Genomic DNA, 112,978 nt, shown 5'->3' on the forward strand with positions numbered 1-112,978 from the left:
CCAACGCGACAGCGCAGGGTGTCGATGGGCTAAGCCGCATTTTTGAGCAGGCTGGTAAGCAGGTATTGCTTGCCAGTACCCAGCAGGTGAACGAAAAAGAAATAGAATATATTCAGCTGTTTAACCAGAAGCGTGTCGAAGGGATTGTACTCTATGCCACCCATATTGATGCTGAGTTGGTCAAGGCCATTCATCACTCAAAAAGTCCTGTGGTCGTGGTGGGTCAAGATGGCTCGTTGTTCAATATTCCCAGTGTCGTTCATGATGATCTGCGTGTTGGGTTTGAAGCGGGGAACCGTTTGTTGGAGGCGGGTTGTCAGCATATCGGTTTTATTGGCGTCAGTGACTCAGACTTAGCGGTCGATAAACTACGCTCGGATGGACTCAAACAAGCGCTCACAATGAAGGGAACGGGTGAGTTGCTGTTCCATTGTCATGGTGAGTTTAGTATTGAATCTGGTTACGCCAATATGCGCCAGCTGATCAAAGATTACCCGCAGATGGATGGCGTGTTTTGTGCGACAGACCGTATAGCGGTCGGGGCCATCAAAGCGTTGAAAGAGGCGCAGTTGCTTGCTGGCCAGCAAGTTAAAATCTTAGGTGTTGGCAACGATGAACTTGGTTATATCAGTGTGCCAAGCTTATCAACGTTTAGCTATGCATTTGATAAGGCGGGAGAAAATGCAGCGAAAATGCTGTTGGAGTTGATCAGTGGTGCGCCCGCCGTGATGAGTAAAGTGGTATTGAGTTTCCAAACCATCCATCGAGAGACATGCTAATTTATCTCGACTTCTAGCAATATCAACCTGGCTTTGGCCAGGTTTTTTTGTGTCTCTACTCACAGACTTTGCTCGATGATCGCTATATCAGGCTTGTACTTTGTTTGTTGTTAAGCTATTTTGCAAACGTTCCCAATGAATGAGTGTGTTGAAATGACGATTGAGAATTATATCGCGATCTGTGGCGGCGAACGTAACATTCGTCGAGTCTTAACGGCCCAAGGTAAGGTGATCTTTGCGCTCAAAGACTGGCATCTGGTGGGTGATTATCAACCCATGGCAGACGCCCAACAGGTACTCGATGAATGGCAGTTGGTCTTTATGCGTCCTCAAACCCTCGGTGATGATCAACTTTATCAGTTAGGCCGAGCAATAGAGCAACAGCAGAGGACAACAATTAAGGCTATGACGCAACCGACTCGGTGTCCTTATCGTCCTTATTGGCATATTTCGCCGCCACGCGGTTTACTCAATGATCCGAATGGTTTTATCTACCACAATGGTCAGTATCATCTTTTCTATCAGTGGTACCCATTGGCGTGCCAACACAAAGACAAATATTGGGCCCATTTAACCAGTGATGATCTCGTCAACTGGCAGTGGCAGCCCGTTGCCCTCACGCCAAGCGATTATTTTGATTCTCACGGCGTGTTTTCAGGACACGCAGTGAGTCATGGCGATGAACTGATGGTGTTTTACACTGGCAATGTGCGACTTGGGCCGCAGCGAGAGCGGCAAACCATGCAGTGCCTAGCGACCTCATCTGATGGTATCCATTTCGAAAAGCGTGGTCCTGTGATTGAGGCGTTGCCACCCGGAGTGACTGCGCATATTCGCGATCCTAAAGTGATTCGCCACGATGGCAGCTGGCTGATGCTATTGGGCGCTCAAACCTCTGATTTAATTGGGCGTTTGGCCATCTACCGATCGATGGACTTGCAACATTGGGACTATGTAGGGTTATTTGGTGAAGAGCTAGGTCAGTTTGGTTATATGTGGGAGTGTCCAGATGCGTTTGAACTCGACGGGCAAAACTTGGTTATCTTAGGTCCACAAGGCATATCATCAAGCTCGCATTGTCACACCATTCCCCATCACAACGGGTTTGCAAAGGCGGATTGGAATGAAGAGGGAGGCGTACACCTGAGCGATTTTCAACCACTTGATCATGGGTTTGATTTTTATGCACCACAAACCTTGCTAACACCAGACGGAAGGCGAGTGATGTGTGCTTGGATGGGGCTGCCGGATGAGGTGGATCAGCCGTCAGTGGAGAATGGTTGGTTACATCAACTGACCGCGATGCGTGAGCTTAATTATCGAGATGGCAAGCTCTACCAAACACCGGTTCGAGAAATGGAGCAGTTGTTCGCACCTAGCCAAGATATCCTACTGGATGAAGCTGGGCATAGGATGAAGAATAATGGCTATGAGTTGAGCGTCGATCTCGAGTGGGGTGAGCAACTCCAGCTATTTGCGGGTGAGACTCATCGACTCGTGATCGAGGCCAGCGCGGGTTCACAGACGCTTCGATTGGATCGCTCGCAAACCTTGAACCGAGCTCGCGATACGGTGCGCGAACTGAATGTCACTAGTGATCGTGTTCACCTACGTATCCTAGTGGATGCTTCATCAGTTGAGGTGTTTGTTAATGGCGGAGAAGCAGTGATGACCTCGAGAGTGTTTGTGGAGCAGAGTTCGACCGGGATCGCCTTGATAGGTGCGCCGAAACTTGGCCAAGTTCGGGTGATCAACTCCTCCGTTCATGCCAATTAGTTAATAAATAGCCCAGCATTGTGCTGGGCTATTTATTTTGCGAACTCCAATTTTAGTTAGACAGATAACTTTGTAAATCGGTACCCGTTGGCAGGGCGGTCATAGCGCCTTTTTGTGTAGTAGCAAGGGCACCACAAGCGTTGGCCCACTGCACCGCCGACTCAATCACAGCGATATCAGCCCAAGCATCTGATTGAGACAGTTTCGCCAGCAGCCCGCCAACAAATGCATCGCCTGCGCCTGTGGTATCTACGGGTTGTATCGCTTTGCCTGACAGTAACTGTTGCTGGTGGTTGTGAACCACCAAGGCGCCTTTCGCCCCTTGAGTCACGAGCACTAAGGTGTTGCCATAATGCTCAATGGCGGCTAGGCCTTGTTGAATCCAGTTGCAATTGGTTAAAAATGTCAGTTCGTCATCTGAGAATTTAACCACGTCAGCCAACGCGATGGCTTGGTGAACAACCGGTTTGAGCTCGTTAGGATTTGCCCATACTTCTTCACGTAAGTTGGGATCAAAGCTAACAAATCCGCCAGCGGTTTTAATTTGACGCATGGCCGCGAGTGTGGCGGTGCGACTTGGTTCGTTAGCGAGTGCTATCGAACATACATGTAGCCATTGTCCCGGCTCAAAGCTGGGAATATCTCCTTCGTTGAGAAACTGATCCGCACTGGGTTTGACCATAAAAGTGAAGCTACGCTCACCGCTGTCATCGAGGTCGACGATGACGGTTGAAGTGCGCTGATCGGGATCAAGGACTAAGTATTGAGTATCAACCTGCTCTTTGTTGAGAGTCTGTCGCATAAATTTCCCTAAAGGATCTTGACCCACTCGACCAAAAAAACCGGTTTGTCCACCCAAGCGGGCAACGGCGACGGCAACATTAGCGGGGGCGCCTCCGGGGCATTTTAAATATGTGGTCTGTGACTCTGGAATTAAGTCGACAACAGCGTCTCCTGTGACCCAAACTTTGCTCATTTCAACACCTATCTCTGTAATTAGCTCAACAAGGTAAGTATAAAGCTAAAACGGTTTAGCTATCCAGTTTAGCAACGTCAATGTACTGTGATTTGAGCGTTTCTGTGATCTGTCACTTTGTTTGAGCCTTTGCCATCTGACCAGTACGTTATTTTTGTGTTGCGGCGTAGCATTCTGACGCGAGACGATTAAGATAACGGCATTATCACGGCGTAGAGTTTGGCCGTGCAAACGTTCTACAGGTAGTCCATGACAGGTAAAAAGTTGAGGTTAGCCGACATTGCTCAGTTAGCCGGAGTGTCTAAGTCCACGGTGAGCTTTGTGCTCAATGGTCACGCACAGAAACATCGGATCAACGAGCAGACGGTAAAAAAGGTCCAAGCGATCGCCCAAGCCAACAACTACTCGCCCAGTATTTACGCGCGTGCGCTGAAATCGAAGCAGACCTATACGGTCGGACTGGTGATCCCAGATTTAACCAATATGGGTTTCGCCACCATAGCGAAACATTTGGAATGTCATTGTCGCCAGGCGGGCTATCAATTGTTGATTGCTTGCTCTGATGATAACCCACAGATGGAACAGCAGGTCATTGAAGGGTTGATAGATAGACAAGTTGACCTGTTATTTGTTGCCAGCGCCGCTTGTGATGGTCATTATCTACAGCAGGTGGCAAAACAGACGCCAGTGATACTGTTTGACCGCGTGATAGAAGGCGCGGCGTTAACCAGTGTAAAAACCGATGCGGCTCGAGCAACCCAGCAAGTGGTGGAACGCTTGGTAAAGGGGCTTGATGAATGTGCGTACCTCGGGGGGCAACTTGAGTTGTCGCCGAGCAAAGAGCGCTTAGCAGGTTATCAAGCCGCGTTGAACACGGTTGGGATAGGTGTCCAACCTCAACTTGTGTTGAGCAAGGACTATCAACCTCTATCAGGGTACCAAATGATGTCGGCAGTCATTGATGAGTTAGGCCGGCCGCCCAAAGCTTTGTTTACCGCGTCATATTCATTGCTAGAGGGGGTACTTCGATATTTAACTGAGCACAATTTACTCGATAGCCCAATACGCTTAGCTACGTTCGACAACTACGACATTTTAGATTGCCTACCGATCAAGGTCGACTCTATCGAGCAAGATTGCGCTTTGATCGCTCAAACCCTGTTTGAAACGGCGACGCAACGGCTTGCCAACCCCGATCTATCTATTTCCTCTCATGTGCTGGAGGCAAAAATTCATTTGAGACGCCCTCAAGTGTGATGGCTAATTGTTCAAAACGCGCCAAAGGGGATTTACGTGGAGATTGATACCAATGCGCTGGCATCGAATGGCTTAAACCTGCTTGCTTGAGGGCTGCGAGCTCTTGTTTAGACAGAGTGACGAAATGAAGCAGGCTATCAAGGATACGTTTGAGCGAACTTGGCGTGAGTACACCATCGCGCCAATAACGCTTGATTTCACCGACGATCACCTTAAGAGGAACGACGGGTTCAAGCGCGGAGTCGTTAAGCGAAACCAACACAGTTGAGCGTAGAGAGTGCTGACGCGCGAGCTGCCAGTCGGGCTTACCTTGTTTATTCGTATAGCCGTGTTTGTAGCAGTAGTAGCTCAATAAAAAACGTTCAATCTGTTGCCAACGCTGGGCGCGAACTTCCAGATAGATATGTTCAAATTCTAACTCTAGGTCGGTCATGGTATTGCTCTTGTTGAGGAGCGGTCAGTGTATCGCCTAGCTCATCACCATCGCAAGAGCATCGGTGCTTCTGTGTTTTCTAATTGCCATAAGCAGTTGAGCTAACAGGAGTACGCCCGTTACACCAAGGCCAATACCAATACCGCCCCAGATCCCCGCTAACTGATGGTGTGGCATTAGTAACCAGGCCGCTGGAAGCCCGAAAAACCAGTAACCGATCGCAGTCATGATGGTCGGGCCAACCACAATCTTCATCCCACGCAACAAGTTAATGGCTAATAGCTGCCATGCATCAACAATAAAGGATAGCGCCACCACCCAAAGAACTAGGGTCAGTAGTTGAGTCAGTTCACCGTCTAAGTTAAACATTGCCGCAATTGCGCCTGGCCAAAGCATAAAGGCGCCTGCGAGGATAATGCTCAATACAGTTGTTAGGGCAAAGCTGCGTATTGCGGTACGTTTGATACCATCGTAGTTCTCACCACCGAAATCCTGACCAACTAAAATGGCAGCCGCTTGAGAAAAGCCGAAGTTAATATTCCACGTAAAACTTAAGCACTGCAGCAGGATTTGGTGCAGGGCCAGCGCCGCGATGCTAATGGTCCCGGCCATCAGGGTTCCGCCATAAATCAGCCCATGCTCAAGCAGCGCAGCAAGGGCGATCGGCAGACCCATGGCGAGCAGTGGAGTCAATAGTGCCAATGAATACTCCTCGCGGTTTAACCACGGGGCAAATGCGGTGTACTCTGGGCGCTTAAATACCCACATACCGTAACCCAGCATAACGATGAGCGCTGACAGCGCGGTGCCAGCCCCAAGGCCTGCGAGACCAAAATCAAAACTGAACGCAAGCAGGTAGCTAATCGGTACATTCAACGTGACCGTCAATAGCGACATCAGCATAATCGATCGCACATGACCAAATGCGCTAGTCAGGCCACGCAACACCAGTAGCAATAGGGAAGGGAGCATGGCCCACTTGAGCGTATCAACATATTGCATCGCTAGCGTGGCTAGCTCTGGTGGTTGATTGGCTAGGGTAAGCAACTGCGGCACGAAGGCGAAACTGATGGTCAGAACCACACTCAGCACCAGAGAGAGCAGGACAGCGCCTTTTACCGCCAAACGGATTTGTTGATTACCAAACTCTGGTCTAGCGACGCGCTGGCCATAAGCAATCGCGACCAAGTTAGCGACACAACCGACCGTGCTGCCCGCAATGATAAAAACAAAAGAGTAGACAGACGCCCCCAATCCTCCCGCTGCGATTGCCGACACACTTAATCGCGACATCATCCAAACATCAGTTAGGACCAATGCCATAGATATCATTTGCGAAATAATCAGTGGTATCGCCAGAGGGAGAATTTTTTTCATGGTGCGCCTCGTGATCAGTATCACACAAAGGTAAAGGCTATCTTGCTGGCGTTCAAATGACATTTATGCCACTCTCGTATGAGTTTAAGTTATAGGAGAGAGTGATGGGCCCATATTCGAACATTCCTTATTCGCACAACTCGCTAAAGGTGTTCGAAGCGGTGGCGCGTTTGATGAGTTTTACTCGAGCAGCCGACGAACTCAATGTGACTCAAAGTGCTGTCAGTCGGCAGATAAAACAGTTGGAAAACGAGTTGAATGTTTCCTTGTTGATTCGCAAACATCGCTCGATTGAACTGACCGAACGAGGCCGAGACCTGTATCAGGTACTGAGTAATAACTTCCATCATTTGGACTCATTGATTGCACAGTGGAAAGCGCCAGCGAAAAAACGCATCGTGATCAAAAGCGCGCTGAGTTATGCCACACGTGTTTTGATGCCCAATGTCGCTATGCTGAACGAAAAGTACCCAGAGCATGAGATAGTGATTATTCCCTCTATCGAAGAAGATCCGATATTGGAAGCGGAAGACTGTGACTTGTTGATCATCAATACTAGGAAAAAAGAGAGGTATTTAGGTAAGCGAGGCGTGACCTTTTTGCGTGCCGAATACATGGCGCCCGTTTACGCCGAGTTATTATCTGACAACAATATTCAGATAGAGGATGTGCTGAGGCTTCCTCACCTTCATGCGACGCTCGATCATCAAGACTGGAAACAATGGATAGCCAATGCTGACCTTAAAGGTAAAAAGCGAGGTCGTGATACAGTGTTTTTTAGCTTAGATTTGGCATTGAGTGCGTGTCTGTCTGGACAGGGCGTAACCGTGACGGATTTACTATTGGTATTACCTGAACTCAAACGACAGTTTCTTAAATGCCCTGAATCGATCGCGCTACAACACAGCGATTGGCATTACTACTGTTATCAGAAAAACTACACACCGATTGCAAACGAGATCTTAGATTGGCTGGTGGCACAAACCAAATCTGAAGTGGCTGAGCTTAAACAGCTGTGTGGTAGGTTTAGTTGGAGCACCGTCAAAGTTGATCTATAAACCGTGTTGGCTAAATTATGCAAAAACTGCATATTTTTCAGATGATTATTCTCATATATATTTGTCATTAATGTGACAGAAAGAAGAAAAACATCACTCAATGGTCAGTACACTCATTCGCAAATGACAACAAAAACCCTGCAAATACAACTGACGTGAACTTAGGTTCTATCTTGTTTCATATGCGGAGAATGAAGATGAAAACATGGTCTATGTCCTTTTTAGCCACGGCGGTCGCGGTCGCGTTAAGTGGTAATGCCCTCGCTTGTACTGGTCTTATCGTCGGCAAGGGGGCGTCGAGCGATGGCAGTATAATGATTGCGCGTAACGAAGATTTCGGCATCAACAACTGGAACAAATACCTAGAGTATCGACCAGCGCGAGACAATCAAGAGGGTGATTGGAAACTGGGTAATGGGTTGGTTGTGCCAATGCCAAAGCACTTTTATGCCTACTCGGCGATTCCTGACTGGGATGCGAAAACCGTCGACAGTGAGGGTAAGTTCTATGAAGAGCGTGGTATCAACGAGCATAACGTTGCAATTTCCGCGACAACCAGTGCAGAGATCAATGACCAAGTGGCGAAAGTGGACCCTTTAGTCGACAAGGGTGTCATTGAAGCCATTATTCCAACCTTGATTCTTCCTCAGGCTGAGAATGCCAAACAAGCGGTTGAGCTTCTCGGTTATTACATCGAAACGTATGGAGCCGGCGAGGGGAACAGTCTCTACATTGCGGATATCAATGAGGCTTGGCTGTTTGAAATTGGCTCTGGTCACCACTGGATCGCGGTAAAAGTACCGGACGATAGTTACGCGATGATTGCCAATGGTTTGCGCGTTCACGGTGTCAATCTTGACGATGAAGAAGTACTGCATTCACCCGGTATGTTTGAGTTTGTCGAGCAACATAAACTTCTAGATAACGCTGATAGAAAATCGTTCAACTTCGCGAAAGCCTTTGGTGTGATCGGTGATGAGTACAACATTGACCGCGAATGGTTAGGGCAGAAGATGCTGACTCCGTCCAAGTATCAACAAAGTCGATTGGCGCAGTATCCTCTGTTTATGAAGCCGGATGAGAAGATTTCCGTCCAAGATGTGGCGGAAGTGTTGAGTGCAACTTACGATGGAACCGCGTTAGAAGGTAAAGCGAAACGACCCATTCGGGTCGAGCGCCAGCTAGAGTCGCATATTATTCAGCTACGCCCACAAATGCCAGATGAACTGCAAGGTGTGATTTGGCAAAGCTTTGGTGTGTTGCCTGAGTCGGTGTTAGTGCCGCTATACTCTACATTGCAGCAATACCCCAAAGCATTCCAGGTGGGCAACGATACGTACAGTGATGATTCTGCCTATTGGCAGTTCCGTAGCTTAACCGCCTTGGCGTCGGCTAACCCAGACAAGTATTTACCCATCTTGAAAGCGACATGGGACGCCGAGGAGACCGAACTCTATAAGCAGGTGAAACATCTCGATCAAGCGCTCACCAGCATGTACAAAGCCGACAAACAGGCCGCGCTCAATATGGCGGCTGATTACTCTTACGGACAGCTTAAGCGTACGTTAACTATGGCGACTGAGCTTAGGTATAAGATGATGACGGACTTAACCAAGAGCACAGAGAAAAAGTACTCTGAGGAAGAGTTCAAGAAAATAATGAGTTTATAGGCGATTGTAATTAACAAACGGAGCGTCAGTCAGTCGCTCCGTTTTTCATTGTGTTGATGGAATACTAATCAACGCAAATCTAGATATTAATGAGACTGAATTTGTGACTCTATCGCGTACATAAGAACAGGCAGTGAGTTAATCTAATGACTCCTGTTTATTCGCTGAAGGTGGAAGAACGCAATGATAAAGAGTGTTGTTTTTGACGTTGGGAACGTGATTGTTCGTTGGGCTCCATTGGAGATTGTTCGGCTCACTTTTGGTGAGGTAGACCAACCTGAGACATTGGCTAAGCAAGTGTTTACGGGGGAAATCTGGCTTGACCTCAATCGTGGATTGCTCACTGAACAGGAAGCGAAACTGCGTTATCAGCAAGAGCTTTATTTCACCGAAGAACAAAGCCATCGTTTGTTCTATTACGTTAAACACACTTTGATTCAGCTTTACGGTTCAGTCGAGCTCATGAAAAAGCTAAAAGCGTCGGGTTATGCTCTCTACGCACTCACCGATAACGTGATTGAACTGGTTGATTTCTTAAAACAAAATTATGACTTTTGGCCACTGTTTGATGGCGCAACAGTATCGGCAGATTTGGGCTTGCTTAAGCCACAACCTGAGATTTACCAGTCTCTTTTAGCGTCTAACAATCTCGACGCGCAAGAGTGCGTATTCCTCGACGACATGCCGCATAACGTTGAGGGGGCAAAGCGGGTAGGCATGCAGGCCATTCAATTTTTCTCGGCTGAGCAAGCAGAGCAAGACCTCAGAGCCCTAGGTTTGAAAATTTAATTCACTTTTTTACTAGAACTAGGGGGAATCAATGGAAACATTAGCGCAAGACATTTGGGTTTTTGATGGTAACTCGGTGCCGTTCTTTGGATTACCATTCTCAACTCGAATGACAGTGGTGAGATTGAGTGGCGGTGATCTTTGGGTTCATAGCCCAATTGCGATGACGCCTGACATTCAAAGCCAGCTAGAAGAACTCGGTACAGTCAAATATCTGATTGCGCCAAACCACTTGCACCATCTGTTTTTACCAGATTGGATTAGCATTTATCCCGATGCCGAAGTCTTTGGCACAGACGAAGTGATCAAAAAGCGTCAAGATATTCAATTTAACGCCTCACTAAACAGCGACAAGGCTTGGCCTTGGTGCGATGATATTGCGCAAGTGTTGTTCTCCGGCTCGCCGCTTATGCAGGAGTGTGTTTTCTTTCACAAACAATCAAAAACTCTGGTTGTCACCGATTTGGTTGAAAATTTTTCCGGTAAACAGTTCAATTATTGGCAACGTTTGGTTGCAAAAGGCGTTGGCATACTTGCGCCGAACGGCAAAACGCCCCTTGATTGGCGTTTGAGCTTTATGTTTGGAAAAGCCGACGCACGCAAGCATCTCGAATGTCTGTTGCAGTGGGATCCGCACGTGTTAGTGATGTCTCATGGTGAGATCGTGAGAGACAATGCGAAACCGTTTTTAATCAAATCGTTTAAATGGTTAGTGTAAGTCTCTAGAGGCTCGCCAACCTAACCCAACGTAAGCAGCGTGAGGTTAGAAGAACCATATTGCCATCTGTGGGCTTTGTGGCATGAATCCCAAAGCCCTAATCGTCTAGCAGTAAAGCTTAATTTCGGTGGTGATTGCGCTCGAAAGCCAGTCGGAGAGGGGGTATCATAGGTGCAACGTTCTACTAACCTATTATTGTCTATGTCATTTCCACCTTGCCCTCACTGTCAGTCTGAATATGTTTATCAAGACCAAATCAACCTTGTGTGCCCGGAGTGCGCTCACGAATGGAATCCGAACGAACCAGACGAGACTGGGTTTACAGCGAGAGACGCCAATGGGACCGAACTCAGTGAAGGTGACAAAGTCACCCTAGCTAAAGATTTAAAAGTGAAAGGTAGCTCCCTGGTATTGAAGATTGGCACTAAAGCAGTGGTGAGGCGAATCGTTGAAGGTAAAGACCACGAGCTCGACTGTAAGGTCGATGGTGCAGGCGAGATGATGGTTACGGCCAAGTTTGTAAAGAAAGCCTAGTCACGGCCAACTCTCTGAAAAACGCATTGAAAGGCCCCTACTGACATCGGTTGTCAGTAGGGGCCTTTATTATCTAAGGTATTGAAATAAGAGAGTATCAAACGTTATGCCAGTTAAAAATTCAGTGACGTGCCTATGCGGTAGCGTCACAATTTGTGCAGAAATCAAAGATCCTAAGTATTGCGTATGTCATTGCTCATCTTGTCAAACATGGAGTGGCGGCCCCCTACTGATGGCTCATTGTGGCAGTGATGTGGAACTGAAAGGAGAAGCATTTGTTCGCGAATACGCCTCGTCTGCTTGGGCGACACGCGCGTTTTGCACTGAGTGTGGTACCCATCTGTTTAGTCGACTTACCGCTGATAACAGCTATAACGTTCCAGTCGGTTTGTTAGCCAGTGAGTTGCCACTAAAAATGGATATGCAATACTTCATTGATCAGAAACCCAACCATTACTGTTTTTCAAATACCACCAAAACGATGACAAAGTCAGAAGTGTTCGCACACTTTCAATCAGAGTCGCCAATTGAGATGCACGCCAATAAGGATTCACAATGACATTACAGCAGATACAAGGATTCGATCTTGCTGGTTTTTCAGTACGCACCACCAACCTAGCAGAGCAAGATGACACGACGGCCAAGATAGGGCATTTGTGGCAACGTTTTTTCAGCGAGGCCGCACCTCACCTCAGCGCCGACTCAAGAATTTATGGGGTATACACTCACTACCAATCAGACTTCAATGGTGAGTTCGACGTGATGGCGTGCTCAGATACCTTGAGTGGCGATGACACAAACCTTGTTTCACTACACATCGCGACAGGAGACTATTTGGTGTTTTCTGCTCAAGGTGAAATGCCTAACGTTGTCATCGAGCTATGGCAGCAAGTTTGGGGCTACTTCTCCGATCCTCAGTACGCGTACCAACGCGCTTACAAGACCGACTTTGAATATTACAAAAGTGCGCAAGAGGTAGAGATCTACATTGGGGTTACGTTGTAAGGGAAGAGGTGAAGGCCTGAACGCCACATGGGTCGCTCAGGCTTTCTCTTGTTAGTGAAAGAAACGGAGCCTAAGGCTTATACCAAGCATCTAAGCCTGTTTGTAACCTGTTGCTCGCTTCTTGCGCTGACATTGAACCATTGATCACGCCAACGCTGGTTTCCCAAATTTCTAGCTCTAAACTCGGTGTTCCTCGATTCAGAATCTGGTAAGAATTTCGAATGGTCGAATCACAGCTGTCCCGCCATGAGATCATCTCTTTCGCGGTAGGGTCGGATACTTCAATAAAGTGGTTTGATAACGAGAAGAAACCTGGAAGTGCATTGGTGAACAGCTCCGCAAATTCTTCACTTGCCATCCATTCAATAAATGTCGTTGCCTCTGCACTATTGCTGGTTTTCGCGTTGATACCAATGCCGATGTCGGTATGATCACTGATGAAGCAGCTATCGCCTTCGTTGGCCACCGTGGGTCGAAATACGCCCAAGTCAATTTTGTCTCTAAACGCTAAAATATCCCATGAACCGGCGGGGTAGACGGCAGCTTTGCCACTACCAAACATTTCAATTGCGTCGTTATAGGTACGGGTTTGATAGTTCTCTCCCATGTATCCGCCCCACATAGCAAGCTGTTCGAAGACTTGAGTATAAGCTGGATCGGTAAACTTACCCTCACCAGAGAGCAGGGCAAATCGACCGTCTTCACCTTGCCAATAATTGGGGCCAATATTTTGAAAGCCCATTGTCGCCGCTTCCCATTTGTCATTGGTACCCATAGCGATAGGGGTATACTTCCCACTCGCTTTGACTTTATCTAGGGCGGCATAAAATTCGGCGTTAGTGGTCGGGGCCGCAATACCTAGTTCATTGAACACTGACTTGTTGTAGAAAAAACCATGGATGACGGAAGCGAGCGGCAGACAAAACGTGACCGAACCATCATCCGTTTGCCAAGCTGACTGAGCGAACAACGGGAAGTTTTCCATACCATCAAGGTCGGTTAAATCCATGAGGTTGTTGGCTTGATAGAGTTTTAACGAGTCATCGAAAGGTCGGCAGGTAATAATATCTCCCGCGGTGCCATCGGCCAATCGTTGGTTCAGTGCTTGATTATATTCGGTCGCCGGCGTGTGTTTGTAGGAGACTTTTATGCTGGGATGTTTGGCATTGAATGCAGGAATAATAGTGTCATTCCAGATCTTTGCATCTTCTCGCCAACTTTCAATGACGAGGTTTCCGGCCGTGACTAAAGTAGGTAAGTAGCATAACGCCACTAAAGTTAGGGTACTTATCGCTCTCATGTGAAGTTCCTTTCCTCTTGTTCGATTTAAACTTTAAACCGTTTGACCAAGGCTCTTTGGTTTTGCGCGAGTTGCGCTAAGGCGTCACTGACCGATGCTGCACCTTGTGCTTCAACCTCGGTTTGTGATGCAAGCTCTGATATTTCGTTGATACTTTGTGCGATTTCTCGACTGACTTTGATTTGCTCTTCCGATGCGTGAGCCACTTGAGTACTGCTGTTTTTGATGGAAGTCATGTGTTCAACCACCGTTTGAAGGGTTTCGTCGGTTAAGCGACTTTGCTCGACACATTTTTCGGTTTTATTTTGACTCAAGGTCATCACTGAGACCATTTCATCAGAGCTCGACTGCAAGCGCTCAATCATGCTTTGAATTTCAACCGTGGATTGTTGAGTTCTATTGGCGAGCGTTCTGACTTCATCGGCCACTACCGCAAAGCCCCGACCGTGCTCGCCTGCGCGGGCCGCTTCTATCGCTGCATTAAGAGCGAGTAGGTTGGTTTGCTCTGCAATATCTCGAATGACGTCTAAAATACTGCCGATATTGCCTGAGTATTGGTCAAGCTGGGTGGTGATTTGCGTCGCGGTGTTAATAGACTCGAGCAGCTCTTCAATCAGAGCGAGGCCACTGGCGACTTGTTGGCGGCTGGTTAAGGTGCTCTCATTGGCATGTTCCACTTCATCTTGAGACCTTTGTGTAGAGCGATGGACCTCGGTGACGCTGGTCTCCATTTCAGAGATGGCCGCTGCCACCATGTCAATTTGTTGGCCTTGTGCTGACACTCGGCTCATGGTGGAATCACTGATCTCAGACGCTTTATTGGCTTGAGTGGCTAAGCTTTTCGACCCTGAGTTGATTTGACTCAGTACCTCTTTCATCTCTCCCACTAGCTTGTCGATCGAGTGCGAAAGCTCTCCAAACTCACAACGTGATTCGTAGCGGACTTTATGAGTCATATCTCCCTCGCGCATTAAGCGGAGTACACGGTTGATCATAGAGAGGGGTTTGTGAATCGCTTTGGCGGTAAGAAAGCCGATGATGATGGCGACGATTGCAGAAGCGACGCTTAAAACAATGATCAAACGTTCTGCAGATGAGACCGACTTCTCGGTGGCGACTTTGGCTTCGGTGACTTCTGCAACGGCGCTTTGAGCTAAGTCTTCAAAGACTTTTTCAAGCGTGCGTGAGTTTTGCTGGCTTTTACGAATAAGCGCACGAATTTGTTCTCTGAGGTTTTTAGTCGACAACATTAACGGCAGCATGCCTTTTTCAGAGATACCAGCCACTTTTAATTTCTCTACCACCGTATCAAATCTTTTGATGAGCCCGGCACTCACTTTAACTTGTTGGATTCCTTCTTTTGCCAAATTGGTGTTCTTTTCGAAGTTGGCAATGACCTTGACCAGATCCATGTCTGGATTGGCGGCTCTCAGGGTGCGTAAGTCTCGCTTAATGCCACTGGTGAGACGGTCAACTTTATTGCTTTGTGAGCGACTTTTACTCAGGTTAGACAACAACTGCTGAGTGATTCTCTGAAACGCATCTTCAAACTTGACAAACTCGGCTTGCGCAAGATAAAGGTTCTGTTGTGCTTGAAGGGAAGACTGATGCAAACTCATGACTTGTTCTGCATCGCGATAAAACGCCTGGGCCAAGGTGGCAATCTTGCTGCTATCAATGGCGTCATTGTGTCTGATCTTGTCAAACGTTTGATTAAAAATGGCTTGTTGAGTGGTAAACGCCTCTTTTATTGATGGAAGGACGGAGAGATCTTCAAACGTTAAGTATTCGAGTAGTAGCCTCTGGCTTTTCAGCATTGACGAATTAAGTTGAGCGCTGTTAACCAGTAAAGGCGTAGCTTGTTGGGTGATTAAGCTGACGCTCTTATCGACGGTTTTTAAGTTCAAGTAACTAAACATACCCAATGCGGCCAACAGAATAAACATGACCAAATAACCCAAAATAGTTCTTTGAACGATATTGAGAGAAACTTTCATTTCAGAACTCATTGTTGCTGATTTAACTATTTTTAAAGCTAGTTCAAAGTGTGATCAATTGCAGGGTAAGCGAAATTATTTTTACGGCGTAATAAGTTCGGATCCTTAGTGACTGTTTGAATTTAAATGATTTTATAGGAGGCAAATAAATGGTCCTATTTAGCGATGGTGCTAAACAATATCGTTGATAAATAACCTGTTTGGAGAAGCAACGACCTTTGTTAATTTGTGAAGGCGTTTATTAGCTTGCTTTGTCGTATTCAGACGCAAGTCCAAAGCTCTGTTTTAAATCGGCAAGGAAGAGAGGATCTTCACACATGGCTTTTTCGGGCTCGTCGCTTATTTTTGCCACCGGAGCGCCATTGCATTGCGTCATCTTTACCACCATCGAGAGGGGATGATAACGACCATCTTTACCCTGCCATTCACCCATATCGTTGGCCAGAAATGTACCAATACCAAAGCTGATATTCGCCCGTCCAGCAAAGTACTGGCAGATCTCAAGCGCTCGCTCAAAATCGAGACCGTCAGTAAAAATCAACACTTTAGACATGGGATCAATGCCGAGCGCCAAATAGTGTTGAATCATCTTGTCACCCCAATCAAACGGGTTGCCTGAATCATGGCGCACGCCGGCATATGCTTGCGCCCGAGCAAAATCAAAGTCATTTAGAAATGCGTCGATACCTATGGTATCGGTTAGGGCAATGCCTAAACGGCCGTCAAAAGCGTGATGCCAGCGGTCGAGGGCAACTCGCTGTGACTCAACGGGTTGCGAAAGCTGCTGATGCGCCATAAACCACTCGTGGGCGACCGTACCAATGGGAGTGAGGTCGAACTGCTTGGCGAGATGGTAGTTGCTGGTGCCTGACAGTAAATCTGGAACCTGTTGGCGCAGGTAATCGAGCACATCGTGCTGTACTTGCGCGCTGAAGCGGCGTCGACTGCCCATTTCTGAAAACTGGAAGTTATCGATATTACGCTGTTGAAGCTCTGTTTTTAGTCGGGTGACTTTCTCTTCCAGAACATGGCGAAAGTGTGAGTAAGGAATGTCGCGCCATCGGTTGCGGTTACGCAGTTCCGAGATAATGCTCATTACCAAGGTTTCATAGAGGATGGTTTCGTGCCAAATACCACAGATAGAGACTTTAAGCTGGTTTTTATCTTGCAGGGTGGTGGTTGAAACCGTGACTTGTTGTGCAGGCTTAAAGCGAAAGCTGGCTAGGTCATCAATAAAACTCTGCGCAAGGTAGGGCGCTTGCTGGCTCAAATATTCCAGCTCTTGGTTGGTAAACTGGCAGGTAGCGAGTTGACCTATTTCAGCTTCAACCTGCTGTGCCAATTCGGACAGGTCTTCATCTGAACGAACGATAAGCTCATAGCGCACAGTCGTGTCAGGGTAATACTTGTGCGCAGCATGCATCATATTGATCTTGTAGACATCGAGATCAAGAGCACTTTGAATGATACGGTCATTGAAAAGCGTGGCGGTCATCCAACCATCCTATCGGTTATCAGGCTTGCGAATTGAAATTAACTTTAATTTAGCACTTTAAGTTTGTCAAATATTGTTACTAACTTAAAGTTCTTATTATCATATACTGACGGATACACCTTGGTTGTGAAATGTGTGCTTAGTTTTTATGGAGAAAATAATTTAATGTAGTTCGTCACAGATGGTTACTTTCCTGTTGACCTTGCGTGACCCAGTGGTAATGTATTGGCAGTTTTAAGATGTGGGAAGTTCACCATGATTGTCACTATTGACATGATATGTCTCAGGCTCGGAGAGAGTGGGTTAGAAGTATTGCTGATAAAGCGCAATAACCCAGATAGGCCTCAAAACGGATTGTGGTCGATTCCGGGTGGCTTTGTGTTTGAGCAAGATTTGACTGCACAAGGTGGTCAGCCAGCGGATCAAGACTTTGAGGCCGCTCGGCGCCGTATTTGTCGGCAAAAAATTCATACCTATCCCAATTACATTAGCCAGCCGATGGTTGAAGGGAATCCAAAGCGAGACCCAGACGGGTGGAGTGTCACGATCGCCCACTATGCGCTGCTTAACGGTGCCAATGTGGAACAGATCGATAACAGTGGTTTATGTCAGGAGCAACTAAGATGGTTCGCACTCGATAAGGTGCTCAATGACGAGATGGAACTGGCGTTTGACCACGCACAACTGATTAATCTGGCATGGAAAAAACTACGTGCGGCGATAGAGTACACCTCAGTGGCTTTGTTCGCGTTGGATAAAGAGTTCTTAGTCTCAGACATCATTGCCGCGTACGAAAAGTTTGGTGTCGAGGTCAACCGAATGACAGTGAAGCGCCGCCTGATTGACACTGGTGTGATTGTTAGCGCGAACAAAATGGCTTCCACCAATAAAGGCAAAGGAGGTAAGCCCGCTCAGGTGTATAGTCTGGCTCACAAGAGCGTGACGTACTTTCAAACTTGTCTGCGTTGATATCAACAAGGAGCAGAAGATGCGATTACAAAGTGTAGACATTGACTTAAACAAAACCGCTTGTATTGATGTAGATCCGCAGAAGGGTTTTAGCGAGTTGTGCCCGAAAGAGCTGCCTGTCGAAGGGGCGCTACAAATCGTCGATCAGCTTAAGCTCAATCACAGTAAGGCGTGTGTCAAACTCGTCTCTCGCGATATGCATCCACCGGGCGCGGCTTGGGAAGCGGAAACGCCCGAGCGAATGCTAGAGCCTGTTGGTTTACCGGAAGTGGATATCAAATGGAACCCTCACTGTGTGGTTGGGACAGCGGGCGTTGAGTTGCTGCCTGGCCTACCATCAGTTCGTGAGTATGATTTTCAGATCAATAAAGGCATCGACCCTGACGCTCACCCATACGGCGCCTTTTATCACGATCAAGCCGACACTTTGTCGACCGGAGGGATAGAGTTTTTGCGCACCCATCAGATTGACACTGTCATTGTTGGCGGTTTGGCGCTCGATTTTTGCGTTAAAAAGTCGGTCGAGCAACTCCTGGCAGCAGGTTTTGACGTTGTACTTAACTTGGCGGCGACCAGAGCGGTGTTCCCAGAGAAAACGCAAGCAGTGGTTGAAGAATTAACTGAGAAAGGTGCGACGGTAGTGGCGAACGCAGCACACCTTCACGTTCAGGAGACGTTGGCTTAATGAAGCGCGGAGCCCATCCTAATGGGTTCCGCTTAGCTCGCTAGCGTTTCTTCAATAATGACTTTAACCAACGGTGCAGCTGAGCGTGGCGTTCGGTTTGAGCGAAATTCGGTGTGCTGACTAGCCAATAGCTTGTCTCAAGCTTAACCGATGGGCCAACACGGCGAAGAAATCCGGACTCAAGATCCTGTTCAATCAGCAGGGTGTGACCCAATCCAATCCCCATCCCATTAATTGCGGCTTGCAGCATCAGGTCGGCGCGATCAAACATTAGCGCCGCCGATGAAGCTGAGTTGTTCGTTCCAATTTGGTCAAAGTAATAGCGCCAGTAAAACTGGGTGCCATCTTGTTCTCCTCGTCGATCGGCAAGCAGTGGAAACTGGCTAAAAATGTCCTCGCGGTTGTTGTGTTGTTGCTCACACAAGTCAGGGCTGGCGACAGGCTGTATATAGCTATGGCATAAGTGAACACTATGCAGACCAGGATAGGGGCCTGCACCGAACCTGATTGCGGCATCAATGTTTCCGAGCGCGAAATTGCTGTGCTCATCATCAACGGTTAAGGCGATAGTGATACCAAAGTCACGACTACTGCTCAGCAATGGGATCAACCATTTCATAGCCAAGGATGAAGAGACAGATAAGCGGATCTGCTCTTTGGAGTCGAGGTGTGTTAATTGCGCCAAAGCACTCGGCCAAATCGAGACCGCTTGAGTGGCTGCTTCACACACGATTTTCCCAGCGGGGGTCAAGCGTAGTTCTCGAGTCGTACGCTCAAATAGGCGCAACCCAAGAGCTTGCTCTAACGATCGCACTCGGTGGCTGACAGCAGATTGTTGAATGCCCAGTTGCTCAGCTGCTCGGGTAAAGCTGAGCTCACGTGCAATTGCGGCAAGCATAGGTGCCGCCTGTGTAAGGCGATGAAGTTGGGATTCATAACTCTTATTCATGAATTAATCTCATTTCTTTGTGAGTATCCATTTTTAGTTTGGCTCCTTATTATCTGAATTAGAAACCAAGTAAGGAGTGAATAAGATGAGTAATAATCATTTAATTGTCGATGTCAATATTGTTAATGGGTTTGTGGCGGATAACCGAGGCGGAAATCCGGCAGGGGTGGTACTCAACGCTGATCAATACAGTGAACAACAAATGCTATCGATTGCGGCTAAGGTCGGTTTATCCGAAACCGCCTTTGTTTCTTCCTCTCAGAGCGAAGGACTCAAACTCGACTTTTTTACCCCTAACCGACGTATTGCCCATTGCGGACACGCGACGATCGCCGCGTTCTCCTATCTCGCCACGCAAGGATTACTGAAAGATGGCGAGACCAGCAAAGAAACGGTCGATGGACCGCGCAAAGTGATCGTTCAGCAAGGCGCTGCTTATATGGAACAGCTTGCTCCTAGCTATACTTTTGCTGATGATTGGCAAGCGCAAGGAGTGTTTGAAGACGATGTGTTGCGTGCTTTGAACTTATCCAGTGATAAATTGCGCACTGCTGCTCCTATGGCGCGAGTGAACACCGGTAACAGTTTTATTGTGGTGGCAGTGGACAGTGTTGAGACTTTGGCCTCAATTGAGCCAGATTTTGACTTGATCAACCAGATCAGCGATAAGTTGGACTTGGTCGGCTTTTATGTCTTTACTGATAAAATTGGCCACGCTGATGCGACAACGCGCATGTTCGCACCGCGTTTCGCGATCAACGAAGAGGCGGCGACCGGGATGGCAGCAGGGCCATTAGCCTGTTACCTTTTTGATGTTGTAAAGTTGGATAAAACCCAGCTGGACATTCGTCAAGGGGAGCATATGCAGCCCGCGTCTCCCAGTATTATTCGCGTCGAACTGACAGTTGCGAGCGGTAACATTACCGGCTTAATGGCCGGCGGTTATGGCAAATTAATAGAACGGCGTCGGGTGGAGTTGCCGATCGGCCAAGTATGAGTGGGAGGGCTAATGCTAAAGCGCGAAAAAACCGGGTTAATAGTCGTTGACGTACAGGGCAAGCTGGCGCGTTTGGTTGCAGATAGCGAGCAGCTCATCGCGAGTTGCTCAGCCTTAATCCAAGGCGCTCAGAGTTTGTCACTACCCATCGTGTGGTTGGAGCAGAACCCTGACAAACTCGGAGCGACCGTTGAGGAGTTGACTCAACATCTAAGCGGACAGGCGCCAATCAGCAAGTTTGCTTTCGGCGCTTGTGGCGAGCCTGAGTGTCTACGAGCCATTCAGAGTGTTGATGTTGAGACTTGGCTAGTGTGTGGTATTGAAGCGCATATATGCGTATATCAAACCGTACTTGGGTTGAGAGAGTTAGGCTATCAGGTCGAAGTGGTGCAAGATGGCGTTGCGTCTCGCTCGCCAAGCGATAAGCAGTTGGCGCTGAGCAAACTGGCGAGCGTGGGGGTGTTGTCTACCAGTGTGGAAATGGCGCTGTACGAGTTGGTGCAGGACTGTCGGGACCCGGCTTTTCGGTCTATCCTTCAATTGATCAAATAACTGAAAGAAAGCGTCTCTCAACGCGTTGCTATCGGCTTTGTGGTTGTGGCGAGATTTGCAGGTCAGCGCTGATAGTCTGATCGCCTTTAAGCCTTTGCCACAGAGCTGCCAACTGGTCAAATCCACGCTCACTCGGATAGCGCTCTGGTGCATCAAGCAGTTGCCATTGGCCTTGTTGATCTCTGCGAGCAAAAACAAATTCAAACGCCAAGTTGTTCGCCATTCCAAGTCTTAGGTCCGATACAATCAACTCTCCTTGTTTTTCTTTGACATCCATATATTGGTGAGTGAATGCTTGCAAGCCAAGTAAGGTTGTTGGCGTTTCAGTTAAAGGCCATTGGCCTGCGGGGCGAGTGATAAACTCAATCGCCGGATCGCGGTCAAGTAAAGAGACCAAACCTTCCCAATATTGACTGTCACCCATCACCACAACGCGCCATAGTACGGTATTAAAAGGTGTCGGTGTAATCAATACTCGCTGGTTGGGGATATTTTGCGCTGCAAGGTTAGTTTCAACTCGCTCGGCAATGATCTGTTGAGCCCCGTACCCCCAACCTAAATAGAGCGTTGAAATGAGCACTACTGCTCGGCACCACCGTCCGGCGTTTGTTTTAGATAACAGCGCGACAATGAGTGCAATGAGCAGTGGCAGGGTATAAAGAGGGTCAATAATAAAGATATTGCTCACCTCAAAATAGCCTTCAATCGGCCACAGCAGTTGAGTGCCGTAAGTGGTCATCGCATCAAGTAATGGGTGGGTGACTAAAACGCTCGCGATGAGAGCAAACACACGTTGAAAAGACCAGTCGTCGCTTGGGCGCAGCGCGCAATAGAGCCACGACAACAACAACGCAAAGGGAGGAAGCAGCAATAAAGAGTGGCTAAAACCACGGTGTTTTATCGTGTTGCTTACATCATCTCCGTAGTCGAGTACAACGTCTAAGTCGGGCAATGTGCCTAGTGCAGCGCCAGCTAGTAGCACTTTCGCATTACAATTTTTGCCGGCAATCGCACCTGCGATGGTCGCGCCGAGCGCGGCTTGAGTGACTGAGTCCATACGAGTTCTAGTTCATTAACTTACGCATTAGTTTAACCATAGGGTTGCGGTGAGGCCACCGTTACGCTTTTCTCGGTTAATACTTACTTTGACAAAAAGTCGATCAGTCCTCGCCGCTATTGGTTTAAATTGACTAATAATTAATACTGTTAGGTGAGTTATTTGACGCCCGTCTAATGTTAAGCTCAATTTTAACGATATGCTTATCAACATGGGATGTGGGTCAGAGGTGGTGGAATGGACTTGAAGCAACGTTATTATACTGTGCTTGATGCGCTACCCGATTACGTGTTTGTATTCTCGCAATCAGGGGTTTACCTGGATGTTTTTGGTGGTGAAGAGAGTGCAACTGGCTTTGACTGCAAACCCTTTATCGGCCGTTCTTTGTACGAAGTCGCGCCACCCGAGATGGCCAAACAGTTCCACAGTTATATCCAAACGGCGCTTGATACTAATCAGGCGCAAATTGTGCGCTATAAATTTGATACTCAGAACATGATCGAGTTGCCTGATGGGGTCGCGATTGTGGATGAACTTTGGTTTGAAGGCTTAATTAAGCCGTTACCTTTGATCGACAATGGCGAGCGTACGGTAGTTTGGACGGCGAAAAACATCACCGAGAGACATTTGCTTGAATTGCGGTTAAAAGAGTTATCTGAGAAAGATGACTTAACCGGTATCGCAAATCGACGCATGTTTACCGAGTCTCTAGTGACTGCGTTGGAGAATTATCGCTCTGGTGGCCGTACTTTTTCTCTGCTGATGATCGACATCGATCGATTTAAAAGCGTCAATGATACTATGGGACACAACGTCGGTGACGAAGCGATCCGAATGGTTGCTCAGCGACTCTTTGGTCAACTAAAGCATAGCGATGGCTTTGGCAGGATCGGTGGCGAAGAGTTTTCGGCGATCTTATTTGATATCAATACGGAAACCGCAAAGCTGGTGGCCGAAAAGTTGCGGATAAGTTTGGCTGATAGCCCGCTCAAGATTGACTCGTACCAAGTCCCACTCACGATCAGCATTGGTGTGACACAAGTTAATGCCGACGATATCGATATCAAGAGTATTCTTTCAAGAGCAGACGAAGCCATGTATCGCTCCAAAAGATTAGGCCGCAATCGAGTCACAATATATGGTGATTAATTAAACTCTTCATTTCCACTCTTTTACCCACGCAATGGCAGAGTCATTTCGTCTCGCCTTATTATCCCAGTAAACCCTGTATAGCCCATTGATTTGCCCACTCAGTTATTGGGATGAGTTGTTACGCTAATTCCTGAAATTCAATCAGGAGAAATTAGCATGAAGGACTTAAATCTCGCAGGCTCTGTTGGGCTAAACGGCGAAAACCTCAGCGAAGATGTTTGTAAAATACAGAAAGCACTGAATACCATTTCCGACCGCATTGGGTTAGAGAGCTTGTTAAGTGAAGATGGCGTTATTCAAGACAATATCGCCACCTCTCCCACTTGTTTGGCGATCGGGGCGTTTCAACGAACTATTTTAGGCTTTAAAACCCCTGACAACAAAATTGATGTTAATGGGAAAAGTCATAAAGCATTAGACGCAATCGCCAACAGCACAAGCCACCAACGTTCGAGTCTGTTTCTGCCTCTTATCGAACCGGAGATCGGAATTAGTGACGGTGACTTTGAAGATGCTGCGCGCTCATTAGGGTGTGAGCTCGCGGCCATACTCGCAGTGTCCGAGGTGGAGTCGGCGGGGTCTGGCTTTTTCGCCTCTGGTTTGCCTGCTATTTTGTTCGAAGCCCATATCTTTTCTAGACATAGCCAGCATAGGTACGATGAATCTCATCCAGATATTTCGTCTAAACGGTGGGATCGCTCCCTGTATGTCGGCGGTGAAAAAGAGTTTGAGCGCTTGAAGAAAGCCATTGAACTGGATCGACAAGCGGCTTTGATGTCTGCCTCTTATGGGCGATATCAGATTATGGGGTTCAACCACAAGCTTTCTGGATATGAAGATGTTGAAGCATTCGTGCGAGATATGTTCTTCTCTGAATCGAACCACCTTAAGGCGTTCGTCGAGTTTATTAAATCAAATCCCAAACTGCACGATGCCATCAAAGCTTTGGATTGGGCTACATTCGCGCGCTATTACAATGGCCCAGCTTATGCTGAAAACCGCTACGACGAAAAGCTGCTAGCTGCCTATGAAAAATTCTGCGGATGAAAAGGATCGTTGCCATGAAGTTAGAAGGACTAAAACAAAAGCTTAAAACCCATGTAAAGTCTGTTTCAGTCGCCATCTTAGGTGGCTTGTCGGCAATCGCCATTCCAGTGTGGCAAATCTATTTTGTCGAAACATCAGACATTGATGTGGAAATTGGTGAGATTCGCAGAGTCAATGCGGATACATATCGAGTGGCGCTAGTCACAGAAGAGCTGCAATTACTTAAACCCTATATTGACGAGGATTTATTCTATGAGATTGAACCAAATGGTGAAAGAGGAGACAAAATACGTTATCCCACCTTTGAAGTGAACACATTGCTTCATGCCTATGATAGTGCCAAAGTGGACTTAAAAAATATTGCTGAGACTAAGCGGTTATTATCACAATATATTACTACCATTGATGCCTACCTAGACCCTGAAAATAGAGAGTTTCTATTGACGGAATTTCGCGTGGGAGAGATGAAGTCTTGGGGGTTGAGTAACTATATTGATGATGATGAAGCGGTCTATTATGAGCGGCAGGTATTATCCATCACCCGCAACTACTCCAATATGACGTTTAAAAAAGGCAGTGACCCTGAACTAAACGTCTCGGCACTAAAGTTTCTGCTGTCGGATGTGAAAGAGGATTTACAGGAAGTTATCGTTTCTAACGATGCGATGCTGGAAAAGTTACGTGACAATATCAGAGGTATCGACGCGCAGCTCGCCAAAGTTAAGAGAGAGCAACAAAGTCTATATAGTTATTTTGAAGTCGATATTGTCGCGACGAACAATGGACGTGCCAGTGCATCATTACGTCCTGTCGGTATGATTCGAGTGAATATCAGTGACAGTAACTATGTAGATGTAAAATTGGAAATGGTCGATTTTCAGAATGCGTCAGAGTTACCTCCCTCGTCGACACGGCTACTCAGTTATCGTTCTAATGAGTTGTATAAGATGCCCGCAGAAGACAGAGAGCTGATCAATACCTTTTGGGGCAGTACAGGGCAAGCGCGACTACTAAATCTAGATACGAAGCATCAGGTCTACGCTTCGAAACCAGCGGCGTTTGCCGACAACAGCAATCAAAAAATGCTGTTTGACAATTTGAAGACAGCGGCAGCCTCGTTATAAGTGTTACCCAATAAACTGAGAATCATCAAACTAAGGGAGAATCCTATGTCTTCAGTACTCAATAAAGTTCAACAACCTTTGCTCGAATTGGTCGAGCAAATGGCAAGCTTGCCACCTCAGGATAAAGTGGTACTTGATGAACTTTGGAAGCAGATCAATCGTCTTCAAGCCAAAAGCCAAGTTGAGGTTTCGCATGTTCAGTTTAAGGCGGGCGATAGTCCGTTAGACGAATACGTTGAAGTAAAAAATCGAGGGGATCTGACCATAGATATCAGTCATTGGCGGATTAACGCGGGCTCGCCAGAACAGACGTTTACTTGGCCAGAGGGCAGTTTTCTTTGGCCTAGTGAGAGTATTAAAGTTCATACCAAAACAGGAACAGGCTACTCTTTCAAATCAACCAAGCCAATTTGGAATAACCGAGGCGATATTGCAACGCTTTTTGAGTCGACGGGCGAACCAATCTCGACATTGGCTTATGGTGATAAAGCGCATGACGCGGTGTTAATCAGCCATATCCAAGTGGATGGCAAGGAACACCGTACTGAAGGGGATGAGTTTGTTGAACTGACTAATATTTCAGAGCATATCGTCGATTTAGAGGGTTGGCGGCTGGAATCAAGCCGAAATGATGCGGTTTTTGTGTTTGAGACTGGGGTCAAACTCGACCCATACGCCTGCATTAAAGTCTATACCAATAAACCGTCGTTGTTAGCCAATGAATATAGCTTCAACAGTCCAAGAGCTATTTGGAACAATCAGCAAGGCGGGTGCAGATTGCTTGATTACCAAGATAGAGAAGTCTCAAGCTACCACTATTAAGATTGGGTGGAATAGCAAGGTTGGCGGGCGATGAAATGACGATATCTCAAACCACGTTAAGCGATGATACTCATTATGAGTTGAAAGTGATGATTGGTGAAGGTATTCAGATGCTGGAATATATCGCCCGCCACGGAGAGCTGTCGGTAGACCCGCAGGTAGCGTCAGGGGTTTATCGAGCGAAAGAGCGAATGGGCAGTAGGCAGTGGAAAGTAGACGATGAAATCCTTCTCTTGCAGTGCTACGATCAATTGGCCAAGCAAATATACCCCGTGACACTGGAAAGCCTCACCGCGGTCAAATCAAACAAAAAAAATGGCAAACTGTCTGCTCCGAGTGCGGAAAAAGTGATCAACTGGTATCGCCGTTATACCGTGGTCACTTTGCTTATTTTGTTGATGGTGCAGATGTACTCACTCTTTGGCCATACTCTGACGCAAGCCCTGTATGAGTCAAACGAAATGTCCTCTATTCCCCCCAGTGAGTGGTCGCCAGAAACTCAGGCTAACTACCATCTATTAACGACTTGGAATCGCGTTTGGTTACTGGGAACAAGCCTTAGTTCAGATCCGGAACGTGCCGATAGTGAAGGGGTCGCTCTCTCGACTCAGCTTATCGCGGCCGAGTCGGTTCTTAAAATGCTGCAAAGCTATATATTACCGCTTATTTACGGTTTGCTTGGTGCATTCATTTTTGTTCTGAGAAGCTTGTTGAACCAAGTCAGAACACTGACTTTTACTGCTAGTCGAGAAGTCGGTTATCGGCTTAGGTTAACTTTGGGATGTCTGGCAGGAATGATTACCGGATGGTTGATGAAGCCAGAAATGGGGGAGATGGCGCTTTCGCCAATGGCTGTGGCATTCTTAGCAGGGTATAGCATTGAAGTGCTGTTTACTCTTCTCGATCGTGTGATTGACCAGATTCGTCAAAATCAGCCCGCTTCGACGGCAAAACGGCATTCATCTGATTAGCTTTTTCGGCCGCCTCTTGGACAAAGGTTTTCGCTAGTTGGGCGAGCAATTTTGTGGTCTCTTTTGCTAAGCCGTCAATGGGTTCAACGCCATTCAACACCTTGTTGACACTCGACGCCACCTTACTTTTTTGTTGGAACTGCTCGGGCGTAAGTTTGGGCTTGTTGGGCTTTGGTTTATACGCGTTTTTAACCATTTTTAGTGCTTTTATTAAGTCGGCCATATTGCTTCCCTCTAGGTTTGATCACAGTGTAGATTTCACAATCTCAATGATCTCGGTGAAATAACCCATAGTTTCAGTGCATAGCCCTGAGAACCGACGGCGAATAACAGATAACCTAAGGGGTATTATTAATCACATAGGACGATAAAACATGCGCAAGGCCCAATATCTATTCTGGTTGTATGTTGTGCTGCTAACGGGGTGCTCGCTGCAGTTGGTCGCGACTTACGATCCGCAAACAGAGATTCAAGCAACCGCGATTGAAAAAAAAGTGGACTACTTCTACCGAACGATTCAATTAAAGCCCGTTAACCAAAGGCGGTACAACGAGTATGCAAAAAATTACCTTGAGATTGAGGTCGATATTCGTGCCTTACTGCGCAGACAACAAAGGCGCGTCAACAACCAAGAAACGATCAAGCAAGTGGAGATGTTAGCCACGCTTTGGAGCCAAGATAAAAACGCTCATCAGCAAAGTGACTCAATATCCGATTTCACAATTAAACGGCGAATTTCTCAATATCAACGTATGTTTACCGCAATCATTAACGGTGAGATGGCCAAAAAAACCGACTAGGGGAAAGTGATGAACCAAACAGCAGGAAACCTAATTCAGCAAGTGTTGCAGCAAGTCGATGATTCACCAATCGCGAGCTTGTTGGCCAATGCGATAACCAATCAGATAGACCGTCAGCGCGAAGAACTTGAAGCGTTACTCGAGGCAAAAGAGCAAGGCATTATTACTCAGGAAGAGTTTGAAGTAGAACTGCAACGAGAAAAGCTTATCGCAGAAGCAGAACTCTTGTCGCTGCAAATTGCGGCTAAAGCAGAAGTGCAAAAAGCGATCAACAAAGCATTTGATGTATTGCTCAAGAGTGTCGCAATCTAACTGCTAGGGAAGGCAAGCACAGCTTGCCTTGTGTCGGTCCAAGCCAAAGCGAATCGGTCATGAAAAAAACCAAACGAGTCATTTGGGTGCCCTATGGTTATCGAAGACGTTCCATTGTTCGACAAACTGCTCGCAGGGCACGTTCTCGGCAAGACGTCCAAGAGGTGCAAGAATTACAGACAAGTACAGATCACTCCCATAATGAACGGTCTGCTAAAGAGAAACCCAACAAAGGGGAAAAGGATTTAAGCATCCTTAACTCCGGTGATTCGGCCACTCAAGACAGTGATTCTCGGGTGGCAAGTTTTTCTCCAGAGTTTAACCCTTATAGAGCTTATCTCAACGACATGATGCATTGCCTTTCGGGTATTCCATCCGAAACTTTCCTTTACGAACCAAAGAAGGAGCGTGAGGCTGAAAAGCAAGCTGAGAAAGACGGAAGCGAGACTTACTCTAAGTTGCCAAGCAGGGAAAATGTGACACTCGAAGAGATGGAAGCAACGCCGCATGGCCCGAACGCGGAGCAAGGTAGCGCTAACGAGGCTCAATATATTGAACGGCAAACCATCAATACGTTGGAACAAAAGAGTGCCAGTGAGTGCGTAACTGCCAACCTTAAAACAGAGACACTTAACACATGTCACACCAGCGATAAACACACCCTAGAGAACGACCCCAAACCCCATCTGCGTTGGCTAACGGGTATTCGTACTTGCCTACGCGCCAAATAATCGCATTGATAACCCCTGATGCCACCACCATTTCGCCAAGTTTTGTCGTTTTTATCAGCCTAATCTAGCGGGGTAATCACCCAATAGGAGATAAACATGAACCAACTGCTTTTTCGATTGTGCGAAGCCTCTGATGGTCGCACTTATGCATTTCTTACCGACCAACCTGATACCGAAGATTTTTTTGATAGCGGATATAAGGTGGCCTACAAACATCGTGACACCGAAACGGGAAGAGAGCTTCTTGCCCGCTGGCGCTCCTCATATACAGTGAAGTCTCAAGAATTCGAGATGCTTCCTGAACAAGATGAATTGCCTGATGGACTGCAAAAAGCGTTCGATACCATGGTCAAAGATCTGCTGCCTGGCGTAGATGTGATGTTTTGCGACTATAACTTGGCTATACACGCAGATCTGCCGATTGGCACGAACATGATGGATACTTATCGCTCGACTGACTTTGTGCTGTTTTCTTGTGAAGAGCTAATCGGTAATGATCCCAATACACAGCCCTACATGGTGTCCTACGCGGCTCCGCGCTATCCAGAAACGGGCAACATCGGAAGTCAGCACCGTATCTACAGTAAGACAGACAGTTTTGCTTTTGCGCGCGCCATCAGCGCCATCGTCAACCAGCGTGAACGAGATGCATTGAACGGCGGCCATATTCGTACTGAAGTCGATGGCTATATTAACCAACCCAATGTGTCTGAGGCGTTTGCCGAACAAGTCATCAACCGCTTTGTGGAAACCTTGCCGCAATATAACAGCAGCATTAAAGCCTTAGGGGCGCCTGCCGATTGACAGGAGAGTCGCCTATGAATGCTGAACACATCTATTATGCGGCATTTAGTGCCGCATTAATGGCGGGCGCAGAGCCTGGTTTTGCTCAGAGGGTAGGCTATCAAATGGCCTATCTTGCCAGTGAGGAAGAGCACAATGCGCCTTATCCTGAAGTTGGTGAAACCAATCAAAGCGGTACTAAGGAAGTGAAACAACCTGAATTTCACTTTGATTCACCAGTTATTGATTCGGTAGAAACGCGGAGCAAGCCAAGGCCAATCAACCCCTTGAGCCACGTCGATTGGCTCAAGGGTGGCGTACTCAATCAACGCGGTTTGAGCCTAAGTACTCAAGCTTCTCTGCGAGCCGAGCCATCACTTCGCCAATGCAAAACCATTAATACAGTTCGTGCAAAGCCTAGCCGATGCGAACGGCTTGCTGACACGCTAAACAAAGCGATTCGCAGCGAGTCAATAAGCCTGAACCGTTTCTGTGTCGCCTTAAGTGCGTTTTATCACCAATGGTGTGAAACAGAAAAAGAGACTGGCTACTGGTTAATGATGCACGCCGTTCACTGCTTTTTATGGGGAGCGGATTTCAAGTGGCAAGGTTGTGATGAAGCGCTAACCGCACTAAATTGCTCGAACAAACCGATGTTTGCGGTGGCCGACAGACTTGGTCGGCTTATTGCTCAACAAGAGTCTGAGCCCTTATTGTGGCAGTGCTTATTACAGCAGATGAATGACTTGCCGGTGTCACAACAAACTCAGTGTATGGCGCTTGGTATCGCCTATCGACCAGAGTTGATTGATGACTATGATTTGGCGCACGAGCCGCACCGCCAACTGGTTAGGTTGGATGACATGGAGGAGGCAAAACACTGGTTTGCGAACGCATAACCTGATAGTCAGTGATTATGCTGGCTTCGCCCAATAATAGCCGTTAAGGAGTAAGATACGCTACAGGCATTCTTGGCTTTTATTTAAAGGAGAATGCCATGCAGCAACAGCGTATTTTGATCGATCTTTCATCCCGTTACCCCTTTCTTCACGCCAACCAACATCTCTCTAACCCAGATACCCGCCCATTTGCCAGAAGCTGGCTGGCCATCGACTTATCGGCCGTGTTATCACAAGTGCTCAATACTGAAATCGAAGGCTTCGCTGTGCCTTATACAGCCAACGATAAGTTCTATAAGTACGACCAGGCACAAGCCAAAGCAACGCTCTGTGAGAAGCGGTTTGCGTCCAAAGCTGACTTAGCGTTAAAAGCAGGGCAGGGGAACGATTACTTTGAGTTCCACTACCTGCACCAACGTCATCTAGCGGATAAAAAAGCGACGTCAAAGCTAAAACAAGATGTCGACCGTGTGAGGGCATTGCGCTCAGCAACTAAGCAGAATGTCTATTTGGCTGTCGCGCTTTGGGGGACATTTTCGGCTAAAGAAGCGGAGCTATTTCACTATCTGGATAACAACACATATGCAGCCTATGCGTTGGACACCAGTTTGACTGGCAGCTCGCAGGTCTCGAGGCTGGTGCATGTTCAAAAGACAAAATTACCAAGGATGGTGTTTGGGTTGATTTAGGTGCTTTCAAAGAAGGCATACAAGGCAAATCAAAGGCTGGATATAGGTACCTATGTTTAAATATCATTTCGATATATCCAGTCACACACATTAGAAAATGTAAATGATTTTCAATAGATTTCTAAACATAACCTACAGGGCAACCGCATGAGTAGATTATTTGTAAACGGAAACAAGTATTTGTGTTAACTCGTTAAGAATTGATCTGCTTAAGTCCTTATTTATGCGTTTAAGAGACAAGCAGAGATAAAAGAAAACAACCTTCAAACAACTAACTTGATGTTAATAAATTGTAGTTTTAACATTAGTCCGACTCATGAGCTTGCCCTGATATAACCTAAAGATGATGCTGTTTCTCATAACTAATTTTTTGTGTTGTGAATCATTCTAGTTGAGTGAAAATGGCTGTATTTTTTGTCAATTCTCCCGATAGTCTAACTATTAAGTTTTGTATAATTATTATGGCTAAATGTAGTCGGCTTTATAATTGATGATAGCCATGTTTTTGTTCAAAAATTTGGAGTGTTATTATGTGTAATTACAGTCTTGATGATCTTAATGTCGTCGTATTTAATGGCGATGAAGTAAAAAAATCTTTAGCTAAGCTAAAGTCTGGTAGTATTAAAAAAAACTCTGTTGCACCAATAGACAGTGTTTTGCTTGATCACTATGAGATAAGGCAAAGTTTAACCGCTAAGGCCGAAATAAAAAACTGGGCAAAGAAGAAACTAAACCTTATTAGAGTGGATAATGGTTCGATTAGTGTAAGGAACTCTATAAAAAAGAATGTGGTAGTGGCATCTTTGATAGGAGTTGATAAGCTTGCAAAAGAAATCCCGATAATAAACTCAATTGTAAGTAAAATGGTGGAATTACTAAAACGTAAGGCAAAAAATCATTTTAATGAGAAGGAGTGGGATGATTATAAACATCTTGTTATAAATTCTACTAATAGCTCTGACTCTTTAAACTTAGCTAAGGCAACTGCTTATGTAACTTGCCACTCGGCAGATTCAATTCGAGAAACAGTAAAAAACATCTCCTCCAATATGAATATTTTAACAGTAGAGCAGTTGGGAGTGTATCAAGCTTCCAGTAACGTGTTCTCTAATGTTATAGCTGCCAAGGAAGATGAGAACAGGAGCCAGGTCCTTGAAGATGCACTCAATGATCTTATTGCATGTGGACAAAGAGAGTTTGTGCTAGTAAACGACATAATTCATGATTATGATCAACTTGTCACTCTAGTCTTGACTTTAAGAGATGCAATTAATCTTAATATAAAGCGATGTAATGAAAATCAAGATTTTATATCTATGTATGAAAATAGTAATTCCTGATGCTATTAATATTTAAGGTAAAAATGCCAGTTGTAGTTCTATTACAACTGGCTGTTATATTGTTCTGGTTTGTTATTCTGCAAGCAATATCAGAGTTGTTGTATTACTTTTAATGTAAATGAACTGTTTGAGAGTACGAAATAAACTAGTGGTTTTTACTGTGGTTCTATGGCGAGTTATATTTGCTAAGATGGTTGTGATAGTTAATTTTTCCTGGGGTGAAATTGGTTTTTACTTTGGTGAATAGTTTTTTTGTTGAATATTTAGAGGATAGGGCTTTGTCGGGGCACTATTCGGCTTTATTGCAAGAAATGTTCGGGCAGCCTTTCCTATGATCACTCAAACCTCTTCGCCACCTCCGCCGCTTTATTCCCCAACTCCGCAAAATTGGCGGTGCCTTTTTCCATGATTTGCTGCGCCTGTTCGATCACCTGGATATATTTAGGGTCGCCGCTGGCGAGCAGCTCTGATAGCGCTACACCAATCGCAGTAGTGCTAATGGTGTTTAAGTTACGTAGGTTATCGGCCGCATCCTGAACCGCAATGGCGGTTGATTGAGCGACGGACTGCTTCGCTTTTGAGGTGGTGCTTTCGCTGGCCATAACTGAAGGCTAATCAGCCGCCTTTATTCAAAATTAACGCACAAGCCGTTGAGGTTGCAGCGTTACTGATGGTTTGCATACCCTGCTGATTGGTCACGGCATTTTGCATGTGAAGCCCCATACTGTCTGACATAGAAGCTTCGGTCAGTTGCGTGATCATATCGGTCACGGGCGTTAGGTCTTCGGCGGTGATCTTGTCGCTCATCGTTTCTCCTCAAGTGGGCCAGGGAACGCCTTGGCCCAATGATTCACAAGCCTTAATCTTTTTCGACCACTTCTTCTGTGGCGCGACCTAGCACTGCAGTCCCCATTGCGGTTAGAGAGTTGACACCCTGAACGGTCGCCGCTTGCATTCCAATTTGAGCCTGTTGCTGCGAGTTAGTCGCGTTATTGTTCATGTTGGACATCGCCAACCCCATCGCGGTAAATAAATTGCCCATCGCGTTTGCTGGCGCGCTACCAATCACTTGAGTGTTGGTTTGGGTGATAGAATCCGTGATTTGTTCGTTAACTTTTTTAGCCATGCTTGCCTCGTATTATTGCGTTTGAGTAGGGAGCAGGTTCTGTAACTGCTCGTTGATTTTTCCGATCTCTTGCTCAAGTTGAATTTCGATATCACTCATCATTCCTGAGACTTGTGCCTGGATCTCATCCGTCGAGGACTCGACTTCTTCAGAGTAGAGCGAGTGGCTGTCGTCAATCAGCTTTGCAACGTCTTGTTGCTGCTTTTCCGTAAAAGCTTCTATCTGTTTCAGTTGTTCATCAACGTTAAACTTCACGTACGTGTCATCATTCATTGCTTTCCCCTTTGTCTCTTTTCAAAAAGCCCATGAGACTGAATTTTTTCTTCGTTTCCGGCTCTTCTTCGATGGAGGGATCATTGGCCATACTGCGCCCTAGTCGGTCTTCGGCTGTCACTACAATGGCGGGCTCGGCGTCTTCAACTGGCCCAAAGTTCGATGGTTTAGCTTGGGTTTGAAGCAAACGTGCACAGGCGTTGGTCACGGAAGCGGCGGTGGTCATCTGTGACTGCTGCTGGCTGCTGACTGCATTGTGCATGGACAAGCCAAGCGTATCGGCAAGCGTGGTCTCCAATAGCCCAGTCGACTGGTTGGAGAAGGCTTGCAGCGTATTAAAGTGGTCAATAGCGTTGCTAGAAACGGGGTGTTCAAACTCATTTTTGAACTGGATGTCTTTGTCGTTCATGCTAGCTCCTTTGGTGACGGTAGTGCCCATCTGGTAGCAAGCGAATTGATGGGACAGTGTGATTAACGTGATGTCTGAAAGCGATAACAGTTAGCTGGTTTCACTTAGTACAGAGGCGACTTTCTCACCCACAACCCCGAAGTTATCAGCGCCTTGTGTGACAACTTTCTGTGCCTGGTCGATGATGGTGAGGTATTTAGGATCACCGGTTTCGAGCAACTGACTCAGTGCAGTGCCTATGGCTGTGGTACTTAAGGTATTGAGGTTTCTAAGGTTATCCGTTGCGTCTGCAAGGGCCATCGCCGTGGATTGTGCGACAGATTGATTGGCCGCTTGGTAAGCCGACTCGGTTGCACTCGGTGGTTGGTTAACAGTTTTCATTGAGTATCTCCTAAAGCAGAAACCTCCTTTGCCAGTCACCTAGCAAAGGAGGTGCGGCGTTAAGCGTCTTTTTCAATAATGCCTTCAGCGCTGCGGCCAACCACAGACGCGCCGATCGACATGAGGGCGTTAACACCTTGAACCGTAGCCGCCTGCATGGTGATCTGAGCTTGCTGCTGTGCACTGGTTGCATTGTGTGCTGCAGTGCCCAATGCTTGACCGGTAGACATGAGCAGGTTGCCCATTGCCATAGCAGGAGTTTCGCCAACGACTTTCGTGTTTACCTGTGTTACTGAATCAGTGACTTGTTCATTTACTGGCATGTTAGTTTCCTTTTATTGATTGAGTTTCAGATTGAGTTGGCTGTTATTAGCCTTTTTCGATGATGGCTTCCGCACCGCGTCCGATAACGGACGAGCCGATAGCCATCAGTGAGTTAACACCTTGCACAGTTGCTGCTTGCATGGTGATTTGTGCCTGTTGCTGCGCAGCGGTTGCATTGTGAGCGGCATTGCTCAATGCGTGGCTGGTAGACATAAGCAGGTTACCCATTGCCATTGCTGGGGTTTCACCTACTACTTTGGTGTTGACCTGCGTGACAGAATCTGTGATTTGTTCATTTACAGTTGCCATGATTTGCTCCTATTGAGGGTTAGTTAGCTTGCGCTTTTTTCTAAAATAAGTTCGATACTACGACCAAGGACCGCAGCGCCCGTGGCGAATAGGCTATTAATGCCTTGCACCGTAGAGGACTGATGAACAATGGTTGCTTGTTGATTGGCACCTGTGCTGTTTAAGGCGGAGGTTCCCATCGCTTGGCTGGTGGAAATCATTAAATTTCCTTCCGCCAGGGCTGGGGTCTCGCCGACAACACTCGTGTTGACTTGCGTTACTGAGTCAGTAACCGCATCGTTTACTGGCATTTGCATGCTCCTTCATGGTTACGAGGTTTCACAATGACACCTCAGATACCGGTTATTTGCCTTTAGTGGCGATGGCGTAGATTAGCCCAGAGCCCAAGGCAGTGTTTGTCACCATAATGGTCTGAATTTGTTGCTGAACTTGCGTCGCGTTTTGAGCCGATTTGCCCAGCGAATCAGCGACCATGTTCATCACCATGTTTCTTGAAGCAGTGGGACAAAATTGATTCATGATCTTTTCAACATCCAAACTCATTAATAAGACTCTTTTCTGCGTTGATGGGATAATTCTATGCAGTCACAAAAGAATTAACTCGGGCTATTCCATTAACTTTCTGGCCCATTAAATTTAGATAATTAGCATAGTGACACTTTGTCTCTATGAATGTTTCTATATGCCCTTGGCGTATTACCAGAATAGCGTTTAAACATTTTTTCAAAATGGCTTAAGTCGCCAAAACCTGATTGCAAACAGACATCAGTAATTTTCAATGCTGGCCTATTCTCAATCAATTTTTTCGCGTGAAATATCCTCAGTTCAACTAAAATGGATTTAAACGAAGTACCCAATTCTCTTCTAAATAAAAATGAAAGATGAGATGGACTAGAAAACGCATGATTGGCCACTTTTTCTAACGACAGCTCTTCAAGAAAGTTGTGACTGATAAAGGTGAGTGACTTATATAGGGCAGGGTGAATCTTCTGAAAGTTATCAGTGTCTTTATTGTATAGACACTCAATTAAGCTAGATTTGTTTAACTCTTGTAATTGTAAGCCTTTTATATCACCTGAGCTGATATAAGGCTTTTGTAATGAGGTTAATTGAAGAATGATTTTTCTGAGTTGATCGACGTTGCCCGGCCAAGAGTATTTTAACAGCTTAGCTTTCGCGTCTTCACTAAGGATAAATGCGTTATCGCCACGATATAGTCTGGCGAAGTGTTCAATATAAAATGAGATATCTTCGGGTCTTTGACTAAGAGGAGGGAGATGGAGCTCTAAATGTGCAGTGCATCCGATGAAAGTCTCTTGAACGCTGTCTGGCTGCCTCTGAGGGGTGTCGGTGCAAGTAATGATAAGCTGTATGCCATTGAGTTCTAACCGTCGATAAAGATCATTGTTTGCGAGCAGGTAGATTAAAAAGTCTTTACATTGATCAGTGAGTGCGTCGACGTCAGACAGAACCAGCGTGCCATTTCTAGCCATTTCGATTGCTTGTTCAAGTGCTAACTTAAAACCTTCGATCGTTTTCGCTCGCGATGGCAGAAAGATAATATTCCCGCAAGTGGTTGGTTTATTATCGTGAATAAAGTCAGCGATAGATCGTATTTCTGTTCCTTGTTCTCCTGTAATAAGTATGGGTATTTTTATACGTGAGGCGTAAATGGCTTGATTCTTGGCTATTTGTAGAAGAGGGCTGTTTCCTAGTGGAACCTTATCTATGCATGATGGTTGAACTTCCTTATTATTGATAGAACTGTTGACGTTGTCAGTTAAAGCTATTTTGCCGTTCATAGAATTATCCTTATTAATGCTGTTAATAGCGAGGCATGTTTATGCTATTCGTGGCAAGGATGCTATGAATTGGCTGTATTTATGTTTTTTGCGGTTATATTTACGAACGAACGAGAAATATTTTTATATTTTCCTAGTATGAGTATTTGGTCACAAATTAATGTACGAGAGGAGGTAATGGTAACAATATTTAGAATGTGGATTTTAATAAATCGAAGGGATTGGGTAGTGAAAGATGTGGGCCAATCAATAAATCGGCATAAGGACGGAGTGTATGGTTATTTTTAATAGCAGTCTGAATGACATCGCCAGTGCTTAAGTTACTGGCACTGGCGATGCTATGACTATTTTATATATCGCTCAATAAGGTGACGTTTAAAGTGCTCTGGATTTAATACGTCTCCCGTCGCTGACTTCACTAATTCATCGGTGGTCAATAGACTGCCTTTGCTCCAGATATTGTTCGATAACCAGTCAAAGATAGGGGTTAAGTCGCCTTTTTGAATCGCACCTTCGACGTCGACGGTCTGTTTCATCGACGCCATAAACTGTGCCGCGTACATGGCGCCAAGTGTGTAGCTCGGGAAGTAGCCAAAGGCGCCGTCAGTCCAGTGAATATCTTGCATACAGCCGTTTTTGAAATTGCCTTGAGTCGATAGCCCCAGGTATTGCTGCATTTTTTGATCCCACAGCTCCGGCACATCTGTGTGTTTGATATCGCCGTTGATGAGGTCGCGTTCGATTTCATAACGCAAAATGACGTGGGCTGGGTAAGTCAGTTCGTCGGCATCAACGCGAATAAAGTCTTTCTTTACTCGCGTGTAGAGTTTTTGGAAGTTGTGTTGTGACAACAGTTCAGCGCTGTGGTCATTAAAATGTTTGCTCGCTAAACGAGAAAGATGGGCAATAAAGGGCTCACTTCGGCCGACTTGCATCTCGAAAAACAGCGATTGTGATTCGTGAATACCCATCGAACGCGCCTCTCCTGAAGGCAAGCCCGCGAGACTCTTTGGTAAACCTTGCTCATAACGCGCGTGCCCCGTTTCGTGCACGATGCCCATTAGTGACTGGACGAATTCGTTTTCATCATAGCGGGTAGTGATACGCACATCACTTGGTACCCCCCCACAAAATGGGTGTACGCTCTCGTCTAAGCGTCCGTGTTCAAAATCAAACTGAAGGAGCTTCATCACTTCAAGGCCAAGCGCTTTTTGTCTACCGGTATCAAAGTGGCCTTTGGGTTCAAGGTAGTGCTCAGAGGCTTGTTTCTCAATCACTTGATCGATGAGATCCGGCAACCAAGTTTTTACATCGCCAAATGTGTTATCAAGAGAGGCCGAGCTGGTGCCCGGTTCATATAAGTCGAGCATCGCGTCGTAAGGGGTTGAGCCATTCACCTCTGCACGGATTTGCGCTTCTTCCTGAGAGAGCTTAACGACTTCGGCCCAGTTTTTCTCGAAACCTTGCCAATCGTTGTTGCCTCGTTGAGTACGCCAAGCGTGTTCACATTTCGAGCCGGCAAGAGACTTTGCTTGTACCAGAGATTCAGGAAGCACATTGGCTTGTTGCCACTGACGTTTTAGTTCGCGCAGGGTAGCGCGTTCGGTGGCGTCAAGTGATTCGTTATCTGCTTCAGCAAACCACTGTTCGAGCTGTGGTTGGGTTTGCAGAGAATGAATATGGACCGATAGTTCTGCCATTGCTTCGCTGCGTGCTTGATTGCCGCCTGCTGGCATGACTGCCGCTTGGTCCCAGCCGCAAATGGCCGCTAAGTGATGAAAATGAGAGATTTTTTGTGCGTGTGCTTTTAGTTTGTTGAATGCGCTCATAAGCCGCCTTCCGTGACTGTATAAAACGCCGAGTCTACCAACCTAAACAGGTAAGACCAAGTGGTCAGTTCGCGTTATTGGATTGAGTTATTGATGGCTTTCGCGCTAGAGGAGCACTGCTAAGGATTGACGCTGCGAAAGAAGTATGACAATAAAGAGAGACAATATATCAAAGGCAGAAAACCGTAGTGATAGAGAATTTTGAAGCATTTTTGATTGCGATTACGATTTTAACGTTAACGCCGGGGCTCGATACCGCACTGGTGCTGCGCAACTCATCTCGAGGTGGGTTCAGTGATGGTGCCACCACCAGTTTAGGAATATGTTTGGGCTTATTCGTACATGCAACGTTTTCGGCCATCGGCATTTCAGCCATCTTAGCGCAATCGGCGGAGCTGTTTAACGCGGTGAAAATGATCGGGGCGGCGTATTTGATTTGGCTCGGAATCACCACGCTGCGCAGTGTGTGGCAAGGCCGTTTAGGCAGCGTGAATGTTGAAGCGCAGCATCGACAACTGAAACTCACACGATCATTGCGCGAAGGGTTTCTTTCTAATGTGCTTAACCCCAAGACCGCGGTGTTCTATTTGGCGTTTCTACCTCAGTTTATCAATCCAGAAGGTTCTGCGTTATGGCAATCTTTCTTAATGGCTGCGATTCATTTCGTCATCGCGATGGTTTGGCAGTGTGGCTTAGCAGCGGTGCTAAACTCTGCGAAAAGCTTGCTGAAAAGTGCAAAGTTTATGTCTAGGATGGAAGCCACCACCGGAGCCGTTTTGGTTGGCCTAGGCGTTAAATTAATCATTGAATAAAAAACAGCGACTTAATTAAGTCGCTGTTTTTTTTATTCTTAGTTTTGCCACTGTGGCTGCTTGAAGCCATGGGCTGACGCGGCGAAATACTGTTTGGTTTCTTCAATCACCACACTTCTTAGCGCAATCAAACCGATAAGGTTTGGAATGGCCATCAAGCCGTTAACGATATCTGCAATTACCCAAATCATGTCTAAGTGTAGGAAAGCGCCCGATGCCACTAGACCAACAAAAATCAGTTTGTATGGCAGAACTGCTTTGGTACCCATGAGATAAACCACGCAGCGTTCACCGTAATAGTTCCAACCAAGAATCGTGGTAAAGGCGAAGAACATCAGACCAATCGATACCATCATTGGTCCTAAGGTGTCTGAGCTCAAACCCACAGCGAACGCATGAGTGGTCATCGCTGCGCCTGCAAAGTCACTTTGCCACGCTCCGGTTAGGATGAGCGCCAAACCCGTCATGGTACAGATGATGATGGTGTCAAAGAAGGTTCCGGTCATTGAGATAAGGCCTTGTTTGACACACGAGTCGGTTTTCGCTGCCGCGGCGGCCATCGGCGCACTGCCAAGACCTGATTCGTTTGAGAACACGCCACGCGCGATGCCTGATTGAATCGCTAACATGATGCTTGCGCCCAAGAAACCGCCGGTTGCTGCGGTTGACGTAAAGGCAGAAACCAGTACCAGTTCGACAGCAGCATACAGTTGATCGACATTCATGATGATCACGCTTAGGCAAGCGAGTACATAGAATAGTGCCATGGTCGGTACGACCTTACCGGCCACTTTCGCGATTGACTTGATACCGCCCAAGGTAACAAACGCAACCAAGAGGGTAAGCACAGTGGCCGAAATTTCACGCGATAGACCAAATGAAATCTCGCTAGCATCGAGAATCGCATTCACTTGCGGGAAGGTACCAATACCAAAGCAAGCCACACCGAGCGCGAAAATAGCGAACATCACTGCCAATGCTTTTGAACCCACGCCATATTGTAGGTAGTACATTGGACCACCGATCATTTGGCCTTTGGCGTCAACTTGGCGGTATTTGACGGCCAGTAAGCACTCGGCGTATTTGGTTGCCATACCGAAAAGTGCGGCTAGCCACATCCAGAATAGAGCACCTGGACCGCCTAATTTGATAGCAGTGGCCACCCCAACAATATTACCTGTACCTATCGTTGCTGAGAGGGCAGTACATAACGCGGCAAAGCTCGATACATCGCCTTGTTTATTTGAATCGCTCTTACTGAACACCATTTTGAGCGCGGTAGGGAGATGTCTAAACTGAAGTAAGCCTAAGCGAAAAGTGAAGTAGACACCGGTCCCGACCAACAGTATTAACAGTGGTGGTCCCCAGACAAAATTGTCGATAGTGACGAGTAGAGCGTGTAGGTTATCCATGAATTCCCCTTAATTGATAAAACTAAAATAAGGAGAAGAGGGAAAGGGCAGAGATCAGGGATCTCCGATGGCTATAGGCAGAAAAGCAATACAGCTGATTAAGTCTTTCCACTCCTCTGTCCTTTTGCCTGAGAGTTTCACTTTACATTGGTAAAGCTTGCTCCTTCGGCGACCGATCAAACGGTTCTCTCCAGAGGTTCCTCCAACAACAGTCCCCGCTACCTAGGTAGCACCTGAAAGATTTACTTCTTCGGTAGGTTATCTGGCCCAAATGTTAAAATTTGGTTAATAACCACTCTCCTGCAGTCTTCATCGGAACAATTGCTCAAAATTAGAGCAAAAGTTAGTTAATAGCCCTGGTGGCTATTAATGTGTGAACTCTATCATTATATGGGGCTAATTCAATAGAAAATTTGCCTGTTAGCGCAAAAAAATAGCGCCGTTTCGGCGCTATTTCTTAGGTGATAGCTGATTAGAAGTAGTTAGCGTCAACCAGTTCACTGGTTTGTACAGACTTCACTTCTTCTCGAGCTTCAAGCCAAGCGGTAACCTGCGCTTTCTGTTCCTCGGTAACATCGACATAGCGTTCGCTAGCACACAAGAAGCCTTCAAATAACTCAAGGCCGCCGCCGCCAAAGCAAAGGCCCAATGTGTCGATGTAATCAATGAAATCATCGACAAAGGTATCGTAGCGGTCAAAGTCGTCGATGTTTGTTTCGCAACTCAGTTCGAAACCCAACATGGCGAACTCTCCTAAAAAGAGTTTTTTCTGAATACGACGTTTTTTATTGTCTACTTTAAATGGTTTCATTTCGTTTTCTCTCTGTTGTTTCGCCGTTATTTAACCATGATGTGCCTCTATGCGCCAAACAAAACGCGCCAGTTAGCTCAGATAATGATGGCTTTTTGTTCGCGGAAGCCAATGACCGGGCAACAAGTAACCTTTTGATCCAATTAATTTAATAATCGTCGATAGTAAAACTACGCGCCTCTGACTATTCGTGCGTAAAATGGTATAAAGTAGTTAAGTATTACCAGCTAAGGAGAGTTTATGACTAGGTTGCTCGCCATTGTGTTTTTAGCGGCTATTGCATTTGTCTTGATCCGTTATCGCACGAGTGAAAAACTGCAAAAATATGTTGTCATCACGCTCATCTCTGGCTTCTTAATTTATACCGCAACATTAATGATTACCGAGTTGATGCGTTAACTTCAGGAGTGTTTAAGTGAACCAACAGACAAACAATCAAGACGACGAAGATGTTGTGGTGATTGAGGAGCGAGATAATAAAACGCTACTCTATATTGTCATCGCCGCAGTGCTTGGGGTGGCACTGGGTGGCTTGTTAGGCTCGACGTTAACCGCGAAACAATGGCAATCGACCTATTTGAACCTTGAGCAGCAGTATCAGTCCCTAGCGAAAGATAAAGAGCAATTGGTGGTCAAGGTTGAACAGAAGGTGGCGGAAGTTGACAATCAAGTCGAGCAAAAACTGCAACAAGCGATTGTCGACCAACAGGCGCAACATAACAGTGAAGTGCAAGGCCTACAGCAACAGTTGCAAGAGCTAGAAAAACTCAATTTGTCGCTTGAACAACAGCTTGATGAGCAGAAGCAGCAACTTGAATCGGTCAACTCACAAAATAACCGTTTAAATCGCCAAGCGGACATGCAGGCGACAATGTTCGAGCGATCTCGAGAGTTATTTCAGCAAGAGCTTAAAGTGAAACAACAGCTTGAAGCATTGGAGCAAGAGCGAGAAGAACTCGGGCCTAAAATTGCCAAGTTGAAAAAAGAGTGTGATCTCTACTTAGAAGGGACCTCTTGGGAGGCGAAATCAGACTCTTGTGACAAGCAAGATGAGGCTTCGTCGCGTTTAAGCCAAGTTGAACAGATGATTCGCGTACATCAGCTTGATTTAAAACAGATTGATGCGCTATCTCAAGAACTAGGGCTTTGAGTTTTAGCTCTACGATGGTAAAACGCCTCACCTGTGAGGCGTTTTTTTTGTCGGTATAGAGCGGGCAAAACGGTACAGAAACAGGACAAAGCGAAATTTTGCGCTACTGTTTATAGTAATAAACGGGGAAGCAAGGTTGGCCATGCAACTGTTTAAAGTATCGCAAGGAATGCAAGTGATTGCCTATATTGCCTACCTATTGGCGGTGGGGGTGATGACTTATGCTTTGGTGGAACAGACGCACCCATGGCAGCTGAGTTACTACTTCTTTCCTCTCCTGTTGCTGCTTGCCCTCTACTTAACGAACCGCTCGCTCAAGCATGTGTTTGCTTTCGCCGCGCTGTCGCTTTTTATGCTCGGTGGATTAATTCAGCCGTTTCAACTCGACGCGGTGAGAGTGTGTCTATTTCTGCTACCTTTGTGCTATATCGTATTGTTCCCCGGCTCCCTATGGCCCATCGCGGTGTGCGCCGCGCTGATTAATGTTCTGCTATACCAGCTACCCGTTACCGATTTCAAGCTGTTTGTTTCTACCTCAATTGAAGTGACGGCGTTGACCGTTTTCTCGACCCTAATGACCTATTTTTATGTCAAAACTCGTCAACAGGCCGAGATGTTCAAAACCGAGAGCCAAACGGACTTTCTGACCAAACTGCCCAACATCAATGCTTTTATGGAAGATGTAGAACGAGTCAATCAAAACAACGCCAGCGGTTTTGCGCTGATCTATATCGGTCTTGAGGGCTTTAAGAGTGTTAATGACCGATTGGGCTATCGCTATGGTGATGATCTACTCATTGAGTTTTCAAAATACGTGAAAGATATCGTCGCACAAAATGGCAAAGTGTATCGCTTTGGCGGCGATGAGTTTGTCGCGTTAATTGAACATAAGGAACTGGCTAGAAAGCTTAATCAAGTGGTGGACGAGCTTACCCAGTTCAAAAGAGTGATGTTTAAGGTGGATAACACTTCGCACCGTCTTTCCTATTGTGTGGGTGTCGCGTTAGCCAAGGATGCGCAAGGCAATCATGATGTGTGGGCGAAAAATGCGGATTTTGCGCTGTTTAAAGCGCGCTCAGAGGGAGCAGGGTCGGTCTGTTGGTTTGATGACGAGCTACTGAGTGAAACGATTCGTCAACATCAAATTGAAACCGAGATTAAGTCTGCGCTGCTGAGTAAGCAGTTCGTGTTGCTGTTTCAACCCAAAGTTTCGATTGATAGTGCGAGTGTCGTTGGCGCAGAAGCGTTGCTGCGCTGGAATCACCCCTACTTAGGCCCGATCTCTCCCGCAGAGTTTATCCCCATTGCCGAAAAAACCACTCAGATTGTGCCTGTAGGGCATTGGATTATCTTTGAAGCGTGCCGCCAAGCTAAGCAATATAGCGATCAGGGAATGGCGATATGCGTCGCGGTGAATGTTTCGACGGTGCAGTTCGCCCATTGTGACTTGTTTGAAGTGGTGTGTAAGGCATTAAAAGAGACAGAGCTGCCTTCTCATTTGCTACAAATGGAAATCACCGAATCGGCGTTGATGAGTGACCCCGAACACATTACTGATATCTGTCGTCAATTGCGAGCCATCGGGGTGTCGATTGCAATTGATGACTTTGGGGTTGAGTATTCGAGTTTGAAATACCTCAAACAGTTGCCAGTTGATATCATCAAGATTGATAAGTGTTTTATCGATGGTTGCGCGACCAATCACTCCGATCGTGTGTTACTTCGTACCATTATTCAGATGGGGCACAGTTTAGGTATCAAACTGGTGGCTGAAGGGGTTGAGCATCAAACACAACTAGACGTGCTTCGCGAAGAGCAATGTGATCAGTACCAAGGCTATCTGTTTTCTCACCCGCTGACCCACGATGAGTTTGCTTCCATGATGCGAGAAGAGCGACGAGAAGAGAAACGAGTTAAGCTAGTGAAAGAGTAAAGAGCCGCCACTTACTCGCGACTCTCATTTTTAGTGGATGCGAGACTTTTAATGGGTTAAGTAGTGCTCAACAAAGCGAGTGATATCCACCATGTCCTCAATAGCAATGTGCTCTTCGGTCGTGTGAACTTTTGCCATGCCTGTAGAAACATTCACGGTCGTCAGCCCTTTTGCGTTAAAGTTATTGGCATCACTTCCTCCTCCGGTCCCTTTGGTGTAGGGCTCGGCGCCAATCGCTTTAAAGGAGTGTTTGATTTGCTCAATGTGCGGGTGTTCGTCCGCGATAACAAACGCGTTGTACGCTCGGGTGGATTCAATTTCGACGGATGCGCCATGTTTGTCCGCTGCCGCTTGGAACGTGTTGATCATATGATCCACTTGTCGAGTCAGCTTATCATCATCCAACGAACGCGCCTCTGCGACTACTTTGAGAGTCGGCATCACAATATTGGTGGCATTGCCGCCTTGAATAATGCCGATGTTGGCCGTGGTCTCTGAATCAATACGTAGAAGTTTCATCTGGCTAATCGCGTCTGCCGCGACTTGAATCGCACTAATCCCTTCTTCAGGCGCAAGGCCTGCATGGGCGGGTCGACCGATGTAATTGGCAATGATCTTCTGCTGACCTGGCGCGGCGTTAACGATAGTGCCAATCGGGCCGCCAGTATCAAGCACAATGGCTTTATCAGATTGAATGTAGTTCATGTCGAAATGTTGTGAACCAAACAGGCCACCTTCTTCATGGACCGTGAAGGCGATTTCGATAGTTTTGTGCGCCATTTGTTGCTCTTGAATCGAGCGTATGGCTTCAAAGATAGCGGCAATGCCAGATTTATCATCACCGCCTAAGATTGTTGCCCCTTTTGAACGAATGATGCCATCCTCGATGATAGGTTCAATACCGATGCCAGGCGTCACCGTATCCATGTGGCAGCTAAGCACCACGCTATCAGGTAACTGTCCTTCGAGTTTGGCGTATAAGTTGAAACCATTTGAGACATGGTCAGGTACGGGCAGTTTATGAACACAAAAGCCCAGCTCGCCAAGTTGCTCTGCCAGCAGCTCGCCGATTTGCTTTTCATTACACGATTCACTGTCAATTTTGACTAAATCGCAAAAGTGGTTGACGAGACGATCACGGTTGATGGTTGTCATTGTTCTACCTCATTTAGGAACAGAGGGCCTTACCTTAGCGCTCTGTGTTCCATCTCGGTCTGAGCTAAATCAATCTATCTCGCCTTTGGCGTCAGATTTGTTGCCCCTGTGGGCAGAATGCCATCGGCGGAGTAAAAAGAAGTCATATCCAAACGTGTCATGTAGCTAAATGAGATGAAATGTAAAGTTTATGTTACTTTCAGCTGTGATTTTAAGATTTTGATATTATTCGATTAATTTATTTTCGGCATGGCTGGTTTACACTTTTTGATTACATTGTGTTAACGATAAATTAAACGGGCGAGGTTCATTTTTATTCTCACTTAAGCCAAGTTATTGAGAGTAACACGGCAGTGATATCAATAATGAGGGAACAAAAATGAACGAAGTGTACAACCCACTTGGTACGGATGGCTTTGAGTTTGTCGAATACACGGCAGCCGATGAGAAGGGCATTCAAGATCTTAAACAGCTATTTAGCTCTCTTGGGTTTGCTGAAGTCGCCAAACATCGTTCAAAAGAGGCGTGGCTATACCGTCAGGGTGACGTCAACTTTATTGTTAACGCGCAGCCACATAGCCAAGCGCATGAATTTGCGAAGATTCATGGCCCTTCGGTGTGTGGTATGGCTTTTCGCGTTGCGGACTCTGCCAAAGCAATGGAGCACGCGATCGCGCATGGTGGTGAACAGTATGTGACGCAAATTGGCCCAATGGAGCTGAGTATCCCCGCCATCTATGGGATTGGCGAAAGCTTGTTGTATTTCGTCGACCGCTATCAAGACGGTAGCATCTATGAAGTTGATTTTCGTTTTTATCCCGATGCCAAAGAGCGACTAGAAAAGATGGATGTCGGCTTGTATGAAATTGACCATCTCACTCACAACGTACGCCAAGGCAATATGGACGTTTGGTCGGGTTTTTATGAGCGTATTGGTAACTTCAAAGAGATTCGTTATTTTGACATCGAAGGTAAGCTAACCGGGCTTGTTAGCCGAGCGATGACGGCACCGTGTGGCAAAATCCGCATTCCAATCAATGAGTCGTCAGACGATAAGTCACAGATTGAAGAGTTTATTCGTGAGTACAACGGTGAGGGCATCCAGCATATCGCGTTAACCACTGACGATATTTACACCACTGTTCAAACCCTTCGCGACCGCGGCATGGACTTTATGCCAACCCCGGATACCTATTACGAGAAGGTCGATAGTCGAGTAGAAGGGCATAGCGAAGATGTCGATAAGTTGCGTGACCTGCAAATACTGATCGACGGCGCGCCAATGAAAGACGGCATCCTACTGCAAATCTTTACTCAAACGGTGATCGGCCCTGTGTTCTTTGAAATCATTCAGCGCAAAGGCAACGAAGGGTTTGGTGAGGGTAACTTCAAAGCGCTGTTCGAATCGATAGAAGAAGACCAAATTCGTCGCGGAGTACTCGACAATGCATAAGTGGATTACATTCCCTCACCGGGAGGGAGTGTGCTCCAAGCAGGCGCACGCCGACTTTCCCGAAGAGGCAATTTATGAGCGTGAAGCGGGACGCAGCGGCTTTTTTGGTCCGGCGTCTCACTTTCATCATCAACATGCTCCGACAGGCTGGAGTGAGTGGCAAGGCGAGCTCAAACCGCGCGCCTTTAACTTCAATCTCGTTGAGCAAGCCGCGCAGACCTCACCTTGGTTGGTACCGCATTTGCTGCATAACGCCAACTGTAAAGTTCGGGTGTGGAAACTGGACAGCGCAATGGAGCACTTAGTACGTAACGCCGATGGCGATGAACTGCTATTTATTCACCAGGGTAAAGCCGATCTCTACTGCGATTATGGGCACCTAGAAGTGGTCGAAGGGGATTATGTGATGATCCCGCGCTCGACCAATTGGCGTTTAGAGCCTGCCGAGCCCATGTTTGTGTTGATGATAGAAAACACAGACGCAGCGTACACCTTGCCCGAGAAAGGCATGGTCGGCAATCACGCCGTCTTTGATCCAGCTGTTTTGGATGTGCCTAGTATTGATCAAGCGTTTAAAGAACAGTACAGCGAGCAGGTAACCCAAGTTCACATTAAGCGTCATGAACAGGTAAGTGTGGTCACATACCCATTCAATCCACTCGATGCGATTGGATGGCATGGTGATTTGTCGGTAGTACGGGTCAATTGGCGTGATATCAGGCCTTTGATGTCACATCGCTATCACCTTCCTCCTTCAGCGCACACCACGTTTGTTGGTCAGGGGTTTGTGGTCTGTACCTTTGTACCTCGCCCGATTGAGAGCGATCCTGGCGCATTGAAAGTGCCGTTTTATCACAACAACGACGATTACGATGAGGTGCTGTTTTACCACGCTGGCGACTTTTTCAGTCGTGACAACATTGAAGCGGGTATGGTGACTTTCCACCCTGCAGGCTTTACTCATGGCCCGCACCCGAAAGCGTTTAAGGCAGGGCAAGAGTACAAGAAGAAGTTCACCGATGAAGTGGCGGTGATGATTGATACTCGTCACGCACTGCAGTTCAGCGAGCACGCACAGCAGGTCGAAAATCCTCAGTACGTTTACAGTTGGCAACAAAAATAACAAGGGATCTTATATGAAGTTAGCTACCCTAAAAAACAACAGTCGCGATGGCCTGCTGGTCGTCGTTAGCAAAGATCTAAGCAAATGTGTGGCGGTGCCCGAAATCGCACAAACCATGCAGCACGCACTCGACAATTGGTCTGATGTCGAGCCACAACTGCATGAAATCTCAGTGGCGCTCAACAGTGGTGAACTGACCAACGAAATGGCGTTTAATGCTCAAAGCTGTGAATCGCCCCTGCCGCGCGCCTACCAATGGGCGGATGGGTCGGCCTACGTCAATCACGTTGAACTAGTGCGTAAAGCGCGCGGTGCTGAAATGCCACCGAGCTTTTGGACAGATCCTTTGATGTACCAAGGCGGTTCTGACGCATTTATTGGTCCTTGTGACGACATCCCTGTCTTTAGTGAAGAGTGGGGAATTGACTTTGAAGGTGAGGTAGCCGTGGTCACTGGCGATGTGCCTATGGGCGCATCTGAAACTGACGCGGCAAAAGCGATTCGCTTGGTGATGTTAGTTAATGACGTATCACTGCGCGGCTTAATTCCTAATGAGCTTGCAAAAGGGTTTGGTTTCTTCCAATCTAAGCCTTCATCGGTATTCTCTCCGGTCGCGGTCACGCCTGATGAGCTGGGTGATGATTGGGATGGCGGCAAACTGAATTTGCCTTTGCTAAGTCAATACAACGGTAAGCCATTCGGTTGCCCCAATGCCGGTGTTGATATGACGTTTGAGTTTCCACAATTGGTCGCCCATGCTGCCAAAACTAGACCGCTATCGGCTGGTGCTATCATTGGCTCAGGTACGGTATCAAACAAACAAGGGACTGATTACGGTACCGCGATTTCAGAAGGGGGAGTCGGCTACTCCTGCATCGCTGAAGTGCGTATGATTGAAACGATTCGTGATGGCAAACCTTCAACCAGCTTTATGAAATTTGGCGATCGTATTCGTATCGAAATGAAAGATGCGGATGGGCACTCTATTTTCGGAGCGATTGATCAGCAAGTGGTGAAGTATGCCTAATCGCGTACTTTACGGTTATTGGCGCTCGTCTGCGGCTTATCGAGTCCGCATTGCGCTCAATCTCAAAGGATTGGAATACCAGCAGCGCAGTGTTCACCTAGTCAAGGCCGGCGGGGAACAGCACTCGAGCGCTTTTCGCCAACTGAACCCGAACCAGTTGGTGCCAGTATTCGTTGACGACGAGGTGACGCTGAACCAGTCGCTGACGATCATTGATTATCTTGATGAGACGTACCCTGAAGTACTGCTTACCCCATCAGATAAAGAGCAGCGTTATCTGGTTAAAGCGCTGGCGCAAGATATTGCAATCGATATCCATCCTCTCAATAACCTAAGGGTATTGCAGTATCTCTCAAATCAACTGAAGGTCGAAGACTCGGAAAAAACGCGCTGGTACTTGCATTGGGTAGAGTGTGGATTCGAGGCTTTAGAACAGCGTTTAAGCCAAACACATGGCCAGTATTGTGTGGGCGACCACGTGACCTTAGCCGATGTGTGTTTGGTCCCGCAGGTGTACAACGCACGGCGTTTTAATCTTGATATGTCGCGTTATCCGATTATTGAAAAAGTGACAGCGTCGCTCAATCGACTGGACGCTTTTCAGGTAGCATCGCCAGATAGCCAGCCTGATACAGAGCACTAGCCACTGATATGTAAAAAGCCACCTATTTGGTGGCTTTTTTCATTTTTATTGCTCGAACAGAGCGAGTTAACGCAGTGAGCTTACTTGGCGCTCTCTGTGCTGCAACTCAGCAATGTTAAATTGGCGTACATCCAGTGTCGCCAGGTCGTTACACTCTTTACACGAGTGGTGGCTCATGCCATCGACGTAGTCATGTTTGGTTAGCATACTTGGTTTTTTACACCAATCGCATACCCCTTCAATGGTAAACATAGTGATCTCCCCACCTTTATTGCTTAGGTGTTATTGTCGCGCGGCATTATGACATGAACAGGACTATTAAGTTAATTGTTTGTTACTGGTAATGGGAGGGTGATCGATTGCGTAGCCCCGCAATTTCGAGCTTTCCAGAACGGTATAGTGTAGGGAAAGTGACTTTGTAACTATTTGTTAACGTGTTTTAAGATCACTTTTAACGCTTGGTTCAAGCGTTTCATCTCTTCTTCGCTACCCTTCAAGTCAGGATGGTAAATTTTACTTAGCTGTTTATACCTGAGCTTAATGTTTTTCTCGTCGGGTATTTGGCTTGGGGAAAAGCCAAACAGCGCACAGGCAAGGTTGAGCGGGTTATCTTTGTAGCTCATCTGTGGTGCTGGCGCTTTTCCGTTAGCTTGCAACTTTTTAACGTGGCGGTATAGCGTTTCTAGTTGGCGTTTTTGCTGTTTTAAGGTGTCATCTTTACGTTTGAGTTCACGCTCGAGTTTGATTTGCTGGCGCTGCTGATCGCTATCACTGGAGTGAACATTAGCCTTAAGCTGTTGTTGGCGTCGAAGTAGGATCACCAGTCCCACTAGACTCGCAATCAAAGCCGTTAGCAACGAATAGAGCCATTTGTTTTGGTCTTGTTGGCTAATTGAGCGTGATTTCGCGTTGGGGCTGAGCTCAATTTGTTCGGCGTCAAAGGCCTCTTCGAGCTGGTCTAGGGTCGCAACTTGCTCTGCGCGGCGGTTATTAAACTGTTGTTCAAGCACTCGAGCGTAGTCTTGCTCGGCGTCGGGGTTATTTCGCGCCGCCTCTTGATACCAAAGCTCAGCGAGATCGAGGTTGTTTGTCGGCTGTTTGAGTTGCTCGTAAACTTCGCCGAGTAAACGTGGCGCTTGTTCGTCGCCAAGCATCGCTGCTTTAGTTAACCAAAATAGTGCGTTTTCAATATCTTTGTTGGTTCCAGACCCAGTAAGGTAGGCTTGACCTGTCGCAAGAGCCGCAACCTGACTGCCGTTTTGCGCCGCTTGTTGATACCAATACAAGGCTTCACTATTTGATTGCTCGACTTGATCGCCACGTGAGTACTTTTCAGCGAGCTGAAGTTGAGCGTGAACGCTGTTGTTTTGCGCACTTTTTACCAGTTCTTCCACCGTTTGTGCGGCAGTCAAAAATGAACAACTCAGAAGCAGAAACGGCAGTAGGCGCAAAATAATCTCACGTAAATTGAAATACTATTTGCTCAGTATATCAATTCAGCCAATAAATAAGACCCATTGAGCAAAAAAAATGGCTTCCGTAGAAGCCATCATCAAAGAGGTGAGATTGCGAGTTATTATTTGAGCGGTAGAATCTGAATCTCAACTCGGCGGTTACATGCGCGGCCATTAGCCGTACTATTTGTGCAAAGTGGGTAGCGTTCTCCATTGCCGCGAGCAATAGCGCGACCAGCTGCGACACCTTGTCCGACTAAGTATGAGCGCACCGCTTCTGCACGTCGTTCAGATAGCACTTGGTTTGTAGTGTCACTACCTGTACTGTCAGTGTGCCCATCAATCACAAGGCTTGTGTCTGGGTATTCGACAAGAATACGCGCGACACCACGCAAGGTTTTATGAATACTGCTATCAAGTTGGTAGGAGTTAGTTTGGAAACCAATACCGTTTTCGAGACGCAGCAACAGTTGGTTTTCGCCGACACGCTCTACTTGAACCCCTGAATCAAGCAGTTCCTTGCGTAGCGCTGCTTCTTGTTGGTCGAAGTAGTAACCAATACCGCCACCTACAGCAGCGCCGCCTGCAGCTCCCACTAATGCACGTTGTCGACGTTCTTTAGCATCATCACCGGTTGCCAGTCCTACTGCGGCTCCTGCAATGGCTCCGATAAGCGCGCCTTGGGTGGTCGAGTTCGTCTCTGTTTCACCCGTTGTGGCATTTTGGCGTTGAGTGGCCTGACAGCCAGAAAGGGCGATAGCGACTACAAGCGCAAGCGTCATTTTTTTCACGATAACTTCTCCGTGTATCATTGTACTTTGACCAGATTGACGTTCTGGTGCATGCGTATCTAGAATAAAGCCGATACGATGCACGCTGTCAATTGATGAAAAGATTAATTGACTGAATATTAACGATGGCTGAACGAGTTTTGTTCTATCGCAGCATTTTGGGTGCCTGTGCGCCGTCAATTGGGCGGTTGACCGAAACCGTGCGACCTTTTTTTAGCCCGACTTCATAATCTTCTGTGAGGTTTTTCATCGCTTCACGCAGTTGCTGCTTGAAGGTTTCGCGATCGATATTTTGAAACTCTTTGTCGATGTAATCGTCGATTTTCTTTGCGGACTCTTCGTCTGGACTGATAATAGGCAGCTTTTCCAATGCGCCTTCAACCCAGCCTGAGAGAAAAGAGTTGACGCGTCGAGTGACTTCAGCAGACGGTGTGCCCGTGCCGGCGAAGCTGTTTCGAAAGCGGCCAGTTTGCTCGTTCATCTCACGATACACAATGTCAAATGCGAAAGCGGCAAAGATGGCGCGGTCAGCCTCACCAATAAACTCGACTCGTTTTAGTCCTTTGTGATTGAGCAGGACGGCTTCGACTCCAAACTTAGTATTGATGCCACGAATAATACGCAGCAGATTAGAGCTAACATCGGCAGGCAACAAGTGAGTTGATTGAGTCTTTCCCATTTTGATGAACTCAATGTCATCTTTATCGAGTCCGTATTTGAGCATCAAGCGATGCGCCATCTTAATCGCGTTGGCCGCTTCGTTGACGTTGGCGGAGTTGCCGAGCTCGAGACATTTCGCAATTTTCTTGAGGGCTTTTTGTTTATCCATCGACCGCATCAAATCTCACTAAATTGACAAAGTCGGCCATTTTACCGTTTTCAACACGAAAACGGAAATCTGATCTGGGCGTGGGCATAAAAATAATAAAGGCTAACCCCAGGGGAGTTAGCCTTTGTCGACACGCTAAGAACGCCTCGTTTTAGATGCCTAATTCGTCAAGTAGGTCGTCAGAGTTGTCTTTGGCTGCTGATTTTGGTGATGTTTTCTGTTTCATTTGCTGCTGAGCTTGCTCAAGAATGTCATCTGGACACTCGTCCTCTGCGACTTCGAACTCTTCAAGTTGAATGAACTCGGTTTTATCCATCGCTAACTCAAGGTAGAAGATATTGCCTTTTTCGGTTGAGAAAGTGACACGGCGAGCTTGTGGGCGGTCAAGGTTGGTATCGACCGACAGATTAACCTGTTTGTTGAGAGACAACATTTTAGGTTGATTTTGCGTGATATGGGTTTGCAGCTCTTTGCGCACTTGATTGGTAAAGTGGCCGACGAGTTGGTTCATGAGTTCCCCGAGAACGTCGGCGACCTCATCTGAGGTATGCAGCACCGCCAGTTCGTCTTCTGGCATGCCCATGTTGCGCATATAGTTAGTGTATACCTCAAGGGCTGCTTTTGAGGTGAAGTTGATAACCACTAAACCTGAGAATCCTCCGTCGAACAAGACAAAGCAACCAAAGTCAGGCTTTAAGCTGGTTTTAGTGATCTTTTGCACCATAGCTGAATAGGTGACATTCGAACTGGTGGCGGAAGTAAGAACCCCAGAAACGGACTGGCACAATTTCAATAGGATATCTTCAGTAGTAACGACTTTGTTTCTTTTCATTGATGATTCGCTCATAGAGACACTTACAAATTAGAAAGGCTAAATATAAGTGTGGGAAAAAAATGCGATTTTTACCATTCTGACACTGCATTTCTGTTTTGATCACCCTTTTAAATGTTGTAAAGTGACCTAATTCAAAAAATAGTTAAAAACCAGACGAACCCAGTGCTGATAGGATCGGCGTCGTAGGGGGCAGGAAGCAAATGTTACCAAGATTACATTCACAATCGGATGTCGATCCGATCGTTCTCACCTTTCTCGAAGCGCTCAAAAATGCCGGATTTAGCGGTGATATCGAGAGCCAATACTCAAGCCGTTTAGCGGTCGCTACTGACAACAGTGTTTACCAGCAATTGCCGCAAGCGGTGGTTCACCCCAGAACGACCCAAGACGTGGCGATGATCGGCAAACTCGCCACTCAATCTGAATATGAACGAGTTACTTTTTCTCCACGTGGCGGCGGCACCGGAACCAATGGCCAATCGCTGACAAAAGGGATTGTGGTCGATTTGTCGCGTCATATGAACAAAGTGCTTGAGATCAACGCCGATGAAGGTTGGGTGCGGGTTCAAACTGGTGTCGTGAAAGATAAACTCAATGATGCGATACGCCCTTATGGTTACTTTTTTTCTCCCGACTTATCAACCAGTAACCGCGCGACGCTAGGTGGAATGATCAACACCGATGCCTCGGGACAAGGCTCGCTCAAATACGGCAAGACGTCTGACCATGTGTTGTCGTTGCAAGCGGTGTTTGCCGATGGTTCGGTACTCGAGTCTGATCTATCTCGTGGTTTGCCAAACGAAGGCGAGCTGGCCCATCAGGCGTTGCATACTACCGAGCAAGTCTGTCGAGACAAACGCCGTCAGATAGAAGCGAAATTCCCGCCACTAAACCGATTTTTAACTGGCTATGACCTTAAAAACGCACTCGATACAGACAACGACCGCTTCGATTTAACTCGAGTGCTTTGTGGTGCCGAGGGTTCACTGGCGTTTATCACTGAAGCCAAGCTTAATCTCACCCCAATTCCTAACGCTCGTACTTTGGTCAATATTAAGTACAACAGTTTTGACTCAGCGCTGCGCAACGCGCCTTTTATGGTTGAAGCCAACGCACTGTCGGTGGAAACCGTCGACTCTAAGGTACTCAACCTCGCCAAACAAGACATTGTGTGGCACTCGGTAAGCGACTTACTCACAGATGTCCCAGGCAAAGAGATGCAAGGGATCAATATGGTGGAATTTGCTGGCCAAGATCAACAAGAGGTCGCGCAGCAAGTGAGCTCCCTGTGTCAGCGTCTTGATAGCATGATGCAAGACGATAAAGCCGGTATTATCGGCTATCAAGTGTGTGATGATTTAGCCAGCATCGGCCGTATCTACAACATGCGCAAAAAAGCAGTCGGACTGCTAGGGGCGGCGAAAGGGCGAGCGAAACCGGTCGCGTTTGCTGAAGATACCTGTGTGCCGCCGGAGAATCTGGCGGACTTTATCGCAGAGTTTAGAGAGCTGCTAGACGCCAAATCGCTCAACTACGGCATGTTTGGTCACGTTGATGCCGGCGTCTTGCACGTGCGGCCGGCCCTAGACTTGTGTGACCCTATGCAAGAGTCGCTGATGCACGAAGTTTCCGATGAGGTGGTCAAGCTGGTGGCGAAATATGGCGGCTTGATGTGGGGCGAACATGGCAAAGGGTTTCGCTCGGAATACGGCCCAGAGTTTTTTGGTGATGAGCTATTCACCGAGCTTCGCCGCGTTAAAGCCGCGTTTGACCCGCACAACAAAATGAATCCGGGGAAAATCTGTACGCCGCTTGAGAGTAGTGAGGAGTTGGTTAAAGTCACAGACACCAAACGTGGCTACTACGACCGACAAATTGATGTTGAAGTACGTGACAGTTTTAAACAAGCGATGGAGTGTAACGGCAACGGTTTGTGTTTCAACTATGACACGGCATCGCCGATGTGTCCCTCGATGAAAGTCACCGCTGACCGTCGTCATTCACCAAAAGGACGTGCAGGGTTGGTTCGCGAATGGTTGCGTCAGTTGACTGAGCAAGGCATCGACATCCTAGACCTTGAAAAGCAAACTCTCGAGAAGAATGCGTCGATAAAAATGATGATCGATCGCGTGCGTAATACTGTTAATAAACGCCACGAGTATGACTTTTCGCACGAAGTGTATGAGGCGATGAATGGCTGTTTGGCGTGTAAAGCGTGTGCTAGCCAGTGTCCGATTAAGGTTGATGTGCCGAGTTTTCGTTCTCGCTTCCTCAATATTTACTACTCTCGCTATCAGCGTCCGGCGAAAGATTATCTGGTTGCTAACATCGAAACCATGCTGCCATTGATGGCCAAAGCACCGAAGCTGGTTAATGGGGCGTTAAAGCAGCAATGGGTGCAAGACTTAACCGCCAAAACGATTGGGTATGTGGATGCGCCACTGCTGTCGATTCCTACCTTGGGTGACCGTCTAGCAGACTTACCGCGTTTCGATTTACAAAAACTCGCGGCATTGTCGCAACAAGATAAAGATAATCATGTGGTGATTGTCCAAGACCCGTTTACCAGTTACTACGATGCAGAGGTCGTGGCCGACTTTGCTCAACTGGTGACAAAACTGGGCAAAACACCGGTATTACTGCCATTTAAGCCCAATGGCAAAGCGCAGCATATTAAGGGTTTTCTCAAGCAGTTTGCTGCTAATGCTGCTAACACCGCTGCGTTTCTACAGCAGGTCGCTGATATCAATATTCCCTTGGTTGGGGTCGACCCTGCACTGGTGCTTTGTTACCGCGATGAGTATCAAGAAGTGTTAGGTGACAAGCGTGGTGACTTTGAGGTTCTCACCGTTCATGAATGGTTGGAGCCGCGATTGGCCGAGTTTGTTCAAGTTGAGCAAAGCCATGAGCAGCCTTGGTATTTGTTTGCGCACTGCACAGAGAAAACCAAACTGCCAAACGCTGAGAAAGAGTGGGGGGCGATTTTTGCCCACTTTGGTGCGAGCTTACAGACTGTACCGGTAGGATGTTGTGGCATGGCGGGAACGTTCGGCCACGAAGTGGATAAATTGCAAATGTCGCAAGATATTTATGGATTAAGCTGGAAACCGAAATTGGAACAGCTTCCGAGTGAGCGCTGTTTGATCACTGGCTATTCGTGCCGAAGTCAGGTGAAGCGTTTTGAGCAAGTGAAAACAAAACATCCGCTGCAAGCCTTGTTATCCATCATTTAGTCGCATCGATAGCTCAACGGGATCCGTTGAGCTATTTTTTACTCATGTAGCTTGTGAATAGGATTCGTTATGCAAATGCTCGAAACAAAAATCCCACCAGTGGCGCTGTTCGTTGTGTTTATTGTCGCGATCAACCAAATAAGCCACGAGTTCTTGTCCTTACGTTACGATTTGCCTTTCAAAAATATCGTGTTTCTGGTCTGTTTTGTGGTTTCAGGCGTGGTTGGTCTTGCGGGCATTTATGAATTTCGCCGCGCTAAAACGACCGTCCATCCGGTGAAAGTCGACTTGGCCTCAGCGGTGGTCGATAGCGGTATCTTCGCTTACTCGCGCAACCCAATGTATTTGGGTTTGTTTTTGCTCATTTTTGGCTTTGCTTATTGGCAACAGAATCTATTGTCGGTCGCGTTTAGCTTCGGCTTTGTTCTTTATATGAACCGTTTCCAAATTCTGCCAGAAGAGCGTGCGCTCGAATCTTTGTTCGGCGCTGAGTACAAAGATTACAAACAGCGAGTAAGGCGTTGGATATAATTGAAAGTAGCGAAGCTATTCCACACTTTTAAATCATTGATTGAGAAGTTCTGCTGCTAAAAAGTCGAATACCCGACGAGTGCGTAAGTTCGTTCTCAATTCTTGGTGGCACACTAGCCATATGGGCACATCAAGCTTAGGAATGATTGCCTCTAGTGCTCGTATCAGTCGTGGCTCTTGGATTGCAATGTCTTCGGGTAAATAGATTAGGCCTAAATGCTGCTTGCATAACTCGAGTTGTGTGGGCTGAAATTCCGTGGAAATTCTGAAGTTTTTCTCTGACAGTCTCCAACCTTGTTTTGCAAATTGCTCGATGATTGCACCATTGTTACCAAATCCTATAATTTGAATATCTTGGATGTCTTCAATGGATTTTGCATTGGCAAAAGGTTTAAGGTATTGCTTAGTACCATACAAATAGATCTGTTCATTGCCTAACTTTTTGGCGACAAGGCTTGGTTGAGTCGGTTGAACATTACGAATGGCGATGTCGGCGTCTCTTCGCCTTAGGTCGCTCACTTCATTAGTGACTTTTAACTCTATGGTGATGTTAGGCTCTTCTCGCCTTAATTTACTCAGCAGTGCAGGCAGCCGGTACATGGCGTCGAGCTGACATACCGAAATGACCACAGTACCTTCTAAAGCTTCTGATTGACCGCTTGCGACCATAGAAAACCTATGTGCAACATCTCCCATTTCTCTTGCAATACTAAGCAGCTCAATGCCATTAGCGGTGAGTTTTAGTTTGTGACCTGAGCGTTCGAAGAGTGAAACACCAAGCTCTTGCTCCAAAGAGGCAACTTGTCGGCTAAGTGTAGGTTGACTCACGCTCAAAGACCTTGCAGCTGCGGACAAGCTTCCTAGCTCTGCTGTCGCCAAAAATGCTCTGGTTCGGTTCCAGTCGAACGAAATAGAGTTCCAATTCATACGATTTTGTATACCTATATGCACTTTTGGGTAATTACTATCGACTATACGCATGGTTATAGTATTAGCCAAATTGTTTCTCAAGGTGTTTATATGGCTGTTCTACTATTGGGTGCGACCGGTGCTACAGGAAAATTGGTTGCGAAAGAGTTGGTTTCAAGAGGTTGTTCGGTGCGAGTAATCGTACGTTCGCTAGACAGATTAGATCCTGAGCTTATCGATAACCATCGGGTAGACAAGGTTGTGGCCAACATAACTGATTTATCTGAGCAGCAGTGGATTTCGTATATCTAAGGCTGTGATTCAATGATCGTCTGTCTCGGTCACAATTTGACCTTGAAAGGTATCTATGGAAAGCCGAGGCGTTTGGTCGCAGAGACGATAAAGAGTCTATGCCAAGCGGTTGATATACTAAAGCCGTTGCAGCCAGTTAAACTCGTTTTGATGAGTAGCTCTGGATGTCAAAATTTGTTGAGAGAAGAACAAGTTTCATGGATGCACAAAATGGTTATTGCCCTGATTAGGAAGACAGTCCCTCCGCATGTTGATAATGAAGAGGCTGCCCGTTACTTACAATATGAAATGGCTAGTTCAACTGAGTCCTTGGAGTGGGTTGCCGTTAGGCCTGACAGTTTGAATGACCAAGTAATGAAGAGCCCGTTTTCGGTCTATCTTTCACCAATCTGCGATCCGATTTTTGCGTCGAAGAAGACGAGTCGGATAAATGTCGCGACTTTTATGGTCGAGCTCATTTCTTCGCCTGAGTTATGGGCAAAATGGAAGAATGAAATGCCTGTGCTGTACAACAGCCAATAAATGAAAAAGGCATCCACGGATGCCTTTTTAAGTGTTTGATGTTTCAAGTTTTTAGATAAGCATTAATGCTAGATAGCCAAGTCATCCATAATTTGATCGTCAACGAGATTCGCTAGGGTGACTTTTAGCTTAGGTGTTCTTTCCATCTCTCGCTTAATGGCAAAGTTGGCCTCTTCATTGCGAGCCCAGCTACGTCTAGCGATGCCGTTGTTCACATCAAATAGAAGCATGGATTTAAGTTTGCGCTCAGCATCACTGCTACCATCAAGCAGCATACCGAAGCCACCATTGATGACTTCACCCCAGCCTACGCCACCACCATTATGGATAGATACCCAAGTAGCACCACGGAAGCTATCGCCGATCACATTGTGAATGGCCATGTCAGCAGTAAAACGGCTACCGTCATAGATATTTGATGTTTCTCTAAATGGAGAATCTGTACCGCTGACGTCATGGTGATCGCGTCCTAGGACAACAGGGCCAATTTCGCCACGATTAATGGCGTCATTAAAGGCTTTGGCGATTTCCATTCTACCTTGCGCATCGGCATACAGTATTCTTGCTTGAGAGCCTACCACTAACTTATTGGCTTTAGCGTCATTGATCCAAGTAATGTTGTCTTGCATCTGTTGCTGGATCTCAGTAGGGGAGCTTTGCATAATATCGCTTAATACTTGCGCGGCGATTTCATCGGTTCTGTCGAGATCTTCCGTTTTACCGGAAGTACAAACCCAACGGAATGGACCAAATCCATAGTCAAAGCACATAGGCCCCAAAATATCCTGCACGTATGAAGGGTATTTAAAATCAATGCCATTTTCTGCCATGACATCAGCGCCTGCGCGAGAGGCTTCTAATAGGAAGGCATTGCCATAGTCAAAGAAGTACGTTCCCTTCTCAGTGTGCTTGTTGACGGCAGCGCCATGGCGTCTTAATGTCGCTTGGACTTTTTCTTTGAATACTTCCGGCTCTTCTCGAATCAAACGATTAGACTCTTCGTAGCTGATATCAACAGGGTAGTAGCCGCCTGACCAAGGGTTGTGTAGTGACGTTTGGTCTGAGCCCAAATGAACAAAGATATCTTCTTCGAGGAACGACTCCCAAACATCAACCACATTACCGATATAGGCAATAGAGACGACCTCTTCATTGGCTTGTGCAACTTTCACACGCTCAATCAGCTCCGGCATATTGTCAATCAGTTCATCAACCCAGCCTTGCTGATGACGCTTAGTCGCGGCATTTGGGTTCACTTCGGCACAAACGGTAATACAATTAGCAATGTTACCTGCTTTGGGCTGGGCGCCACTCATGCCCCCTAAACCAGCGGTCAAGAAGATTTTTCCCTTAGCCTGTTCGCCCGCTTTTAATACCTTACGGAAAGCGTTCATCACTGTGATGGTTGTGCCATGAACAATCCCTTGAGGACCAATGTACATAAATGAACCCGCAGTCATTTGCCCATATTGAGTCACGCCTAACGCATTGAATTTTTCCCAATCGTCTGGCTTAGAGTAGTTCGGGATCATCATGCCATTGGTGACCACAACGCGAGGGGCTTCTGGCGAAGAAGGGAAAAGCCCCATTGGATGGCCTGAGTAGAGATGCAAGGTTTGATCGCTCTCCATCTCACTGAGGTATTTCATGGCTAACAGGTATTGTGCCCAGTTTTGAAAAACCGCGCCATTGCCACCATAAGTGATCAACTCTTCAGGGTGTTGGGCAACGGCTGGATCAAGGTTGTTGTCGATCATCAACATAATGGCAGCAGCTTGCTGACACTTTGCCGGATAGTCGGTGATTGCGCGTGCTTTCATTAAGTAATTTGGCTTAAAGCGATACATGTATATGCGGCCAAAGTCATTGAGCTCTTGCGCAAATTCATGCGCAAGTTCTTGATGCCAGGCTTTTGGAAAGTATCTTAGCGCATTACGAATGGCGAGTTGCTTCTCTTCTTTACTGAGAATATCTTTACGCTTCGGCGCACGGTTAACATTCACTGGATAAGGTTTTGCCGGTGGCAGTTGCTCAGGAATGCCCTGTTTAATTTGTTCTTGAAAGCTAAGTTCAACAGTCATCATTTACTCCAAAATTAAGCGTCAAAACTTACAGTGAAAGCTTGGGATTTCACTAATTCCACCATTGCGTCGATATCCGGTTTTAGTAACCTATCTTCTTCGAGTTTGGCGACTTTCGAGCGGATCAATTCGAAGTTTTGCTCAATAAGATCTGAGCAACGGTTAGGTCTTCTAAACTCCAGTGCTTGTGCGGCATACATAAGCTCAATGGCAAAAATCTTGTCCAAATTGCCTAGGATTTGATTGAGTTTTCGACCTGAAATGCTGCCCATTGAAACATGATCTTCTTGGCCCATTGAGGTCGGTACGCTATCCGCCGAGGGTGGGAAGCAGAGTGATTTATTTTCTGTGACTAATGCGGCTGTCGCATATTGTGGGATCATCATGCCTGAATTGAGGCCACCTGCCACAGTCAGTAAGCGTGGCAAGCCATGCAACCCTTCCAATAGAAGGTAACAACGACGGTCGGCGATATTGCCAAGTTCGGCAGCTGCGATCGCCGCATAATCGAGAACCATAGCTAATGGCTGGCCATGGAAGCTACCGCCAGAAATCGCCTCTTCACTACTGATAACAATCGGGTTATCGGTCACTGAGTTCATCTCGATTTCAACCAGCTCTTTTAAGTGGTAGTAAGCATTACGAGAAGCACCGTGAACTTGGGGAATACAACGCAGTGAATACGGGTCTTGCACACGACCACAGTTATTATGAGACGCCATATTTTGAGAGTCTTTGAGCAATCTTCTCATGCGCGCGGCGACTTCTAAGTTGCCAACAAAAGCGCGTGTTTGATGTAATTCGTCGCGGAACGGTGACTCACTACCTTGCATACCTTCGATACTCATTGCGCCAGCGACATCGGCAAGATCTAGCAGGTAACGCATTTTGGTTAGTGCAGTAATGGCATGGGAAAGAATAAACTGAGTCCCATTAATTAAGGCCAAGCCTTCTTTTGCATGTAGCTCCAATGGCTCTAATCCATGGGCGGCAAGTAACGTTTTGGCTGGCACAGTTTGGTCATCCTGCCAGAATTCACCTTCGCCAATCAGTGGTAAAAACAGGTGTGATAGAGGGGCTAAATCGCCTGAAGCGCCCACAGAGCCCTGTTCCGGTACCACTGGGATGAGGTCCAATTCGAGGAAAGCAAGCATTCGCTCTACCACTTCCAAGCGTATACCTGAAAAGCCTTGGCTAAGCGCATGAACTTTGGTAATGAGCATTAACTTCGAAATCGCTTTGTCGATTGGATTACCGACACCAACTGCATGAGTAATAAGCAGATTTTTTTGCAATAAATGCGTTTCTTCGGGTGATATTTGCGTATCGCACAGCGGCCCAAAACCGGTATTAATGCCATAGACCGCTTTACCAGAACTGGCTATCTTATCGACATTGGCGCGGCTGACATTTATTTTCGTTAAGGCTTCAGGGCACAGTTTTGCTTCGATATGTCCATTCGCGATGCCGTTTACAATATCCAGATCTAAACGATCAATACCGTATCTAAACGTCATTTTGTTCTCCTAACTAGGTTATGATACCAAACAAAGGGCTAGGGCGCGGTTTTGCACCTAGTTAGCCACTATGTCTGCTTTGTTATTCTTGTGAGAAAGCGTTGGCGATATCCCAACACAACCTGGCGGCGAGACGAGCCGTTTGGCTGTCGACATCGTAAGTGGGGTTGTATTCGGCGATATCAGCAATCACTAGCTTTTGTTTGTAATGTAGAATGCGTTGTAAAAACGGAGCGAGCATTTCGATACTGACCCCTCGAGCGGCAGGGGCGCTGACGCCAGGCGCAGTGGCCGCCGGGAACACATCTAAATCTATGGTGAGATAGATGTAGTCACAGTTATCGATAAAATGCTGTAGCTGAGTCAGGTGATAAATGTGGTTGTGGTGGTTTAACTCGTGATCTTCCACGTACCAAACTCCCAGCTCATCAGCGCGTTTGAACAGCGCCTCAGTGTTACTCGCACGACTCACGCCTAAGCAAGCATAATGAAATGGCCAGTCTCGTTTTGCACAGTAGTGTTGAATTTGGTTGAACGGAGTGCCAGAGCTGGGTTTGACGTCGGCGTGATGGCTTTCAAAGGCCCGCAAATCAAAGTGGGCGTCAAAGTTGATGATCCCGATTTTAGGCGGGTTGACAGGGTTAAGATACTCAAAGTATTGAGCGAGCCCCAAAAAAGAGGCCCAAGCGACCTCGTGGCCGCCACCAAGAGTGATCACTGGCGTAGAGCGTAGTGCGGTTGCGATAACGTTAGCGCACTGCGTTTGGCTCTGTTCGAGTAAGTCGTCATCACATATGACATTGCCAAGGTCAATCAAATGGCTTGTGTTGTGCCATGCCATGTTAGCCAGAGCACGACGAATCAAATCTGGCGCGCGTTTTGCGCCGATACGACCTTTGTTGCGGGCGACCCCTGCATCACTGCAAAATCCCAGTAAGCTGACAGCGTCATTGTGCGGCTGGAGCTCGTCTACCTGCATCTTTCTCACCACATGGTGGACGCGTTTGCCAAGCGCACCGTCCTCGGCGTCGTGGCGACCTTGCCAATGAAAGTCTTGATTGGTAATCGGTGAATTAGACATGGTCGAACTCTCCTGCAACTAAGCGCGCCGCAAGTCTTGGGGCGCCTTGAAAATAGCTAAACTCGGCCGGATGCGCCACATCCCAAATCGCGAGATCAGCATCAAATCCCACTTGTACTTGGCCTCGCGAACTGCCATAGCCTAGGGCTTGCGCGGCATGACAGGTGACACCGCGCAGCGACTCTTCTGGTGTGAGACCAAAAAGCGTACAAGCCATATTCATCATCATAGTCAAATCAGCGAAAGGTGAGGTACCAGGGTTGAGATCGGTTGCAATCGCCATCGGCACTTTGTTTTGTCGTAGCAGCTCTATCGGCGGGCGTTGTGTCTCTTTCAAGAAGTAAAATGCACCTGGAAGCAAAGTCGCCACCGTGTCTGCGTGTGCCAACGCTTGTACGCCCACCGAGTCTAGGTATTCGACGTGGTCTGCAGACAAACCAGCATAGCGAGCCGTCAGCGCGCTGCCACCCAAGTTAGATAGTTGCTCGGTGTGACCTTTGATTTGCAAGCCATGCTGCTTGGCTGATTGGAACACACGCTCTGTTTGCGCAAGATTAAAACCAATCGACTCACAAAAAACATCCACACTGGTGGCTAAGTTTTCTTCGGCCACGAGAGGGATGATTTCGGCGCAAATGTAGTTGATATAATCGTCCGCGCGCCCGGTAAATTCAGGAGGCAGCGCATGGGCGGCAAGCAGTGTGGTAGTGACACGGATTTTTCGGTGCGCTTCGAGCGCTTTCGCCGCGCGCAACATTTTAACTTCATCATCTAAGGTGAGCCCGTAACCGGATTTGACCTCGACCGATGTGACGCCAGTTCGGAGCAATCCATCAAGTCTCGGTAAGGCGAGCTCTGTTAGCTGCTCTTCGCTGGCGTCGCGAGTGGCACGAACCGTAGAAAGAATGCCGCCGCCTTGTTTGGCGATCTCTTGGTAAGGGACGCCATTTAATCGTTGCTCGAACTCGTCGGCGCGGCTGCCCGCAAAAATGAGGTGAGTATGGCAGTCGATAAATCCCGGAGTGACGAGCTTGCCTTGGCAATCAAAATGTTGCCGACCCTCAATCTCAGCACAGGTAAGCTCTGCGATAACGCCTTGACGAATCCCAATGGTACAGGGATCTGAAACGCTATAGCCAGCGCTGCCTGACTGCATAGTGACCACTCTAGCGTTGGTCAAAACTTGATCGCAAATTGAACTCATAACCTTACCTATCACTAAATGTATATACAATTATGGGTTCAAGTAAACGATTTGTACAAGATTGATGTTGCGAAAATGTGATCGATGAAACGATTGTTCGGCTGAATAAACCAGCGGGGCATGTTCGAACTGCCACCGTTGGTTTATGAGCGAATTTGACCGGTTTAGTCGAGCAGAACCTTGGAGCTTAGTTTATAGCGAGTGCCCGGGTGATAGAGCAGCGCGGTACTGACCAGTTTGTCTTCACTCCAAGTGCGACGGTTGAGTAGCAAGCAAGGTTCGTTGACGGCTAAGCGCAGCGCGCTGCGCACAGCATCACTAGCGACAATTGCCTCTACCGTATGCTCAATTGCGCTTAACGGACAGTTTTCTGAAAGGTACTGGTTGGGGGTAATGTCAGAGAAGTCTTGCTGTAAATAGTTGGGGGCATAGCTGGCATTGACCCAGCGCATCTCAAGTTGAATGGGAGAGTTGTCTTCAAAGTGGATGATTTCACTATAAAAAACTTGGCTGCCCAACATGACGCCTAATTTCATAGCCACGGTATCATCGGCACTGAGGGCAACTTGTTTGACCACCTGACTGCTGTAGGTTTTGCCACGTTGCGCCACTTCGCTGGCAATATTGCGAATATCCAATAGTGGTGATTCCGCTTTGTCATCAGGGGCGCAAACGAAGGTACCGAGGCGTGGCCTACGCAGTAAGCGCCCTTCAGATACGAGGTCGCGTATGGCTTTGTTGACCGTCATTCGGCTGACATTAAATTGCTCAGTTAACTCTAATTCGGTGGTAATACGATGACCCACGGGCCAGCGACCACTGTCGATTTGATCGGCAATGTAGCGTTTTATCTGTAGATAAAGGGGAGAAGCACTCATATTTAGCATTTGTCTATTAATTGACTATACAAATGGTTATACATTTCCCAGCCGATTGCAACTGCTATAGCTGAAATTGCGAGGTTTTTCGCCACTCGGGTGGAGATTTGTCTCAATCTATAACAAACCACTTGCCTTTTCTCGGTGGCTCACGTTAGAACATCAACCAAAAATAAAATAAGGAAAAAGTATGTTTGCAAAGCTAAAAGCCTCATTAGGAATCGGTGCTGCTCAGGTCGATACGGTATTGGACAGTTTGTCGGTCTTTCAAGGAGAAACGCTCAAGGGCGTGGTACACATCCAAGGTGGCGATGTAGAGCAACAGGTTGATGCGATTAATCTCAAATTGTGTACCGAAGTTAAAGTCGAGAGTGAAGACAGTACCAGCTATCAAGATTTCATCTTGGGTAAACTGCAAGCTGTTCAACCTTTTGTCATTGGCCCCAATGAACACAAGCAAGTGCCATTTGAGTTTCATCTCGATGCGGAAACACCAGTCACAGCGCTCAACGCGCTTAAAAACCAGTCTCATGTCTGGCTTGAAACCACACTCGATATTGATTTCGCGATTGATCCTAAAGACCGAGATCTGATAGAAGTTAAACCGCTTCCTGTTGTCGCTAAAGTGTTAAGTGAAATAGAGAGTGCGGGTTTTGCGATGGTCAAAGCCGATGTCGAGAAAGGTTATTTACGTGGAGGAAGCTTTTCTTCCAAATCCGGTTGCTACCAAGAGATCGAGTTTCGTAACAAAGGTTTTATCAACTCCAAGGAAATCGAACTCTCTTTTATCCTCGATGGTCCTACCGTGCACTGTTTGGCAGAGGTTGACCGTTCATTGAGCATGCGTGGCGATCAGTACTTATCGTTCTCACTTTCTCGCGATGCGTCAGACGGTGAAATCGCTGCAGCAGTGCATCGTATTTTGTCGGTGTAGCACTAGATGAGTTTGGGCAGAAATTATCGCCGATAACACGACGGTTATCGGCGTTGATCGGGGATACGTTTAAACCTCTCAGCGTCAATACTCGGGCTTCGAGAACAAATAGCCCGAGCTTAGGCGGCGCTTAGGTGGGTAGTGATATACGGCTGCCAAGCTTGTTGATAGAGAGACTTTGACTCTAGACGCATAGCGCGAATTTGCGCCATCTCGAACTCGTTAAGTGATCGCTGCTCAACTGCCGCTTGACGCTCGATTTTTTGTACGCGTTCGTAAATGTCGTGTTCAGGGCCGCTTTTGACATTGGCGATGGCTTGGAGGTGAAGTTGTACCTCAGCGATCAGACCGGTTTTAGGCAACTTCACCAACAGGTTTAAGTCGCGATAGCCAGATGCGGCAGGCTTTTTGAAGCGGTTTTTTACTTTTACCACCGTGGTTTCGCGGTTGAGTACTTCGTAGACCGACATTAAACTTTCAATATCGTTGGCAACGATGGTTGCGCGGGCAAGATCGGTGATACGTTCAACCCGACCGTCTAGTTCAAGAGCAATCTTTTCTTTAGCTCGTTGGGAAGATTTGACACCTGCAAAGTAGGAATCAGTGGAAGTGAGCAGCGCTGCGCTGGTACAAAGAGTCTCAAGCTCGGCTTGGGCTTGATGCGCTTTACTGTAAAGAATATCGAAGTCAGTGTAGGGTTGCATAGGCATAGAGTCCATTGATTGAATGCCATACAATCCGCTTAAGTTGTGTTTGAATGCCTTGGAACAAACTTGGTTTTGATTGGTGGAGCGATTCTCCTCGTTCGCGGGTGGAGTGGGTATTGCGGCAAACGCAGGTGCTCGGCTGAGCATCAAAAGCATTAACGCCGTGGTACGCAAGAACAAACTCATGCACTCTCCTTAGATGTTTAGGCTGGGCTAAAAGGTGTCTTAAAAAGTGACCACTGGCGCTACACATCTCTAATCATTAGGTGGGGGCAAAGTATTATTTCCCAATCCCAATGAGGGTAAATTGTTGAAAACTTTGAACCGTCTCTCGTTTGGTTTTCACTGATTAGAGTCGCGAGGCGAGTTTAGGTTCCTTGGTTTCAGTGACATTGACTATAACTTATGAAAATGAACCTAATCTGAATAGCCGATTTGCATGGGGATACCAACTTAACTCACTTTCAGCTAGGCTATGGCGCATTCAGTCAGTTATCAGAGAAGAGCGATGAAAGATCCAGAGTTTTGGCACGGCAAATGGGCATCCAACCAGATTGGTTTTCACTTAGAAGACGTCAATCCACTCCTTATCGAATATTGGCCTCACACCCAACCTCGTTATGAAGATAAGGTGTTGGTGCCTTTATGTGGGAAGTCGGAAGACTTAGTTTGGCTAGCGAGTAAGCATGGTGATGTTCAAGGGGTTGAGCTGAGTAACATAGCAGTACGGGCTTTCTTCGCTGAGCATTTCTATACTCCGATGGTTATGCCGATAAACGGTCAGCATGAGTTATTTCAGTTTGATGAACTCTCTATTTACACCGGTGATTTTCTCACCGCACCGATTAAGCCCGTTGATATCGTGTATGACAGGGCTTCCATGGTCGCGTTGCCCGCAGAAATGCGCGCGGAGTATGTTGAGCGTATTCACTCTAAGCTTAATCCAGGTGGGCGAATTTTATTGGTCTCGCTTGATTATGTTCAGAGCGAGATGGCGGGTCCACCGTTCTCGATTCCAGAGCAAGAGATCCGCCAGCTGTACGCACAATATAAAGTCACCAAGTTACATCGTGACGACGCGGGCCCTGACCATCCTAAGATTGCGAAAAAAGGGTTAACCCGCTTTGCCGAAGAAGTGTACTTGATTGAACATGTGTAAACGGTTCGCCGGCAAAACAGAAAAGGCTTGGTCAATGACCAAGCCTTTTTTATATGTAATGAGCAGCAGTTAATAGATGACTTTGACTTCTGCTGCACTGGCAACGGCATCTTGAATCGCTTGCTCAATTGTGTCTCGGCGCGTGATGGCGACGCCAAGACGACGGCGACCATCGATATCCGGTTTACCAAAAAGGCGCATTTGAGTATTCGGAGTAGAAAGAGCCTGACCTATGCCTTCAAACTGGATGTTGTTCGAACGGCCTTGCCCTAGAATGACGGCAGAAGCGCTTGGGCCGTATTGAGTGATCGCGTTGATAGGTAAACTTGTGAACGCACGTACATGCAGAGCAAACTCTGAACTGTCTTGCGACATTAAGGTAACTAAGCCAGTATCGTGAGGTCGAGGCGATACTTCGTTGAAGATCACTTGGTCGCCTTTAACAAACAGCTCGACGCCAAAGATGCCATACCCACCGAGCGCATTGACCACCTTCTGTGCAGCATGTTGTGCGGCATTGAGCGCAGCCTTGGACATGGCTTGTGGCTGCCAAGATTCTCGATAGTCACCGTCTTCTTGACGATGTCCAATTGGCGCACAGAAATAAACACCATCGACGGCGCGCACGGTCAATAGGGTAATTTCATAGTCGAAGTCGATAAAGCCTTCGACAATCACACGTCCTTCACCAGTTCGGCCACCTTGTTGTGCATATTGCCAAGCTTGTTCAACGTCTTGTGCAGTTTTAATGACGCTCTGACCTTTACCCGATGAACTCATAACGGGTTTACAAACACAAGGCAGGCCGACCGCTTCAACGGCGGCGCAGAATTCCTGATAAGTATCGGCGAAGCGATAAGGGGAAGTGTTAAGCTCTAGCTCTTCGGCTGCTAGGCGACGGATGCCTTCCCGGTTCATGGTCAGTTTAGTTGCTTTTGCACTCGGCACCACATTCAAACCTTGAGCTTCTAGTTCGACTAATTTGTCGGTCGCGATCGCCTCAATTTCTGGAACAACGTAGTGCGGTTTTTCTTGTTCGATAATTGCTTGAAGAGCTTCACCATCAAGCATATCTAACGTGTAGCTTCGATGGGCAACTTGCATCGCAGGGGCATTTTCATAGCGGTCACATGCAATGACCTCTAGACCAAGACGCTGACATTCTATGGCGACTTCTTTGCCAAGTTCACCTGAACCCAATAGTAAAACACGTGTTGCACTTTTTGCGGTAGCTGTCCCGAACATAGTTAACCTTATTAAGCAGAAGGGAATAAAACTGTGGAGCATAATACGGATTACGCAGTAAAAAGCAAACGTTTGCTTTTGGGTGTTCCAACGTGTGTGTCTCCCGGGGACATGTGTGTGATTTATGCCTAAAGCCCCTTAATAGATAGAGGGAATAGGTTATCTAGTTCTCATATTTATGATCTTGTCAGCAGTATGGCGCGACATGGGGCGACGCGCATCACGTATTTGCTCAGATTTGGCGCTATACTGATTGCAATTGATTACAGAGACAAGTTGAAGACCGTCACATCAATGCAGTTTGACCCAAATAAATCCATTAAGATCCCGATAGAAACACTCACAGTGGGCATGTTTGTGACTGCGATCGAAGACAGTAAGCGCGTCAATCTCGCCAATGCGGGGCGCGTCCCTTCTCATTCGGCAGTCGAGCAGTTAATTAAAAACGGAATAAAGTACGCGTGGGTGGATACCAGCCTATCAGTGAAGGGCGCGGTGTTTATACCGGTGCAGACAACGACCACGCCTAAGGCCAAAGAGTGTACTAGTACGCCAATTAAAAAGCCCAAAACCAGTCGTTATTCTCGCCAGATCAAAGCGACCAATATTATCCAGCAGGCGAAAGGGTTAGCACAAAAACTTCTCAGCCAAACCTTTGATGGTCAGCCGATTGAAATCGATGAACTGGATGCTGTCGCCGATGACTTAATAGAGTCGGTATTGCTTGACTCTGACGCCATGCAGTGTGTGTCGGCGCTGCGCAACAAAGATGAGTATCTCCTTGAACATTCGGTTAATGTCGCGACTCTGTTGGTGACTTTTGGTAAGCATCTTGGTTTACCCAAAGAGACACTCAAGCAGATGGCGATAGGCGGGATCATTCACGATGTGGGTAAAACCAAAGTAGATGATAAGGTGTTACATAAACCCGCTCGCTTGACGCCAGAAGAATTCGAACACATGAAGCTTCATCAAGTCTTCGCTAAAGAGATTATAAAACCCATTCGCGGATTGAGTGCTGTGAGTCGCGATGTGTGCTTAATGCACCACGAAAAGTTGGATGGCACTGGCTATCCTAATGGCTTAACCGCAGAACAAATGCCTATCCATGGCCGAATGAGCTGTATTGTGGACATCTATGACGCATTGACTGCCGATCGCTGTTATAAGCAAGGAATGAGCTCGGCAGAAGCGTTCAAAATTCTACTCAGTTTAACCCCGAATCATCTCGACAAAGAGTTGGTGTATAAATTTATCAATTGTATTGGTATTTTTCCGGTCGGTGCTTTGGTCGAACTAAGCGATGGGAAGGTAGGCATCGTTTGGACATCCAACAGCAAAGAGCCGTTAAAGCCGCAAGTGAAATGCTTTTATTCACGTAAATATCGACGTTACATTGATGTCGGTTATGTTGATTTGAAAAGTGGTTCGGTGAGTATCAGTAAAGGCATCGCTCCCTGTCATTTAGAGGTAGACCCCAAGCCGTTTTTTGCCGCTTAAATGGAGAAATATCGACAAAAAAGCGCAGATACTGCGCCTTTTTTACGTTATGTCGAATCAAATCTCTAGATACGACATTGGAATATCTGGATTAATCGCTTCGAGAGTTGCTTGTGTGTTAGCGAGGTGACTAATGGTCCCTTCACTGACTTCAACCAGTGCCGCCGACTCGATATCGCTTAATTGTTGTCGGTCGAGCAACAGTTGAATAAGTGCCACTTGCAGTGGCGGCAAACTTGGGTTGAAGGCGGCGTTTTCCGCGTACGCACCTTGATACACTTTACCATTCGTCATTTTTAGCGCGACGCCACTTAGGTTATGGGTGTAGGGCGCGTGACTGCGGTTAAGTGCGGCAATGGCCGATTGAACCAGCTCGTCTTGGTCGTCACTGTGTTTGCCATGGTCAACGTGCACCATAAGGCCAGACTTGATACCAAGATCCGCTGGACCAAATGATTCAGGCAGATACTCTTGCAGTTGTTTACTGTCACGCTGTGGTAACTGAATTTCGAGTTTGTCTGCAGTTGAGAGCTCATTCATAAACTGTCGACAGTGACCGCAAGGGCTAAAGTTAATGGTGATATCTGCGACGCCTTGCTCACCTTTCATCCAAGCGTGACTGATGGCTGATTGCTCTGCGTGAACTGTCTGGCCTAGTTGAACGCCGGTAAACTCGACATTCGCGCCGAAGTACAGTCGACCTGATAACCCGCGTACAATCGCTCCCACATAGAAGTTGGAGAGTGGGGCGTAGGAGTACGCGGCAGCAAAGGGTAGCAACGCCACGCGAAGCTCATCGTCTTGCAGTCCTGAAATCGCGAGTAACTGCTCGAATTGCTGCGAAGATAGGGTCGCGTCAAAATCGTCAGCGAGAACGATAGGCGATAAAAAATCAGCGACGTTTTTCGGCACATCGGATAGCGCCTGCTCAATTCGGCTTCTCATAGTGAATCCTTCAATCAATATGTTTATATCTTGAGTTTAATAGTTTATGTCCGCTTTAAACTCCGATACTGGTATTTCATTTTATGTAAAGAGGAAATTAAAGAAGCGATCTTTATCACAATAATAATTGTAACTGTTATTTCTGTTACATAATTAGAGTGAGCTCACACATGATAACGATTGCACTACATCGATTCACGCTCACCATCGAGAAAGACCCGCGGATTGAGAGTACATTAAGCCGCAAGCCACAACGCGAGTGCAAAGAAAGAGGGCGCTAGCATAGAGGTGATCACGCCACACACGACCAACGCCAGCGAGCTAAACGCTGCATCTTGTGCGTTTTTTTCTGCACAAGTGGCTGTACCGAGCGCGTGAGACACGGTTCCCATGGTTAATCCCTTGGCAATAGGGTGAGTGATGTTGAGTAGATTGTAGATTGGGTACGCCATAATCGCACCAAACAGACCGACTATTAGCACCAAAATTGCGGCAATGGCAGGCTCTCCACCTAAATGACTTGACACTTCCATCGCGATTGGCGTTGTAACCGATTTACCAAGTAAGCTGGCGATCAAAGTGAGATCAGCTTGCATGTAGACGGCAATCAAACTGGCACTTAGCATCGACATCACACTGCCGACACCACAGGCGAGCATGATGATTCGCCAGTTGGCGCGGATCTGAGGCAGCTGCTCATAAAGGGGATAAGCCAACGCAACAACAGCAGGTTGGAGCAAATAGTTGATCCACTCATTGTCGGCGTAATAGGTCTCAAAAGGGACTTTGAGGTAGCTTAATAACGGGATCAGCACCGCTAAGCTTATCAACAGAGGGTTCATGAACGGGCTTTTAAATTGCTGACACAGCCAGCGAGCCGCAAAAAACACGGCGATAGTGACGAGCATCCACATCAGTCTTGCCCTCCTTTCAGCATGCGATCAAGCAGTAAACCAAGTAGAACAAGCACAATCAAGGTGCCGCCCACCGCGCTCGCGAGGATAGGCCAAGCATTGGCCATTAGCATGTCAAAATGCTCCATTAAGCCCACACTGATCGGTACGAATAGCAACACCATGTAACGGATAAATAGTGAGGCGCTAGGGCGGATCCAATCAGAATGTACTAATCCACTGGCCATCAAGCTAAATAAAATCAGCATGCCGATAATGCTACCGGGGATAGAGGTACTAAGTAATTGTTGAATATTGATGCCAGCGATAAGGCACAACAGAATCAGCGCCATCGATACGATGTACTGAAGCACGGTTTTTAACATAATCTATTGTTGTCCAACGTATCACTCTCTGCGTATCTAATTCACGGAGAGCTAAAGCCTCGGTTGATCAGCGAGGCTTGTGTGTTATTCACTGTCCAACTGCCGAATCGTTATTGGTCTGTGGCAGGGTGGATACCATGTAGGGTGCAGGACTTAAGACAGTTTAGGATACTCGCTTTTGCACATATTGGTAGACGGATTTTAAAATAGCCATCTTTCCAGCGTCACTCTCATGTTCGTGAACTAAGTTTTCCAAATTTAGCATATAGTCTTCAATACGACTTTCGAAGTAATCTCGGCAGTGATTGGCCCAGCGCTGTTGCTCTGTCTCATCGAGCGTCCAGGGGAAGTTGCGCGCGCGATAGCGAAACAGCAGTGGTGCGATACGGTCGTCGTTAAACGTAATATCTAACGCCGCGAGATTGTTAGGGTCTGTTTCACGGATGATGTTCATGGCTGCTTTGTCGGCAGGTGAGAAAAAGCCGCTATAAAGCTGGCTATCGACGTCATCGTTTGAGCCATAGTCGCGCTCAATGCTAAACACCCCGATCAGCTTTTCGCGGACTTGTGGATGTTGACGTAGCGTCGCCAAGTTTGTCAGGCACTGCTCTCGGTCTATGCCAATCTTGGCCGCATTCTCGGCCGTGAGTGTTTTAGCGGGGGCGAGAATCGGGCATTTATTAAGATGAACCAACTTAACAGGAACTGGCAGCTCATCGGGCTCAAGTTCTGAATGTTTGGTGTATAAACGTGTCGTGATGGCCTCGACGTCTAGATCGAGTAAGGCTTGCGGGTCTTTGGCTAGATCAACACAGATAACGGCATTCTGATTGGTTGGATGCCAAGCCACTGGAACTATCCAGCTAGTGTAGTGGCATTCTCTACCCAGCATACCGGATACATGCATCAGTGGTGTCATATTGACAATGTCGATAAGTTCATTGAGCTTACGTTTATGGCGCATGCTCAAGAAATAGTCGAATAATTTAGGTTGCGCCGCTTTGACTTTCTTAGCCATCTCAATCGTGGCAATGACGTCGGCCATAGCGTCGTGCGCGTTAGCGTGTTCGATACCGTTGGCGACAGAGAGGTGCTCAAGTTTAAAGCTGATAAAGCCCTCTTCGTTTTCCGGCCAGTGGATCCCTTCGGGACGCAGGGCGTAACAGGCGCGCATGACATCGAGCAAATCCCATCGTGAGTTGCCGTTCTGCCAACTCCACGCATACGGGTCAATAAAGTTGCGATAACAGGTATAGCGGGTCACTTCATCATCAAAGCGGATGCTGTTGTAGCCCAAACTAATGGTATTGGGTGTCGCCAATTGCTGATGGATTTGGGCAATAAATTCAGGTTCTATTAACCCTTTCGCTTCCGCCGTTTGTGGAGTAATACCCGTAATGAGTGCGGCTTCAGGAGAGGGCAAGTAGTCGCTCGGTGGCTGGCAATAGATCACAAGAGGCTCGCCGATAATGTTAAAGTCCATATCCGTGCGTACGCCAGCAAATTGACAAGGACGATCTTTGGCGGGAGTGGTTCCCCACGTTTCGTAATCAAAGAAGAAAAACGTAGGTTGTTGCTCTTGTTGCATTATGAAGATACCCAGGGTAGAGAGTGACAGCGGTATTAGACCATTGCAGCACACACATGGCAAACATGCTTAGCCCTGACTATGGCTGTTCGTAAACATTATCGCCGTTTTACGGGTAAATAGTATAAATGGTGCGTTTCATACACTTGTTTCGCTTGGACTATTGATAGCGACGGAGCGTTTGTTTCATCGCCACGCTATCAACGATCTCGAGTGCCTTGGTAGAGGGTGCAAACAAACGATATTGCATCGCTTTGGCGACGTCGGCGGCGTCAATAGGGATTAACTTAGCAAGTGGACCAATCATTAAAGGTTTCACCACCGAGGCCATGGTTTGTACCACGATTTCATCACGGCGCGGCTCTTCACGTAGCCCTTTAAGCGGCCCAGGGCGCACAAACACGACTTTTTCAAAGCCTAGCCGCTCAATCGCTAACTCCATCCGACCTTTACAACGCAGGTAGTGAGACAATGAACGAACCGATGCGCCATAGCTTGAAACAACGGCTAGCCGCTTTACCCCGAGCAGTTTCATCTCTTGAGCCACGTCACAGACTAACTCGAAGTCGACTTTCTCTAGCGCTTGCTTTGAGCCCGCTTGTTTGAGTGTGGTGCCCAAGCAGATAAAGCCGTACTCGGGACGTAGTTCATCCTCTTGCCACTGCTGTACTTTGAGCTGTGGGTGTTTAATGACCTGGAGTTTCGAGTGGAAAAAGGGCAGTTCACGACGACTTAGTGCATAGATGCGGCTGATCGGTTCGTGCTCAAGTAGTTGTTTAATGAGTTCATTGCCGATGAGGCCTGTGCAACCGGCGGCAATAACGCAAAAGTCTCTTGAAGTAGTCAAACGTGTGTCCTTACGGGATCTCATCCAAACAAAGTGTGTGGTTCAATAGTTAGCGGGTGTTTGCCCTCGGTCAAGAGAATAACAGACCGTGATAGGAAGATGTTGAGAAAGCTCAAATTAGACCCAGTGATGTGACGCAGGCCTCGCGGGGTGGCGAGGCCTGTTCGTTGGCTAAGTTAATGACAGCGGGACTTTTTTTGGTTTTCTTTTTTGCGGTTTATTCTGTTTTTGTTTGGGTGTTTTTTGATTGGCAATCATACAACCTCCTTGCGCGAATCAATGGGAGAAAACAATCTCACGCTGAAAGTGAATGCACGGTTTATGCCGTTATATAGGCTCTCCCTTATATAAAGATATGAGGAAATCAGCAAAACTTTCAAATTTGATGGCAATTTGATGGGATCAATGCTGAATCTTCTCAGCAGATTCGTTTTGATAAGGGGTGTTAAGTAGCTGATTTCACGTTACACTCGAGCAACAGGATGTAAGACCAAGGATGAACCATGAATATTGACCTGAGTACATTGGCGCCGACCCAGATTTATCACCTGATGACCCAAACCATCATCCCACGCCCCATCGCCTGGGTGTTAACCGACTCAGAGCAGGGCAATTACAATTTGGCGCCCTTTTCTTATTTTTCCCCGATAGCGAGCAATCCTCCTATATTGATGTTTTCGGTGGGGAAAAAACCGACTGGTGAAGTGAAAGACACCACTCGAAACGTACTCGAAACGGGGCGTTTAGTGGTTCATATCGCCCAGCAATCCATGGCGGAGGCGGTGACGCAAACTGCGGCGACGTTAGAGCACGGAGAGTCTGAGGTTGAGGCTACCGAGCTTGAGCTGGTTGAGTTTGACGGCTTTGAATTGCCGCGTGTTCAAGGCTGTCCGATAGCCTTTGGCTGTAAGCTTCATGAAGTCAAAGAGATAGGCGCAACGCCACAAAGTTTAATTTTTGCAGAGATCGAATCGGTCTATATAGATGATGCGGTGATAGGTGAGCGTAGCGACCGTCTAGTCGTTGATGCGCTCAAAGTGGATCCGCTTTCTCGTTTAGGGGGCAGCCAATATGCCACTTTAGATAAGGTTTTCTCTGTCGCACGGCCAAAATAAATGATGTTAAAACAACACTTCTCAGATGCGATTTGGCATCAGATCAATAATAAAACCAAACCACTCGGTGCATTAGGGCAACTGGAACATATCGCTCATCAGTTGGCGTTGATTCAGAGTAATCAAGTAGGTGACGTTGTCACTAATGTCACGTTAGAGCACCCCACCGCGGTTATATTTGCGGGCGACCATGGCATCGCAGAACAAGGGGTGAGTATTGCGCCAAGTGCAGTGACTCAGCAAATGGTGTTGAATTTTCTCGCCGGAGGCGCGGCCATCAACTGTTTTTGTCGTGCCAACCAGGTGGCACTTAAGGTTGTCGACTGCGGTATTTTATCGCCTATAGAACAGACGCACCCTGACTTAATCGTTCAGCGTTTAGGCAGCCGAACTGCCAATTTTTCCCAAGCGGCGGCGATGAGCGATAAGCAGGTTGAGCAGGGCATTGAGTGGGGACGTCAACTAGTAGCGGACATTATTCATCAGGGCTCGAACCTAGTGATGTTCGGTGAAATGGGTATCGGCAACACCAGCAGCGCATCGGCGATACTTGCGGCTTTGTCTGGAAGAGCGGCGAGTGAATGTGTTGGCCGAGGCACCGGCATCAGTGATACGCAGTTGGCACTCAAAACCGACTTGATCTCGCAAGCGGTCGCAAGGTGTCATGGGCTTTCTCCACAGCAAGTACTGGCCGAAGTCGGTGGCTTCGAAATCGTACAAATGGTGGGAGGCTTTCTCGCCGCGGGAGAAAATAGCACGCCCGTTATCGTCGATGGGTTTATCGCCACTGCGGCGGCTTATGTCGCGACGCTAATAGAGCCAAGCTGTCGCGAAGTGATGGTGTTTGCCCATCAGTCTCACGAAGCCGGACATAAACACTTGCTCGAAGCGCTTCAAGCTCAGCCTCTTCTTGACCTTTCGCTTCGTTTAGGTGAAGGGACGGGAGCGGTATTGGCCGTGAGTTTAGTCCGTTCAGCCGTCGAGTTTTACAACAACATGGCCAGCTTTGAGCAAGCCGGTGTAACCGTTGACTGACGTGCATAATGAAGTATCAAATTGAGCTGTTTCTACTTGCGTTAAGCTTCTTTTCACGTATTCCTGTTCCAGCAACGACACCTTACAGTGCAGAGCGCATGAATCAGGCCGGACGCTACTTTGCGCTGGTTGGTCTGCTGCTCGGGGCACTGTGCGCCGTGTTTTTTTACGTCGCTTCTCTGCTCCTGCCCGCCAATATCGCTATATTTGTGATGATGGTTTGGAGTCTGCTTTTGACCGGAGCGTTCCACGAAGATGGCCTGACGGATATGGCCGATGGGATTGGCGGTGGTATGAGCGTCGAGAAGCGACTGAGTATCATGAAAGACAGTCGCATTGGCACATATGGCGCTAGTGCGCTTATTATGGCGCTGTTGGGTAAGTTTCTATTGTTGAATGAGTTGGTGTCAGACGATCACTTTGGGTGGATGCTTATCACCGCTTATGCCCTCAGCCGCGCTGTCGCGGCGTCGCTCATTTTCGATATGCCTTATGTCAGCGATAGTGACGCGAGTAAAAGTAAACCCTTGGCCGAGCGTCAATCCACTCGAGAGCTGATGATTTTACTAGTGACAGGGCTATTCCCATGTTTAGCGCTGCCTTTTACCACTTCTGTAGCCTTGGTATTGACCTTGATTGTGTTTCGTTGGGTATTTAAATGTTGGCTATTGAAACGGATCGGCGGATTTACGGGCGATTGTCTTGGCGCTGGTCAGCAGATAGCAGAACTGCTGATTTATCTTATTTTGATTGCCTTGGGAACCGGTCAAGTATGAGTATTCAACTGATTTTAGGCGGCGCTCGTTCTGGAAAGTCGAGCCGCGCAGAAGCGGAAGTGAGGCAACTGAGTCAGGGCGGAACAAAACACTATGTTGCGACCGCATTAGCCTTTGACCGTGAAATGGAAGCGCGCATTGAGAAGCACCGTCAGTCGCGTGGGTTGGACTGGACTGAACACGAATGTCCACGACACTTAGCCGAGACCATTGCCCAGTTTGGCCCTCAAGATGTGGTGCTTATTGATTGTTTGACGCTTTGGCTCAACAACGTTATTTACAACCAAGGACAAACGCTCGATGAACTCGAAATAGAAGCGGAAGTCGTCAGGTTAGTAGAGGCGTTGGCGGCAAGCCAAGCGAGCATTGTGTTGGTGTCGAACGAAGTAGGGTTGGGGGTGGTGCCCCTTGGTGAAGTATCACGCCTGTTTGTTGACCATGCCGGGTGGATGAACCAAGCGGTGGCTCGTATTGCAGATAAAGTCACGCTGGTGAGTGCAGGGTTACCTCTGGTATTAAAAGGAGGCTAAAATGAAAACGGTCAATGTCTATTTGCTTCGTCATGGCAAAACCGTCGGTGCCCCCGCACTTTATGGGCACAGTGATGTGGGTGTGTCCCCTTTAACTCAAGCTAAAATCTGTCAGGCATTACAAACAGAGTCTCTCATTTTTCAGCAGATGCAAACCTCGCCACTAAAGCGTTGCCGTGAACTCGCCCAAACCCTTTTGGATACCAAGCCGAGTCTATCGCTTGAGATCGTACCCGCGTGGCAAGAGATGGCGTTTGGCCAGTTCGATGGAGTTCCCTTTGACTCGCTGAAGCAGCAATGGCCACAACTGGAAGCTTTTTGGCAAAACCCTGCCAGTAATACACTACCCGGTGGCGAAAGCTTAGAGGGTTTCTACCAGCGGGTGAGTGAACAATGGCAAACTCTTACCCAGCGGATTGAACAAGATACCTTGATTGTCTGCCATGGCGGCACGATCAGAATGATATTGGCTCACGTATTAAAACTTGATTGGCGAAACGCATCGCTCTACTCAAGTTTATCAATTGGCCATCAAAGCATCACGCATATTCAAATTAGTTATGCCGAGCGGCACCATTATCGAGTGTGTTGTATTGGTAGACCACTCGCTATATAGCAAAGGACAGATTATGACTGCACCGAGTTGGGACTTATCCATCGCTTACTTAGACCTTAGCGATGAGAGGATTGAACAGGACATCGATTTAATCAAACAGTGCATACAGGCGCTCGGTGTCCATGTCGACAATCGTGATACGCCGTCTGTGACGCAGAATGCGATTCAAACCCGTGAGGCGGCGGGTCAGCTGCTGGCGACCATTAATACTTTCGCCCAGTGTCACGCCTCTATTAATGCCACCAATGTTCACGCCAAGGCGCTCATTGGTCAGGTGGCAAAACTACAATCTGAGCTTTCTCAAGCGTTTGCATCTTATGAGAATACATTGTCAGTGGCGCCGGACGGGTTTATTCAAGAGGTGCTCAATCACCCAAGCGGTGACGTGGCGGGGCAAGCTTTTCAAATTGAATGTTTGCGCAAGCTGGCGCAAACCAAATTGTCGGTGGCCGAAGAACAGCTACTTACTGCGATGCGGGTGGATGGGTGTGACGCTTGGGGCCGCCTATACGATAACATCACAGGATCGCTCAAGGTTGAACTTGGCGATGAAGCATCGACAAGCTTAGATCTCTCACAGGCGGTAAGCCTGCTCTATGGCAGTGAGTTTGAAAAGCAAGAAGGGGCTTGGCGTGGAATTCAACACGCGATGAAAGCACATCAGGAGTCATTTGCTGCGATCTTAAACGCACTCGCGGGATGGCGTCTGACCGAGTATCAAAAACGTTCAAAATTGAGTGACGTCCATTTTCTCGACCCCAGTTTGCATCAGAGCCGAATTGAAAGCGCGACCCTAGAAACCATGATGCTAGTCGCGAAATCGAATCGCGCCATTGGCCAAAAAGCTGGTCGGTTGATGGCACGGGTGCATGGCCTGGATACGATGAAACCATGGAACCACCTGGCTGGCATGCCAAGCCTGACCAATCGTGAACCCAAAGTGTACCGTTTTGATGAAGCCATCGAGTTAATCTCTGCGGCGTTTGAACAAGTCGACCCAGAAATGGCGCAATTTGTCGCGTTAATGGTTGAGAACGGTTGGATTGACGCCGAGCCGACAGCCAATCGTCGATTGGGTGCTTACTGTACAAAGTTTGCGGCCACACGAACCCCGTTAGTCTTTATGACCTGGGGTGGCAGTCGCTCAGATTTGCTCACCTTAGCCCATGAACTGGGTCATGCGTTCCATAACTGGATTATGCGTGATATGCCACTTTGTCAAACACGTTACCCTATGACTTTGGCCGAAACCGCGTCGATTTTTGCCGAAAATGTGGTGCGTGATTACCTACTTGAACATGCACAGAGCCGTGAAGAAAAACTCGAGATGCTGTGGGAAGAGTTGTCCAGTTGCTACGCGCTTATGATCAACATTCCGGTGCGCTTTGAGTTTGAACAGCGTTTCTATCGTCAACGAAATCAAGGCGAGTTGTCGCCTGAGCAGTTGTGTCAACTGATGAGCGAAACTTGGCAAGAGTGGTATGGCGAGTCAATGTCAGAGTCAGACCCATACTTTTGGGCCAGCAAACTGCATTTTTCAATCTCAGAGGTCAGCTTTTATAACTATCCGTATCTGTTTGGTTACTTGTTCAGTATTGGCGTTTATGCGCAGCGCGAGACAAAAGGCGAACATTTTTACACTGACTACGCTCATTTATTACGTGATACCGGCACTATGATGGCCGAAGAGGTGGTCAATAAGCATTTGGGAATGGATCTGACTCAGCCAGACTTTTGGCAGCAAAGTATCCAACATGTCAAAGCAAAAATTGATCAGTTTGAAATGTTGCTAGATCAAGAATAATTAACGCGAAATCATGATATTATCAGCCAGCCGAGCAAAAGCTCGGCTAATTTGTGCAGTGAGATTCGCCGCAGTGATATGCGGCACCTTGATAAATTACATGAGGCCCGCGATTCGTGTTGATAAGTGAGATCCCCTCTACATAATTTGTCGGAACAATTCATTAACATACCCGCTGTGCAATAAAGGAGTAGCGCATGACGAAAACCCTGTTTCGCCAATCTTTTCTTTTTGACAGCTTAGATTTAGAACAAGAAATGCCAGCGGGTCAAATGACCGTCGCTGGTGGAACTGTCTTTACTTTACACCAACGTGGTGTGCTGGAAGTGACCCCTAAACATCTGTCACCTGAAAGCAAACACATCATTATTTCTTGCGGCATTCACGGCGACGAAACCGCACCCATGGAGATCGTCGATAAAATCATCAATGATATCCAGTCGGGTTTTCAACCCATCAAGCACCGCTTGCTGTTTATTAACGCTCACCCAGAAGCGACGAATGCGCATACGCGGTTTATCGAGACCAATCTCAATCGCTTATTTGATGATAAAGCGTACCCAGAGTCGAAAGAACTCGCGATTGCTCAAAATCTTAAGCAGATAGTGGGCGATTTTTATCAAGACACCCCACAACACCAACGCTGGCATCTCGATTTGCACTGCGCGATTCGCTTGTCTAAGCATTATTCATTTGTCGTGAGTCCGAAGGTGAGACACCCCGTTCGCAGCCAAGCGCTGATGGAGTTTGTCGCGAGCGCACATCTCGAAGCGGTGATGTTCTCGAACGCGCCTTCCAGTACGTTTAGCTGGTTTAGTGCCGAGAATTATGCAGCGCAAGCGTTGACGATAGAGCTTGGTCGGGTTGCACGAATTGGAGAAAACGATCTCGATAAGTTGGTCGCGTTTGACTTGGCGCTGCGTGATCTTGTCTCTGACACGCAGGCGGAGCATTTACCGAGAAGGCCAACTATGTATCGTGTTAGTCGCACGATTGTGCGTATCCATGACGATTTTGACTTCTTGTTTGACGACAACGTAGAAAACTTTACCGCTTTCAAACATGGCGAAGTGTTTGGCCATGATGGTGATAAACCACTCATGGCTAAAAACGAAGGCGAAGCGATAGTTTTCCCGAATCGCCATGTCGAAATTGGCCAGCGAGCGGCTTTGATGGTCTGCCCTGTGAAGACGCGTTATGAAGACGGCCAGTTGGTGTACGATTAAGGGTAAGAATCTCGCTGAATGACTTTCTATTTTAGTGGCTTAACGGTATCGTTAAGCCACTTTTCTATTGCAATGATCTCCTTATTCGATGGCCTTTACTCAATTACTTCACCATAGACATCAACGCTGGACACGTGTTGCACTGTTTTTTAGTTTGCTATTAATGGTGACCAGTAGCGTTTATCTGATGGTAGGAGAGTTGTTTATCTCGCCGTTTCAAGCGCTGAGTGAGCTACAAGAGCAGTTGATTATGCAGCTACGCTTACCGCGTTTGCTCGCCGCGATGGCGGTTGGCGCTGCGTTGGCGGTGTCGGGGGCTGTGTTACAAGTGTTACTCGGCAATGTTCTTGCGGAACCGGGGGTGATCGGTATTTCGGGCGGAGCCAGCGTGATGATGGTTTTGGTGCTGTTCTTTATTCCTACTTTTGCAACGCCTATCGGCTTTATGCTCGCCGCTGTGCTTGGTTCATTAATGTTTACCTTGTTGTTGGTTTCAATCGCGAGAAATATGCGCCTGACTACCACTAAGTTGCTGCTCGTGGGCGTCGCGTTAGGGATCTTAGCCGGGGCGGTAGTGACTTGGGCCTTTTATTTCAGTGATGACCTCAGTTTACGCCAACTCATGTACTGGCTGATGGGAAGTATCGGCGCTGCGAGCTGGTACCATCACGTACTGACCTTAGCTTTACTGCCGATATTACTCTGGTTGTGTTGTCGTGGCGCTTTACTCGATCGACTGATGATGGGGGAGTTGCACGCCAAACAGTTAGGTATCGATGTGGAAAAAGTGCGTTGGCAACTCATCCTATCGGTATCCGTTTTAGTCGGTGGAGCGGTCGCTCTAGGTGGTGTGATTGGGTTTGTAGGGCTGGTGGTTCCACATTTGCTTAGGCTCGCTTTTGGCGCGGAGAATCGATACCTATTGCCGATGTCAGCACTCGCTGGGGCAACATTAGTGGTGTTGGCCGATCTGGTTGCGCGCACCGCACTCAACTCCGCCGAACTGCCGCTTGGCGTGGTAACGACCTCTATCGGCGCTCCTGTTTTTATTTGGATGTTGGTAAGCAATCATGATTCGCGTTAACAGTATGAGTGTAGGCTCGCGTTTGCTGCCATTGTCATTTGAGATAGCGGCGGGAGAGATAGTCCATGTTATCGGCCCAAACGGCAGTGGAAAGAGTACGCTATTGTCTGCTCTTTCTGGTTTAACTCCATTTGAGGGAGAAGCCTCGATAGGTTCGCTCGATGTTGCCTCAAGCTCGGTCGAGTCGCTTGCCCAGCGTCGCGCTTTCCTCAGTCAAAATGACCGCCCGGCGTTTAATCTCGATGTGGTGCACTATCTGTCTCTCTCTTTGCCTTTCTGGCTAGCGCCAGAGCGGAGCAAAACAGAGAAAGTCATTGCAGAGCTGGCTCAACTGTTAGAGATTGCCGATAAGTTACACCGTTCTATCCATCACCTTTCGGGCGGAGAGTGGCAGCGTGTTCGTTTGTGTGCGATCTGCTTGCAGATTTGGCCGACTCTCAACCCACAAGCGCAGCTATTGGTACTCGATGAACCTGCTGCGCCCCTTGATATCGGTCAAGAGAGCTTACTCTATCAATTGATTGAACGTGTGGCTGAAATGGGCGTTACGGTATTAATGTCCAATCATGACCTCAACCGGACGTTAAAGCACGCCAATAAAGCCTTACTGCTGGAGAAAGGGGTATTGCAGCACTACGGTTCAAGCGAACAAGTATTAGAGCCGCAAAGCCTGTCTGCAGTGTTTAACACCCGAGTCTCCAAAGTGCGGGTCAATCAATCTTCAGTACTGCTGTTTGATTAACGCCTGTCGCGTCGCCCCTTTATCCAATCAATGGTTTGCGTAAGCGAAAGTGTGATCGTGGTGCGTCATGCACCTAAATCGGTCAGCCATTTCAAGGCTAGCGAGAACCTTTTTTATAGATTGCTTATAAATCAATGACTTAATATTTTTGAAATGTTGGCACGCGATTGGCAAAGGTATAAGGGATACATTCTCGTTCTTGTTAGGCGGATTTGGTCTTGGTGAATACCACGATAGTAAGGTAGCTCACCAACGATTGATGAAGTCATGTTTATGTTTTGACTATGGCAGCTTACGCCACCTAAGGGAAACCGAAGGTGGCGTCTTTTTATCTAAAGATTATTGAGTAAGAGAGGATAAGTCAGCAGGGCGATAGTAAACCGACTTAAGGACTTTACCCTGACGGATGGTTTTGCCTTGGGCGACAAAATCTTCGGCACACTTGGCGATAATGTAATCGCCTTTTTGCACCGATATTAGCTTAATGCCTTGCTCGGCATAATGCGCTTCCGTGTCGGCATACTCTTGCTCGTTGCGACACACTTTACTCATGTTGCTCGAATGTACTTCATCCCAACAAGGGATAAACTCAATTTCGCGGTTCACGGCCACATTGAGCAGCAAGTCAATCAGATAGCTGATCGCTAAGTTATCTTCGATCTTGTCGTGGCCCAAATGCACCAAACGCCCCATCAAAACATACACACTGTCGACAATAGCGTCGGCTTGCTCAGTTTTGTTGTCGGCTTCTGCCAATTCAGTGAGTTCTTCAATAGCTAAAGAGGTATGCAGGGTATCGGCTTTGTCATCCAAGCTATCAGGTGATGCGACAGGCAGGTCGAAAGTGCTGCGAAACTCAGTAATGTCGCGATAAAGGTGATCGAAAATCTCAGTAGTTAGTTTGGATAGATGCATGTCTGTAAACCTGGAAAAACAAAATAAGCGCTAAGTTTACCAAAGCGAGTGCTCAGCGGCTATCTGCGTGATTAAGAAAACAGGTAAGGGAACAACTGACGACGCTCTTGCTCAGTTAATGATTCGACTCGCGCGATGTTCGTGTCGGGAATGCCTTCCGGGTTGGGGTAGTGCTTCAACACTTTTTCCATGCTCTCTTCACGAATAAGGTGGAAAACCGGGTAAGGCGAGCGGTTGGTGAGGTTTTCCGCATCCTCGGGTTCCGTGCCGCCAAAGCAGTAATCAGGGTGAAACGTTGCTAATTGGAAGATGCCTTCCCATTGCTGCTGACGAATTAACGCTTCAATCCAGTCGATAAACAGGTTGTAGTCATAAAAGTCGTTAAGCATATGCGGCACGGCGACGAGAGTGGTTTCTAGTTGCTCAGCGGGTGTGGCTTCGAGCTCAAACAACTCAGTCAAAATGTCTTCCAACAGAGCTTCTTCCACCGTCGCTTGGCTAACCACAATTTTGATTTGCTTATTGCGCTGTGGTTTGGCGGCGAAAGGGCAAAGGTTTAAGCCAATCACAACATCATTGAGCCATTTGGCTACGGCGGTTTCGACCTGTTTGCTGGATGGTCGAATGGCGCTTGAATCGGTCATTTTGCTTCCAAATTAGAATTTGGCGCAAGAATAGCAGAATCTGAGACTGGGTGTGAGGCTCTCTCCCAACTTTTTAGACGATGGCAGAGTAAGAAGATGCCTGTGTACAGCAAGCTGCCTCCGAGAATGACATAGTCCCATCCGCCGTGTTGCCAGCAGTAGATTAGGAAAAAGCCACCAAGGCTGCCGCCCACATAGTAATGCACTAAATACAGAGCGGTTGCGGTCGCTTTGGCATGGGTGGCTTTTTGGCTTACCCAAGCGTAAGCCAGGGTATGGGTAAAGAATGCCCCAAAACTGATGAGCAGCAGACCGAGCATCATGAAGGCCAACGTATCGACATACGCGACCAACATGCCAGCCAAACTGATCAGGCTACCGACGATCATGCCTGAGACGCTGGTTCGGTGTTGGCGCCAAACAGAGGTGAGCTTAGAGCTTAACGTTCCGGCCAAATAGCATAAAAAGATCAATGAAGCCAAGCCGATAGGCAGGTTGTGCGGCGCGGCCACCAATCTAAATCCCATCACCGAATATAAGTTGACGAAAAGCGCAAAGTTGATGCCTCCAAGCAACATGGCAAACCAAATCGCGCGATTTTTAAGGTGTTTAACCAGCGCACGGTTGTGGTAGCGGAGCATGCCACGTTGCGCAGTGAAGTTTTTTTGCTTGGGCAAGCTGAACATCACCACCAGTGCGGCGATAAAAGAGAACAGCGCCATCGCGATAACGGCTTCTTGCCAGCCTAACGCATCGGTCAGTGAGCCGCCGACAATGCGTCCTGTTATCCCGCCGAGAGAGTTTGCCGCGATATAGCCGCCAATGGCGTGGCTGAATGCTCGGTCAGACAGTTCTTCGACCATATAAGCCACTGCAACTGACGCGAACGCTGCCAGCGCGACGCCCATCAGCGCTCGCAGTAGAACGATCGCGATCATTGAGTCTGTCAGCAACATCGCGACGCCGATGAAAGGCATCGCCATTAGACCCAGCAGCATAACATGGCGTCGCCCGATGGATTCTGAGGCGACCGCCCAAGGCACCAAGCACACAGAAAGCGCGAGCGTAGACGCAGCAAATATCCAGTTAACCTGAGTTTCTGAGACGGCGAAATGCATGGCCATGTAGGGAAGCATGGGTTGGAAAAGGTAGAGATTGCAAAACACAATGAACGAGCCTAAGGCAAGGCTAAAAGTCACACGGCGATAGTCTGGGCTGGCGAGTTCAATCATAGATAAACCTTAGGTCAATGAAGATTATGTGAGCAAATTATCAGTCATTTAGTGATATATAAAATATATTAAAATTATCAAATCAATATAAAAATTATATTAAGAGTATGGACTCCAAACAGTTAAGGCATTTTGTGGCTGTCGCTGAATACCAGCACTTTACTCAAGCTGCTAAAGCGTTACACATTGCCCAACCTGCACTCAGTATCTCGATAAAAAAACTCGAGCAAAACTTGGGTGTGGCTCTATTTCGTCGTGAAGAGCGTACAGTCTCATTAACCGATGAAGGCTTAGTGTTGTTCGAGCACGCCAAACGGGTGTTGCAGCAACTTGAGGACGCGCAGTTAGCGATTGATGAGCTCAAGGGGTTAGAGAAAGGCGAAGTAAGGTTGGGCGCCCCAAGTATGATGGGGTCCTATTTTTTTCCGCAAATACTCATGGCGTTTAAAAGTCGTTATCCCAACTTAAAGCTGACCTTGGTCGATGCGGGGACGCGCGATATACGTCAGATGCTGTTAGACGGCGAGTTAGATATTGGGGTCATTGATGATGAGAATGTGCCAGAAGACCTAGAAACCGACCATTTATTTCAGGCTGAAATGGTTGCGGTCGTGGCGCCGGAACACCCGTTTGCCAGTCGAGAGAGCATCAGTTTTTCGAGTTTCTTTGATAATGAGTTAGTGATGTTTAAGCCAGGCTATTTTCATCGCAATTTTATTGAACGCCAAGCTAAGTTGTGCGGTAAAGAGATGAATTTTTCATTTGAAACCAACTTATTACCGATGATTTTGAGTATCGTTAAACATGAATTTGCGATTACCGCACTGCTTAGCTTGGTGACTGAACACGAGCAAGAAGTCATCGGTGTGCCGTTCTCTCCGCCAGTGAACATCGACTTAGCGCTTGCCTGGCGCCGCGATGGATATCTATCGATTGCCGACAAGTCCTTCATCGATTTTGTTAAACGCTACACTTAACGCTTAGATCTCGTCACGGAGTCTATTGCCGCTCTTCTCTGTTGAATCAATGATGTTTGGCGAGTCTTGCGGGCGCTAGGTTTATGGTTCAATGGTAACTAGGGTTGAATGCTCTATTGGTTGCCTATCTCATGTTGAGTGAATTCCAGACTGGCAAAACGTAAACTCTCACCTAAGATAATGATATATCTATTATTCACAGGTTAGGTTCACGCATGCGTCAATATGTACTTTGGTTAAGCATAACTTTGATGAGCTTTGGCAGTGCTTTGGCCAGTCCAAACGTGTTCAAGATTTATCTTGATGCTGACAGAACAGGGCATTTTGAGTCTGCCCGCTCGATAGAGCAGGGGGTGAAAGTTGCGTTCGCTGAAGTCGGCAACCAAATCAACGGTGTCCCTGTCGAATTTGTGCTCACAGACCATAGAGGTAACGCGAAGCGCAGCAAAAAGAACATGGAGCGCTTTCTAAACGACCCCGATGCCTTGGTATTTGTCGCAGGTATGCATTCCCCTCCATTGATCAAATATCGTGACTTTATCAACCAGTCTGGCTTGCTCACCTTGGTGCCTTGGGCGGCAGGAACACCGATAACCCGCTATCCAGATGGTGACAATAATTATGTGTTCCGCCTATCGGTTGATGACTCAAAAGTGGGTAAAATTTTGGTCGATTACGCGACTGAGCAAGCGTGCAAGCAACCTCAGTTGGTGTTGGAAAATACAGGTTGGGGCAAATCCAATTTCAAGGCAATGATGGCAGCGCTGCCTGACAGCTCCAATCAGCTCGTCAAAACGTCTTGGTTTGATTGGGGAATTAAAGCATCCGATGCGCGCGTGATCGTTCGTCAAGCCCAGCAGGAAGGGGCGGATTGCTTGCTGATGGTGTCTAACGCCCGAGAAGGTAAAATTATGATTGAAGCCGTGTCAGAAGTGGGGGCCGCATTGCCCGTTTATAGTCATTGGGGAATTACCGGCGGACAGTTTGCGACCAATGTTCCTTACTCAATGCGTGAGAAAGCTGGCCTGCGGTTTGTTCAATCTTGCTTCAACTTTTACAGCTCACAGATGAGCGATTTTCACCGCCAAGTTTTTCGCAACGCACAGCAACAGTTTCCCGACACTTTTCGTCAAACTAATATTGATGCGCCTGCTGGATTTGTTCACGGATACGATTTATCAAGAGTGTTCATTTACGCTGCCTCTTCGGTGGAGTTGAGTGACGATATGGTTTCAAATCGTAAGGCGCTTAAACGGGCACTAGAAAACTTACCGCAGCCCGTTCAAGGCTTGGTGAAAGAGTATCGACGACCTTTTTCGCCGTTTAGCCAAAATAATGTCGATGCGCATGAGGCCCTTGGCAGTCAAGACTACTGCATGGCGGTTTATGATGAGCAAAACGCGGTGAAGCTACTTCAGTACAAAACGACTAGCAGCGATTAAGGGACACTGATGCTCAAGTTTGACAAAAAAAATGGGATGCACCTTTTTGCGCTGTTTATCATCGTGGGCGCCGGCGTTTTTTTGTTGACTAGTTTTGTCTTTATTCAGCACCAGGCGCAGAAAACGGCGCAATTGGTGATTAACGAGAGCGTAAGAAGTAAAGTCACCACGGTTGAGCGCTACGTGAACGAGTATATTGATGCGCGTCTTGACCGTTTAGCCAACATTGTCGAGCATCCACTGTTGCTGGGGGCGGTGCTAGAAGGGGTCGATACCCCATTGGCTTTTAGCGATCAGCTGGCCCGTTTTAAACCTGTGACGGGCGAGGCGTATGTGAATGTTTATGACTTTGCTGGTGAGAGGGTGTATTCAGAGTTGGTATTGCCAACCCACGTGACTGATTTTCTGAAGGTGGGGGTGGAAGACCAAAGCTTACTCGAGCAAAGTTCCTCGTCAGTGTTTAGCCAGCGGCAACGTGACTATCTAATGGTGACGTTGCCAGTGAAATATAATGGGCTTGCTGAAGGGCTTGCCGCATACATTGCGCCCTTGAGTGATGGTGACTTTTTTTCTGGGTTAGGTAGTGATTCTCTTCATTGGTTTGGCCTTGCTCAGTCGAGAATGAACTGGGAAACACCTTCACCGCATGAGTGGCCGATTGCACAAAAACCACTTGAAAACACGACGTTTACCATGCTCTATTCCTATTCGCCTGCCTTGGTTGAGGAGGCGCAGCAGAACTTTGTGCAGAGTTTGTTGTTGGGGATGCTGCTCGCCACCTTCGTCGCGCTAATGGTGTTAGTGGCTTTTGGTCGAAAGGTTTTGGTCTCGCCATTTCAAGCTCTTTATGAATCTGAACAACAACTTATAAAACAATCAAAAGAGCTTCAACGTAAAGAAGCAGAGTCGGCTCGACTGGCCCGAGTCGTTACATATATGCGCGATGCGGTCGTATTCACGGATTTAGAGTCCCATATTGTGTGGGTTAACAACGCTTTTGAGCAGCTTACTGGTTACAGTGAGCGTGAAGTGATCGGTCGCAAACCAGGCGAGTTTCTTCAAGGAGAAAGAACCGATAAACAAACCACTCGAGAAATAAGGCGGGCCATTGATGAGCGGCGCTATGGTTTTTTTGAATTGGTTAACTACAAAAAAACGGGTGAGCTCTATTGGATCGAGCTTGCCCTAATGCCGCTATATGATAAAGAGGGTGAGTTAGAAGGCTTTATGGCCGTAGAGCGGGATATTACTCAACGCGTTGAGCTGCAAGAGTCACTGCAGCAGAAAGCTATCGAAGCCAATGCCGCCAATATCGCTAAGTCAAAATTTCTTGCTGCGATGAGCCATGAGTTGCGTACACCCATGAACGGCATTCTCGGCGTGGGAGAGTTATTGCAGCACACGCCACTCAACTCAGAACAACAAGATTATGTCGAGACCTTCCTCAGTTCAGGGCGCCACATGTTGGCCGTGCTCAATGATATTCTCGATTTCTCCAAGATTGAGTCGGGTAAGCTTAAATTAGAGCAGAGAGATTTTTCGTTGCAAGCGGTGGCAGATAAACTCGCGCGGATGTATCAGCCTCTATGCGAAGAGAAAGGTCTGGCTTTCGACTGTCATTGCCATTTTGCGGATCACACCCACATTCGGGGCGATGAGACGCGAGTGATTCAGATTTTACAAAACCTACTCAACAATGCATGGAAGTTCACTATTAAAGGTGGTGTCACCCTTGAGTTAGACCTGAACAGCGCTACGAACGGCGACTGGCTTGTCATGCGGGTCAAGGACACCGGAATAGGGATCAGCCGTGATAAGCAAGCGTTGATTTTTGACCCGTTTAGTCAAGCCGAAACAGAGACCACCCGCCGCTTTGGGGGAACGGGGCTTGGGCTTGCCATTATCACTGAGCTGGTGAAAGCGATGCAAGGTGAAGTCCACGTTGACAGCATGCCAACGCTCGGCAGCACGTTTACGGTGACGATCCCGGTGTCAATCACCCAAGCGGTAAATACTGATGAACCGACTCTGCATCAGCAAGCGTTTGACGGCAAAGGTATGTCGGTTTTGATTGTCGAAGATACACGAGTCAACGCCATCGTGCTTGGTCGATTTTTAACTCAGAAAGGCTTTAGCCACCAAGTCGCCGTTAATGGCTTGGAAGCACTCGAGTTGGTCAAGCAGAAGCACTTTGACTTTATTCTGATGGACAACCACATGCCCATCATGGATGGTATTCAAGCGACGGAAGCCATCACTCAATTAGATTTACAACCCAAACCTATCATTATTGGTTGTACGGCCGATGCGTTTGAAGAAACGAGACAGAAAATGCTCACTGTCGGTTGTACTGAGGTTATCACTAAACCAATTAGCTCGAAAAAACTGGATGAGATTTTCTTTGTCACCCAGCGCGCTGTGACATCAGAGACGACTTAAGTCACCTGTTCGGCTAGCCAGTTATTTGCTGTGGTAGATTTTTTCGAAATTATTAACGTTCCAACCAATCATATAGCGGTCACCAATCTTAAGCACAGGTAGTGAACGAGCGCCGATCGCATCTAGCTCCTTACGGCCACGTTGCATTTTGGCGTTGGTCAGACGGTATTTATACCCTTTTGAATCGAGATAACGCTGAGCGTCTTTGCAGTGTGGGCATTTATCTTTTACATACAAGACGAGTCTTTTCATCATGGAGTCCTAAGCAAACAGTTGTCGCTGAGTTTAATGAAAAGGCCATGAATGGCAAGTCGGATTAAGGTAAACTGTCGCCCCTTTGAATCGAGCAAGGCTTTTAACACTATGCGTCCCTGCCTGAGATATGTTCAAGGCTACCCAGAACACATTGTTACCCCAGTGACTCAGTTAGTAGAGTCGGGCAAATTGGTCGCCTGGTTTGAGCAGCGCTATCCTCACTTTCACAATATTAAAAGTGAAAAAGCGCTGTTTGAGTACACGATGGCGATTAAAAACCGCTATATGAAAAAAACCTCGCCGCTTAGCAAAGTGGTCTACGACAACAAGATTCATTTAATTAATCACGCGCTCGGTTTGCATACCTATGTCTCTAAGGTGCACGGTAACAAGATAAAAACCAAGAACGAGATTCGCATTGCCAGCGTTTTCAAGCATGCGCCTGAGCCTTTACTGAGGATGTTGGTGGTGCACGAGTTGGCGCATTTAAAAGAGAAACAACATAATAAAGCGTTTTATCAGCTCTGCTGTCATATGGAGCCCGACTACCACCAGCTTGAGCTTGATGCTCGACTGTTTATGATTTATCTAGAAACCAGCAAACAGAAATCACTATGAACTCGCGTGTAAAAAAAGCATCTGCTCAACTTAAGTCAAACAACAAGCCCAGAGGTTCATCGGTAGAAAAGATGACGGTCATTAGCCGTAAAAGCAAAGCGGGATTGCACAAACAAAACCGTCATCAGGGGCGGTATGATTTTAAGGCGTTGGTGACCGCCTTGCCTGAGTTGAAAAAACACGTGATTCGCAATCCGAAAGGGGAGCAGAGTATCAACTTCTCTGATCCGCTAGCAGTCAAATTATTAAATAAAGCGCTGCTTGCGTGTCACTACCAAGTGGATGTTTGGGATATTCCACCAGGCTTTCTCTGCCCGCCTATTCCAGGGCGAGCAGACTATATCCATCGACTCAATGAGCTAGTGATAACTGATGTGCCTGAGCTGTCGAAGCAAAAAATCAATGCATTAGATATTGGCGTTGGTGCCAATTGCATTTACCCAATTATCGGTGCACGTGTACATGGGTGGCGATATGTGGGGAGTGATGTCGACCCGCTATCGGTAGACAACGCGAACGCGATCGCCAATCAAAACCCTTCATTAAAAGGCAAAGTCGAAGCGCGGCTACAAAAGCAGCCTCGTTATTTGTTTAAAGGCATCATTCGCCCAGGCGAGTTCTATCACGTCACCACCTGCAATCCACCGTTCCACAAGTCGCTGCAAGAGGCTCAACAAGGCAGTACGCGAAAGATCCAAAATTTGGCACGGAATAAAGCGAAACGTGGTCAATCAAGCGCACAGCCAGCCACTAAGCCTTCAACTATACTTAACTTTGGTGGACAAAAAGCGGAACTTTGGTGTCCGGGAGGTGAGGCGGCGTTTATCAAAAATATGGCCTTCGAAAGTCGAGACTTTGCTGGGCAAGTGCTTTGGTTCAGCAGTTTGATCTCAAAAAAAGACAACGTACGCTGGATGAGAAAAAATCTAGAGAAAGCGGGGGCAAAAGAAGTGCATATCGTCGAGATGAGCCAAGGGCAAAAAGTGAGCCGCTTTATTGCTTGGACGTTTCATGACTCAGCTCAGCGAGCTGTGTGGGTCGCCGAGAAAAAGGCTTAAAGACCAAATGTTGGACGGGGTGAAAAGATGGAATTTGAAATTTATATGCCCTGCGAGCCTGTCTGGCTATGTGACAGTTTTCTCTGGCTCTTCGCTGTTCTACTGCTCCTCGGTCTTGGCGGATTTATCTCTATTCTATTTAGGGAGTATAAGAAAATTCAACGTGCGTCGAATGTGAGACGTCGGCGCAAGACCCACTATTCAAAACGCCGTTAGTTTATTATCACGGTGTCGGCGTCGTGGATAGATGCCATTCTCGCCACAGTGCTTGTGTCGTTGCTCTGTCGCTGCTGCGCGCTTCTAATGCCATCAACTGCATTTTTGCCTCTTCAAGTTGCCCTTGCTGAATCGCGTTGCGGACTAAGTAAACTCGTAAATCGAGGCGGTTCGGTTGATGCTCCAGCGCTAGCACAAGATACTGTTTTGCTTGTGAATAATTGCCCGATTTGCTGGCACATAAGGCTGCATTTTGATAGTTCGTGACACGTTGTGATGCGGTTGAGTGATGAATCGATCGCTCAAACCAGAGACTGGCTTGCTTAAACTGCTTCTGTTGACAGAGAAATGTCGCGTAACTTAGCAGAACGTCGGACTGTTCGGCGCTGTGGTCGAGCAAGGTTTGATATTGTTTTCGGGCCAGATCATGGAGTCCAGAGTGCTGAAAATAGATAGCTTGGGCGAGCTGCGCGCGATAGTAGTTCGGGGCATGGGCGAGTGCGCTTTCAATGTTTTGTCCTGCCTTGTCGAGTTGGCCGAGCTGTAGATACCTCATACCCAATGTTATTCGGCCATCTGCTTGGTATTGCTTATCGGTTTTATCGGTGGGGTAATGCGTGAGCGGCGTGCATGCCGTCACCAGCAGCAACGGCAAAAGTCGTAAAATAGCCATATTGATCAAGGGTTACGGAAAACCCTTAAACTAGGCCGCTTGGCGCTCTCGGGCCAAGCTAGATTGAAAATTTATCAGTACACCTCTACGTCTGCGGTTAAGCAGCAACACGCTTTTGCATTTTAGTTGTTATCTTGTTCACCACCTGACCAATAAAAAAGCAGCGAAAGGTGCTGCTTTTTCGATTCTTTGGTTAGTCATCTTTGGTGAAATTGGCCTCACTGAAGTGGTCGAGGTCGTAAGGTGTTTGTTGGTAAACACAGTAGTTAAGCCAGTTGGCGAATAGCAAATGGCCATGACTGCGCCAACTGGCGACCGGTTTATTGTCGGGATTATTGTTCGGATAGTAGTTAACAGGAATCGTCGGTTCCATGCCTTCACCCAAATCGCGAATATACTCGTTGTGCAGGGTTTGCGAGTCATATTCTGGGTGGCCAGTAACGAATACATTACGCTTGTCTTTGGTGGTCGCTAAATACACCCCTGCCACATCCGACGTCGCTAGGATATCCAAATCGGTATGTTCCGCGAGATACTCGGGAGAAAAATCGGCGTAGCGAGAGTGCGGAGCTAAAAAGGTATCGTCAAAGCCACGTAAAATGGGATGGTAGGGCTGGTGAATTTGGTGTTGGTAAACCCCGGAGAGTTTGTCTTTGCGCGTGCGTTTGGGTAAGTCGTACAGAAGCTTCAGCCCCGCTTGAGCGGCCCAACAGACGTACAACGTCGAGGTGACGTGGTCTTTGGCCCAGTTCATGATGGTTTGCAGGTGCTCCCAATAGATGACGTCTTCAAACTGGACTAATCCAAGTGGAGCGCCAGTGATGATCAAACCATCAAAATTACGTCCTTTAACCATTTCAAACTGACGGTAAAAATTGTCTAGGTGCTCAGTTGGGGTATTTTTGCTTGGACGGTCATCGATACGCAACAGCTCAATATCCACTTGAAGCGGGCTATTTGACAACAAACGCAGGAATTGTGTTTCCGTCTCAATTTTCTTGGGCATGAGGTTGAGGATCAGCACCTTGAGCGGACGGATCTCCTGAGTCGAAGCACGAGATTCAGGCATAACAAAGATATTTTCGGTGCGCAGTACATCAGATGCGGGTAATTGATCGGGGATCTTGATCGGCACAGCTTGCTCCCTAAGCGTGTTTATGGACGTCTATACTTCTAAACTTACCCCAAGCTTGGCGAGATGTCGATAGTAATCTAGGCTCGATCTGTAATAACATCTCCGCTTTACTAAACGCGATGTGTGGTTATGAGAGTAAAACTGACGATAATCCGTGGCTTACCTGGTTCAGGCAAGAGCACATTAGCTAAGTCAATGCCTGCGGTGCACCTTGAAGCGGATATGTTCTTCGTCAATCAGGCGGGCGAGTACCATTTTGAACCCACTAAACTCGCATTGGCACACCAGTGGTGCCAAGACCAAACTCGACGCTGCTTGGAGCTGGGGAGCGATGTGGTGGTGTCCAATACTTTTGTTCGCCGTTGGGAAATTACCCCCTATTATCAGTTAGCTAAGCAGTACCAAGCTCACTTTGAAGTGATTGAATGCCATGATGATTTCGGCAGTATTCACGGTGTCGATCGCGATAAGATTGAAATTATGAAGCGCAGGTGGCAAACGTGGCGCCATATACCTGATCCAAGAGACAAAAGTTGACTATTCTTCATCGAGCAAGAGAAAAATTTCGACGCACATCAACTTATATTGAAACTGACTGTACTAGGATTTACTAATATACCGTGACAGTTTGGTACTGAATGAGCTTATTTCGATTATTCAACCCGACATTGCAGACGAAAACCGCCCTCTACTTCATTCTTGGTCTTCTAGGGGTGTCTTTAAGTTGTGTCATGATTGTGCGCTATTTTTTCATTGTCGCGATAGATGACCTTGAACGGAGCGAGCTGACACAAGCAAGCAGTCAAGCACACAGCGTGATTGTTAAAATGACTCAAGATCTGAAAGAACGCTCCTACGATTGGGCCTATTGGGACGAAACTTACCACTTGTTACAGGGCGCAGATGCTGCGGCTTTTGCGGAACGCAATTTGTCTCAAGATGGCCTCGATGCACTCAGCCTTGATCTCATGGTATTCAGTGACTTGAAGGGAAGTGTTGTCACTAGCATTGTCGATGAACATAATCTGCAATCTGCAGCTTTGGCAGAGAATATCGCCAGACACCCTCAAGTGCGGCGTCATATAAAATTGATGAACAGTGTGCTTGATGCCGCCCGTACCGACCACAGTGGCTTATTGTTGCTAGACGATAGTATTTGGAATATCAGTTTGACGCCAGTACGTGACAGTGAGGGTGAGTCTAGTTCGACTGGGTGGCTTATCTGGGGCCAAAACTTATCGCAGCGTTTTCCTGGTGACTTCAATGCTATTTTGATCGCTGACAATCGCATCATACCGTTAACCGACCCAACCAATCATCAGCCGCAATTTGCTTCTCGTGAAATCGAAAAAGATCGTAACACCATGACCGAGTGGATTAACTTGGTAGGGTTATCCGGATTACCAGTGGCGACGCTTAGTACCACAATCAGTCGCGATTATTTCAATAAAGGGAACGTCATTTTTTACTATTTGCTTAGCGCGCTTGCGGCGGTAAGTGTTGTGATTTCTGTGATGACATTTTTGACGTTCCGCCGCCGTGTCGCTCGTCGCTTTTCTGACTTGCAACGCGATATCAAGGCGCTGTTTGAGGTTTATAAATTGGATGGGTTTGATAAGCCCAGCAAAGACGAACTTGATCGCCTGTCAAATTTAGTCCAAGCGCTCGCGACCAACACCAACAAAGCTGAAGAACGCTTGCAAGATGCACAACTCAAATTTGATGCGCTCTACCAAAGCAAAAGTATTGCCATGCTGTTAGTTCGTGAACGAGACATCATAGATATCAACCAGACCGCGCTGTCTATGTTGGAATATCAGCGCGAGCAGCTACTGCATAAACCTCTCGACTTACTCTGTTCTCCTACAGACCAACCCGAATGTCAGATAGACGTGATGTACCGTCAGTTTGCCAAGGGGGAAACTCAGTTTGAAGCGCAAATGCTCACCAGCCAAGGGGTCGAAATTGATTGTCACATCGAAGTGAGTCGCATTAAGTATCAGGGCAAAGATGCGGTTATGTTGTCGATCAGTGACGTGCGTGAGAAAAAGCAGCAAGCCAAATTGATCGAAGATTTAGTCGAACGTGATGCTTTGTCTGGCTTGTGGAACCGCAATGCGATTATCGAGCAGTTTCAAGAGCTAGAAAACAAAGAGCTGTCGTTTATTTATTTTTCCATTCCCAATCTAAACGTGATTGCCGATGTATACGGCCATGAAAAATACGATGAGTCAGTCAAGTACGTGGCTGCCTTGATCAAAAGTAAACTCACGCGCTTTCCCGTCGGGCGGTTAAGCGCTGATGAGTTTATAGCGTTAGTCGCCACTCATCGCGAGTTTGAAGAAGCACTTTGGGGCGCCATGCGGCTGCACGAAGAGCTATCCGAGAAACAAAAAGTGAACGGCATAGAGGTAGACTTACGCTGTAACGTTAGCGTGGTGCCACCTGAAATTAGCCACTACGATTTTAATCAATTACTTCAAGCGGCCAGTTACACGGTACAAAACCACAAAGGTGAAAAAGGGGCGGTATCGATACAACGTGTCAATCAAGAGATGTTCGACCGTTCACAGACTGCCGCCGCGATTAAACGAGACATAGCGGGCGCGATCCACAGTGGTGATATCTACCCTCATTACCAACCTATAGTCGATAGTAAAACTGGTCACATTACTGGTTTTGAGGCGCTTGCTCGTTGGCAGCATCCAGAGTTTGGTTTTGTATCGCCAGCCATCTTTGTGCCATTGGCAGAGCAGGCCGAGTTAGTCATTGAACTTGGCGAGCAAATACTTCGTCAAGCTTGTGAGTTTATTCAGCAGGTCAATCAAGTTCAAGCTAAGCATGGCGATACACTGCTCTCGGTACATGTCAATTTAAGCGCGCCGCATTTCTACCATTCTTTGCTCAGTGCGTTTCTCACTGACCTTATCAAACGCTATCAAATTGGCTCAGGACAACTTGTTATTGAGTTGACAGAAAGTATTTTAATGGGGCCAGAGAGCGAAGTGGTGGCACTGATGGATGAAATTAAAGCACAAGGAGTGTTGTTTGCGCTCGACGACTTTGGTACCGGCTATTCGTCGTTTACGACGTTATGCAGTTATCCTCTTGATATCGTGAAACTCGATAAGTCTTATATCGACCAGCTTGCAAATAACGATCGGGCGAAAAGCTTGGTTCGTCATATTGCCAATATGGCGCAGGAACTCGGTTTAACCACGGTTGCGGAAGGGGTGGAAACCGCCTCTCAACTGCGAAAATTGCGTAATTGGAACATTGAAGAGATTCAAGGTTACTACTTCTATAAGCCTATGCCTGCCGAGGACATCATGGCGCTTGTTCGCCACTAACGAAGGGCCCGGTACTGATTGGGCCCTTTGTTATCTAAAGCGTTATCTCTTCTTCACTGTTTGGCGATAAGCCCAGTACCCCAGAGCTGTCCAAACCACACATTGCACCCAGAGTTGAGTATATTCGCTCGAGACACTTTGCCAGCTTCCACCCATTTGATTAAGGCGTAGAAAGCCTTGGATCGCTGGAGTGCTCGGAAACAGCTCTGATAGCCAGACTAACGGAGTGGGAATCATCTCTACTGGCCATATAAAGCCGGCACTGAATATCAGCGGCATGGAACTTATCAACACTACAAGTGTGACTAACTCTCTTCTTGGTGTCACAGAGCCAAGCCAAATACCCATCGCGATGGTCGCCAACAAAAAGGGTAAAGCAAACGTGAGCAGCTGAGCTTTTTGCGCCAGTTGGTTGACCCCGTGTAGGCTAAAGCTGGCGCCGAAGTAATACAGGGTGAGTAAGTAGTAAATGCCTACCAGAACCACAGTGCGTGCAAACAAGAGCTTGGCTGGTGAGGCTTTCAGCCAGTAACCACGCCCTTGCTTTTGAGTCCCGACCAATAGGCCAGCGGCCATTGCTAACGTTTGTTGTAAAATCAGCACGAAGACCGCAGGTACGACATAATCCACATAGCCTATTCTGGGGTTGAAGGTGGGTTTCATGTTGATTTTTGTCGCAGCGTAGTGCTCGGTTGCTTGTGATAGCGGTGTGCCATCCAAGACTAACTGAGCAACCGTTGTCTGCGCAGCGAGCGTGCCGCCTGCTTTCGCTAAGCCCTCAACAATGGTGCCATAGACCAAAAAATAAGAAGCATCTCCGGCATAGGCCAAGGTGGGGCTTTTGCCGAGCATCAAATCTTTGTAAAAATGCTCTGGGATGACCAAAATCCCGCTAACTCGGCCTTGAAAAAACGCTTGCTTGGCGTCTTCAATGGTAGCGTCACGTTGAACAATGTCTACTTGGGGAGTGGCATCCACCATACGTTCAAGTTGATAGCTGGTTTGGCTCTTATCCAGGTTTACCACGCTAACCTGTTGCTCACGAGGTGTTTGGTGACTGTATGGTAAGGGATAGAGAAAGGAGTAAAATACCACGCCACCAAAGACCGTTAGCACAACGACAGGATTGGTAATTAGGGCTTTTAACTCCGCTTTAAACAGTAGTAATAGCTTCATTTATTGCCCTCCGCAGTATGGAACCCTTGGGCGCGAACTATATGCTTGGCGATCAGCTTCGATACGATAAGTAATGGAAAAACATAACCAAGCATGGGTATAAGGTGATGAGCAGAGTTCGTCCAGGCCAATCCATAACTGACTTGGCTCACTTGAACTTCAATATAGTGGCTGATGGGTAACAAGCTACGCCAGGCTTGCGCTAGGGAACTCATATCGGTCACGGGGAAAGTAATGCCCATAAACGCGAAGCTTGGGGCGGTAAATGCTCCGGCAAAACTCATGGCTCGCGCTGAATCTAAGGTTAAGAAGAAAAACAAACACCCCATGATCATACAGGAGAGAATGGTAATACTTTGCGCGACAAGCAACAGTATGAAGCTGCCATTCATTGGCCATTTGAAGCCTAAGTAAAACCACCATAGAAAAGCCATTCCTTGCGCCGCGAAGATCCAAGAGTAGGGGAGTAAGGTCTGGACAAGACGCGACATTGGACGTTGCCCAAGCCATGCAATTAGCCCTCGGTCGCGTAAGTTTGCAGACAGGATCAATATTGTCGACACCACAATAACAATTTGCCACAGTGCAGGGACAACGGCTGAGACTAAAAACTGGGCATAGTTAGAGTTTTTGTTAAACAAAGAAGTAATCTGGCTGCGGATCGGGACTGCGCTTCCCATCGCTGAGTGTAACGTTGCGTTGCCCTGACTTAGATTGCCGAAGGTGGTGAGTTGTGCGTTCAGCGTCGATTGGGCTTGGACAAAGGCTGAGTTTAATACCTTACCGATCAGGATCATTTGGCTGTTATAAAAGACACTGACCTGAGGCGCAAGGTGCTTATAGGTATCGCGTTCAAAATTATTTGGAATCACCGCGTAAGCATAGATGTCACCCGCAATGAGTGCCTTTTTTGCCTCCAAGCTGCTGCTGTAGTGAGACTGGACCTCCATACTCGAGGTGGCGTCATAATATCGAACCAACTGCTGAGATAACGGGCTATGATCGAGGTTGACCACCCCAATTGGCAGATCGCGAGCAAGACCTCTAGAAAAAATCGCCCAAATCAACACGACCAATAGAATGGGGATCCAAGTAAGACAAGAGAGCAGCCACTTGTCGCGTTGGATGATGGTGATTTGTGACATGCTTGTATCGCGCATTGTTATTCCCGCATCAGTCTAACTCAACCACCAAACTCATCCCCATACGCAGCTTGTGGTCTGGGTGGGTTGGTTTGGCTTCGACTTCAAACGTGCGCAGATCAAAGCCTTGAGAGGCATCGGTTGAACGCCATGTCGCGAAGTCACCCATCACGGCAATGTGTGATACTTTAAGCTCGATGCTCTCCTCTAGTGCAGGCACGTAGGCATTGATCAACTGGCCTTTGGCAAAATGTTTAAGCCAGTCTTCGCGTACATTAAATACCGCCCACGAATCTTCGATATCGATCACAGTGACGACAGGGAAGCCCTGCGGAGCCAGTTCGCCACTTTGCAGTAGTACCTGAGAGACTTCACCGTCAAACCAGCTTTCGATGCGAGTATCTTGTGCGTAGGCTTCGACCTCTGCCACAGCCCCTGCCGCCATTCGAGCTTTTTCTGCAGCGGCCAGTTTTGTTTCGCTACGAGCGCCTTCACGAGCGAGTTGATACATCTGAAAAGCGGCGCTTTCGGTGTATTTTGCTGCATCCCATTGCGTTCGTGCTTCATCACGTTTTTGCTCAGCGACGACGCCTTCGTTATACAGGTTATTAACGCGAAGATAGGTTTTCTCCATCAATGCGGCGGCAGCTTTGGCTTTTAGCCATTGATCTTTCGCTGCTTGAATCTGTTGATCTCGAGCTCCTTTTTCTGCTTCAAGAGCCAAAGCGTCAGCGGCTTTTTCTCCCGCTTTCGCTTGTTCAAGCTTGGCTTCAATCTCTGGGCTGTGCAGAGTAAAAACCAACTGGCCTTTCTCTATGGTGTCGCCTTTACGCACCATGATCTGGTCAATTCGTCCCGGTACTTTGGATGAGATGCTGTACTGCTGTGATTCAATTTGTCCCTGGAGTCGAATCGGCTCAGGTTGATAAGCCTGATAAAAGCTATAGCCGACCCAAGATGCGACACCGAGTGCCGCAGCAGAAAGAAGGAGTGATTTGGCTTTTTTCATGGTTGACCCTTATAAACCTGAAGTCGCAAGTGCATTGCGTTGATATTGACTAAATGCGTCCATCTCATTAGAGAGGGCAAGTAGTTTAGAAAGTGATATGAGGTAGTTGAAGCTGGCTGCTGCTTTTTGGGTTTGTACTTTCGCGATGTACAACTGTGCATCGACAACGTCGGTTGACGTGGATAGCCCTTGTGAGAACGCTTTTTGACGCAGTTTTAGGTTTTCTTGGGCAAGTTCGAGGCTCGACTCGAGCCCGAGTACTTCCTCTTGCGCTTGTTGTGCTTCTAGGTACGTTTTTTTGACCAATACCGATAGATCTTGTTTGGCTTGGGCTTTTAAGTAGCGAACTTGACTGACAGCGCTATGTGCCGCTTTAACTTGCTCGCTGCGTCCAGACTTCTCGATAAGCGGAATATTGACGCCTACACCGACTAACCAATCGGGTTTCATCTGGCTCGCGAGCGAGTCGTCTTCATGCAAACTGTAATCGCCGTACAGATAGACTTCTGGGTAGTACTTTCCCTGTTCAGCTTTGATTAAGCTCGATGCTTGTTTCTCTTTCGCATCGAGTAAAGCGAGCCCTGGATAAGTCGCCAGAGTTTGTTCCACGAAGAGGCGCTGAGCAGGTAAGTTGGGATTAATAAACAGCGTATCCGAAGGTTCAACATCACTGGCTTGATTCAATATTTGGGTGAGTGCGGTTTGGGCTATCTCAAGGCTTTTTTCGGCCTTCTTGCGTTCAATCACGGCATTGTCTAGCGCCGACTGGGCTTGCAGGCGTTCGACGCGTGCTATTTGTCCTTGCTGCTCAAGTTTAACGGCATTGTCGAAGTGTTGGCGAAGGCCTTGTTCCACCAGCTTTCTCGTCTCTACCACATCTCGAGCGAGCAGCACAGAAAAGTAATATTTGCTGAGATCTTCAAAGCGGGCTTGAGTTTCCATCGCTAGTTCACTTTGCGCTTGCTCTTTTTTTCCTTGCGCTGCCGATTGCGCCGCGTCGATACGGCCGCCGGTGAAAATCGGCCAAACAGCGCGTATTGAAGAGCTAAAGATATCGCGTTCCGTCACCGTTGATGCCACCTCACCGAGATTGGCGATCAGGGCATTGAATGTCGGACCAAGGTTGGGTAGCGTTTGCCCGGTACTCTCGAACAATTGTTTGCCAGTGACCGTGACATCGCTATCTAACCGGGTGTAATTGGCACCAAGAGTGACAGACGGCAGGTTGAGATTGTCTGTCGCCTTTTCAAGGTGCTGAAATCGTTCGACATTAGAACGTTGGGCTGCGAGGGAGTTGTTTTCTTGTTGGAGCAATTGCCAAGCTTGTTCGAAACTAATGGCAGCAGAATGTGACATGGGAGCATAAAGACTCAGACATGCGAGCAGCGTGGTGATTCGACGCGATGACATAGTGACACTCAAGTTGATAAATTGGCAAGCGTTAGAGTATATACTCTAAGGTTATTATAGGCAATTCAACCCGTTTCACTGTTGCGTAACCAAAAAAGGGGGAACTGAACGTTCCCCTTATTGATTTCATTGAGATTTATTGTACCGCCTTGTCGGGGGATGGTCTGAGCTTTTGGATGAGCTTGACTAAAATTGGACTACTTAACACAACAACCGCTAAGACAGTAAACGTCATCGTAATAGGGCGTTCCCATAAGAAGCTTAGTTCTCCGTCACTGATCATTAATGCTCGGCGTAAGTTCTCTTCCATTAGGCCACCAAGGATAAAGCCAAGGAGCAGTGGAGCGAGTGGAAAGTTTGCTAGCCGCAGGGCAATCGCCGCCATCGCAATCAACAGCATAATGAACACATCCATGGTGTTGAAAGAGACTAAGTACACGCCGGTTATGGAGAAGAACAGGATCATCGGTAACAACACGGTTCTTGGCACTGCAAGTAGTTTAGAGATGTACGGAATCAGTGGCAGGTTAAGGATAACCAGTACGATGTTACCGAAGTACATAGAGATAATCACCGACCAGAACACATCTGGGTGCTCAACGAACAGGCGAGGACCTGGTTGAATACCGTAAGCGATCAAAGCACCAAGCATGATTGCGGTTGTCCCTGAGCCCGGGATACCGAGTGTCAATAGAGGCACAAATGAACCGCTTGAGGCGGCGTTGTTGGCCGACTCAGGCGCAACCAGACCGCGAATACTGCCTTTACCAAACTCTTCTTTTTTCTCTTTGGGGGCGATGTTGCGTTCCATACCATAGCTTAGGAACGCAGCGATTGTTGCCCCTGCACCAGGAAGTACACCAGTGAAGAAGCCCAGAATGGATGAGCGTATCGAGACAGGCGCCACTTCTTTGATCTCTTCTTTAGTGACTTTCATGCTGCCGATATTACTCATTTTGTTTTGTTCTTCGGCGCTGGTGTCCTGCGCTGGTTTAAGAATGCCCATCAGGGTTTCACCGAGCGCAAAGGTTGCCATAGCGAGTAGTAGGAAGCTGAACCCGTCCATTAGATCAGTCATACCAAACGTGAAGCGCTCAACGCCAACACCTTTATCGATGCCTACCGTTGATAGCATCAGACCAAGAATCGTCATCATCCAGGCTTTTATGACCTGACCTTTACCGGCGAAAGCGGCAACAGCAGAAAGACCCAGTAACATGAGAGCGAAGTAATCAGAAGACTGAAAGCTCAGCGAGACGCTGGCCAGCGCAGGTGCGGCAACCAGCAGCATGATGGCTGACAAGGTACCACCGGTGAATGAAGAGTAGGCGGCTAAGGCAAGTGCTTTGCCCGCTTGGCCTTTTTGTGCCATTGGGTAGCCATCAAACGCGGTGACGACGGTGGAAGAACAGCCAGGCGCGTTAATCAAGATTGACGAAGTTGAACCGCCAAATACCGCGCCGTAGTACACACCAGCCATAAGGATCAGGCCCGATGAAGGGTCGAGTCCATAGGTGATAGGGATCATTAGCGCGATCGCTGAAATTGGGCCAAGGCCCGGTAACATACCAATAAAGGTACCGACGAAACAGCCCACGATCACCATCATGATATTCATTGGCATGATAGCGGTGGAGAGGCCTTGTAAGATTCCATCTAACATAATGTCATTTCCTTAAATTACGACCACAGGGTGAAAATAACACCAGGCTCTAAGTAGATATCTAGGCCTTGGGTAAGGAGCAGGTAGAACGCGATAACAAATGGGAATGAAGCACCAAGTAGCACTTGTTTGCGCCTTTCGCCCAGTAAATAGAAGCCAGCAAGCAGGAAGAATCCGGTTGCCAGCACAAATCCAAGGTAAGTGAGCCCAACCCCGTATAGCGCCATCAACACAAGAAAGGCGATAAGCAGCTTCCAGTTGAAATCTATCACCGCGCCACTTCTTACGTCTGGTTGGCCCGTAACAAGCAGAAGCAAAGAAAGCCCAATACCGATGATGGTCAACAGGGTAGGTAGTGTGCGAGCCGTGAAGGGTTCGTACTCATCACCGGGGAATAGGGGGATTTGCGACGTTTGATAGCCGTAACACAGGCAGACGAGTAAGAATATCATCGCCCCCACACGATCGCGGCACAGGAGGTTCTCTTTGGAGAAAAAGCTCCCTTTATTGAAAGAGTTCGTTGGCAAGTCCGACATATCCAACTCCATTTATGTAACAGGCAGGGAAATAAAAAGCCGTACACAAGAGTTAATGAGCATGTTTCACTAACAAATAAGCCATTTGCTGCTAGTCAAGGAGGCTTAACTGCTTATAAATAAACAGAGGAGATTGTGTTACTCATGTACGGCGAAAGGGGAGAGGGTGAGTCGTTCACCCTCAAGCTACTTTGAAATCCTACTTAAGGAAGCCTAGCTCACGCATTAGGTCACCCATTTGCTTCTCTTGATCTTCAAGGAAAGCGTAGAAATCTTTGTCGGCTTTGTAGTTATCTATCCACCCGTTACGGTCGCGAACCACTTGCCATTCATCGGTGTTATACATTTTCGTCAGCGCAGAGTTCCATTCGTCGATTTTCGCTTGGCTGGTGCCAGGAGCCGCGAAGAAACCACGCCAGTTAGCAAAAACAGTTTCGTTGCCGTATTCGGTCAGCGTTGGGATATCTGGAGCCGCATCGAGACGCTTAGGCGCGGTGACCGCCAAGATCTTAACCTGGCCAGATTTAGACATTTCTAGAACTTCACCCAGACCTGTAGACAGAAGCTGAGTTTCGCCAGACAGTAGCGCAGCCATTGCTTTACCGCCTGCATCGTATGCGATGTAACGAACTTTCTTAGCGTCGAAACCTTCGCCTTTGAATGCTGCAGCTACGACCAGGTGGTCCATACTACCGCGAGCTGAACCGCCAGCGATTTTTACTTTACGTGGGTTAGATTCGAACTCTTTTACTACGTCTTCCCAAGTGTTGTAACCAGAGTCAACAGAAGTCACGATTGCACCGTAGTCCGCGATTGTCGCCGCAACAGGAGTCAGGTCACGGAACGACTGAGGGAAAATACCTGTCAGAGAACGAACAACGATAGGAGTAGAGTTAACCATCAGAGTATCTTCTTGACGCTCTGCAGTTTCGATCAGGTGAGCAATGGCTTTACCGCCGCCGCCACCAGATAGGTTTTGGAATGAGACATTCTCAACGATGTCAGATTTAACCAGTACATCGCCTGTACCACGAGCTGTCATGTCCCAGCCACCACCAGCGCCACCAGGGATTAGAAAGTGGATTTTTTCAACATCTGCTGCAAAAGCGTTGAAAGAAAAAGACGCAGCGATAATCGAAGCTGCCAGTGTTGGTTTGAGTACCTTAAACATGATTCACGTTCCTTATGTGTACGCATGTTCTTCATTGAGAACACGCTTATCGTTATCAATTATCTACCTCCAAGGGAGGGATACTTGTCAGTAGATGAGAATAAGGTTAATAGCGTGTTAAATCTTTGTCTTTAATGCGTTGATAAAAACATTATTGGGCATTTTGGGGGTTTTGTTCATAAAGTTCACAGCGTGGCGAAGACAAAAAAGCCGCACTTGGTGCGGCTAGAGTGGTGTTTGAAGCATCGCCTTTACTGACGGTCTTGGTCAAAGTCACCGTGGAAGTGGTCGTGATCAGAAACGCTATCGGCGGCTTTGAGTTTTTCACCAATACGCAGTTTGGTGGTTGGCTCAATACTGACACTGCGCAAAGTAGAAATGCCTTGAACTTGCTCGGGTGGGAACACTGGCTGGCTAAATGCGTAGTATGTGGTGACATAAGCCAGTGACTGCGTGTTGACGTACAAGGCTTTCTGACTGATGTTGTTCAGGTCATCACACGCTTGGTGATAACACTTGTCGTAAGCCACATCAATGTCGCCGCCAAACTGTGCCACTTCTTGCGCCGTTTTGGTTTTTTCTGCCCCGGTAAATAGGCCGCCAAATGCGACGCCCCAGTCGGCAAAACCTGCATAATCAGAACGCTTAGATAGTGCTTGTGGTACCGTCGATTCAGATTTGTTGGTGAAGAACTGATTAAAGACGGATTCGATATGTGATGTGCCGTACGGTGGGGTAAAGTCACCAGTGTAGGCATTGTCTGGACTGTCTTTGGTGTCGGATAAGTCGCCATCCATGACGCCAAAAATGTAGTTGGGTGAGCCGATCATATCGAAGTTGAGGTACAGCTTGATTTTATTCAGCGCGTAATAGCGAGCTTCGACCATATCAAGTTGCTCTGGTGTGAGTTCACTCGGGTCGTCAATACCCAGCTCTTGCATTATTTCCTGCTCAGCTTGCGCGCGTAGCGAGCCAAACAGCTCGTTGGTGTAGTATTCCGAACCCACCAATCCTGCTTCTTCAGCGGCCCACCAAGCAAATCGCACTTTGTTTTTAACTGGAGCCTTGAGGTTAGCGAGTGTCACTGCATACTCTAGTAACCCCGCTGTACCAGAGCCGTTGTCGTTAATGCCCGGGCCTTCGGGGACTGAGTCCAAGTGTGCGCCTAGCATGACAACCTGATCGGGGGTACCGTCTTTGGTTTCCGCAATGACGTTTTGTGTCACGACGTTTTTATCTTCAACATTGATGTTAAGAACAACAGGAACCTCGCTGTCTTGGCTAAGCTCGTACCACTGTTTGCCCAGATCAAACCGAGCGCCTAAAGCTGGGATCGTTGCTTGGCTGTCGCTGCCTAACGTACCGTTTACTACAGAAGTGCGTCCTTCAGCGTTGCCTTGGTTGAAGACAATCACGCCTTTGGCTCCGGCATTTTGTGCATTCACTACCTTAGCGTTGAAGCTACATCCTCCGCGTTGGATGACCGCTATTTTACCCGTTACCTCTTTACCCTCGAAGTCTGAGGCTTCACAGCCATCGGTACTGTCATAGTCAGGGGCGTCAAAGCGGAAGTCAGGCGTAATAAACACAGCCGGCGCCTCAATTGGTCCATTAGAGTTGCCAGAATAAGACATCGCAGCGAAATCGGGCTCTTGTCCTTCCTCGGCAGTGCGCACTCCGATCAGATCACTGCCGTTAACATTAAGCGTTGTACCTGTAAGCTCTTCCCAAGCGCGGAAATCGAACTTTTGAGTTGACACTTGATAACCGTGTTCACGCATAGTCTCAAGAATGTAGTCGACGGAATATTGATAGCCTTCGCTGCCGGCCGCTCGCGTTACCGAGTTACCATCTGTTGTCTTTGAAGCGCGCGCTTCAAGCTCAACCAAATGACTCACTAACTCCTCACGATCAATCTTGTTACTGACGTACTTTGCCGCTTTTTCCGGATCATCCCAGTAACACCCAGACAATAAGGTGGTGCTGATAATGGTGGCGAGCATGGTTTTTGTTGTTGTGATGCTTACTTGCATTTGTGACTCCTTGTTTTAATAAGCAGTCACATATTTGCTGAAAATGCCGGTTAAAAAAATGTTAAATCGATACGCGCCGATTGAATATGAACCCAGATCAACCTAGAAAAATTTATTCAATTTATCAATTACATATCTCTAGACACACCATCACGGAATCAACATAAATTCTTTCTTTAGCTTAACTATTTTGTTTGAAGGAGCTTGAGTTAAGTTACACGCATGTGAAGAAACCCGGCTGAGAGTGTTATACCTTAGTCTAAATTGTCGACAATACACTTGATTGTCGACAATGTTATGGTCTATTTTTACTTTCAGAATGAATATTGTAGACAGTTTACCTGATTGCAACGAGTGAAGTAGAGATGAACACAGAGTTAAAAACTCACCATAAAGAGATTCAGCCAGAGCGAGAGCACACCAAGTCGGCCACCTTAACCGAATCGCTGGTAGAAGCTATTGTGAGCGGCGACATCGCACCGGGTAGCAAGATTTCTGAGCCAGAGCTAGCTAAGCGATACCAGGTGAGCCGCGGCCCTTTGCGTGAAGCGATCATGCGAGTGGAAGGGTTAGGGCTGATTGAGCGGATTCCTCATGTGGGGGCGCGAGTGATCACCTTCTCACCGGAGAAGCTTGTAGAACTCTATGCGGTGCGTGAAGCCTTAGAGGGGATGGCTGCCCGTCTTGCCGCTAGGCATATCACTCCAGAAGAGTTGGCGGGCTTAGAAGCGGTATTGTCGACACATTCCCACCATATTGATGAAGTCGAGGGCGCTTCTTATTTTCACCAGCACGGCGATTTTGATTTCCACTATCGAATTATTCTAGCCAGTCGTAACAGTAAGTTGATTGCTTTGCTGTGCGATGAGCTTTATCACCTGTTACGCATGTACCGTTATCAATCGCCAAGAGCTCAGTCTCGTCCGGTTGAAGCGTTAGAAGAACACAAGTATATCTTGCAAGCGATCCGTAATCGCGACGAAGAGTTAGCGGAAATGCTGATGCGCCGCCATATCTCTGGCAGTCGCGCACTGATTGCACAACAAATCCTAAAGGACTAGAGGAAAGAGTCATGAGCTTATCTCAAGGGGCAAAATTCAGACTAGCTGTCGAACAGAATCACCCATTGCAAATTGTCGGCACGGTTAATCCGTATTGCGCCATGATGGCAAAAAATGTCGGCCATCAAGCGGTTTATCTCTCTGGGGGCGGAATCGCCAATGCGTCTTATGGTTTACCCGACTTGGGTATCACCACCTTGAGCGATGTCTTGGTTGATGTCGAGCGGATCACAAACGCTTGTGATTTGCCGCTATTGGTAGACATTGACACCGGCTTTGGCGGCGCTTTTAACATTGCACGTACGATTAAAGCAATGGAAAAAGCGGGAGCTGGTGCGGTGCATATGGAAGATCAAGTGGCGCAAAAGCGTTGTGGCCATCGCCCAAACAAGGCCATTGTGAGCCAGCAAGAGATGGTAGATCGCGTAAAGGCGGCCGTAGACGCGCGCAATGATGATAGCTTCGTCATCATGGCCCGCACCGACGCACTGGCCGTTGA

The 112,978-nt window shown here is 47.4% G+C and carries 113 protein-coding genes, 1 pseudogene and 1 riboswitch (2 of these 115 only partly in view); of the genes and pseudogenes, 58 read left to right on the plus strand and 56 right to left on the minus strand.

What is annotated here, in order from left to right; all coding sequences use genetic code 11:
- Both FCU94_RS06105 and FCU94_RS06110 read left to right on the plus strand, forming a co-directional pair.
- A protein-coding gene (locus FCU94_RS06105; RefSeq protein WP_176287658.1) for a LacI family DNA-binding transcriptional regulator crosses the window boundary here: on the plus strand, nt 1-779 show its 3' portion. 211 nt of this gene lie to the left of the window's left edge; the window shows 779 of its 990 coding nt (coding positions 212-990); the start codon falls outside the window, past its left edge; it ends in the stop codon at nt 777-779.
- Between the two features lie 153 nt (nt 780-932).
- The gene (locus FCU94_RS06110) at nt 933-2,555 is read left to right on the plus strand and encodes a glycoside hydrolase family 32 protein (RefSeq protein ID WP_176287659.1); all 1,623 of its coding nucleotides are present in this window, start codon (nt 933-935) and stop codon (nt 2,553-2,555) included.
- A 52-nt stretch (nt 2,556-2,607) separates the two neighbouring features.
- Here FCU94_RS06110 and FCU94_RS06115 read toward each other — a convergent pair whose 3' ends face one another.
- Nucleotides 2,608-3,531, minus strand: a complete 924-nt coding sequence (locus tag FCU94_RS06115) for an aminoimidazole riboside kinase (protein WP_176287660.1) — start codon at nt 3,529-3,531, stop codon at nt 2,608-2,610.
- 249 nt (nt 3,532-3,780) lie between these two features.
- Between FCU94_RS06115 and FCU94_RS06120 the strand changes: the two genes are divergently transcribed.
- Nucleotides 3,781-4,788 carry a substrate-binding domain-containing protein gene (locus FCU94_RS06120; protein WP_176287661.1) on the plus strand — a complete coding sequence of 336 codons (1,008 nt, stop codon included), beginning with the start codon at nt 3,781-3,783 and terminating at the stop codon, nt 4,786-4,788.
- Here the strand turns inward: FCU94_RS06120 and FCU94_RS06125 are convergent.
- Together FCU94_RS06125 and FCU94_RS06130 are read right to left on the minus strand one after the other, a co-directional pair.
- Nucleotides 4,733-5,221 (minus strand): hypothetical protein, encoded by a 489-nt coding sequence (locus tag FCU94_RS06125; RefSeq protein WP_176287662.1) that lies wholly within the window; start codon nt 5,219-5,221, stop codon nt 4,733-4,735. The genes FCU94_RS06120 and FCU94_RS06125 overlap by 56 nt on opposite strands.
- A gap of 36 nt (nt 5,222-5,257) precedes the next feature.
- Nucleotides 5,258-6,598: an MATE family efflux transporter gene (locus FCU94_RS06130; RefSeq protein ID WP_176287663.1), complete on the minus strand. Its 1,341-nt coding sequence runs from the start codon at nt 6,596-6,598 to the stop codon at nt 5,258-5,260.
- A gap of 104 nt (nt 6,599-6,702) precedes the next feature.
- Here FCU94_RS06130 and FCU94_RS06135 point away from each other — a divergent pair, with 104 nt between their 5' ends.
- From FCU94_RS06135 to FCU94_RS06165, 7 genes are all read left to right on the plus strand, one after another.
- The gene (locus tag FCU94_RS06135; RefSeq protein WP_176287664.1) at nt 6,703-7,656 is read left to right on the plus strand and encodes a LysR family transcriptional regulator; all 954 of its coding nucleotides are present in this window, start codon (nt 6,703-6,705) and stop codon (nt 7,654-7,656) included.
- A gap of 197 nt (nt 7,657-7,853) precedes the next feature.
- Entirely contained in the window at nt 7,854-9,326 is a 1,473-nt protein-coding gene (locus FCU94_RS06140) for a C69 family dipeptidase (protein ID WP_176287665.1), read from the plus strand.
- Nucleotides 9,327-9,509: 183 nt separating this feature from the next.
- Nucleotides 9,510-10,115: an HAD family hydrolase gene (locus tag FCU94_RS06145; RefSeq protein WP_176287666.1), complete on the plus strand. Its 606-nt coding sequence runs from the start codon at nt 9,510-9,512 to the stop codon at nt 10,113-10,115.
- Between the two features lie 31 nt (nt 10,116-10,146).
- The gene (locus FCU94_RS06150) at nt 10,147-10,833 is read left to right on the plus strand and encodes a DUF4336 domain-containing protein (RefSeq protein ID WP_176287667.1); all 687 of its coding nucleotides are present in this window, start codon (nt 10,147-10,149) and stop codon (nt 10,831-10,833) included.
- 201 nt (nt 10,834-11,034) lie between these two features.
- Nucleotides 11,035-11,367, plus strand: a complete 333-nt coding sequence (locus tag FCU94_RS06155; protein ID WP_176288341.1) for a zinc ribbon domain-containing protein YjdM — start codon at nt 11,035-11,037, stop codon at nt 11,365-11,367.
- A 106-nt stretch (nt 11,368-11,473) separates the two neighbouring features.
- Nucleotides 11,474-11,926, plus strand: coding sequence for a GFA family protein (locus FCU94_RS06160; RefSeq protein ID WP_176287668.1), 453 nt, complete (start codon nt 11,474-11,476; stop codon nt 11,924-11,926).
- Nucleotides 11,923-12,372, plus strand: a complete 450-nt coding sequence (locus FCU94_RS06165) for a GyrI-like domain-containing protein (RefSeq protein ID WP_176287669.1) — start codon at nt 11,923-11,925, stop codon at nt 12,370-12,372. The genes FCU94_RS06160 and FCU94_RS06165 overlap by 4 nt, the downstream gene beginning before the upstream one ends.
- Nucleotides 12,373-12,442: 70 nt before the next feature.
- Here FCU94_RS06165 and FCU94_RS06170 read toward each other — a convergent pair whose 3' ends face one another.
- From FCU94_RS06170 to pncB, 3 genes are all read right to left on the minus strand, one after another.
- Entirely contained in the window at nt 12,443-13,672 is a 1,230-nt protein-coding gene (locus FCU94_RS06170) for an ABC transporter substrate-binding protein (protein WP_176287670.1), read from the minus strand.
- Between the two features lie 26 nt (nt 13,673-13,698).
- Nucleotides 13,699-15,669 (minus strand): methyl-accepting chemotaxis protein, encoded by a 1,971-nt coding sequence (locus FCU94_RS06175; protein WP_176287671.1) that lies wholly within the window; start codon nt 15,667-15,669, stop codon nt 13,699-13,701.
- Nucleotides 15,670-15,910: 241 nt separating this feature from the next.
- Nucleotides 15,911-17,164 (minus strand): nicotinate phosphoribosyltransferase, encoded by a 1,254-nt coding sequence (gene pncB, locus FCU94_RS06180; protein ID WP_176287672.1) that lies wholly within the window; start codon nt 17,162-17,164, stop codon nt 15,911-15,913.
- A 255-nt stretch (nt 17,165-17,419) separates the two neighbouring features.
- On the opposite strand from pncB, the gene FCU94_RS06185 reads away from it, so the two are divergent.
- Together FCU94_RS06185 and FCU94_RS06190 are read left to right on the plus strand one after the other, a co-directional pair.
- On the plus strand, nt 17,420-18,133 hold the full coding sequence (locus FCU94_RS06185; protein ID WP_176287673.1) for an NUDIX domain-containing protein: 714 nt from the start codon (nt 17,420-17,422) through the stop codon (nt 18,131-18,133).
- Between the two features lie 19 nt (nt 18,134-18,152).
- Nucleotides 18,153-18,818 carry an isochorismatase family protein gene (locus FCU94_RS06190; protein WP_176287674.1) on the plus strand — a complete coding sequence of 222 codons (666 nt, stop codon included), beginning with the start codon at nt 18,153-18,155 and terminating at the stop codon, nt 18,816-18,818.
- A 40-nt stretch (nt 18,819-18,858) separates the two neighbouring features.
- Here the strand turns inward: FCU94_RS06190 and FCU94_RS06195 are convergent, their stop codons facing one another.
- Nucleotides 18,859-19,767, minus strand: coding sequence for a LysR family transcriptional regulator (locus tag FCU94_RS06195; protein ID WP_176287675.1), 909 nt, complete (start codon nt 19,765-19,767; stop codon nt 18,859-18,861).
- A gap of 85 nt (nt 19,768-19,852) precedes the next feature.
- Here FCU94_RS06195 and FCU94_RS06200 point away from each other — a divergent pair, with 85 nt between their 5' ends.
- Together FCU94_RS06200 and FCU94_RS06205 are read left to right on the plus strand one after the other, a co-directional pair.
- Nucleotides 19,853-20,764 (plus strand): PhzF family phenazine biosynthesis protein, encoded by a 912-nt coding sequence (locus tag FCU94_RS06200; RefSeq protein ID WP_176287676.1) that lies wholly within the window; start codon nt 19,853-19,855, stop codon nt 20,762-20,764.
- Between the two features lie 12 nt (nt 20,765-20,776).
- The gene (locus tag FCU94_RS06205) at nt 20,777-21,316 is read left to right on the plus strand and encodes an isochorismatase family protein (protein ID WP_176287677.1); all 540 of its coding nucleotides are present in this window, start codon (nt 20,777-20,779) and stop codon (nt 21,314-21,316) included.
- A 28-nt stretch (nt 21,317-21,344) separates the two neighbouring features.
- Here FCU94_RS06205 and FCU94_RS06210 read toward each other — a convergent pair whose 3' ends face one another.
- The gene (locus tag FCU94_RS06210; protein ID WP_176287678.1) at nt 21,345-22,373 is read right to left on the minus strand and encodes a metal-dependent hydrolase; all 1,029 of its coding nucleotides are present in this window, start codon (nt 22,371-22,373) and stop codon (nt 21,345-21,347) included.
- A gap of 237 nt (nt 22,374-22,610) precedes the next feature.
- Here FCU94_RS06210 and FCU94_RS06215 point away from each other — a divergent pair, with 237 nt between their 5' ends.
- From FCU94_RS06215 to FCU94_RS06235, 5 genes are all read left to right on the plus strand, one after another.
- Nucleotides 22,611-23,522 (plus strand): sensor domain-containing diguanylate cyclase, encoded by a 912-nt coding sequence (locus FCU94_RS06215; protein ID WP_176287679.1) that lies wholly within the window; start codon nt 22,611-22,613, stop codon nt 23,520-23,522.
- A gap of 159 nt (nt 23,523-23,681) precedes the next feature.
- Nucleotides 23,682-24,572, plus strand: coding sequence for an N-acetylmuramidase family protein (locus tag FCU94_RS06220; protein ID WP_176287680.1), 891 nt, complete (start codon nt 23,682-23,684; stop codon nt 24,570-24,572).
- A 14-nt stretch (nt 24,573-24,586) separates the two neighbouring features.
- Nucleotides 24,587-25,696: a hypothetical protein gene (locus FCU94_RS06225; protein WP_176287681.1), complete on the plus strand. Its 1,110-nt coding sequence runs from the start codon at nt 24,587-24,589 to the stop codon at nt 25,694-25,696.
- A 45-nt stretch (nt 25,697-25,741) separates the two neighbouring features.
- Nucleotides 25,742-26,518 carry a lamin tail domain-containing protein gene (locus tag FCU94_RS06230; RefSeq protein WP_176287682.1) on the plus strand — a complete coding sequence of 259 codons (777 nt, stop codon included), beginning with the start codon at nt 25,742-25,744 and terminating at the stop codon, nt 26,516-26,518.
- A gap of 35 nt (nt 26,519-26,553) precedes the next feature.
- Nucleotides 26,554-27,489, plus strand: coding sequence for a hypothetical protein (locus FCU94_RS06235; RefSeq protein ID WP_176287683.1), 936 nt, complete (start codon nt 26,554-26,556; stop codon nt 27,487-27,489).
- On the opposite strand, the gene FCU94_RS06240 is transcribed toward FCU94_RS06235, so the two are convergent.
- The gene (locus FCU94_RS06240) at nt 27,410-27,712 is read right to left on the minus strand and encodes a hypothetical protein (RefSeq protein ID WP_176287684.1); all 303 of its coding nucleotides are present in this window, start codon (nt 27,710-27,712) and stop codon (nt 27,410-27,412) included. The two genes, FCU94_RS06235 and FCU94_RS06240, sit on opposite strands and share 80 nt — an antisense overlap.
- A 151-nt stretch (nt 27,713-27,863) precedes the next feature.
- On the opposite strand from FCU94_RS06240, the gene FCU94_RS06245 reads away from it, so the two are divergent.
- From FCU94_RS06245 to FCU94_RS06275, 7 genes are all read left to right on the plus strand, one after another.
- Nucleotides 27,864-28,289 carry a hypothetical protein gene (locus FCU94_RS06245; RefSeq protein WP_176287685.1) on the plus strand — a complete coding sequence of 142 codons (426 nt, stop codon included), beginning with the start codon at nt 27,864-27,866 and terminating at the stop codon, nt 28,287-28,289.
- A 9-nt stretch (nt 28,290-28,298) separates the two neighbouring features.
- On the plus strand, nt 28,299-28,601 hold the full coding sequence (locus tag FCU94_RS06250; RefSeq protein WP_176287686.1) for a hypothetical protein: 303 nt from the start codon (nt 28,299-28,301) through the stop codon (nt 28,599-28,601).
- A gap of 59 nt (nt 28,602-28,660) precedes the next feature.
- Nucleotides 28,661-29,332 carry a hypothetical protein gene (locus FCU94_RS06255; RefSeq protein WP_176287687.1) on the plus strand — a complete coding sequence of 224 codons (672 nt, stop codon included), beginning with the start codon at nt 28,661-28,663 and terminating at the stop codon, nt 29,330-29,332.
- Between the two features lie 96 nt (nt 29,333-29,428).
- On the plus strand, nt 29,429-30,136 hold the full coding sequence (locus tag FCU94_RS06260; protein ID WP_176287688.1) for a hypothetical protein: 708 nt from the start codon (nt 29,429-29,431) through the stop codon (nt 30,134-30,136).
- A 14-nt stretch (nt 30,137-30,150) separates the two neighbouring features.
- On the plus strand, nt 30,151-31,014 hold the full coding sequence (locus FCU94_RS06265) for a hypothetical protein (RefSeq protein WP_176287689.1): 864 nt from the start codon (nt 30,151-30,153) through the stop codon (nt 31,012-31,014).
- Nucleotides 31,015-31,112: 98 nt separating this feature from the next.
- Nucleotides 31,113-31,703, plus strand: coding sequence for a hypothetical protein (locus tag FCU94_RS06270; protein ID WP_176287690.1), 591 nt, complete (start codon nt 31,113-31,115; stop codon nt 31,701-31,703).
- 530 nt (nt 31,704-32,233) lie between these two features.
- On the plus strand, nt 32,234-33,043 hold the full coding sequence (locus tag FCU94_RS06275; RefSeq protein WP_176287691.1) for a hypothetical protein: 810 nt from the start codon (nt 32,234-32,236) through the stop codon (nt 33,041-33,043).
- A gap of 335 nt (nt 33,044-33,378) precedes the next feature.
- Here FCU94_RS06275 and FCU94_RS06280 read toward each other — a convergent pair whose 3' ends face one another.
- The 12 genes from FCU94_RS06280 to FCU94_RS06335 form a co-directional block, all read right to left on the minus strand.
- Nucleotides 33,379-33,645: a hypothetical protein gene (locus FCU94_RS06280; protein WP_176287692.1), complete on the minus strand. Its 267-nt coding sequence runs from the start codon at nt 33,643-33,645 to the stop codon at nt 33,379-33,381.
- Nucleotides 33,646-33,658: 13 nt separating this feature from the next.
- Nucleotides 33,659-33,850, minus strand: coding sequence for a RebB family R body protein (locus tag FCU94_RS06285; protein WP_176287693.1), 192 nt, complete (start codon nt 33,848-33,850; stop codon nt 33,659-33,661).
- A gap of 52 nt (nt 33,851-33,902) precedes the next feature.
- Nucleotides 33,903-34,169: a RebB family R body protein gene (locus tag FCU94_RS06290; protein ID WP_176287694.1), complete on the minus strand. Its 267-nt coding sequence runs from the start codon at nt 34,167-34,169 to the stop codon at nt 33,903-33,905.
- 12 nt (nt 34,170-34,181) lie between these two features.
- Nucleotides 34,182-34,442 (minus strand): hypothetical protein, encoded by a 261-nt coding sequence (locus FCU94_RS06295; protein WP_176287695.1) that lies wholly within the window; start codon nt 34,440-34,442, stop codon nt 34,182-34,184.
- Nucleotides 34,435-34,851, minus strand: a complete 417-nt coding sequence (locus FCU94_RS06300; RefSeq protein ID WP_176287696.1) for a RebB family R body protein — start codon at nt 34,849-34,851, stop codon at nt 34,435-34,437. Before FCU94_RS06300 ends, FCU94_RS06295 begins: the two co-directional genes overlap by 8 nt.
- Nucleotides 34,852-34,941: 90 nt before the next feature.
- On the minus strand, nt 34,942-35,232 hold the full coding sequence (locus tag FCU94_RS06305; protein WP_176287697.1) for a hypothetical protein: 291 nt from the start codon (nt 35,230-35,232) through the stop codon (nt 34,942-34,944).
- A 59-nt stretch (nt 35,233-35,291) separates the two neighbouring features.
- Nucleotides 35,292-35,555: a RebB family R body protein gene (locus FCU94_RS06310; protein ID WP_165011374.1), complete on the minus strand. Its 264-nt coding sequence runs from the start codon at nt 35,553-35,555 to the stop codon at nt 35,292-35,294.
- A 46-nt stretch (nt 35,556-35,601) separates the two neighbouring features.
- Nucleotides 35,602-35,865 (minus strand): RebB family R body protein, encoded by a 264-nt coding sequence (locus FCU94_RS06315; protein ID WP_176287698.1) that lies wholly within the window; start codon nt 35,863-35,865, stop codon nt 35,602-35,604.
- Nucleotides 35,866-35,888: 23 nt separating this feature from the next.
- Nucleotides 35,889-36,155: a RebB family R body protein gene (locus FCU94_RS06320; RefSeq protein WP_176287699.1), complete on the minus strand. Its 267-nt coding sequence runs from the start codon at nt 36,153-36,155 to the stop codon at nt 35,889-35,891.
- A 52-nt stretch (nt 36,156-36,207) separates the two neighbouring features.
- Nucleotides 36,208-36,408 (minus strand): RebB family R body protein, encoded by a 201-nt coding sequence (locus FCU94_RS06325; protein ID WP_176287700.1) that lies wholly within the window; start codon nt 36,406-36,408, stop codon nt 36,208-36,210.
- 101 nt (nt 36,409-36,509) lie between these two features.
- Nucleotides 36,510-37,667, minus strand: coding sequence for an AraC family transcriptional regulator (locus FCU94_RS06330; protein WP_176287701.1), 1,158 nt, complete (start codon nt 37,665-37,667; stop codon nt 36,510-36,512).
- A 344-nt stretch (nt 37,668-38,011) separates the two neighbouring features.
- The gene (locus FCU94_RS06335) at nt 38,012-39,496 is read right to left on the minus strand and encodes a carboxypeptidase M32 (protein WP_176287702.1); all 1,485 of its coding nucleotides are present in this window, start codon (nt 39,494-39,496) and stop codon (nt 38,012-38,014) included.
- A gap of 188 nt (nt 39,497-39,684) precedes the next feature.
- On the opposite strand from FCU94_RS06335, the gene FCU94_RS06340 reads away from it, so the two are divergent.
- On the plus strand, nt 39,685-40,308 hold the full coding sequence (locus FCU94_RS06340; protein ID WP_176287703.1) for a LysE family translocator: 624 nt from the start codon (nt 39,685-39,687) through the stop codon (nt 40,306-40,308).
- A gap of 38 nt (nt 40,309-40,346) precedes the next feature.
- Here FCU94_RS06340 and FCU94_RS06345 read toward each other — a convergent pair whose 3' ends face one another.
- Both FCU94_RS06345 and FCU94_RS06350 read right to left on the minus strand, forming a co-directional pair.
- A complete protein-coding gene (locus FCU94_RS06345) occupies nt 40,347-41,720 on the minus strand; it encodes an alanine/glycine:cation symporter family protein (protein WP_176287704.1) in 1,374 nt (457 codons plus the stop codon).
- A gap of 106 nt (nt 41,721-41,826) precedes the next feature.
- A riboswitch (glycine riboswitch) is annotated at nt 41,827-41,924 on the minus strand.
- A gap of 268 nt (nt 41,925-42,192) precedes the next feature.
- Nucleotides 42,193-42,531, minus strand: coding sequence for a 50S ribosome-binding protein YggL (locus FCU94_RS06350; protein ID WP_176287705.1), 339 nt, complete (start codon nt 42,529-42,531; stop codon nt 42,193-42,195).
- Between the two features lie 240 nt (nt 42,532-42,771).
- Here FCU94_RS06350 and FCU94_RS06355 point away from each other — a divergent pair, with 240 nt between their 5' ends.
- From FCU94_RS06355 to FCU94_RS06365, 3 genes are all read left to right on the plus strand, one after another.
- Nucleotides 42,772-42,930 (plus strand): hypothetical protein, encoded by a 159-nt coding sequence (locus FCU94_RS06355; RefSeq protein WP_176287706.1) that lies wholly within the window; start codon nt 42,772-42,774, stop codon nt 42,928-42,930.
- A gap of 16 nt (nt 42,931-42,946) precedes the next feature.
- Nucleotides 42,947-43,681, plus strand: coding sequence for a chromosome partitioning protein ParA (locus FCU94_RS06360; protein ID WP_176287707.1), 735 nt, complete (start codon nt 42,947-42,949; stop codon nt 43,679-43,681).
- 142 nt (nt 43,682-43,823) lie between these two features.
- On the plus strand, nt 43,824-45,614 hold the full coding sequence (locus tag FCU94_RS06365; RefSeq protein ID WP_176287708.1) for a putative bifunctional diguanylate cyclase/phosphodiesterase: 1,791 nt from the start codon (nt 43,824-43,826) through the stop codon (nt 45,612-45,614).
- A 48-nt stretch (nt 45,615-45,662) separates the two neighbouring features.
- Here the strand turns inward: FCU94_RS06365 and FCU94_RS06370 are convergent, their stop codons facing one another.
- Nucleotides 45,663-46,769 (minus strand): M20/M25/M40 family metallo-hydrolase, encoded by a 1,107-nt coding sequence (locus FCU94_RS06370; RefSeq protein ID WP_176287709.1) that lies wholly within the window; start codon nt 46,767-46,769, stop codon nt 45,663-45,665.
- A gap of 379 nt (nt 46,770-47,148) precedes the next feature.
- Here FCU94_RS06370 and hppD point away from each other — a divergent pair, with 379 nt between their 5' ends.
- From hppD to maiA, 4 genes are read left to right on the plus strand one after another with little or no spacing between them, the layout of a single operon-like run.
- Complete coding sequence (gene hppD / locus FCU94_RS06375) at nt 47,149-48,222, plus strand: 4-hydroxyphenylpyruvate dioxygenase (RefSeq protein ID WP_176287710.1); 1,074 nt, start codon at nt 47,149-47,151, stop codon at nt 48,220-48,222.
- Entirely contained in the window at nt 48,215-49,345 is a 1,131-nt protein-coding gene (locus tag FCU94_RS06380) for a homogentisate 1,2-dioxygenase (protein WP_176287711.1), read from the plus strand. The genes hppD and FCU94_RS06380 overlap by 8 nt, the downstream gene beginning before the upstream one ends.
- 13 nt (nt 49,346-49,358) lie before the next feature.
- Nucleotides 49,359-50,372: a fumarylacetoacetate hydrolase family protein gene (locus tag FCU94_RS06385; protein ID WP_176287712.1), complete on the plus strand. Its 1,014-nt coding sequence runs from the start codon at nt 49,359-49,361 to the stop codon at nt 50,370-50,372.
- Complete coding sequence (gene maiA / locus FCU94_RS06390; protein ID WP_176287713.1) at nt 50,365-51,015, plus strand: maleylacetoacetate isomerase; 651 nt, start codon at nt 50,365-50,367, stop codon at nt 51,013-51,015. Before FCU94_RS06385 ends, maiA begins: the two co-directional genes overlap by 8 nt.
- Before the next feature lie 66 nt (nt 51,016-51,081).
- Here maiA and FCU94_RS06395 read toward each other — a convergent pair whose 3' ends face one another.
- The 5 genes from FCU94_RS06395 to FCU94_RS06415 form a co-directional block, all read right to left on the minus strand.
- Nucleotides 51,082-51,267 carry a hypothetical protein gene (locus FCU94_RS06395; protein ID WP_176287714.1) on the minus strand — a complete coding sequence of 62 codons (186 nt, stop codon included), beginning with the start codon at nt 51,265-51,267 and terminating at the stop codon, nt 51,082-51,084.
- 170 nt (nt 51,268-51,437) lie between these two features.
- On the minus strand, nt 51,438-52,427 hold the full coding sequence (locus tag FCU94_RS06400; RefSeq protein WP_255199236.1) for a J domain-containing protein: 990 nt from the start codon (nt 52,425-52,427) through the stop codon (nt 51,438-51,440).
- Between the two features lie 164 nt (nt 52,428-52,591).
- Complete coding sequence (locus tag FCU94_RS06405; RefSeq protein WP_441351737.1) at nt 52,592-53,260, minus strand: OmpA family protein; 669 nt, start codon at nt 53,258-53,260, stop codon at nt 52,592-52,594.
- Between the two features lie 145 nt (nt 53,261-53,405).
- Nucleotides 53,406-54,089, minus strand: a complete 684-nt coding sequence (locus tag FCU94_RS06410) for a DUF2786 domain-containing protein (RefSeq protein ID WP_176287716.1) — start codon at nt 54,087-54,089, stop codon at nt 53,406-53,408.
- Nucleotides 54,090-54,240: 151 nt separating this feature from the next.
- A complete protein-coding gene (locus FCU94_RS06415; protein WP_176287717.1) occupies nt 54,241-54,921 on the minus strand; it encodes a DUF3334 family protein in 681 nt (226 codons plus the stop codon).
- Between the two features lie 203 nt (nt 54,922-55,124).
- Here FCU94_RS06415 and ydiJ point away from each other — a divergent pair, with 203 nt between their 5' ends.
- Both ydiJ and FCU94_RS06425 read left to right on the plus strand, forming a co-directional pair.
- Nucleotides 55,125-58,157: a D-2-hydroxyglutarate dehydrogenase YdiJ gene (gene ydiJ, locus FCU94_RS06420; protein ID WP_176287718.1), complete on the plus strand. Its 3,033-nt coding sequence runs from the start codon at nt 55,125-55,127 to the stop codon at nt 58,155-58,157.
- Nucleotides 58,158-58,226: 69 nt separating this feature from the next.
- Nucleotides 58,227-58,688: a methyltransferase family protein gene (locus FCU94_RS06425; RefSeq protein WP_176287719.1), complete on the plus strand. Its 462-nt coding sequence runs from the start codon at nt 58,227-58,229 to the stop codon at nt 58,686-58,688.
- 33 nt (nt 58,689-58,721) lie between these two features.
- Here FCU94_RS06425 and FCU94_RS06430 read toward each other — a convergent pair whose 3' ends face one another.
- Nucleotides 58,722-59,669, minus strand: a complete 948-nt coding sequence (locus FCU94_RS06430; RefSeq protein ID WP_369597240.1) for a LysR family transcriptional regulator — start codon at nt 59,667-59,669, stop codon at nt 58,722-58,724.
- A gap of 39 nt (nt 59,670-59,708) precedes the next feature.
- On the opposite strand from FCU94_RS06430, the pseudogene FCU94_RS06435 reads away from it, so the two are divergent.
- A pseudogene (locus tag FCU94_RS06435) lies at nt 59,709-60,431 on the plus strand (NAD(P)H-binding protein).
- Nucleotides 60,432-60,499: 68 nt separating this feature from the next.
- On the opposite strand, the gene FCU94_RS06440 reads toward FCU94_RS06435, so the two are convergent.
- The 5 genes from FCU94_RS06440 to hutC all read right to left on the minus strand — a co-directional run bounded on the left by FCU94_RS06440 (nt 60,500) and on the right by hutC (nt 67,192).
- Nucleotides 60,500-62,512, minus strand: coding sequence for a urocanate hydratase (locus FCU94_RS06440; protein ID WP_176287721.1), 2,013 nt, complete (start codon nt 62,510-62,512; stop codon nt 60,500-60,502).
- Between the two features lie 14 nt (nt 62,513-62,526).
- Nucleotides 62,527-64,029, minus strand: coding sequence for a histidine ammonia-lyase (gene hutH, locus FCU94_RS06445; protein ID WP_176287722.1), 1,503 nt, complete (start codon nt 64,027-64,029; stop codon nt 62,527-62,529).
- An 82-nt stretch (nt 64,030-64,111) separates the two neighbouring features.
- The gene (hutG, locus tag FCU94_RS06450; RefSeq protein ID WP_176287723.1) at nt 64,112-65,110 is read right to left on the minus strand and encodes a formimidoylglutamase; all 999 of its coding nucleotides are present in this window, start codon (nt 65,108-65,110) and stop codon (nt 64,112-64,114) included.
- Nucleotides 65,103-66,266, minus strand: a complete 1,164-nt coding sequence (gene hutI / locus FCU94_RS06455; RefSeq protein ID WP_441351739.1) for an imidazolonepropionase — start codon at nt 66,264-66,266, stop codon at nt 65,103-65,105. The genes hutG and hutI overlap by 8 nt, the downstream gene beginning before the upstream one ends.
- Before the next feature lie 212 nt (nt 66,267-66,478).
- Nucleotides 66,479-67,192 carry a histidine utilization repressor gene (gene hutC / locus FCU94_RS06460; RefSeq protein WP_176287725.1) on the minus strand — a complete coding sequence of 238 codons (714 nt, stop codon included), beginning with the start codon at nt 67,190-67,192 and terminating at the stop codon, nt 66,479-66,481.
- A 190-nt stretch (nt 67,193-67,382) separates the two neighbouring features.
- Here hutC and FCU94_RS06465 point away from each other — a divergent pair, with 190 nt between their 5' ends.
- Nucleotides 67,383-68,126 carry a sporulation protein gene (locus tag FCU94_RS06465; protein WP_176287726.1) on the plus strand — a complete coding sequence of 248 codons (744 nt, stop codon included), beginning with the start codon at nt 67,383-67,385 and terminating at the stop codon, nt 68,124-68,126.
- Nucleotides 68,127-68,245: 119 nt separating this feature from the next.
- Here the strand turns inward: FCU94_RS06465 and FCU94_RS06470 are convergent, their stop codons facing one another.
- On the minus strand, nt 68,246-69,019 hold the full coding sequence (locus tag FCU94_RS06470) for a phosphoribosylglycinamide formyltransferase (protein WP_176287727.1): 774 nt from the start codon (nt 69,017-69,019) through the stop codon (nt 68,246-68,248).
- Nucleotides 69,020-69,341: 322 nt separating this feature from the next.
- Here FCU94_RS06470 and FCU94_RS06475 point away from each other — a divergent pair, with 322 nt between their 5' ends.
- Nucleotides 69,342-69,992, plus strand: coding sequence for a thiopurine S-methyltransferase (locus FCU94_RS06475; RefSeq protein ID WP_176287728.1), 651 nt, complete (start codon nt 69,342-69,344; stop codon nt 69,990-69,992).
- A gap of 69 nt (nt 69,993-70,061) precedes the next feature.
- Here FCU94_RS06475 and purT read toward each other — a convergent pair whose 3' ends face one another.
- Nucleotides 70,062-71,237 (minus strand): formate-dependent phosphoribosylglycinamide formyltransferase, encoded by a 1,176-nt coding sequence (gene purT / locus FCU94_RS06480; RefSeq protein ID WP_176287729.1) that lies wholly within the window; start codon nt 71,235-71,237, stop codon nt 70,062-70,064.
- A 294-nt stretch (nt 71,238-71,531) separates the two neighbouring features.
- Here purT and FCU94_RS06485 point away from each other — a divergent pair, with 294 nt between their 5' ends.
- The gene (locus FCU94_RS06485; protein WP_176287730.1) at nt 71,532-72,737 is read left to right on the plus strand and encodes an HD-GYP domain-containing protein; all 1,206 of its coding nucleotides are present in this window, start codon (nt 71,532-71,534) and stop codon (nt 72,735-72,737) included.
- Between the two features lie 57 nt (nt 72,738-72,794).
- On the opposite strand, the gene cdd is transcribed toward FCU94_RS06485, so the two are convergent.
- The 5 genes from cdd to FCU94_RS06510 form a co-directional block, all read right to left on the minus strand.
- Nucleotides 72,795-73,682, minus strand: coding sequence for a cytidine deaminase (gene cdd / locus FCU94_RS06490; RefSeq protein WP_176287731.1), 888 nt, complete (start codon nt 73,680-73,682; stop codon nt 72,795-72,797).
- A 236-nt stretch (nt 73,683-73,918) separates the two neighbouring features.
- Nucleotides 73,919-74,596: a CidB/LrgB family autolysis modulator gene (locus FCU94_RS06495; RefSeq protein WP_176287732.1), complete on the minus strand. Its 678-nt coding sequence runs from the start codon at nt 74,594-74,596 to the stop codon at nt 73,919-73,921.
- Nucleotides 74,596-74,961, minus strand: a complete 366-nt coding sequence (locus FCU94_RS06500; protein WP_176287733.1) for a CidA/LrgA family protein — start codon at nt 74,959-74,961, stop codon at nt 74,596-74,598. Before FCU94_RS06500 ends, FCU94_RS06495 begins: the two co-directional genes overlap by 1 nt.
- Before the next feature lie 163 nt (nt 74,962-75,124).
- Nucleotides 75,125-76,549: an exodeoxyribonuclease I gene (sbcB, locus tag FCU94_RS06505; protein WP_176287734.1), complete on the minus strand. Its 1,425-nt coding sequence runs from the start codon at nt 76,547-76,549 to the stop codon at nt 75,125-75,127.
- 160 nt (nt 76,550-76,709) lie between these two features.
- Nucleotides 76,710-77,396, minus strand: a complete 687-nt coding sequence (locus FCU94_RS06510) for an NAD(P)H-binding protein (protein ID WP_255199237.1) — start codon at nt 77,394-77,396, stop codon at nt 76,710-76,712.
- A 503-nt stretch (nt 77,397-77,899) separates the two neighbouring features.
- Here FCU94_RS06510 and FCU94_RS06515 point away from each other — a divergent pair.
- The 9 genes from FCU94_RS06515 to btuD all read left to right on the plus strand — a co-directional run bounded on the left by FCU94_RS06515 (nt 77,900) and on the right by btuD (nt 86,324).
- Nucleotides 77,900-78,511, plus strand: a complete 612-nt coding sequence (locus FCU94_RS06515) for a flavin reductase family protein (protein WP_176287736.1) — start codon at nt 77,900-77,902, stop codon at nt 78,509-78,511.
- A gap of 3 nt (nt 78,512-78,514) precedes the next feature.
- The gene (gene cobT, locus FCU94_RS06520) at nt 78,515-79,546 is read left to right on the plus strand and encodes a nicotinate-nucleotide--dimethylbenzimidazole phosphoribosyltransferase (protein WP_176288343.1); all 1,032 of its coding nucleotides are present in this window, start codon (nt 78,515-78,517) and stop codon (nt 79,544-79,546) included.
- Nucleotides 79,547-79,554: 8 nt separating this feature from the next.
- Nucleotides 79,555-80,322 (plus strand): adenosylcobinamide-GDP ribazoletransferase, encoded by a 768-nt coding sequence (locus tag FCU94_RS06525; protein ID WP_176287737.1) that lies wholly within the window; start codon nt 79,555-79,557, stop codon nt 80,320-80,322.
- Nucleotides 80,319-80,852, plus strand: coding sequence for a bifunctional adenosylcobinamide kinase/adenosylcobinamide-phosphate guanylyltransferase (gene cobU / locus FCU94_RS06530; protein ID WP_176287738.1), 534 nt, complete (start codon nt 80,319-80,321; stop codon nt 80,850-80,852). The genes FCU94_RS06525 and cobU overlap by 4 nt, the downstream gene beginning before the upstream one ends.
- A gap of 1 nt (nt 80,853) precedes the next feature.
- Nucleotides 80,854-81,468 (plus strand): histidine phosphatase family protein, encoded by a 615-nt coding sequence (locus FCU94_RS06535; RefSeq protein WP_176287739.1) that lies wholly within the window; start codon nt 80,854-80,856, stop codon nt 81,466-81,468.
- A 13-nt stretch (nt 81,469-81,481) separates the two neighbouring features.
- Entirely contained in the window at nt 81,482-83,272 is a 1,791-nt protein-coding gene (locus tag FCU94_RS06540; RefSeq protein WP_176287740.1) for a M3 family oligoendopeptidase, read from the plus strand.
- A 197-nt stretch (nt 83,273-83,469) separates the two neighbouring features.
- Complete coding sequence (locus FCU94_RS06545; RefSeq protein WP_176287741.1) at nt 83,470-84,498, plus strand: succinylglutamate desuccinylase; 1,029 nt, start codon at nt 83,470-83,472, stop codon at nt 84,496-84,498.
- 88 nt (nt 84,499-84,586) lie between these two features.
- A complete protein-coding gene (gene btuC, locus FCU94_RS06550; RefSeq protein WP_176287742.1) occupies nt 84,587-85,582 on the plus strand; it encodes a vitamin B12 ABC transporter permease BtuC in 996 nt (331 codons plus the stop codon).
- Nucleotides 85,569-86,324 (plus strand): vitamin B12 ABC transporter ATP-binding protein BtuD, encoded by a 756-nt coding sequence (gene btuD / locus FCU94_RS06555; protein WP_176287743.1) that lies wholly within the window; start codon nt 85,569-85,571, stop codon nt 86,322-86,324. Before btuC ends, btuD begins: the two co-directional genes overlap by 14 nt.
- A 339-nt stretch (nt 86,325-86,663) precedes the next feature.
- Here the strand turns inward: btuD and FCU94_RS06560 are convergent, their stop codons facing one another.
- From FCU94_RS06560 to FCU94_RS06570, 3 genes are all read right to left on the minus strand, one after another.
- On the minus strand, nt 86,664-87,239 hold the full coding sequence (locus tag FCU94_RS06560) for a nucleoside triphosphate pyrophosphohydrolase family protein (RefSeq protein ID WP_176287744.1): 576 nt from the start codon (nt 87,237-87,239) through the stop codon (nt 86,664-86,666).
- A 71-nt stretch (nt 87,240-87,310) separates the two neighbouring features.
- A complete protein-coding gene (locus FCU94_RS06565) occupies nt 87,311-87,883 on the minus strand; it encodes a DUF1415 domain-containing protein (protein ID WP_176287745.1) in 573 nt (190 codons plus the stop codon).
- Nucleotides 87,880-89,115, minus strand: a complete 1,236-nt coding sequence (locus tag FCU94_RS06570; RefSeq protein ID WP_176287746.1) for an MFS transporter — start codon at nt 89,113-89,115, stop codon at nt 87,880-87,882. Before FCU94_RS06570 ends, FCU94_RS06565 begins: the two co-directional genes overlap by 4 nt.
- A 107-nt stretch (nt 89,116-89,222) precedes the next feature.
- Here FCU94_RS06570 and FCU94_RS06575 point away from each other — a divergent pair, with 107 nt between their 5' ends.
- From FCU94_RS06575 to FCU94_RS06585, 3 genes are all read left to right on the plus strand, one after another.
- Nucleotides 89,223-90,092, plus strand: a complete 870-nt coding sequence (locus FCU94_RS06575; RefSeq protein ID WP_176287747.1) for a LysR family transcriptional regulator — start codon at nt 89,223-89,225, stop codon at nt 90,090-90,092.
- 215 nt (nt 90,093-90,307) lie between these two features.
- Nucleotides 90,308-91,534 carry an ABC transporter substrate-binding protein gene (locus tag FCU94_RS06580; protein WP_176287748.1) on the plus strand — a complete coding sequence of 409 codons (1,227 nt, stop codon included), beginning with the start codon at nt 90,308-90,310 and terminating at the stop codon, nt 91,532-91,534.
- Between the two features lie 9 nt (nt 91,535-91,543).
- The gene (locus FCU94_RS06585) at nt 91,544-93,973 is read left to right on the plus strand and encodes an ATP-binding protein (protein ID WP_176287749.1); all 2,430 of its coding nucleotides are present in this window, start codon (nt 91,544-91,546) and stop codon (nt 93,971-93,973) included.
- Nucleotides 93,974-93,994: 21 nt separating this feature from the next.
- Here the strand turns inward: FCU94_RS06585 and FCU94_RS06590 are convergent, their stop codons facing one another.
- Nucleotides 93,995-94,225 (minus strand): glutaredoxin family protein, encoded by a 231-nt coding sequence (locus FCU94_RS06590; RefSeq protein WP_176287750.1) that lies wholly within the window; start codon nt 94,223-94,225, stop codon nt 93,995-93,997.
- Nucleotides 94,226-94,336: 111 nt separating this feature from the next.
- Between FCU94_RS06590 and FCU94_RS06595 the strand changes: the two genes are divergently transcribed.
- Nucleotides 94,337-94,846, plus strand: coding sequence for a M48 metallopeptidase family protein (locus tag FCU94_RS06595; RefSeq protein ID WP_176287751.1), 510 nt, complete (start codon nt 94,337-94,339; stop codon nt 94,844-94,846).
- Entirely contained in the window at nt 94,843-95,904 is a 1,062-nt protein-coding gene (rlmF, locus tag FCU94_RS06600) for a 23S rRNA (adenine(1618)-N(6))-methyltransferase RlmF (protein WP_176287752.1), read from the plus strand. Before FCU94_RS06595 ends, rlmF begins: the two co-directional genes overlap by 4 nt.
- Nucleotides 95,905-96,127: 223 nt before the next feature.
- On the opposite strand, the gene FCU94_RS06605 is transcribed toward rlmF, so the two are convergent.
- Together FCU94_RS06605 and metA are read right to left on the minus strand one after the other, a co-directional pair.
- Nucleotides 96,128-96,793 carry a tetratricopeptide repeat protein gene (locus tag FCU94_RS06605; protein ID WP_176287753.1) on the minus strand — a complete coding sequence of 222 codons (666 nt, stop codon included), beginning with the start codon at nt 96,791-96,793 and terminating at the stop codon, nt 96,128-96,130.
- 193 nt (nt 96,794-96,986) lie between these two features.
- A complete protein-coding gene (gene metA / locus FCU94_RS06610) occupies nt 96,987-97,928 on the minus strand; it encodes a homoserine O-acetyltransferase MetA (protein ID WP_176287754.1) in 942 nt (313 codons plus the stop codon).
- Nucleotides 97,929-98,057: 129 nt separating this feature from the next.
- On the opposite strand from metA, the gene FCU94_RS06615 reads away from it, so the two are divergent.
- Both FCU94_RS06615 and FCU94_RS06620 read left to right on the plus strand, forming a co-directional pair.
- Nucleotides 98,058-98,465: an ATP-binding protein gene (locus FCU94_RS06615; RefSeq protein WP_176287755.1), complete on the plus strand. Its 408-nt coding sequence runs from the start codon at nt 98,058-98,060 to the stop codon at nt 98,463-98,465.
- A gap of 101 nt (nt 98,466-98,566) precedes the next feature.
- Nucleotides 98,567-101,278, plus strand: a complete 2,712-nt coding sequence (locus FCU94_RS06620; RefSeq protein ID WP_176287756.1) for a bifunctional diguanylate cyclase/phosphodiesterase — start codon at nt 98,567-98,569, stop codon at nt 101,276-101,278.
- Nucleotides 101,279-101,320: 42 nt separating this feature from the next.
- On the opposite strand, the gene FCU94_RS06625 is transcribed toward FCU94_RS06620, so the two are convergent.
- The 8 genes from FCU94_RS06625 to FCU94_RS06660 form a co-directional block, all read right to left on the minus strand.
- Nucleotides 101,321-102,454: an ABC transporter permease gene (locus FCU94_RS06625; protein ID WP_176287757.1), complete on the minus strand. Its 1,134-nt coding sequence runs from the start codon at nt 102,452-102,454 to the stop codon at nt 101,321-101,323.
- Nucleotides 102,451-103,614: an ABC transporter permease gene (locus tag FCU94_RS06630; RefSeq protein WP_176287758.1), complete on the minus strand. Its 1,164-nt coding sequence runs from the start codon at nt 103,612-103,614 to the stop codon at nt 102,451-102,453. Before FCU94_RS06630 ends, FCU94_RS06625 begins: the two co-directional genes overlap by 4 nt.
- A 13-nt stretch (nt 103,615-103,627) precedes the next feature.
- Nucleotides 103,628-104,605, minus strand: a complete 978-nt coding sequence (locus FCU94_RS06635; protein WP_176287759.1) for an HlyD family secretion protein — start codon at nt 104,603-104,605, stop codon at nt 103,628-103,630.
- A 9-nt stretch (nt 104,606-104,614) separates the two neighbouring features.
- Nucleotides 104,615-106,015, minus strand: a complete 1,401-nt coding sequence (locus FCU94_RS06640; RefSeq protein WP_176287760.1) for a TolC family protein — start codon at nt 106,013-106,015, stop codon at nt 104,615-104,617.
- A gap of 136 nt (nt 106,016-106,151) precedes the next feature.
- Entirely contained in the window at nt 106,152-107,678 is a 1,527-nt protein-coding gene (locus tag FCU94_RS06645) for a tripartite tricarboxylate transporter permease (RefSeq protein ID WP_176287761.1), read from the minus strand.
- 17 nt (nt 107,679-107,695) lie between these two features.
- Nucleotides 107,696-108,214, minus strand: a complete 519-nt coding sequence (locus FCU94_RS06650; protein WP_176287762.1) for a tripartite tricarboxylate transporter TctB family protein — start codon at nt 108,212-108,214, stop codon at nt 107,696-107,698.
- Between the two features lie 199 nt (nt 108,215-108,413).
- Nucleotides 108,414-109,385 carry a tripartite tricarboxylate transporter substrate binding protein gene (locus FCU94_RS06655; RefSeq protein WP_176287763.1) on the minus strand — a complete coding sequence of 324 codons (972 nt, stop codon included), beginning with the start codon at nt 109,383-109,385 and terminating at the stop codon, nt 108,414-108,416.
- 251 nt (nt 109,386-109,636) lie between these two features.
- The gene (locus FCU94_RS06660) at nt 109,637-111,418 is read right to left on the minus strand and encodes a M28 family metallopeptidase (protein WP_176287764.1); all 1,782 of its coding nucleotides are present in this window, start codon (nt 111,416-111,418) and stop codon (nt 109,637-109,639) included.
- Between the two features lie 365 nt (nt 111,419-111,783).
- Between FCU94_RS06660 and FCU94_RS06665 the strand changes: the two genes are divergently transcribed.
- Together FCU94_RS06665 and prpB are read left to right on the plus strand one after the other, a co-directional pair.
- Complete coding sequence (locus tag FCU94_RS06665) at nt 111,784-112,479, plus strand: GntR family transcriptional regulator (protein ID WP_176287765.1); 696 nt, start codon at nt 111,784-111,786, stop codon at nt 112,477-112,479.
- 11 nt (nt 112,480-112,490) lie between these two features.
- Nucleotides 112,491-112,978, plus strand: the 5' portion of a protein-coding gene (prpB, locus tag FCU94_RS06670) for a methylisocitrate lyase (protein ID WP_176287766.1). The gene runs 409 nt beyond the window's last position; the window shows 488 of its 897 coding nt (coding positions 1-488); its start codon is at nt 112,491-112,493; the stop codon falls past the right edge of the window.

It is taken from the genome of Vibrio sp. JPW-9-11-11, assembly GCF_013369335.1.
Classification (GTDB): Bacteria; Pseudomonadota; Gammaproteobacteria; order Enterobacterales; family Vibrionaceae; genus Vibrio.

What these genes read in the sequence shown, in the direction of transcription:
- FCU94_RS06575 (WP_176287747.1), top strand. Translation starts at nt 89,223, where the DNA reads ATGGACTCCAAACAGTTAAGGCATTTTGTGGCTGTCGCTGAATACCAG.
- FCU94_RS06650 (WP_176287762.1), bottom strand. Translation starts at nt 108,214, where the DNA reads ATGTCGGACTTGCCAACGAACTCTTTCAATAAAGGGAGCTTTTTCTCC.
- maiA (WP_176287713.1), top strand. Translation starts at nt 50,365, where the DNA reads ATGCCTAATCGCGTACTTTACGGTTATTGGCGCTCGTCTGCGGCTTAT.
- FCU94_RS06265 (WP_176287689.1), top strand. Translation starts at nt 30,151, where the DNA reads ATGAATGCTGAACACATCTATTATGCGGCATTTAGTGCCGCATTAATG.
- FCU94_RS06195 (WP_176287675.1), bottom strand. Translation starts at nt 19,767, where the DNA reads ATGAATAAGAGTTATGAATCCCAACTTCATCGCCTTACACAGGCGGCA.
- FCU94_RS06345 (WP_176287704.1), bottom strand. Translation starts at nt 41,720, where the DNA reads ATGGATAACCTACACGCTCTACTCGTCACTATCGACAATTTTGTCTGG.
- FCU94_RS06625 (WP_176287757.1), bottom strand. Translation starts at nt 102,454, where the DNA reads ATGAAGCTATTACTACTGTTTAAAGCGGAGTTAAAAGCCCTAATTACC.
- FCU94_RS06215 (WP_176287679.1), top strand. Translation starts at nt 22,611, where the DNA reads ATGGACTTGAAGCAACGTTATTATACTGTGCTTGATGCGCTACCCGAT.
- FCU94_RS06325 (WP_176287700.1), bottom strand. Translation starts at nt 36,408, where the DNA reads ATGAGTTTGGATGTTGAAAAGATCATGAATCAATTTTGTCCCACTGCT.
- FCU94_RS06585 (WP_176287749.1), top strand. Translation starts at nt 91,544, where the DNA reads ATGCTCAAGTTTGACAAAAAAAATGGGATGCACCTTTTTGCGCTGTTT.
- FCU94_RS06365 (WP_176287708.1), top strand. Translation starts at nt 43,824, where the DNA reads ATGCAACTGTTTAAAGTATCGCAAGGAATGCAAGTGATTGCCTATATT.
- FCU94_RS06495 (WP_176287732.1), bottom strand. Translation starts at nt 74,596, where the DNA reads ATGTGGATGCTCGTCACTATCGCCGTGTTTTTTGCGGCTCGCTGGCTG.
- btuD (WP_176287743.1), top strand. Translation starts at nt 85,569, where the DNA reads ATGATTCGCGTTAACAGTATGAGTGTAGGCTCGCGTTTGCTGCCATTG.
- FCU94_RS06160 (WP_176287668.1), top strand. Translation starts at nt 11,474, where the DNA reads ATGCCAGTTAAAAATTCAGTGACGTGCCTATGCGGTAGCGTCACAATT.
- FCU94_RS06250 (WP_176287686.1), top strand. Translation starts at nt 28,299, where the DNA reads ATGAACCAAACAGCAGGAAACCTAATTCAGCAAGTGTTGCAGCAAGTC.
- rlmF (WP_176287752.1), top strand. Translation starts at nt 94,843, where the DNA reads ATGAACTCGCGTGTAAAAAAAGCATCTGCTCAACTTAAGTCAAACAAC.
- pncB (WP_176287672.1), bottom strand. Translation starts at nt 17,164, where the DNA reads ATGACCGCCACGCTTTTCAATGACCGTATCATTCAAAGTGCTCTTGAT.
- FCU94_RS06275 (WP_176287691.1), top strand. Translation starts at nt 32,234, where the DNA reads ATGTGTAATTACAGTCTTGATGATCTTAATGTCGTCGTATTTAATGGC.
- FCU94_RS06415 (WP_176287717.1), bottom strand. Translation starts at nt 54,921, where the DNA reads ATGAAAAGAAACAAAGTCGTTACTACTGAAGATATCCTATTGAAATTG.
- hutH (WP_176287722.1), bottom strand. Translation starts at nt 64,029, where the DNA reads ATGACGTTTAGATACGGTATTGATCGTTTAGATCTGGATATTGTAAAC.
- hppD (WP_176287710.1), top strand. Translation starts at nt 47,149, where the DNA reads ATGAACGAAGTGTACAACCCACTTGGTACGGATGGCTTTGAGTTTGTC.
- FCU94_RS06515 (WP_176287736.1), top strand. Translation starts at nt 77,900, where the DNA reads ATGAATATTGACCTGAGTACATTGGCGCCGACCCAGATTTATCACCTG.
- FCU94_RS06385 (WP_176287712.1), top strand. Translation starts at nt 49,359, where the DNA reads ATGAAGTTAGCTACCCTAAAAAACAACAGTCGCGATGGCCTGCTGGTC.
- cobT (WP_176288343.1), top strand. Translation starts at nt 78,515, where the DNA reads ATGTTAAAACAACACTTCTCAGATGCGATTTGGCATCAGATCAATAAT.
- FCU94_RS06660 (WP_176287764.1), bottom strand. Translation starts at nt 111,418, where the DNA reads ATGCAAGTAAGCATCACAACAACAAAAACCATGCTCGCCACCATTATC.
- FCU94_RS06395 (WP_176287714.1), bottom strand. Translation starts at nt 51,267, where the DNA reads ATGTTTACCATTGAAGGGGTATGCGATTGGTGTAAAAAACCAAGTATG.
- FCU94_RS06175 (WP_176287671.1), bottom strand. Translation starts at nt 15,669, where the DNA reads ATGAAAGTTTCTCTCAATATCGTTCAAAGAACTATTTTGGGTTATTTG.
- FCU94_RS06285 (WP_176287693.1), bottom strand. Translation starts at nt 33,850, where the DNA reads ATGAGCGACAAGATCACCGCCGAAGACCTAACGCCCGTGACCGATATG.
- FCU94_RS06665 (WP_176287765.1), top strand. Translation starts at nt 111,784, where the DNA reads ATGAACACAGAGTTAAAAACTCACCATAAAGAGATTCAGCCAGAGCGA.
- FCU94_RS06560 (WP_176287744.1), bottom strand. Translation starts at nt 87,239, where the DNA reads ATGCATCTATCCAAACTAACTACTGAGATTTTCGATCACCTTTATCGC.
- FCU94_RS06605 (WP_176287753.1), bottom strand. Translation starts at nt 96,793, where the DNA reads ATGGCTATTTTACGACTTTTGCCGTTGCTGCTGGTGACGGCATGCACG.
- FCU94_RS06465 (WP_176287726.1), top strand. Translation starts at nt 67,383, where the DNA reads ATGTTTGCAAAGCTAAAAGCCTCATTAGGAATCGGTGCTGCTCAGGTC.
- FCU94_RS06425 (WP_176287719.1), top strand. Translation starts at nt 58,227, where the DNA reads ATGCAAATGCTCGAAACAAAAATCCCACCAGTGGCGCTGTTCGTTGTG.
- FCU94_RS06130 (WP_176287663.1), bottom strand. Translation starts at nt 6,598, where the DNA reads ATGAAAAAAATTCTCCCTCTGGCGATACCACTGATTATTTCGCAAATG.
- cdd (WP_176287731.1), bottom strand. Translation starts at nt 73,682, where the DNA reads ATGAGAAGCCGAATTGAGCAGGCGCTATCCGATGTGCCGAAAAACGTC.
- FCU94_RS06185 (WP_176287673.1), top strand. Translation starts at nt 17,420, where the DNA reads ATGATTGTCACTATTGACATGATATGTCTCAGGCTCGGAGAGAGTGGG.
- FCU94_RS06315 (WP_176287698.1), bottom strand. Translation starts at nt 35,865, where the DNA reads ATGGCAACTGTAAATGAACAAATCACAGATTCTGTCACGCAGGTCAAC.
- FCU94_RS06255 (WP_176287687.1), top strand. Translation starts at nt 28,661, where the DNA reads ATGAAAAAAACCAAACGAGTCATTTGGGTGCCCTATGGTTATCGAAGA.
- FCU94_RS06440 (WP_176287721.1), bottom strand. Translation starts at nt 62,512, where the DNA reads ATGACTGTTGAACTTAGCTTTCAAGAACAAATTAAACAGGGCATTCCT.
- FCU94_RS06565 (WP_176287745.1), bottom strand. Translation starts at nt 87,883, where the DNA reads ATGACCGATTCAAGCGCCATTCGACCATCCAGCAAACAGGTCGAAACC.
- FCU94_RS06210 (WP_176287678.1), bottom strand. Translation starts at nt 22,373, where the DNA reads ATGGACTCAGTCACTCAAGCCGCGCTCGGCGCGACCATCGCAGGTGCG.
- FCU94_RS06115 (WP_176287660.1), bottom strand. Translation starts at nt 3,531, where the DNA reads ATGAGCAAAGTTTGGGTCACAGGAGACGCTGTTGTCGACTTAATTCCA.
- FCU94_RS06580 (WP_176287748.1), top strand. Translation starts at nt 90,308, where the DNA reads ATGCGTCAATATGTACTTTGGTTAAGCATAACTTTGATGAGCTTTGGC.
- FCU94_RS06630 (WP_176287758.1), bottom strand. Translation starts at nt 103,614, where the DNA reads ATGCGCGATACAAGCATGTCACAAATCACCATCATCCAACGCGACAAG.
- FCU94_RS06525 (WP_176287737.1), top strand. Translation starts at nt 79,555, where the DNA reads ATGAAGTATCAAATTGAGCTGTTTCTACTTGCGTTAAGCTTCTTTTCA.
- FCU94_RS06300 (WP_176287696.1), bottom strand. Translation starts at nt 34,851, where the DNA reads ATGAACGACAAAGACATCCAGTTCAAAAATGAGTTTGAACACCCCGTT.
- FCU94_RS06200 (WP_176287676.1), top strand. Translation starts at nt 19,853, where the DNA reads ATGAGTAATAATCATTTAATTGTCGATGTCAATATTGTTAATGGGTTT.
- FCU94_RS06220 (WP_176287680.1), top strand. Translation starts at nt 23,682, where the DNA reads ATGAAGGACTTAAATCTCGCAGGCTCTGTTGGGCTAAACGGCGAAAAC.
- FCU94_RS06145 (WP_176287666.1), top strand. Translation starts at nt 9,510, where the DNA reads ATGATAAAGAGTGTTGTTTTTGACGTTGGGAACGTGATTGTTCGTTGG.
- FCU94_RS06570 (WP_176287746.1), bottom strand. Translation starts at nt 89,115, where the DNA reads ATGATTGAACTCGCCAGCCCAGACTATCGCCGTGTGACTTTTAGCCTT.
- FCU94_RS06615 (WP_176287755.1), top strand. Translation starts at nt 98,058, where the DNA reads ATGAGAGTAAAACTGACGATAATCCGTGGCTTACCTGGTTCAGGCAAG.
- FCU94_RS06640 (WP_176287760.1), bottom strand. Translation starts at nt 106,015, where the DNA reads ATGTCATCGCGTCGAATCACCACGCTGCTCGCATGTCTGAGTCTTTAT.
- FCU94_RS06320 (WP_176287699.1), bottom strand. Translation starts at nt 36,155, where the DNA reads ATGCCAGTAAACGATGCGGTTACTGACTCAGTAACGCAAGTCAACACG.
- purT (WP_176287729.1), bottom strand. Translation starts at nt 71,237, where the DNA reads ATGTTCGGGACAGCTACCGCAAAAAGTGCAACACGTGTTTTACTATTG.
- hutC (WP_176287725.1), bottom strand. Translation starts at nt 67,192, where the DNA reads ATGAGTGCTTCTCCCCTTTATCTACAGATAAAACGCTACATTGCCGAT.
- FCU94_RS06335 (WP_176287702.1), bottom strand. Translation starts at nt 39,496, where the DNA reads ATGAGCGCATTCAACAAACTAAAAGCACACGCACAAAAAATCTCTCAT.
- FCU94_RS06120 (WP_176287661.1), top strand. Translation starts at nt 3,781, where the DNA reads ATGACAGGTAAAAAGTTGAGGTTAGCCGACATTGCTCAGTTAGCCGGA.
- FCU94_RS06170 (WP_176287670.1), bottom strand. Translation starts at nt 13,672, where the DNA reads ATGAGAGCGATAAGTACCCTAACTTTAGTGGCGTTATGCTACTTACCT.
- FCU94_RS06260 (WP_176287688.1), top strand. Translation starts at nt 29,429, where the DNA reads ATGAACCAACTGCTTTTTCGATTGTGCGAAGCCTCTGATGGTCGCACT.
- FCU94_RS06235 (WP_176287683.1), top strand. Translation starts at nt 26,554, where the DNA reads ATGACGATATCTCAAACCACGTTAAGCGATGATACTCATTATGAGTTG.
- FCU94_RS06410 (WP_176287716.1), bottom strand. Translation starts at nt 54,089, where the DNA reads ATGGATAAACAAAAAGCCCTCAAGAAAATTGCGAAATGTCTCGAGCTC.
- FCU94_RS06540 (WP_176287740.1), top strand. Translation starts at nt 81,482, where the DNA reads ATGACTGCACCGAGTTGGGACTTATCCATCGCTTACTTAGACCTTAGC.
- FCU94_RS06595 (WP_176287751.1), top strand. Translation starts at nt 94,337, where the DNA reads ATGCGTCCCTGCCTGAGATATGTTCAAGGCTACCCAGAACACATTGTT.
- FCU94_RS06270 (WP_176287690.1), top strand. Translation starts at nt 31,113, where the DNA reads ATGCAGCAACAGCGTATTTTGATCGATCTTTCATCCCGTTACCCCTTT.
- FCU94_RS06380 (WP_176287711.1), top strand. Translation starts at nt 48,215, where the DNA reads ATGCATAAGTGGATTACATTCCCTCACCGGGAGGGAGTGTGCTCCAAG.
- FCU94_RS06645 (WP_176287761.1), bottom strand. Translation starts at nt 107,678, where the DNA reads ATGTTAGATGGAATCTTACAAGGCCTCTCCACCGCTATCATGCCAATG.
- FCU94_RS06225 (WP_176287681.1), top strand. Translation starts at nt 24,587, where the DNA reads ATGAAGTTAGAAGGACTAAAACAAAAGCTTAAAACCCATGTAAAGTCT.
- btuC (WP_176287742.1), top strand. Translation starts at nt 84,587, where the DNA reads ATGGCCTTTACTCAATTACTTCACCATAGACATCAACGCTGGACACGT.
- cobU (WP_176287738.1), top strand. Translation starts at nt 80,319, where the DNA reads ATGAGTATTCAACTGATTTTAGGCGGCGCTCGTTCTGGAAAGTCGAGC.
- FCU94_RS06485 (WP_176287730.1), top strand. Translation starts at nt 71,532, where the DNA reads ATGCAGTTTGACCCAAATAAATCCATTAAGATCCCGATAGAAACACTC.
- FCU94_RS06590 (WP_176287750.1), bottom strand. Translation starts at nt 94,225, where the DNA reads ATGAAAAGACTCGTCTTGTATGTAAAAGATAAATGCCCACACTGCAAA.
- FCU94_RS06290 (WP_176287694.1), bottom strand. Translation starts at nt 34,169, where the DNA reads ATGGCTAAAAAAGTTAACGAACAAATCACGGATTCTATCACCCAAACC.
- FCU94_RS06150 (WP_176287667.1), top strand. Translation starts at nt 10,147, where the DNA reads ATGGAAACATTAGCGCAAGACATTTGGGTTTTTGATGGTAACTCGGTG.
- hutI (WP_441351739.1), bottom strand. Translation starts at nt 66,266, where the DNA reads ATGCAGTCAGGCAGCGCTGGCTATAGCGTTTCAGATCCCTGTACCATT.
- FCU94_RS06620 (WP_176287756.1), top strand. Translation starts at nt 98,567, where the DNA reads ATGAGCTTATTTCGATTATTCAACCCGACATTGCAGACGAAAACCGCC.
- FCU94_RS06245 (WP_176287685.1), top strand. Translation starts at nt 27,864, where the DNA reads ATGCGCAAGGCCCAATATCTATTCTGGTTGTATGTTGTGCTGCTAACG.
- FCU94_RS06280 (WP_176287692.1), bottom strand. Translation starts at nt 33,645, where the DNA reads ATGGCCAGCGAAAGCACCACCTCAAAAGCGAAGCAGTCCGTCGCTCAA.
- FCU94_RS06545 (WP_176287741.1), top strand. Translation starts at nt 83,470, where the DNA reads ATGACGAAAACCCTGTTTCGCCAATCTTTTCTTTTTGACAGCTTAGAT.
- FCU94_RS06370 (WP_176287709.1), bottom strand. Translation starts at nt 46,769, where the DNA reads ATGACAACCATCAACCGTGATCGTCTCGTCAACCACTTTTGCGATTTA.
- FCU94_RS06500 (WP_176287733.1), bottom strand. Translation starts at nt 74,961, where the DNA reads ATGTTAAAAACCGTGCTTCAGTACATCGTATCGATGGCGCTGATTCTG.
- FCU94_RS06310 (WP_165011374.1), bottom strand. Translation starts at nt 35,555, where the DNA reads ATGCCAGTAAATGAACAAGTCACTGATTCAGTAACACAGGTAAACACG.
- FCU94_RS06125 (WP_176287662.1), bottom strand. Translation starts at nt 5,221, where the DNA reads ATGACCGACCTAGAGTTAGAATTTGAACATATCTATCTGGAAGTTCGC.
- FCU94_RS06135 (WP_176287664.1), top strand. Translation starts at nt 6,703, where the DNA reads ATGGGCCCATATTCGAACATTCCTTATTCGCACAACTCGCTAAAGGTG.
- FCU94_RS06305 (WP_176287697.1), bottom strand. Translation starts at nt 35,232, where the DNA reads ATGAAAACTGTTAACCAACCACCGAGTGCAACCGAGTCGGCTTACCAA.
- FCU94_RS06430 (WP_369597240.1), bottom strand. Translation starts at nt 59,669, where the DNA reads ATGCGTATAGTCGATAGTAATTACCCAAAAGTGCATATAGGTATACAA.
- FCU94_RS06140 (WP_176287665.1), top strand. Translation starts at nt 7,854, where the DNA reads ATGAAAACATGGTCTATGTCCTTTTTAGCCACGGCGGTCGCGGTCGCG.
- FCU94_RS06155 (WP_176288341.1), top strand. Translation starts at nt 11,035, where the DNA reads ATGTCATTTCCACCTTGCCCTCACTGTCAGTCTGAATATGTTTATCAA.
- FCU94_RS06295 (WP_176287695.1), bottom strand. Translation starts at nt 34,442, where the DNA reads ATGAATGATGACACGTACGTGAAGTTTAACGTTGATGAACAACTGAAA.
- FCU94_RS06110 (WP_176287659.1), top strand. Translation starts at nt 933, where the DNA reads ATGACGATTGAGAATTATATCGCGATCTGTGGCGGCGAACGTAACATT.
- FCU94_RS06230 (WP_176287682.1), top strand. Translation starts at nt 25,742, where the DNA reads ATGTCTTCAGTACTCAATAAAGTTCAACAACCTTTGCTCGAATTGGTC.
- FCU94_RS06350 (WP_176287705.1), bottom strand. Translation starts at nt 42,531, where the DNA reads ATGAAACCATTTAAAGTAGACAATAAAAAACGTCGTATTCAGAAAAAA.
- FCU94_RS06655 (WP_176287763.1), bottom strand. Translation starts at nt 109,385, where the DNA reads ATGTTTAAGGTACTCAAACCAACACTGGCAGCTTCGATTATCGCTGCG.
- FCU94_RS06190 (WP_176287674.1), top strand. Translation starts at nt 18,153, where the DNA reads ATGCGATTACAAAGTGTAGACATTGACTTAAACAAAACCGCTTGTATT.
- FCU94_RS06635 (WP_176287759.1), bottom strand. Translation starts at nt 104,605, where the DNA reads ATGAAAAAAGCCAAATCACTCCTTCTTTCTGCTGCGGCACTCGGTGTC.
- FCU94_RS06205 (WP_176287677.1), top strand. Translation starts at nt 20,777, where the DNA reads ATGCTAAAGCGCGAAAAAACCGGGTTAATAGTCGTTGACGTACAGGGC.
- FCU94_RS06330 (WP_176287701.1), bottom strand. Translation starts at nt 37,667, where the DNA reads ATGAACGGCAAAATAGCTTTAACTGACAACGTCAACAGTTCTATCAAT.
- FCU94_RS06475 (WP_176287728.1), top strand. Translation starts at nt 69,342, where the DNA reads ATGAAAGATCCAGAGTTTTGGCACGGCAAATGGGCATCCAACCAGATT.
- FCU94_RS06535 (WP_176287739.1), top strand. Translation starts at nt 80,854, where the DNA reads ATGAAAACGGTCAATGTCTATTTGCTTCGTCATGGCAAAACCGTCGGT.
- ydiJ (WP_176287718.1), top strand. Translation starts at nt 55,125, where the DNA reads ATGTTACCAAGATTACATTCACAATCGGATGTCGATCCGATCGTTCTC.
- FCU94_RS06470 (WP_176287727.1), bottom strand. Translation starts at nt 69,019, where the DNA reads ATGAGTTTGTTCTTGCGTACCACGGCGTTAATGCTTTTGATGCTCAGC.
- FCU94_RS06240 (WP_176287684.1), bottom strand. Translation starts at nt 27,712, where the DNA reads ATGGCCGACTTAATAAAAGCACTAAAAATGGTTAAAAACGCGTATAAA.
- FCU94_RS06355 (WP_176287706.1), top strand. Translation starts at nt 42,772, where the DNA reads ATGACTAGGTTGCTCGCCATTGTGTTTTTAGCGGCTATTGCATTTGTC.
- hutG (WP_176287723.1), bottom strand. Translation starts at nt 65,110, where the DNA reads ATGTCTAATTCACCGATTACCAATCAAGACTTTCATTGGCAAGGTCGC.
- FCU94_RS06165 (WP_176287669.1), top strand. Translation starts at nt 11,923, where the DNA reads ATGACATTACAGCAGATACAAGGATTCGATCTTGCTGGTTTTTCAGTA.
- sbcB (WP_176287734.1), bottom strand. Translation starts at nt 76,549, where the DNA reads ATGCAACAAGAGCAACAACCTACGTTTTTCTTCTTTGATTACGAAACG.